The organism is Allomesorhizobium aridi (assembly GCF_043769475.1).
Classification (GTDB): Bacteria; Pseudomonadota; Alphaproteobacteria; order Rhizobiales; family Rhizobiaceae; genus Allomesorhizobium.
Map to the genome: position 1 here is coordinate 5,380,936 of NZ_CP171729.1, position 112,632 is coordinate 5,493,567.

Genomic DNA, 112,632 nt, shown 5'->3' on the forward strand with positions numbered 1-112,632 from the left:
GGGCCGCGACCTGCTCGATATGGGTCGATTTGCCGGTGCCGTGATACCCCGAGACGATGACGCGGCGGTTGTAGGCGAAGCCGGCCAGGATCGCCATCGTCGTCTGCTTGTCGAAGAGGTAATCGGGGTCGATGTCCGGCACATGCGCGTCGGCAGCCGAATAGGCCGGCACAACCATTTTCGATTCGAAGCCGAAGGTTTGCTTGACCGACACCGTGGTGTCGGGAAGGTTTGCGATGTCGCGATCGACCTTATTCATCTAGACCATCAATCTCCACGCGCGCGAAAGCATCACCCTTCGCCGGCAATCTCTCTTCTCTCGGGCGCGGTCTTTAGCAGAACAGCGGTCTAACACAAACCCGCTTGTTTGAGCACGCGATAGGCTTGCAGCACGTCGCGGAACCGGTCTTCCGAACCCCTGTCGCCACCATTGGCGTCGGGATGGTGGCGCTTCACCAGTTCCTTATAGCGCGCCTTGATGTCCGCGCCAGTCGCCTTGACGGTTAGTCCAAGCGTTTCCAGCGCCTTGGCCTCAAGCGGCTTGGCCTTGCGCTCGCGCGGCTCCGAACGGTCGCGCGGACCGTCGAACAGGTTGAACGGGTCGCGCACGCGGTTGTAGTAGCCGGCGCGGCCGGAGCGTTTGGTGGCGAAATCCGGCGACGAGCGCGCGTCGCCGTTCGAGCCCATGGCCCAGGTCGGCCGGTGGCCCGTCAGCGCCTCCTTCTGGAAGCGCGCGATCTCTGAATCCGGCACGCCGGAAAAATAGTTGAAGCCCTTGTTGTACTCGCGCACATGCGCGAAGCAGAACCTGAAGTACTCGCCTTCCTTCATGCGACCGACGGGAGCGCGGTGCGTACCGGCCTCGCTGCAGCCGTCCCACTGGCAGGCCGGAGCACGCGGCTCCGCTTCCGCGGCCTTGCGATCCGGGCGCACGCGGATTTTCTCGAAATATTTCGAATAGGTGCTCATCTCGACCCATTTATGGGGTGTTCGCGATGCGAAACAAGAATTGACATTTCGACGAGGATCGCCCTAACCCGCTGAATCGCGGATTAATCCGGAACTTCGGTGTTTTTTGTGGCGGCGCCGACACATGTGGGCGAAGGAGACGGCAATGTCTATAGCGGCGACGATGGAAGCGAAGCTGAAAAAGGCGTTTGCGCCGGAGCGGCTGGTCGTCATCAACGAGAGCCATCTGCATGCCGGGCACCACCATGTTGCCGGCGGCGAACATGCGGAATTCGACGGCAAGGGAGAGACGCATTTCCGCATCCGGATCGTGTCGCCGGCGTTCGGCGGCATGAGCCGCATCGAGCGTCACCGCGCGGTGAACGCGGTGCTGGCCGGCGAATTCGACGCCGGGCTGCACGCACTGGCGATCGAGCCCGCAGCGCCGGGCGAGAAGACGAGGTGGTGACGAGCGTCTTCTCCTTGGGAAGATGCTGGCAGACGGGAGAGGGGCGACACGAACATTTCAGAGCTGGGCGCTGTCCCTCATCCGGCCCTATGGGCCACCGTCTTCCCGTAAACGGGGCGAAGGAGGGGCGAGCTCCACCGCCGGCCTGATCCTGAGCCTGGTGATCCGGTTCTTTTCGCGCTTCATGACTACGAAACGCTTGCCGTGGAAGGTGAAGGCCTGCTTCTCCTCGGGGATCGACTGCGTCTCGTGGATGACGAGGCCGGCGATGGTGACCGCTTCGTCGTCGGGGAGTTCCCAGCCGAGTGCGCGGTTCAGGTCGCGGATCGACACCGAGCCGTCGACAACGACGGAACCGTCGGCTTCCTGCTTGACGCCCTGCATGTCTATGTCGTGCTCGTCGGCGATCTCTCCGACGATCTCTTCGATGATGTCCTCCAGCGTAACGAGCCCTTCGACCTCGCCGTATTCGTCGACCACGATGGCGAAATGCGCCTTGCGGCGCAGGAAGGCGTTGAGTTGGTCCTGCAGCGTCGTCGTGTCCGGCACGAACCACGGCTTGGCGGCGATCTTCATCACGTCGATCCGCGAGAAGTCGTTGCCGACATCGTTCAGCGCACGAAGCAGATCCTTGGCGTGCAGCACCCCGACGATATTGTCGAGCGATTCGCGCCACAGCGGCATGCGGGTGTGCGGGCTCCGCAGGATTTCGCGAACCACCGCCTCGGGCGGATCGTCGGCATTGACCGAACGCATGTTCAGGCGGTGGACCATGACGTCGGCGACTTCGAGCCCGTGCAGGTCGAGCAGCGCGCCCGTGCGGCCGCGCTCCTGCTTGGCATGGTTGCCGTCGCGGTGCTGCTCGGCGGCGGCGCGTGGTTCCTCGTGCGCCGACGGCTGCGGTTCGATGCGGCCGAGCTCGATGCCGAACGCCGCGAGAAGGCGCGTACGGAATACGACCGCCAACACAATGAGGGCGAGGAAGCCGCCTGCAATCATGACGGCGTCGGCGCTCATCCGGGATGGTTCTCCCGGAGGAAGGAGAGCACTTCGGATGCAGGCACGTCGCGGGCGATGAAGGACTGGCCGACGCCATGCGTGAGGATGAAGGTCAGCGCGCCGCGCGATACCTTCTTGTCCTGCGCGATATAGGCAAGCAGGCGCTCGGCGTCGGGCAGCGAGCCGGGAATGTCGGCCATGCGCCAGGGCAGGCCGACTTCGCGCAGATGCGCCTCGACGCGCGCCGCGTCGTCATGGCTGGCGAGGTTAAGCCGGGCGGAAAAGCGATGCGCGAGCGCCATGCCGATGGCGACGCCCTCGCCGTGCACAAGGCGGGCGCCGTCATAGCCGGTAGCCGCCTCCAGCGCGTGGCCGAACGTGTGGCCGAGATTGAGCAGCGCCCGATCGCCGGTCTCGAACTCGTCGCGGGCCACCACTTCGGCCTTGGCGCGGCAGGATTGCGCGATCGCCTCGGTGCGCGCCGGTCCGCCGTCGAACACTTCCCTCCAGTTATTCTCCAGCCAGGCAAAGAAATCCGGCTTGTCGATCAGGCCGTATTTGGCCACCTCGGCATAGCCGGCGCGGAATTCGCGCGCGGGCAGCGTGTCGAGGACGCCTGTGTCGGCCAGGACCAGGCGCGGCTGGTGGAAGACGCCGACGAGGTTCTTGCCGTGGGCGGTGTTGATGCCGGTCTTGCCGCCGACCGAGGAATCGACCTGCGCCAGAAGCGAGGTGGGCATCTGGACGAAATTCATGCCGCGCCGGACGATGCCGGCGGCGAAGCCCGCGAGGTCTCCGATCACGCCGCCGCCGAGCGCGATCACCGCGTCGCCGCGCTCCAGCCGCGCCGCGAGCACGCCGTCGACGACCTGTTGCAGGGCGTCGAAGCTCTTGGTCTTCTCGCCGGCCGGAAGCACGATCGACGTCGATTCGATGCCGCTCCGGGAAAGGCTTTCCGATAATGCGCCGAGATGGCAGGCGGCGACGTTCTCGTCGCTGACGATCGCCGCGCGGATGCCCGGCAGACGCCTGGAGATCTCCTCGCCGGCGCGACCGATCAATCCCGCTCCGATCAATATGTCGTAGGTGCGCTCGCCGAGCCCGACCTCCACCGTCACCGCGTCTGCGCTCATGTCTTGTCCTTCGGAGGGTTCGCGGTGGCCGACTGCCGGAAATGCCGGTGCAGGGCCTCGATCACCTCGGCGGTGATCACGTCCTTGCGTTCGTCGCGCGTCGGCACGGTCAGGGCCGCCAGCGCATAGACCGGGTAGCGCTCGATCATCAGCCTTTCCAGCACGCCGCGCGGGTCCGGGTTCTTGAGCAGGGGCCGGTTCTGCTTCTTGGAAACGCGCTCCATCAGCGTGTCGAGATCGGCCTTCAGCCAGACCGAGACGCCGTGTGTGTCGATCGCGGCCCGGGTCTGGCCGTTCATGAACGCCCCGCCTCCGGTTGACAGCACTTGCGGGCCGCTTTCCAGCACGCGCAGGATGACGCGCTGCTCCAGCGCCCGGAACTCGGCCTCGCCGTAGCGCTCGAACAGTTCGGGCACCGTCATGCGGGAGACGCTTTCGATCTCGTGGTCGCTGTCGGTGAACGGCAGGCCGAGCGCCGCCGCGACCTTGCGGCCGATGGCGGTCTTGCCAGCGCCCATCAGCCCGACAAAGACGATGGAGCGCTGGCCGAGATGCCTGAGCATTTCGGCATGGCTGCTCGCCGTCGGATTTAGCGCCTCTGTACTCATCCGGCCCTCAGAGCCTTTCAATTCCGAAAAGTGGAACGAGGCTCTAGATCGTTGTTTTGCCGCATGATCTTTTCCGAAAGTCTGCAACTGTTCGGGATCATGCGCTAGCCGGCGTTTCGACATGAAAAGGCGGTTTGCGTCAAGCGGCGGTCTTCAAGCCCTTGAACTGGCCAGACCTGCGTCCCATAACGACACGGGCGCACATATATACGGACGAGCTTGTTCATGCCGACACTGTTCCGGTTTCTGGTCACCTTGGGCATACTGGCCGGACTGGTCTATGGCGCGATGTTTGCACTGGTGATGTTTGTCGAGCCGAAGAAAGGCGAGATGACCGTGCGCATCCCGACCGAAAGGCTCAACCCGAAACCGCAGCAATAGCCATGCGGAGCGCCGCACGCATCGAAGCCTTCCTCGAAATGATGAGCGCCGAGCGGGGTGCGGCGGAAAACACGCTCTCCTCCTACCGCCGCGACCTGGAAGACGCGTCCGAGCAGCTTGGCGGCCGCCTGGCTGAGGCCGAGGCGAGCGCGATCCGAAGCTATCTGGGCGATATCGCGTCGCGCGGCTTCGCGCCGACTTCGCAGGCCCGCAAGCTTTCGGTGCTGCGCCAGTTCTACAAGTTCCTCTATGCCGAGGGGCTGCGCGGCGACGACCCTACCGGCACCCTGGACAGCCCCAAAAGGGACCGGCCGCTGCCCAAGACGATGAGCGAGGCGGAAACCGGACGGCTGCTCGACCGGGCGGCCGCGGAAGCCGCCGATGGTTCTGCCAGCCACGCATCGCTGCTTTCCGCCATACGCATGCATGCGCTGGTGGAGGTGCTCTACGCCACCGGCCTGCGCGTCTCCGAACTGGTGGGCCTGCCGGTGACGGTGGCGCTACGCGACGAGCGCTACTTCATCGTGCGCGGCAAGGGCGGCAAGGAGCGCATGGTGCCGCTCTCGGCCAAGGCGCGCGCCGCCATGCGCGCCTGGATTGCGATGCGCAACGAAACGCCGGCGCTGGCAGCAAGCCCGTATCTGTTCCCTGCGTCCTCGGAGAGCGGGTACCTGCCGCGCCAGGTCTTCGCGCGCGAACTGAAGGCGCTCGCCGCCCGCGCCGGCATCGCCACGGCGAAGATTTCGCCGCATGTGATCCGCCACGCCTTCGCCAGCCACCTCCTGCAGAACGGCGCGGATCTGCGCGCGGTCCAGCAGCTTCTCGGCCATGCCGACATATCGACGACGCAAATCTACACGCATGTGCTGGAGGAAAGGCTGGTGCGGCTGGTCAACGACCATCACCCGCTTGCCGATGCGGCGCGCTGACGCTATGTGAAGTCAACATTTTTCGGCCCGGAACCGCCTTTGCCGGTTAACGGCCCTTATCAGATTCAGGCACCGGTCGGCTTGCGCATGTACAATTACCTCGATTTCGAAAAGCCGGTCGCCGATCTTGAAGGCAAGATCCTGGAACTCAAGAAGCTCGCGGAGAATGGCGAAGCGGTCGATGTCGGCGACGAGATCAAAAGGCTGGAGAAGCGCTCACGCGACGCGCTGCGCGACGCCTACAAATCGCTGACACCCTGGCAGAAGGTCCAGGTGGCGCGCCACCCCGACCGGCCGCACTGCCTCGATTACATCAGCTCGCTGTTCACCGACTTCACGCCGCTGGCCGGCGACCGCGCCTTCGGCGAGGACAACGCCATCGTGGGCGGCTTCGCGCGCTTCCGCGGCGAGCCGATCGCCGTCATGGGCCAGGAAAAGGGCTCCGACACCAAAAGCCGCCTCAAGCACAATTTCGGCTCGCCGCGGCCGGAAGGCTACCGCAAGGCGGTGCGCATCATGGAGCTTGCGGACCGCTTCGGCATACCGATGGTGACGCTGGTCGACACCGCCGGCGCCTATCCCGGCGTCGGCGCGGAAGAGCGCGGCCAGGCCGAGGCCATCGCCCGATCGACTTCGGCATGTCTTTCCATGAGATCGCCCTCGGTTTCCGTGGTGATCGGCGAAGGAGGCTCGGGCGGCGCCATCGCCATCGCCACCGCCAATCGCGTCTACATGCTGGAGCATGCTATCTATTCGGTGATTTCGCCGGAGGGTGCTGCCTCGATCCTGTGGCGCGATACGACGCGCTCCAAGGACGCTGCGACCAACATGAAGATCACCGCGCAGGATCTGCTCGATATGAAGATCATCGACGCGATCATCCCCGAGCCACTGGGCGGGGCGCACCGCGGTCCCGAAGCCGTGATAAGCGCCACCGGCGACCAGATCGCCAGGAGCCTGCGCGAGTTCGGTTCCCAGAACATGGATTTCCGCGAGCATCGCCGCGAAAAGTACCTGGCGATCGGCCGCAACCTCTGATTTGACGCGGCCCGCGAGCGACCTTGCGGCAAGTCTACCCGATTTTCGCCACAAAATTGCCGCCAGAATTCTGTCATTGAGCGGTCGGAGAGTCTGCTCTTGCTGCTTGCGGTAATCAAATTTCAAGGTTAACGGGCTTACGGTCGCGACCATTGGACTGGACCGGCGGGGGACCGCGGTACGGTCAGTACGACGGAAACGAAGACTACTCATGCCGATGATTGCCAATATCGCCCGCGCCGGACTGCTGCTTGCCATGCTCGCCGTGGCGGGCTGCAACGGATCGACCACGTTCGAGGACATTTCGCCCCAGGCCAGGAAGCAGCTGCCGGCCAAGATCCTGGCGCAGATGAAGGCGAAGGGCATGCCCCGCAATTCGCCGGTCATGGCGCGCGTATTCAAGGAAGAGGGCAAGGTCGAGATCTGGAAGCAGAAGACCAATGGCCGCTACGACATGATCGCGGCGTACGACATCTGCAAATGGTCGGGCAAGCTCGGCCCCAAATTCATCGAGGGCGACCGCCAGGCGCCCGAGGGATTCTATTCGGTGAAGCCGCACCAGATGAACCCGAGGTCGAACTATCACCTCGCCTTCAACATCGGCTATCCCAACGCCTTTGACCGGGCGCACGGCCGCACCGGCTCGAACCTGATGGTGCATGGCGCCTGCTCCTCGTCGGGCTGCTACTCGATGACGGACGAGCAGATCGAGCAGATCTACGCCTTCGGCCGCGACGCCTTCCAGGGCGGCCAGACCGAATTCCAGATCCAGGCCTTTCCCTTCCGCATGACGGCCGCCAACATGGCGCGCTATCGCAACGATCCGAACTACCAGTTCTGGACCATGCTCAAGGAAGGCTACGACCATTTCGAGATCACCAAGGTGCCGCCGAAGGTCGATGTGTGCGAAAAGCGCTATGTCTTCAACCGCATTCCCGCGGCCGGCGCCCAATTCGGCTCCGCGAGCGATGCCTGCCCCTCCTTCACCCAGCCGGATCCGCTGAAGACCGCCTATCAGTCCTACCAATCGACCTACGAGACGGCTTTTTCGAGCGCGATCAAGTCGGACGTGCCGGCGCCCAAGCCGACCATCGCTGGGCTCAAGGAAGCCAGCCTGGTTTCGGAATGGACCCGCCAGCGGGCGCGCGGCGAACGCGTTCCGGTCGAGCCGCCGTCGCTGTCGCATGATGGCAAGGTGACCGCGACTTCCCGCATGGGCCGCATCGATTCGCCGGCCGGACGCCGCATGGCCGAACGCGACGCCGCCGAGGCGGCAAAGCAGCAGGCCGCCGAAGCCAAGAAGCGGCCCGCCGAGGAACAGGCCGCCGCCGCACTCGCCGCCAAGGCCGCCGCCGAAGCACCGGCGCCTGTCGAGACCGCCGTCGTTCCAGCGCCGGCGCCGGTCGCCGTGCAGGCTCCGCCGGCCGAAAAGCCCGGCCTGCTCGGCAACATGACCAAGCGCATCACCAACATGTTCGGCAGCTGAGCTGCTGTCCTTGGCTGAAGACGGCGTCTACGACTTGAGGGGCCTGAACTGCCCCTTGCCAGTCCTGAAGGCGAAGAAGCGGCTTGCGGCCATGGCGCCTGGCAGCCGGCTGTGGCTCGAGACCACCGATCCGCTCGCGCTCATCGACATACCCGCTTTCTGCGCCGAGGACGGCCACCGGCTGGTGACGACGGAAGAGCGGCCCGGCGGCCATCGCTTTCTTGTCGAACGCGGAGCCGATACGGGTTTGCAGCAATAGACACGCAGACGCCGGCATCCGCAAATGCGTCAGTCGTATTCCAGCTGTTCCTGCCAGTCGGAAGGCCTGCCTTCGCGCGTCAGGTCGAAAATATTCCAGGACGGCTCGATGGTGCCGGCGTGGCGTGGATCCTGGCCGGGATCGGCGGGTGCGTAAAGCATCTCCGAACTCCAGAAGTGCCGGATTTCAGAGCCTTCGCGATGAAAAACCGTCACCATCGGCATCTGGAATCCTTCGGGCGTCTCGGCAAGATAATCACGCTTGAAGCTGTTCCCGGCCGCTGACAGCAGGCGCAGGTTCCGCCATCCACGCTCCTTGGCGAATGTGGTCAGCCGGTCAAGCGGCGCTCTGGCGATCACGACGAAATTGAACCCTGCTCCTTCCACGTGCTTCGCCGCGCCGTCCAGCGCGTCGAGAAAGGCCACGCATGAGGGGCACGGTCCTTCTTTCAGTTTCAGGCGCGCCGTCGCGCCCCGGCCGGGCCGGGCCGATCGTCCTTGGGATAGCGGGGGGAACATGAAGTTGTAGACGACCAGCGAGTCCTTGCCCGGAGCGAACAGCTCCGAGAGCTTCAACTTGGCCGGAGCGCCGTTGGGGCTTAGGCCGTCGAAAACATAGTCTTCGGGAATGAGCCCACCCGGCGGCAGTTCGCGGCGGAGGACCGAAACCGCCTGCATGGCGCGGCGCAGTTCGATCTCCTTCGCCAGCAGGCGATCACGGGCAGCTCTATATGCGGCGGACTCGCCGGGGAAGGCGATGTTCATCGTCTTGCATCCTTCTCATGTCCGAGTCGGAAGCTAGGGTCTCCATTGGGCGCGGCAAGGCAACCAGGTGTGGTTCAACTCAGCGGCCGGCAATCGCCAGCGGGTTGTCCTGCATCGCCGCGCGGTCGGCGGTATCGATCATGGGCTGGTTGGTGATCGCGGCGAACAGCCGGCGCACATAATCCCCCGGCATGTCGAGCGTGATCAGGACCAGTCTTGTGCCGCGCACATTGTCCGGCCAGGCTGGCAGGCGCGCCGGCGGATGCAGGATCTTCTGCACGCCGTGAATGACGAGCGGCCGCTCCGGGCTTTCGGCAAGCTCGATGACGCCCTTCATCCGAAGCAGTTTTTCGCCGTGAGTGGAGCGCAGGAGATCGAGGAACATCTCGATCGCCGCGAACGGCACCGGCCCGTCATGGATCAGCGAGAAGGTGCGCACGCGCTGGTCGTGGCGGTGCTCGTGGTCGTGGTCGTGATGATGGCCGGCATGGTGATGCGCGGCATGCTCCGCCTCGGCGCCGAGCCATTTGCGCACGTCCGCGATCTTGGTTTCCGGATCGTAGAGGCCGCAATCCAGCAGTTCGGCGACGCCGGCCTGCGAGGCATCGAGCAGCGGCGCGCCCGGATTGAGCTGCCGCAGCCTGTCGCGAAGCTGCTCCAGCGCTTCGGGCTCGGTGACCAGATCGGCCTTGGCGATGACAATGCGGTCGGCCACCGCGACCTGCTTGACCGCCTCGACATGGGCGTCGAGCGTGGCGGAGCCATTGACCGCATCGACCATGGCGACCACGCCGTCGAGCCGGAACGCCTGCACCAGCGCGGGATGGCCCATGATCGACTGAAGCACGGGGGCCGGATCGGCGAGCCCCGTCGTCTCGATGACCACCCGCTTCAGCCGGGCGATCTTGCCGGTCTGCAGGCGGTCGACGAGATCGGCGAGGGTATCGACCAGTTCGCCGCGCACCGTGCAGCAGAGGCAGCCGTCTGAAAGCTGGATGACGCCGTCCGACGATTGCTCGACCAGGAGGTGGTCGATGGCGACGTCGCCGAATTCGTTGATGATGACGGCGGTGTCGGTCAGCGCCGGATCCTTGAGGAGGCGGTTGAGCAACGTCGTCTTGCCGGCGCCGAGAAAGCCGGTCAACACCGATACGGGGATAGGGAACTCAGCCACTCGGCTTACCGGCAGCATCGTCCTGCTGGGCGGCGGCCGTTCCCGGCGCGGGCTTGTCGGGGCGCCAGGTCGGGATCGGCACGTCGGCATAGGCCCGGTTGGCGGCGATAGTGGCGGCGGCAGCCGGTGAGAGCGGCCCGGTCGCTCCGCCGAGCTCGACCTTGACCAGCACGCGCTCGCGCGTCATCTCGCCGAGATAGACCGGATGAGGCGGCTTCTGGGATCCTTCCTTGCTTCCCTTGGCGAGTTCCTTCTCGGCCTTGGCGCGCGCGGCCCGGCCCTCCTTGGTGCACAGTTCCTTGTGCATGTTCACTGGCTTGTTCGAACCCTTGCCGGACGGCTTCAATTCGCCGAGCGCCCGGCCGGCGGAAGCCGGGAACGTGAAGCCCCGCGCCAGCATGGCGGCCGCCTTCTCGTCGCGCGCCTTGACCGTTTCGGACCCGACGACGACGGCGAGCAGCGTACGGCCGCCGCGCGTCGCCGAGGCGATGAGGTTGTAGCCGGACGGGCAGGTATAGCCGGTCTTCATGCCGTCGGCGCCATCGAAGCGGCCGATGAGGTTGTTGTGGCTGGGCAGGACCTTTTCGCCCGCCAAAAGCCCTTCGATCGCGAAAAAGCTGGCATGTTCCGGGAATTCCCGGCGCAGCACGGTCGAGAGGATGACGAGGTCGCGGGCGCTCGTGTACTGGTTGTCGTCATGCAGGCCGTGCGCGTTGACCCAGTGCGAGTCCGTCATGCCGAGACGGGCCGATTCGGCGTTCATCCGCTCGGCGAAATTGGACTGCGACCCGGCGATGCTCTCGCCGATCGCGGCCGCGACATCGTTGGCCGACTTGACCATGATGATCTTCAGCGCATTGTCGAGCGTCAGTTCCGAACCGACGGGATAGCCCATCTTGCTCGGCGGCTGTGCGGCGGCCTTCTTGGAGATGACGACCGGGGAAGTCAGCGACACCTCGCCCGCCGCGACCGCGCGAAACGCCACATAGGCCGTCATCAGCTTGGTCAGCGAAGCCGGATACCAGCGCTGGAACGGGTTGTCGCTCTCGATGACGCGATTGGTGTTGGTGTCGATCAGGAGCGACGGATTGGCGCTCGCCGGCCCCCCACCAGAGCGAGAACGCCCGAAAGAACCGCCGTGAGAATGAATCTACGTCGCATGATGCCCGAAATCGCCTCTTGCCCAAATAGTTCCCTGGCCCATAGGTTTTCTTGGCCGGGGCATATCGCCAAGCGGGGCGATCCGGCCCTCACTGCCCGCGCCCTGGAACTTGCCCGGTGCTATTTAGCCTATGTGACGCCAAGATGGCAAAGCGTATAGGATCAACTTTCAAATCGCGGGAAGGCTATTCCCACGCCAACGGAGCGCGTCAATCATGCCGATCCTGAACCGAGCCGCCGAAATGCACGACGAAGTCACCGGCTGGCGCCGCCACCTGCACCAGACGCCGGAGCTGAATTACGACGTGTTCCAGACGGCCAGCTTCGTGGCCGAGCGGCTGCGCGAATTCGGCTGCGACGAGGTCGTTTCCGGCATCGGCCGCACCGGCGTGGTCGGTATCATCCGCGGCAGCCTGGGGCCAGGCCGCGCGGTCGGCCTGCGCGCCGACATGGATGCGCTGCCGATCAATGAGGCGAGCGGCAAGCCCTACGCCTCGGCAAGCCCCGGCAAGATGCACGCCTGCGGCCATGACGGGCACACCGCCATGCTGCTCGGGGCGGCCAAGTACCTGGCCGAGACACGCAAATTCGCGGGCTCCGTCGCCGTGATCTTCCAGCCGGCGGAGGAAGGCGGCGCCGGCGGCCTGGCCATGGTCAAGGACGGCATGATGGATCGGTTCGGCATCGAGAAGGTGTTCGGCATGCACAACATGCCCGGCCTGCCGGTCGGCCAGTTCGCGATCAGGCCCGGCCCGATCATGGCTGCGACGGCCGAATTCACCATCACCGTGAAGGGCAAGGGCGGCCACGCCGCCATGCCGCACCGCGCTATCGACCCGATCGTGGTGGCCAGCCAGGTGGTCGCCGCGTTCCAGACCATTGCTTCACGCTCGGCCGATCCCGTCGAATCCGTCGTCGTCACCGTGACGAAATTCCATGGCGGCGACGCCTATAATGTCATTCCCGAAAAGGTCGAGCTTGCCGGCACTGTCCGCACCCTGAAGAAGGAGGTGGCCGCACTGGCGCGCGAGCGCATCCACGCCATCTGCGACGGTATCGCCGCGGCGTTTGGCGCGACGATCCATGTCGACTACGATGCGAACTATCCGGTGACGTTCAACCATCCGGACGAGACGGTGTTTGCCGGCGACGTCGCGGCGGCGGTGGCCGGCGACGGCCAGGTGCACCGCGCCATGCAGCCGGTGATGGGCGGCGAGGATTTTTCCTACATGCTGGAGGCGCGGCCGGGCGCCTTCATCTTCATCGGCAACGGCGACAGCGCCAACCTCCACCATGAGGCCTACGATTTCAACGACGAGGTCATCCCGCACGGCATGAGCTATTGGGTGCGGCTCGCCGAATCCGCACTCGGAGCATGATTCCGAACCGAAGGCCGCAACGAAATCTGCGGACTTCGGACAAGATCACGTGGCCCGGCTTAGGTTTGCGCCGCCAGGCTCGGCCGGGACAGCGGGTCGGATGTGAAGACCGGCGTCAGCCAAGTTGACGCCGCCGTCAAACCGCCAATAGCAGGCGGGCAGGCGGCGCGAAAAGTTTTGTCCGTCCGGCTTGCTTTTCCAATTTGCAGTCGCTAGGTAGCGGTCTCGCTCGCGGCCGGTCCGGAAAACCGGCTTGCGGTGGCCGTTCAACGCGGCTTGTTGCGCGCCCGTAGCTCAGCTGGATAGAGCACCAGACTACGAATCTGGGGGTCAGGAGTTCGAATCTCTTCGGGCGCGCCATTTCTGGAAAACTGCGAACGCCAGCGGCCGCCGATTTTACGTCCACAGCGGCGACCACTCTGTAGCAGTTCGGTTTCGTGCCAACGGTACGGATTTCGCTCGAATCGACGATCCTCGACACGTTACGCGAGTGCACGCAAGTGGTCTCGCCGATAGTTTGGTGTCTATCGGAGTGTGACGGAGTGTGGTTATGGCCGAGCATGCGGTGGCAATTGCCGGTGGAGGCCCCACCGGGTTGATGCTGGCGGGGGAGTTGGCGCTGGCGGGTGTAGACGTTGCCATCGTCGAACGGCGGGCCAGCAACGAACTCGTCGGCTCGCGCTCAGGTGGCCTGCATTCACGCACCATCGAAATCTTCGATCAGCGCGGCATCGCCGACCGATTCCTCGCCGAGGGGCAGAAGGCGCAGGTCGCGGGGTTCGCCAGTGTCCGTCTGGATATCAGCGACTTTCCCACCCGCCATCCGTACGGACTCGGGCTGTGGCAGACGCATATCGAACGCATCCTCGCGGGCTGGGTGGCGGAGCTCAATGTGCCTGTCTATCGCGGCATCGAGGTCAGTGGCTTTAGCCAGGACGAGACCGGCGTCGACATCGAGCTCAGCGACGGCCGATCGCTGCGAGCGGACTATCTCGTCGGCTGCGATGGAGGACGCAGTCTAATCCGTAAGGCCGCCGGCATCGACTTCCCCGGATCGAATCCCACCACCAGTAATCTGATTGCCGAGGTCGAGATGACCGAGACGCCAGAATTGGGCGTCCACCGCACCGCTCTCGGCACCCATTCCTTCGGCCGGACGGCGTACCAGATCGTCGACGGCAAGATAGTCTACGCCGATCATGGGCCGATCGGCGTCCTGGTGACCGAACAACACGTCGGCGCTACGGCCGAACCCACGCTGCGCGATCTCAGCGACGGGCTCATCGCCGCATGCGGGACCGACTACGGCGTCCACTCTCCAACGTTTATTTCGCGGTTCACCGACGCGGCGCGTCAGGCCGCCTCCTATCGCAAGGGACGGGTGCTGATCGCCGGCGATGCCGCGCACATCCATCCGCCGGACGGCGGACAGGGCCTCCAGACCGGTGTGCAGGATGCGGTGAATCTGGGATGGAAGCTGGCCGAGGTGGTCAAGGGGATTTCGCCGGAAAGCCTCCTCGATACCTACCACATCGAGCGCCACTCGGTTGCTACCCGCGTTCTGCGCAACGCGATGGCCGCAGTGGCGCTTCGCCGTGAGGACGACCGCACCAAGGCCCTGCGCGAAACGGTGACCGAGCTACTCGGCATGGACGAGCCGCGCAAGCGATTTGCCGCCATGCAATCCGGGCTGGACATTCACTACGACCTTGGCGAGGGACATCCACTGCTCGGGCGCCGCATGCCCGATCTCGATCTGAGCACCGCCACCGGGCCGCTGCGAGTATTCACCCTGCTCCACGACGCCCGGCCGGTGCTCCTCAACTTCGGTGCGCCCGGCGGCTTCGACATCGCGCCATGGGCGGATCGGGTCCAGTTGGTCGACGCCAAATACGTTGGTCCGTGGGAGCTTCCGGCTCTTGGGCCGATCACTGCTCCCACCGCCGTGTTGATCCGGCCCGACGGATATGTGGCTTGGGTAGGAGACCTGACCCAACTGGGGCTCGCTGGCGCGCTAACCACTTGGTTCGGACCGCCTACTAGGGCATAGCGCACCAGCTTCCAAAATCATTCCGTGCGGAATTCTTAGGATAATGTCCTAGGTGCGAAGGGCTTTCGAGCAGTCGTAGTGGCTTCGGCGAGCTCCGGTCGTCCCCGGATGCAATTGCGAGCCGGCGACTACGATATCATAGCGCTCCAGCGGAAACGTAGTTATCAGTTTCATCCACGCTGGGGCGCCATTTCTACGCTTTTCTACGCCATACACGTCCAACCGCTGCCGATAGGCGCTCAAATATGCGATCCGTTCAATCGGATGCTTGCCGCCATCCTGCGGCCGCTTCGCTCGGTGGATCTTGAACCTTCAGGCTTTCGCTCTGGCCGCCAGCCAGCGGTCGAACCAGACCAGAGCCTCGCCGGCGATGACAAACGCCGCGGCAATCATACCGGCGTCTTCCAGCGTCCGCGGCAAGCCAATCTCGGCGACGTTGATAAAGGGATAGGGGTACCGTCCCTCGAATGCGCCGCGCGCCAAGGCATAGAAAAAGTAGCCAAGCGGATAGAGCGCCCAAAGCAACGGGTCGCGCTATCTGAGCGCACCCTTGCGGACAAATGCGAGCCAGAAAACTGTCACCATGAACGGCGTGGTTTGGTGCAGCAGAATATTGGCAACCTCTGAGCCGGCGGTCAGTTCGCGCAGCCACGCAGCAGAAGCGCATACACGACTCCGACGAGGAGGATGCTGAGCAGCGTCCCGCCGAGGAGCCAAGAGGACTCGAAAGCGGTGCTGCGGAGAGTGACGCCGGTAAACACAATCGCGACCAACAGGTTCGTCGTGATGGTGAAATAGCCGATCAGAGCCCAAAGCGCGCCGGCCCATGACGCCGCCCCGCTCGCGAGAGCGTGAAAGTGAATGGCGATCCGGCCCACGCCGCCAAAGCGATTAGCCCGGCGAGAACTCTCGCCCAGCCGTCTCCGCCTTGCAGTCTAGCCCCGCTCACGGTGCCTATCTCGGGCATGCGAGACATTATAGACGTTGCTCTGCATTTGGGGAATTGGAGGGGCAGGCTCGCGCACGGCGACGGCGGGGCCATACTTCGCGGGCTGCAGGTCGGCGACGGCATCTCGGGCTTGTCCTCAGCCCGTCAAGTCAGGCCGACATCCTGCTGCCTCTGGCATGCGCTGGACCTGTCGGTGGCCACGGCTGGAAGATCACAGCGCTCCGGCGAAGACGTAGTTCTCATCTTCATCCGCGCTGGGGCGCCATTGTCATCATAAAATCAAAAACTTATCGACGTAAAAGCTGCGCGCGGCCTGGGAGGTTTTCAACGCGCAAGCACTGTGTAGCGAATGATCTTGCGCTGACGGGCTCTCCACCGTCGCCTTATCGCCACATGCCCCGCATGCGCGCGCCGACGTCGACGCGGACCTGCCGCGCATCGGGCCGTGTGCTTTGGCTTACGGTGACAACCGGCCAGGTGCAGCATTCGAACAGTTGCAGCAGGCTCGCCGGAATGAAGCGGGTACGCGAGGCATAGACGTGCCGGTCGCCCCGGGCATTCTGACCGTGGGTGAAGAAACGCTGCGGCGTGACGAGATGAAGGCTGTCCTTCGCACGAGTCATGGCGACATAAAGCAGGCGTCGCTCCTCCTCGATGTCGGCCGTCGTGCCGACGCCCAGGTCCGACGGGATGCAGCCGTCGACCGTGTTGAGGACGAACACCGACTTCCATTCCTGCCCTTTGGCGGAGTGTATCGTCGAGAGGATCAGGTAATCCTCGTCCAGATGCGGAACGCCTGATTGGTCGCTTGTCGCATCGGGCGGATCGAGGGTCAGTTCGGTCAGGAAGCGCTCCCGCGACGGATAGCCCGCCGCAATCTGTTCGAGCTGCAACAGATCGGCCTGCCGCATCGTCGCGTCCTCGTGGATGCGCTCGAGATGCGGCTCATACCAGCGGCGGGCCTGTTCTATCTCGGCCGGCCAGCCGGCCTTGCCGGGCCTTAGCTGCTGCAGCACATCGACAAACCCTGTCCAGTCATCGCCGGCGCGCGGCGGAACGGGAATGTTGGCAAGCGCAGTCAGCGGATCGGGCTGATCGGCCATGGCATCGAGCACACGTTGCGCCGATGTCGGGCCGACGCCGGGAAGCAGTTGCATCAGGCGGAAGCCGGCGACGCGATCGCGCGGGTTTTGTGCAAAGCGCAACATCGCCAGCATGTCCTTCACATGTGCGCTGTCGAGGAATTTGAGCCCGCCGAACTTGACGAAGGGGATGTTGCGGCGCGTCAGCTCGACTTCCAGAGGGCCGCTGTGGCTGGAGGTCCGGAACAGCACCGCCTGTTGCTTCAGGGTGGCGCCGACCTCTCGATTTTCCAGAACGTGCTCGACGATGTAGCGCGCCTGTTCGGTTTCGTCGCGAACGGTGACGAGCCGCGGCCGCTCCGCCGACTGGCGCTCGGTCCAGAGATTTTTCGTGAACCGTTCTGCTGCAAGATCGATGACGCCGTTTGCAGCGGCGAGGATTGGCTGCGTCGAGCGGTAATTGCGGTCGAGCGTGATGATTTCGGCCGACGGGCTGAACTCGGTGGGAAAATCGAGGATGTTGCGAACCGACGCCGCACGGAAGGAATAAATCGACTGCGCGTCGTCACCGACGACGGTCATTCCCCGGCCGCCCGGCTTCAGCGCCTTGAGGATCGAGGCTTGGAGGCGGTTGGTGTCCTGATATTCGTCGACCAGGACATGATCGAAACGGCCGCCGATATCGTCGGCAAGGAGCGGATCGCTGACGGTCTGGGCCCAGTAGAGCAGCAGGTCGTCGTAATCGAGAACGTTCTGCGCCTGTTTAGCCTCTACGTAGGCGGCGAACAACTCACGCAATTGCGCGCTCCAGCCGGCGCACCATGGGAAGAAGCTGCCAAGCACCTCGTCGATCGGCAGTTCAGAATTGACGGCGCGGGAGTAGATCGCAAGGCAGGTGCCTTTGGTCGGGAACCGACTTTCCATCTTGGAAAAGCCCAGTTGGTGCCGTGCAAGGTTCATCAGGTCAGCGCTGTCCTCCCGGTCGTGGATGGTGAAGGCGGGATCGAGCCCGATCTGCTCGGCATAATCTCGCAGCAGCCGCGCGCCGATACCGTGAAAAGTGCCGGCCCAGGCCAGCGCATCGGTCATGACGCCGGCATTGGCGCCGAGCACCTGGACACAGATGCGTTCGACGCGGCGGGCCATCTCGCTTGCCGCCCTGCGGGAAAAGGTCATCAGCAGGATACGGCGCGGATCGGCGCCGTTGACGATCAGATGCCCGACGCGATGCGCCAGAGTATTGGTCTTGCCCGAACCTGCGCCTGCGATGATGAGCAGCGGGCCGCCAATCCTGCCGTCGGAAATGCCGACGCCGTGCTCTACGGCACGGCGCTGTTCAGGATTCAGCTTTTCGAGGTAGGCGACGGACATTGATTGCGAATCGGTTGGAGATAACGGACCTTACTGGATCACGTTTCTCGTTTTGTTCGCAATGCCATCCTTCCATAAACAATAGAGGTTCGCCGGTTGCATCGGATGCCGAGCGCCAACCCGCCGCCAGACGCATGCGGTCTGCGCTTCAAGAACGGACTAGGACTTTCAGCGAATCATTCTGATGAATGAGGTCTTTGCGATGGCAGATCGACGCGTTAGGGAAGGAACGTCGGCAGCGAGGGCGCAATCTGCGCGGGAGGCCGGCATCAATCTTTGGATGGCCTCGGTCGAGCGCCAGCCCGCAAACAACAGGCGATAAAGATGATCCGCAATCCGATCCTGCCCGGCTTCAACCCCGACCCGTCGATCTGCCGCGTCGGGCCGGACTACTTCATCGCCACCTCGACCTTCGAATGGTATCCCGGCGTCCAGATCCACCATTCGACCGATCTCGTGAACTGGCGGCTGGTGAAGCGCCCTCTCGATCGCGCCGTCCAGCTCGACATGCGCGGCGCTCCCGATTCCGGCGGCATATGGGCGCCGTGCCTGTCGTATGCCGACGGGCTGTTCTGGCTGGTCTATACTGACGTCAAGCGGCTCGACGGCAATTTCAAGGACGCGCACAACTACATCGTCACGGCGCCATCTATCGAAGGCCCATGGTCGGACCCGGCCTACGTCAATTCGAGCGGCTTCGACCCGTCGCTTTTCCATGACGACGACGGCCGGAAATGGTTCCTCAACATGGTCTGGAACCATATTTCCACCGGCGTCGGCGGCAGCCCCAAGCATCCATCCTTCGCCGGTATCCTCCTGCAGGAATACGACGCGGCTGCGAAGAAGCTCGTCCGACCGGTCAGGAACATCTTTGCCGGTAGCCCGCACGGGCTGGTTGAGGGGCCGCATCTCTTGAAGCGCGACGGCTGGTACTATCTCACCACCGCCGAAGGCGGCACCGGCTACGACCATGCCGTCACCATGGCTCGCTCGCGCGACATCGGCGGTCCGTACGAGCTTCACCCCGACACTCACCTCATCACCTCGAAGGATGCGCCCGAGGCCGTGCTGCAGCGCTCCGGCCACGGCCAGATCGTCGAGACGCCGGAAGGCGCGGTGTATCACACGCATCTCTGCTCGCGCCCCTTGCCGGGAGTGCGGCGCTCGCCGCTCGGCCGCGAGACGGCAATCCAGAAGTGCGTGTGGGGCGAGGACGGCTGGCTGCGGCTCGAGAAGGACGGACTCGTGCCGGAGCTCGAGGTGCCGGCGCCGGCCGCGGTTACGAGCAAGCCGCGCCCGGAAACGATCCGCTATGATTTCGAAGGTGCTGCGCTGCCGCTCGACTTTCAGTGGCTGCGCACGCCCTATCCCGAGCGGCTTTTCTCGCTGTCCGAAAAGCCCGGCGCGCTGCGCCTATTCGGGCGCGAATCGATTGGCAGCTGGTACGATCAGGCGCTGGTCGCGCGGCGTCAGGAGGATTTCTCTTTCCGCGCCGAAACCGAACTCGCCTTTGCGCCGGAGAATTTTCAGCAGGCGGCCGGGCTGACGCATTACTACAACCGCCACAAGTTCCATTTCCTGGCCGTCACGCATGACGCGCGCCGCGGTCGCGTGCTCACCATCCTGTCCTGCCCCGGCGACTGGCCGAACGGCAAGCTGGACTTTCCACTCGCCGATCCGCTGCCGCTCCGTGCCGACGGTCCGGTCGACCTCGCGGCGGAAGTGGCCGGCGAAGCGCTGCAGTTCTGGTATCGCGACGGCGGCGACTGGGCGAGGGCCGGACCGGTGCTGGACGCCAGCGTCATCTCCGACGAGGGCGGCCGCGGCGAGCACGGCTCCTTCACCGGCGCCTTCGTCGGCATGGCCGCTTTCGACACCAGCGGCTCGGGGATACCGGCCGATTTCGATTATTTCAGCTATACCAGGCGCGAAGGGTGAAGCGGCGGGATCGCTCCCGCCGCCACTGCCGCGCGTGAGCCGCGAGCATTCAATGCCCGCTTTTGGCTGAGATCGCAGGCGAAGGGCGTGTTGCGAGCGCACGGCTTCCAACGCCGATGGCGAGCGCAACGACGATCAGTGAGCCCGCGACTGCGAAGGTGATGCGCGTGCCAGTGGCAACGGCCTCGGGACGTGCCGTCGTGATGTCGTTCGTCGCCGATGCGAACGCGAACACAGCGCCCATAACGGATGCGCCGGTAATGAGCCCGAGATTGCGCGAAAGGTTGAGCATGCCGGAAATGACGCCTCGCTGGTCCGGGCGGATATCCGTCATGACGGCGGTGTTGTTGGCCGTCTGGAACAGCGCATAGCCGGCGGTTATGACGACGATGGGGGCGATGTAGCCGGGGATGCCTGATGTCGACGGCATCATGGACAGAATGAAGGAACCGGCCGCTATTCCGATAAGCCCGACGACGGTCATGCGCCCAGCGCCAAAACGGTCCGCAATGCGGCCGGCTGGCACGCCGGTCAGCGCGACGACAAGCGGACCGACCGATAAGACTATCCCAACGAGAGCCGCGTCGAGTCCGAGTGCACGAGAGAGATAGAATGGCCCGACTACCAAGGTCGCCATCATCACCGTCGAGACCAGGGCGCTCGTGGCGAGGCTCGCACTTAAGCTTGGATCGCGGAACATCGGCAATTGGATCAAAGGCGATGCCGCTCTCGCCTCGGCGAGTACGAAGAGACCGGTCCCGAAAACGGCAGCCAGCAGCAGAGCCATGTTGAGCGGACCGAAACTGCCGCGCCCAATCGTCATGGCGAGCGCATAGGCGCCAAGCGTCAGCGCAAGCAGCAGCGTGCCTACAGTATCGAAGCTGGGCCGACCGTTCTTCGGCTTCCGGCGATCACCGGGCAAATAACGATAGGCGAGAAAGAACGCCAGAAGACCCAGCGGGACGTTGACGAGGAAGATCGCCTGCCAGCCGGCCCCGGCGATCAGAACGCCGCCGAGCGACGGGCCGAGGGCGGTGCCGATTGCGGACATGGTTCCGAGCAGCCCCATGGCACTGCCGGTCCTTTCCTTTGGAACCGTCTCGCCGACAAACGCCATGGTCAGCGCCATCATGACGGCCGCTCCGAGGCCCTGCGCCGCGCGGGCGGCAATCAGCATCGAGAGCGTGGGCGCGATGCCGCACAGGACCGAGGCCGCCGTGAACAGCAAGATTCCGGCCAACAGCAGCCGTCGGCGGCCGGTGATGTCGCCGAGCCGGCCCACGCTGACGATCAGGGTGGTGATGGCGAGAAGATAAGCCAGCACGATCCACTGGACTTCCTGGAAGGAAGCGTCGAACGCCTGCGCCATCGTCGGCAAGCCGACATTGGCGATGCTGGTGCCGAGCGAGGACAGCAACGTGGAGAGCGAAAGGCCGGCGAGCGCCCACCGGACCGAAGGCGCCCGTTCCGCGCTTCCGGCTACTGCCTCATCTAGTCCTGCAATAATCGGCTTCAACATGGACCCCGTTCTCCGGCGGCTCCCGAAACGGAGCTGCCGGAGACATAATCCTTTGCCTGACGTGGCGGAACGCGCATCATTTGCATTTTATTCGTGCGTTTGACGCCACATCACGATCGAGCCGTGCTATGGCCAATGCATGTCGAGCCCCGATCTCAATCTGCTTGTCACCCTTGATGTGCTGCTCGCGGAAGGCAGCGTTGCGCGCGCAGCAAAACGATTGCGGCTCAGCCCGTCTGCGATGAGCCGGGCGCTGGCGCGATTGCGTGAGACGACGGGCGATCCGCTGCTGGTCAGGGCCGGACGCGGTCTCGTTCTCACGCCCCGAGCGCTCGAACTCCGCGAGAAGGTCGGTCAGCTCGTCGAGGACGCGGAAGCGGTTCTACGGCCTGCCGAGAAGCTCAACCTCAAACAGCTCGTCCGAACCTTCACGCTGCGGACCAGCGAAGGCTTTGTGGAGAACTTCGGACCGGACCTCATTGCCCGCCTCGATGCAGAGGCTCCCGGCGTTCGGCTGTGCTTCGTGCAGAAATCGGACAAGGACAGCGCGTCCCTTCGCGACGGGACCGTCGATCTGGAAACCGGCGTCGTGGGGGAGACGACGGGTCCGGAGGTACGAGCGCAAGGCTTGTTCCGGGACCGTTTCGTTGGCGTCGTGCGAATGGGACATCCGCTGAGCCAAGGTGAGATCACGCCCGCCCGCTATGCGGCCGGCAAGCACGTTCTCGTCTCGCGGCGGGGCCTCGACAAGGGACCGATCGATATTGATGAAGCCCTGAAGGCTTTCGGACTGGAGCGGGAGATCGTCACGATCGTCGGCGGCTTTTCGACCGCACTGGCTCTTGCCCGGGCCTCGGACCTGATCGCCAGCGTTCCCGAAAGGCACACTGGGAACCTGCGCGCAGGAATGCATAGTTTTGCCCTTCCGGCGCCCCTGCCGGAGATCACGGTTTCATTGCTTTGGCACCCGAGGATGGATGCAGACCCGGCGCATCGTTGGCTGCGCGGCTGCGTTCGAAACGTTTGCGCGGACCAACTAACCTATTCATCGACACGCGCAAAGGCTGACAAAGGCTGAAGTGGTATTGCGCCTTTGCCGGTGCTCAGACAGTCCGGATATTGACAGGCACGCTGTGCGGATCGGAAGCATCCGTAGCGACTTGCGCATCGGTTCCGGCATTGTCGGGTGAAAGCACCGCGCTCTTGAGAAGCTTCGAATACGGGTGTTGCGGGTTGTCGAGCACCGTCCGGGCATCACCGCCCTCCACCACACGGCCCTTCTGCATGATGATGATGCGGTCGCTGATGTGGTAGGCGGTGGCGAGGTCGTGGGTGATGTAGACGATCGACACGCCGAGTTCGTCGCGAAGCGCCTTGAACAGTTCGACGATGGACATCCTGAGCGACGCGTCGACCATCGAAACGGGTTCGTCGGCAACGAGCAATGCAGGACCGGAGATCAGCGCGCGGGCGATCGCGGTGCGCTGCAACTGGCCGCCGGAAAGTTCGTGGGGAAAGCGCCCGCGCACCTCCGTCAGCGACAGACCGACCTTGCGCAGCGCCTCGTCGCACACCCGGTCCACGTCCCTGCGTCCGACGCCCGCCAGCCGTCGGGCCGTGGCGTAGAGGTAACGGTCGACGCGCTTCAGCGGATTGAAGGCCTCGTACGGGTTCTGGAAGATCGGTTGCACCTGGCGCATGAAATCGAGCCGCGCCCGCCGGCCGCGAATGGTCGCGAGCGCCTTGCCGCGGAAGCGGATCGCGCCCGCGCTAGCCGCAACCATGTTGAGGATCATGCGGGCGAGCGTCGTCTTGCCGCTACCCGACTCGCCGATGATGGCGAAGATTTCCGGCCGCGACGCATCGAGCGCGAAACTCACCCCGTCGACGGCGTTGAAGGTTTTGCGCGCTAGCAGCCCGCCCGTCGCGTAGCTCTTCGTCACCCCCTCGAGGTTCAGCAGATCGCCCGTCATTGAACGAGCCCGGTCCGTTGTTTCGCGGTTGCCGCGAACACGCCGTCCGGTCGGACAGCGGGACTTACTGCGTGGCAGGCGACGCGATGGCGAGGATCGATGCTGACCAGTTCGGGATGCGTCTCGCGGCAGATGTCCATGGCGAGCGGGCAGCGCGGGTGAAACCGGCAGCCGCTCGGCGGCTCCGCCAGACTGGGTGGCGCGCCGGTGAGCGCACGCTTGGCCGAGAGGTCGCCGATCCGCGGCAGACTGGCGATGAGATGCTGCGTATAGGGGTGCTTCGGGCTCCTGAAAATCTCAGCCGTCGGCGCCTCCTCCACGAGGCGCCCGGCGTACATGATGCCGAGGCGGTCGGAGATGTTGGCGTGGACGGCCATGTCGTGGGTGACGAAGATCATCGACGAGCCGATCTCCCGCTGCGCCTCGCGGATCAGCTCGAGAACGCTTTTCTGCACGACCACGTCGAGCGCCGTCGTCGGTTCGTCGGCGATGATGAAATCGGGCCGGCAGACGGTGGCAAGCGCAATCGCGATGCGCTGGCGCATGCCGCCCGAAAGTTCGTGAGGATAGGCGTCGAGCACGCCCGGCGCGAGCTGGAGACGCTCCAGATGCGCGACGATTGCCGCGAAGAATTGCTGCTTCCGCAGGTCCATGTGGGGAAGCGCGAAATCGATGAAGGATTCGCGCACACGCCGAACCGGATTGAGCACGTTCATCGAGCCTTGCGGGATATAGGAGAGGTGGCGCCAGCGGATCGACGACAGCGCCGCGCTGTCGAGCTTGTATATGTCGCGATCGAGGAAGCTGTAGCGGATCGAGCCGCCGACGACGGTGAGCGGCGGCCGGATCGCCGCGGCGATGGTCTTGATGAAGGTGGTCTTGCCGGAACTCGATTCGCCGGCGAGGCCGTAGATCTCGTTCCTGCCGACCCGCAGCGAAATGTCGTCGACCGCGCGCACCTCGCGCTGCGTGCCGAAATACTTCATAACGTAGTAGGCGCGAAGATTCTTGACGTCGAGCATGACGTCCCCCGACCCGTTCGCGCGCGGCCGCGCGTTCATGCCTGGCCTCCCATGCGGGTCAGGCGGCTTCTCGGATCGATGTATTCGTTCATCGAGACGGAGAGCAGGTAGAGCCCGAGGAAGGTCATGATGACCAGGACGACGGGGAAAAGATCCACCACCAGACGCCGGCGACCATCGCCGTGTGCTGGTTGGCCCAGTAGATCATCGTGCCGATCGTCGGCGTCTCGATATTGGTGAAGCCGATCACCGAAAGCGTCACTTCCAGGCCGATCGACCAGTTCATGTTGTTGAGCGTGGTCGAGAAGACGATAGGAAGAACATAGGGCAGATGCTCTTCCACGAGGATTTGCCTGGTGCTCATGCCGGAGAAGACGCTCATCGCGGTAAATTCGCGCGTCCTGAGGCTGAGCGCCACCGAGCGGATGAGCCGCGCGTCGTACGGCCAGCCGAGCGACGCCATCGCGATGGCCAGCATCGGCCACGACATGTTGTCGCGCATCATGAAGAAGAACAGCACCAGGATGGGAAACAGCGGGATCACGACGAAGGTGTCGTTGATCGTCATCAGGATGCGATCGGTTACGCCGCCGGCATAGCCGGCGACCAGCCCGATCAGCAGCGACAGGATTCGGCTCATCAGGGCGACGGAAAGGCCGAACAGCAGCGAATTGCGGATGGCGAGCGTCAGCTGCCAGAACACGTCCTGCCCGCGCGAATTGGTGCCGAACGGATAGGCCCATGACGGCGGCACGTCCGGAGCGACGACGTAGCTGTCCATCGGCGGATAGGGCGAGAAGAACGAGGCGGCCGCGAAGCCGAAAACGATCAGGATCAGGATCGCGCCGAGGGCGAATTCGAGATTGTAGCGGAAGAGGTCGCGAACGGTCTTCAGCATCAGGTCACCCCTGCGCCACACGCGGGTCGAGCAATGGATAGATGATGTCGATGACCAGGATCGCCGAGGCCACCGCGATGATCGAGACGGATGTGATGCCGAGCACCAGGCTGTAGTCGCCAGCATTCACGGCCCGGACCAGCAGCGTACCCATGCCGGGGTAGCCGAACACGAATTCGGTGATGATCGCGCCGTTGAAGATGGCGCCGAGCGACAGCGCGAGGCCGGTCAACTGCGGCGAAAGCGCATTGCGCATGACGTAGGAGAACAGGATGCGGCGGCGATCGACGCCGCCGAGCTCGGCATAGGTGACGTAATCCTCCGTCACGATGTTGGAGACGAGCGAGCGCATGCCGATGAACCACGCGCCCAGCCCGACCAGCACGAGCGACAGCGCGGGCAGGATAGAATGCTTGATGATGCTGCCGGCGAAGGCAAAGCCTTGCCGGTCGATGTTCATCTCGGCGCCGCCGCTGATCGGAAGGACCGGCCAGAGGAAGCCGAAGACGACGAGAAGAATGAAGGCGACGATGTAATAGGGGATAGGCTGGAGGCTCATGGCCAGGATGCCCAGGGCCTTGAGCAGGCTATTCTTGCGATAGTAGCCGGCCAGGCCGCCGAGAAAATTGCCGACAATCCAGGCGATAAGCGTCGAGCAGACGAGCAGGCCGAGCGTCCATGGCAGCGCCTGCCAGATCAGCGTCGAGACCGGCGTCGGGAACGCCGACAGCGACGGCCCGAAATCGCCCGTCGCCATGCGCCTCCAGAAGGAGACGTACTGCTCCCAGGCCGAGCCTTCGAGGCCATAGAGCTCGCGCAGCGTCTTTCGCATCACCTCGACCATCTCTGGGCTGGACTGGCCGAACATGGTGACGGAGCTGATCGCCTGCTCGACGGGATCGACCGGCGTGAGGTGGGTGATGAGATAGGCGATGTTGATGCCGATGAAGACGACCAGTATGAATTGCGCGAAGCGTCTGACGAGATAGAGCGCGTAGGTTCTCATCGCTTCGACCGTGCCGCGGCTTGTATCATGTCATCTCGCACCTTTTCGCGAGCGAGGGGGGGAGTGCCGCCTCGCTCGCCTGTCCGCCGCTACTGGGCCTTTGCGGGCTTCAGCCTGACGAACATGTATTTGGTGTTCGCCCAGTTCGAGACCGGGTTGGTGTAGGGATCGTCCGCGCTCGGATATCCCGTCCAGTAGGTCGTATCCATCATCGTGAACACATTGTACGACATCAGCGGGATAATCGGCATCTCCCGGACCGCGAGCTTGATATATTCCTGGCCGAGCTCCTTCACCTTCGGATCGTCGAAGTCGATCGTGCGGGTCTCCTCGATGATCTTGTCGAGCTCAGGATGCGTCCAGCGCTGGCGGTTGCGCGGCGGCTGGCGTTCGCCCCTCGGCTTCAGGAATTCCGAGTGCCAGCTGTCGAGGAAGAAGGACAGGTCGGGGTGGCCGCCCCAGGTCTCCACGCTCCAGGCGATCGCGGCCTCGAAGTCGCCCGATTCGACGCGCGGGAAGAAGTCCGACGGGTAGGCCTGCGTCTTGGCGTCGATGCCGAACTGACGCCATTGCTGCACGATCATCGTGCCGGCGCGCGTCATGACCGGCCGCTGGTCGCCCTCGACCAGAAGCGTGATCGAGAAGGGCGTGCCGTCCGGCTTCATCCATTGATCGCCCTGCTTGGTGAAGCCGGCGCGCTCCAGAAGCTGGGTGGCGGCCTCCGGGTTAGGCTTCCACCAGCCGCGGCCGATGGCGTTCGCGATTTCCTTGGGATCGGTCGGGATTTGCTCGCCCATCGACGGCCGCAGCATTTCGGCGATCTGCTGGCCGACGGTCGGATCGTAAGGCTTGTATTTCTGCTTGCCGGTGTCGATCTCGAAATCGGTCAGCCACTGCTCCAGCGGATCGAAATAATACTCGCCGAAAAGGCCCGTCGGCGGAACGCCGATCGCCGAGATCGTCGCCGCGCCGCGGTAGGAGGCCATCGACACCGCCTTGATGTCGATCAGCAGCGCCAGCGCCCAGCGCACGTCGGCATTCTGGAACGGCTCGACCTGATGGTTGAACATGACCGCCGGAAGTGTCGGATCGGGATGGGCGTAGGGGAAGCCCTTGAACCAGCCCTGCGAGGTCGGCGACTGCTTGATCAGCGTGAACACGCCCTCGGGCGAAGTATCGTGGATGATGTCGAGCTGGTGGTTGAGCTGCAGGATGACGCGCTTGTCGGGCGGGCCCGGATCGATATAGGCGGCGTATTTCGGGCCTGGTTCGCCATGCCGGGCGAGCGACGTGCGCTGCCAGTCCTCGCGCTTCTCCCAGATATACCATTTGCCGTTCGGGTCGAAGCTGTGAAGCTTGTAGGGACCGATCGTGACCGGCGGGTTGAAGTCGAACTTGGTCGGGTCTTCCACCTTTTCGAACACATGCTTCGGCATGATCCAGGCTGCGTTCCAGCGCACCGTGAAGGTGGCGTGGAAGCGGGAATTGGGCCGCTTCAGCTTGAACACCACGGTGCGCTTGTCCGGCGCAGTCACGGTGTCGACGCTCGCCAGGAAGACCGGGCCCCAGATCATGCCGGGGTTCTTCATCTGCGTCTGGACCGTAAAGACGACATCGTCGGCGGTGAACTCCACGCCGTCGCTCCAATGGATGCCGTCCCGGAGCTTGACCGTCATCTCGGTGAAATCGGCATTGTATTGCGGCTTGTCGGCGGCGAGCGAGTTGTCCCAGACGCCGTCAAGCCCGGCATCGGGATCGATGTACCAGAGCGTATCCATGCCGAGCTGCTGCAGCCCGTTGGAGTTGCCGCCGCGCGCGACCATCCAGATGTTGAACCAGGGCGGGTTGGTGATCGTGCCCTGCGGGTTTTCGATGATGATGGTCTCTTCGCGCGGCAGGTTCGAGATGCCTTGAGCAAGCGCGGATGTTGCTACCAACCACGCGCTCGCGAAGAACGCCAGGACTCGCATGATGCGCATCGTCATTCCTCCCTGTGCCAGTCGCACCGGTGATGCGATGGCTTGTTGTCGTTGGGGAAGGAGGCTAACCCGGGGACCATAGCTGGTCAATAGAACCTGATACATATCGTAATGTATGATATGAACTCAAGTTGCGCCCCCGGATTGTTGCTTCCTTCCTTTCGAGTGCCGCCGTGCGGGTCCGCCGAAGGCGCATCGCACGGCGAGGAAAAAATCACACCGACAGCCGGATGAGATTGTAGGAGCGCGGCTTGAGGCGACACAGAACCCGGGCGTCCTCGACCACCGAGCCGTTCTGCAATTGCGGTTTCACCACATCCGGTGCGTCGGCGCTGTTCACCGCCTTCAGGTCCGGATGATGGATGAGGATGTGCTCAATCAGCCTGGCCGACGGAAAGCCTGCAAGGTCGACCGTGAGTTCGGTTTCCTCGTCCGGATGCTTGTTGACAACAAAAAGCGCGACCGTGCCGGCTGCCTGATTGTGCACCGCTGCGACGTCGATATACGGCACGTCGTCGGCCGCCTTGGCATCGTAGCGCGGCGCGTCGACCGCGACGGCCAGGCTTTCGCCGCGCCCATGGCGCGAGGCGAGCAGGTAGGGATAGTAGATCGTATGCCGGAAGGCGCGCCCGCCGCGTTCGGTGGTGATCGGGGCGATGGCGTTGACGAGCTGCGCGATGCAGGCGATCCGCACGCGGTCGGCGCGGCGGATGAAGGTGTTGAGAATGCAGCCGACGACGAGCACATCCTCGAAATTATAGACCTCCTCGAGCAGGGCCGGCGCCGCCGGCCAATCCCAGTTCTTGAAATTGTCATTGTCCTGGCGGCGGCAGTGATACCAGACGTTCCACTCGTCGAAGGAGATGTAGATGTCCTTCTTTGACCGTTTCTTGGCCTTCACATAGTCGATCACGCCGCTCACCGTCTGGATGTAGCGGTCGAGGATCACGGGCTTGGCGAGGAAATTGAGGTAGTCGTCCTCGTAATTCTCGAAATACATGTGCAGCGACAGGTAATCGACATTGTCGTAGCATTCGTCGAGCACGTCGGCTTCCCATTGCGGGTAGGTCGGCATGAACGAGTGGGAGCTGCCGCAGGCGACGAGCTGCAGCGTCGGGTCGAACGCCTTCATCGCCTTCGCCGTCTCGTTGGCGATGCGGCCGTATTCGTAGGCGGTCTTGTGCCCGACCTGCCACGGCCCGTCCATCTCGTTGCCGAGGCACCACAGGCGCACGTCATACGGTTCGCGCCGGCCGTTCTTGATGCGCAGGTCGCTCCAGCGGCTGCCGCCCGGGTGATTGCAGTATTCGAGCAGCCCGCGCGCTTCGTCGAGACCGCGCGAGCCGAGATTGACGGCGAGCATCAGCTCCGTGCCCGCCGCCTCGCACCATGCCGCGAATTCGTCGATGCCGACCTCATTGGTTTCCTTTGTTCGCCAGGCATAGTCGAGCGTGACGGGGCGGCTCTCCTTCGGCCCGATCCCGTCCTCCCAATTATAGGCGGAGACGAAGTTGCCGCCGGGATAGCGAGTGACCGGGACATTTAGCTCCCGCACCATCTCGATCACGTCGCGGCGGAACCCGTGCTCGTCGGCGGACGGATGACCGGGCTCGTAGATGCCGGTGTATATCGCCCGCCCGAGATGCTCCAGGAACGCGCCGTAGACGCGGTCGTCAATCCGGCCGATGCGGAATTCCTTGTGGACGACAGCTTTCGCCTTCATCGCGTTCCCCTGACTGTATCAAATATTCGGATATGTACCCGCAATATCTGATCCTGAACAGGGTGGGTGAGTCAACCCGGAAAACAGGGCGTCGAACCGAGCGGCCGGCGCCTTCCGCGAGTTCAGACGGCAGCGCTGCCGCGTTCGGATTCCCGCCGGATGTGCAGGCGCAGGATGATGTCCTGATCGTGATTGCCGAAACCCTTGCCGAAGATGTTCACACCGCCCGGATGCTCGGCGTGTTCGTCGATGCCGACACGCAGGCGGATGGAATGGTGCTCGGCGAGGTGAAGCTGGTCGAGCGTCACGTCCGAGGTCTTTTCGCCGTCGAGATAGCTGCCATCGGCGGTGATCTTCCACGTCTTCAGGTGACCGTATTGCGAGCCTTCGAGCTTCCACCAGCGCGGCGTGTAGATGCCGCGCTTGTCGCCGAAATCGCCGGGCGAGGTCCAGGTGCCGACCAGCACGTCATTTACCCACACGCTTATGTCCGAAGGCCAGTTGGCGTTCGTCCCCGGCACTTCGGAGGAGAGTTCCATGCTAAACTCGAGCGCCTCGACCTCGGCCTTTAGCACCTTTGCGTTGTTCGGAAACTTGTATTCGACATGGCCGCGCTCGAACCAGATCAGCCCCGCCTTCATCCGGTCTGGATCGAGGAAGAAATCGGGCACATCGAGGAGACCGATGATGGCTTCGCTCGAACACAGACCGCAGGGCGGCGATACATTGCAGTTGGTGTAGAGACCGAGCGGCATCGAGAGCTCGATCACGTTCGACCTGGTCTTGAGATCGTAGTCGTCGAAGCGCAGCACGATCTCGTCGAAACGCGCCGCGCAAATCTTCTGCTGGCCTTTGGTCGCCTTCACCGTTTCGGTGCGGATGAGATCACAGCTTTCCAGCACCTGAACGTTGGTCGCGACCGTCGATTGCGGCAGCGACAGTGCGTCGCTGATCTCGTTGACGTTTAGCGGTCCACGCGAATGAAGCAGCTTGAGGATGCTGATCCGCACGGGGGAGGAAAGACCCCTCAGCACCTCCAGCCCGTCCTCGGCATTGATCGTCAGGAAGTTGCGGTTGTTCTTGAGTGGGAGGTCCATGGCGCGTCCAGGCCGCTCGGGCGACCGTATCAGAAGTTCTGATGCATACCAGAAAATACCAATCCTTCAAGATCGACGCCTGTTGCAGGCCATGCAGCCGGCGGCGGCAGCATTTGCCGATATTCGAGTCTCGATCGTGCGGCATGGCCTCCCGAAGGCCATTGGCGCCTTCACAAATTACGTTGCATTCTGAAAATATAGAACGTAGAAAATGTCATATGTGAAAAAATGCACGAAAAACATTTGCTTTTCGAAAGAAAGTCGCTTGCGGGAACATCTAGATCAAACGGATAGAAGGCTGGTCAAGCTGCTGTCGCAAGATGCGCAAGCTGGCGTCAATCGCCTTGCCGAGAAAATGGCGATATCCGTACCGACGGTGCGTTCGCGCCTTCGCAATTTGCTCGACCGGAACCTGGTCAAGATCGTCGGACTGCTCAACCTCACTGAGCGTCCTGAATTGATCTCGGCCATCGTCGGCATCAATGCCCAAGGACGCGGGCGCGCTCTCGAAATCGCACGGCGGATTGCCGAACTGCCGTTTGTAAACTCCGCGTCGGTGGTCACCGGTCGCTTCGACATCATCGTCGACGTGACTGTCGCCGGCGACATCGCAGACCTCTACCGCATCACCAGCGAGCTGATTCCGGGGGTCGGCGAATTGGGCGAAATCGTGCGCAGCGAGACCTTCGTGGTCATGGCGTCGTGCAACAGATGGGTCAGCCTGCCGGATGGCTGCTGGTCGGACGGGGTCGAGCCGCCCGCGCGCAAGGAGCCCGCATGAAAATTGCCGTTCTGGGCGGCCTTGGCCTGCAGGGGAGGGCGGCGATCGCCGATCTCGCTGCCAGTGCAGACGTCGAAGAAATAATTTGTGTCGATACCGCGCCGGACGGCGCCGCACGGCTTGGCGGCCTGGCCGATCTCGGACGCGTCCGTTTTGTCGTCCCCGAAGGGCCGACCCGGACGGCGCTCGCCAAAGTAATGCGAGACGTCGACGCCGTGATCGATCTCATGCCGCTGCCGCTGATGCGTGACGCGGTTCTTGCGGCCATTGAGACGCGCACGCCGCTCGTCACGACAAATTATGCCAAATCCATTGCCGATCTCGCTCCGGCGGCGGAAGAGGCTGGCGTCCCGATCATGACGGAATGCGGTCTCGATCCGGGCATCGACCTCGTACTGTATGCGCGCGCCGCGCGGCAGTTCGACACCATAACGGTGATCGATTCCTACTGCGGCGGCATCCCCGAGCCGAAGGCGAGGACGGAGCCGCTGTCGTACAAGGTGAGCTGGAATCTCGACATGGTCCTGATGAGCCAGAACCGCGCCAGCGTCCTAGTCGAGGACGGCGAGCGGGTCGAGGTTTCGGCCGGCGAGCAACACGACAATCGGTTCATCCATGAAATTTCCGTCGACGGCCTTGGCATGCTCGAGGCGTTCCCGAACGGCGATGCGCCCCGTTACGCGGCTATGCTTGACGCCGCTGGCGGACTGCAGCGCACCGGCCGCTACTCCTTGCGCTGGCCGGGCTGGTCCGCGTTCTGGGCGCCGCTGAAGGAACTCGGCTTTCTCTCGGAAGCCCCGGTGCCGGGTCTGCCCGCAAGTGTCAGTCCGAGGGAGTTCCTCGGCAGGCTGCTCGGCCCGCAGCTGCAATACGGCGCCGACGAAAAAGATCTGTGCGTAATGCGCAATGTCTTCCGCGGCGTCGAAGGCGGTCGACGCAAGACGGTGACGTCGGACTTGGTCATAGAGCGCGACCTGAAATCCGGCCTGTTCGGCATGAGCCTTGGCGTGGGGTACCCAGCAAGCATCGTCTCGCAAATGCTGGCGCGGCGCGAGATCGCGCAGCCGGGCTTGCTCAACCCGATGACGCACGTGCCCGACGGACGATTTCTGGACGAACTGGCAAGGCGGAATATCCACGTGTCCGAAACAGTCACGTGGGATTCCTAGAGCAGGAAGAGATTTTCGGGCGAGCGATCGGCAAAATGGCGGACGCCGCCGAAAAGAAGGCCCAAGAGGGGCGGGACATAACCGAAACAAGGAGGAACACCCAATGAAGATTGCCAATCTGTTCGTTGCAGGCCTTGCGCTGCTGAGTATCACTGGTGTTGCAAGCGCCGGGACACTTGACGATATTACGGCGCGAGGAGAGCTGCGTGTCGCGGTACAGACCCAGGGGCCCCCGTTCTCCATGATCGATGCTGCGGGCGCGCGCACCGGCAGCGCCGTCGAACTCGCTGAGCTGATGGCGACGGAGATGGGCGTAAAGATCGTTTTTCTGGATTTTGACTGGGACGGTCTGATCCCGGCGCTCATGTCCGGCAAGGCCGACCTTCTGGTCGCCGATATGACGCCGACCCTGCCGCGAGCGATGAAGGTCGCCTTCACCAAGCCGTTCATGTTCACGGGCAGCACCGTCTTCACCAAGGCCGGCGGCAAGTTCGGTTCGACTGAATCCTGCGGAGCGGCCGGAACGAAGATCGCCGTGCTGCTTGGCGCTACGGGTGAGAAGGAGGCGAAGAAGGCCTTCCCGGAAGCCGACATCAAGAGCTACAAGGGCGGCGGCCCGCTCCTGCTCGACGCGGTCAACAACGGTCAGGCTGATTGCGGCGTCAACGATGTCTCGGCGGTCAAGGGCCAGTCGACCGCATATCCGGCAGGGACATTCACCATCATGCCGGAAATGCTGTCGAAGGAGCCGCTCGCCTTTGCCACGCGCTACGATTCGCAGGACCTTCTGATCTGGATGAACCTCTTCCTCGATCAGGTCGCGCTCGACGGCCGTCTGCAGACGAACCTCGATTACTGGGTCAATTCGGACGACTGGAAGAAAGACCACTAAGCGACAATAGGCTCGGGCGGTTTCGCGCGGTCTTCGGATCGTAGATTCCGTCCGCGCCGTTCGCGCCACGCCCTTCGAACAGGTCACCCGACAGATCGTCTAGATATGCTCGAAAACTTCAGCTTCCGCACCATTGTCGAGTACCTGCCCCTGTTCGGGCAGGGCCTCGTCGCGACGGTGTGGTTGTCGCTGATCTCCTTTGCCGGAGCGCTGGCCGTCGGGATCGTTCTCTGTGCAATGAACCTGCAGCGCGAACGGTTTCTGCAGGTCCCGGCGAAAATCTACATCGACGTCATCCGTGCGACGCCCCTGCTGGTGCAGCTCTATTTTCTCTATTTCGGCCTGCCCCGGCTCGGTATCGTCCTGCCGGAACTCGTCGTCGGCATCCTCGCTCTATCGCTGAACAGCGGCGCTTACATCGCCGAAATCATTCGGGCCGGCATTTTGTCGATCTCGCGCGGTCAGATCGAGGCCGGGGTTGCCTCGGGTATGACCTATGTCCAGCGAATGCGCCTCGTCATCCTGCCGCAGGCTTTTCGCGTGACCATTCCGCCCCTGCTCGGGCAAGCCATCGTGCTGGTGAAGGATTCCGCGCTGCTATCCCTGATCTCGGTTGCGGAACTGACACGTGCCGGCCAGCTTCTCGCTTCGGACCGGTTCATGCCGGCCGAAGGTTTCATCACCACGGCGGCGTGCTACCTCGTGCTTTATTACGGTCTCAAGGGGCTTGCGGCACTTTCCGAGGGCTGGCTCGGCTTGCGGCCGGTGAGGAGCCGCGCGTGATCTGGCAGCAACTCCAAGGCCTCATCGGGAGCTACCCTCTGGCGCTGCGTGGCCTTGGCATGACGGTCATGCTGTCGCTCACCAGCCTCGTGCTGGGCACGCTGATCGGCTTCGGCCTCGGCGTGCTGCGGACGGGCGGCAACCGCCTCATAGCCGCCGCGATCGGCGCCTGGGTCGATCTGATCCGGGGAACGCCGTTCCTGGTGCAGATATTCCTGATCTTCTTCATCCTGCCCGAACTCGGCGTCGAACTCGACGCGTTTACCGCCGGCATCATCGCGCTGACCAACCTTGCCGCGTGTTTCATCTGTGAGATCGTGGCCGCAGGCATCCGCTCGGTACCCACGGGCCAGGTCGAGGCGGCGCTCGCCTCGGGCTTGTCGCGATGGCAGCGAATGCGGCAGGTGGTGCTGCCGCAGGCGATGCGGGTGGTCCTGCCGCCGCTCGTCGGGCAATATGTCCTTCTAATCAAGGATTCCTCGGTCGTCTCCGCCATTGGGCTGACCGATCTCACCAGGGTCGGCTGGCTCGTGGTTCAGCGGGTTCCCAACGGCCTCCTGGTTTTTGCCATCGTCGGCGTTGGCTATTTTCTCGTGTGCTATCCGCTCATCCTGTTCGCACGCCGGCTGGAGCGCCACATGAGCGCCGCGCATGGCGAGGTGAGATTGTGAGCACCGTCCGAGGCCCCATCAAAGAAGGCAGCCAAGCGTGATCGAGTTTCGCGGCGTCAACAAATGGTTCGGATCGCTTCACGTGCTCAAGGACATCACCCTCAGCGTCGAGCCGCGCGAGGTGGTCGTCGTCTGTGGCCCCAGCGGCTCGGGCAAGAGCACCCTAATCCGCTGCATCAACGGCCTTGAAGCGACGCAGGATGGCGATCTCGTCGTCGACGCGCAACGTGTCGGCGCTCCCGCAACCAACATGACGCTGTTGCGCACCGAGATCGGCTTCGTCTTCCAGCAATTCAATCTCTATCCGCACAAGACTGCGCTGGAGAACGTTACGCTGGCTCCTATCCATGTGCGCAAGACGCCCCGCGCCGAGGCGGAGAAAGCCGGGCGCGAGCTGCTCGCCAAGGTCGGGCTCGCCGACAAGTTCAATGCCTATCCGTCGGAACTCTCAGGCGGACAGCAGCAGCGGGTGGCGATCGCCCGCTGCCTTGGCATGCGCCCAAAAATCATGCTGTTTGACGAGCCCACGTCGGCGCTCGATCCCGAAATGATCAGCGAAGTGCTCGACGTCATGGTCGCAGTCGCCGAGGAGGGGATGACCATGATGGTGGTCACCCACGAGATGGGCTTTGCCCGAAAAGTCGCCCAGCGGGTCGTGTTCATGGATCAGGGGGCCATCGTGGAGAGCGGCACGCCGGAGGAATTCTTCTCCGCCCCCCAAACCGACCGCAGCCGCGCCTTCTTGAGCAAAATCCTGCGTCACTGAACAGTGGCGGCCTTGGCGCCGTGCTTTAATCATTCGCCCCGACATGAGGCCGAACTTCCCAGGCTCATGCACCAATGCTGCGTTCGCTGAGTTGAGAAAAAGGCGGCTTTGTGCCTGGTCTCATGTCTGCTCGTCTCCTCAAGCCGTAGGAGCCTGACGCCTTCCGGGTTGGCGACGAAGGAGGCGGCGGGGCGTGCCATCGGCCCGCAAGCTGAAGCCGGGCGCGTTTTGTCGGAGTGAGTGGCAACCATCCGGCGACCGAAAAAAAGCCGCGTCAATCTAGCCGCAACTGGTCGGCCGTTTTGATCGAGAACTGTTCTCGATTGAAAAGTGCCGAAAAAATCACCGGATCACCTTCTTATGTGATATGGTGAAATCCTGGCCCGAAAAATTAACAAAAACAAAGGAGGCCGCGATGAAAGATTATTTTTCATTTCAGCTATTCATGAGAATGTCGACTGCGTTGTTTATTGGTGTTGCCACCTATTCCATGATCTTTGGACATACATGGTAGCGTCAAGCCCTGGGCTTAAACCGTCTCGAGAGGCAGGATCATGGCACTGACATTTCCCAATCTGAGTCGCAGCTACGACGCGACGGGGAAGCGCATCCGCTTTCTTGGCCATGACGGCATGGTTCAGATTTCCTTCTCCGTCGAGATCGATGCGATCTCGAAGAAAACAGCTGAACCCGCCAACGCGGAAATTGACTATTTGGCGGCTTTCGATGCGGTGCGCGGTTTGGTTCACGACATGGCGCGGAATGCCTACTCCCGCGGTCGCAAAAACATGTACGCCCTGACGTCGGCCGATTTCAAATAGCGCCGGCAATATCTGGTAGTGGCGACCGACGTCGTGTCGCGCAGTTTACGTCTTATCGACGGAAGTCGGGAGTTTCTTGCCCTTGCCGGCGCTCCGCTTCTTTTTGGGTTCGACGGGTTTCAAGGCCTCCGCGGCGCGATCCTGCTCCTCCTTGGCGAGGCGCAACTCCCGTAATTTTGCCGTCTTGATAGCCCTGGCTTTTGCTTCCGATTGATATTCGGCGGTCGCCTTGTTTCGTTCAGCAGTTTTCTTTTGGGTCTCGATGAAACGCGACTGTGCCTTTTCCATAATGTTTTGATTTGCATCCGCCATTGCGCAATTCTCCTTCGCGATTAAAAATATCAGACATGGACGTCCTTATGTGAAAATAGGTGTTTTCAATCAGAAATTCAATTTGTAGCTATTTTCATTTTGGCCGGTAATTCTGCAATTTCATACCGAATATCATTTCAACATGTCTGGGAAGCGCGGAGATTTATTTTTAGCACTCCTATCATTCGAGTGCCAAAGGGCCTAATACAAAGGCGCGGCCCACCTATGCGCCGGCCGCAGAAAGAATCCCAAATGAAATTCCGGCCACTTCACGACCGCGTCGTCATCCGACGCGCCGAAGGCGACATCAAATCCAAGGGCGGGATCATCATTCCCGACAATGCGAAGGAAAAGCCACAGGAAGGCGAGGTGATTGCCGTCGGTCCGGGCTCGCGCGACGAAAGCGGCAAGCTGATCCCTCTCGACGTGAAGGCTGGCGACGCTGTCCTGTTCGGCAAATGGTCGGGAACCGAGGTCAAGATCGACGGCGAGGATCTCCTTATCATGAAGGAGGCCGACATCATGGGCATCATCGACAAGGCCGAAGCGGCCAAGAAAGCTGCCTGACCGGGCGACTTCCCGCTCTCCTCATTTCAAGACTGAACTGGACGAAAATCATGTCTGCCAAGGAAATCAAATTCGCCACCGACGCTCGCGACCGCATGCTGCGCGGCGTCGAAATCCTGAACAACGCCGTCAAGGTGACGCTCGGTCCCAAGGGCCGCAATGTCATCATCGACAAGGCCTATGGCGCGCCGCGCATCACCAAGGATGGCGTCACCGTCGCCAAGGAGATCGAGCTTTCCGACAAGTTCGAGAACATGGGCGCGCAAATGGTGCGCGAAGTGGCCTCGAAGACCAATGACCTGGCCGGGGACGGCACCACGACCGCAACTGTCCTCGCCGCCTCCATTCTTCGCGAAGGTGCAAAGCTCGTTGCCGCCGGCATGAACCCGATGGATTTGAAGCGCGGCATCGACCTTGCCGTGGCCGCCGTCGTGAAGGACATCCAGGCCCGGTCCAAAAAAGTGAAATCATCGGACGAGATCGCCCAGGTCGGCACGATCGCCGCCAATGGCGACGCGTCCGTCGGTGCGATGATCGCCAAGGCGATGAAGAAAGTCGGCAACGAAGGTGTCATCACCGTCGAGGAGGCCAAGACCGCCGAGACTGAGCTCGAGGTCGTCGAGGGCATGCAGTTCGATCGCGGCTATCTTTCGCCTTACTTCGTGACCAACGCCGAGAAGATGCGGGTTGAACTGGAGGATCCGTACATTCTCCTGCACGAGAAGAAGCTGGGCAGTCTGCAGGGTTTGCTGCCGATCCTCGAAGCCGTGGTGCAGAGCGGCAAACCGCTGCTGATCATCTCCGAGGACGTTGAAGGCGAGGCCTTGGCTACGCTGGTCGTCAACAAGCTGCGCGGCGGCCTCAAGGTCGCGGCGGTCAAGGCGCCGGGCTTCGGCGATCGCCGCAAGGCCATGCTGGAGGACATCGCGATCCTGACCGGCGGTCAGTTGATCTCGGAGGATCTCGGCATCAAGCTCGAGAACGTCACGATCGACATGCTCGGGCGGACAAAGCGCGTGCTCATCGAAAAGGACACGACCACGCTCATCGACGGCTCTGGTGAAAAGAAAGACATCTCGGCGCGTGTCCAGCAGATCAAGGCGCAGATCGAGGAAACCACCTCGGACTACGACAAGGAGAAGCTGCAGGAGCGGCTGGCGAAGCTTGCAGGCGGCGTGGCGGTCATCCGCGTCGGCGGCGCGACCGAGACGGAAGTCAAGGAAAAGAAGGACCGCATCGACGATGCGCTGAACGCAACCCGCGCAGCCGTGGAAGAGGGCATCGTCGCCGGGGGCGGCGTGGCCCTTCTGCGGGCCAAGGCGGCTCTGACCGAGCTAACCGGAAGCAATGCCGACGTGACGGCGGGTATTTCGATTGTCTTGAAAGCGCTCGAAGCGCCCATTCGCCAAATCGCCGAAAATGCCGGCGTTGAAGGCTCGGTCGTCGTCGGCAAGCTGATGGCCGGAAAGGATTCCGACCAGGGGTTCAACGCGCAGACGGAAGCCTACGTCGACATGATCAAAGCCGGCATCGTCGATCCGGCCAAGGTCGTGCGCACCGCGCTGCAGGACGCGGGCTCCATAGCCGCGCTCCTTATTACCGCCGAAGCCATGATTGCGGATGTCCCGCCGAAGGACGCGCCCGCTGCCGGCAACGGCGGCGGCATGGGCTACTAAGCAGTGCCTGAACGCCCGGCCGCAGGCGGCCGGGCGTAATCAATGCAAAGAAAAACGCGCAAAGGCGACGGAACCGCAGGGGTGGCGCCGGACTTTCTCCGAAGCAGCAATGCTGAGGATTTGAATGGCCACCGAGCAGATCAGTCCGCGCTATCTCAGTCTGGATTCGTGGTCCACGGCCGAAATGATGGCCGCCATGTACGAAGGCCAGCTTTCGGCTGCAGCCGCAGTACGTGGCGCGCTGAACGACATAGCAGCCGCAGTGGATGACGCCGTGCCGGCGCTGCAGCGCGGCGGCCGGATCGTCTATGCGGGCGCTGGCACCTCGGGCCGTATCGCCGTGCAGGACGGAACGGAACTGCCGCCGACTTTTGGCTGGCCCGCCGACCGGGTCGTATATGCGATGGCCGGAGGTCTCGGCGCCTTGGTCGAGAGCGTCGAAGGCGCCGAGGACGATGAGGAAGCCGGGGCGGCGGCCATGGCGGACGCCCGCATTGGCCCGGACGACGTCGTCCTCGGAATCGCGGCCAGTGGAACTACCCCCTTCACGATCGGCGCACTGCGCGCCGCCAGCACCGCCGGAGCGGTCACGATCGCGCTGGCCAACAATGCCGGCGCGCCTTTGTTCGTGGTGGCCCGCCACCGAATCCTGGTGGAGACTGGAACGGAAGTGATCGCCGGCTCGACGCGCATGAAGGCGGGCACAGCGCAGAAGATCGTGTTGAACCTCTTCTCGTCAGCGGTCATGGTGCAGCTCGGCCGCGTCTATCTCGGAATGATGGTGCATATGCGCGCCAGCAACGCCAAACTGCGGCAGCGGGCTGAAGGCATGGTACGCCAAATCGTCGGCTGCGACGCCGAGAGTGCGGCGCGCTACGTCGAGCAGGCGGAGGGCGACGTCAAGACGGCGGTCATGCTGGGCTTCGGGCTCGACCCGGCCGAAGCCGCCGCGGTTCTGGAGCGGCACAAAGGCAATCTTCGCGACGCTGTGGACGAGGTCAGACGCATATAATCATGCGATCTCTGGCCTTGGTGTGTGGAAGCCAGGAGCGAAATCGGACCAGCGATCTTTGGAACCAAGAGCGGGCGATCGCGTTTGTATCGTCGGCCATTTGGGAGTGGGACCAGGCCGGATGGAGGAAAGGGTTTCGCGTACGCGACCGGTAGCGGTTCGCCGGCAATCTTCCAGGCTGAAAGGAAAAGATCGTGACGTCAGCGGAATACGAAACCTTCGAAGAACCGGTGCCTGTATTTGTGGGTCTGGGGTACCTGACCCGTATCGAAACTGTTTCACAAGCCTACGCCCTCCTGTCAGATTGGCCATGTGGCCAGAGAGATCCCGCGCATGCCGTGGCGCTGAACGCCTGCAAGGCAGCGCTGGCGCGCGAGATCGATTCCGAGACGGCGCGGAGTGCATTTGCCGCTTTCGCGAGCAAGAAAGGCATTCTGGCGTCCGAAGCCGATCCGGTAGTGGCCGCGATTTCCACAGGCGCGCTGGATCGGCGCATTCCAGGCTGATTTTCCGCGGGGCCGCGCGGGCGGCCCACGCAGGCGGCTTTGCAGCTATTCGCCCGCTTGCAGCGTCAGACCTTGCGCATTCACGGCCGGCCGCTTGCGGCTGACGCGGCGCTGAGGCTTCGGTCTCAGCGTCGCCTCGAACCATGACACGGTTTCGCGCAATCCGTCGGCCAGCGCCACGCGCGGCTCCCAGCCGAGGAGCCGTTTGGCCCGCCCGATGTCGGGCCGGCGGCGTTGCGGGTCGTCGGCAGGCAATGGTCCGTAGATGACCGCCGACGTCGTGGGAACCATCGCCAGCACCATTCCGGCGAGCTCGTTGATCGAGAACTCGCCGGGATTGCCGAGATTGACCGGCGCGCCGGGGTTGGGATCGGTTTCGATCAGCGCGATCAATCCCCGGACGAGGTCGGATACGTGGCAGAACGACCGCGTCTGCTCGCCGCTGCCGTAGACGGTCAGCGGTTCGCCCCTGAGAGCCTGAACGATAAGATTGGAGACGATGCGGCCGTCATCGGCCTGCATGCGCGGTCCATAGGTGTTGAAGATGCGCGCAATGCGGGCATCGACGCGGCCGGCGCGCAGGAAATCGAAACAGAGCGCCTCGGCGGCGCGCTTGCCCTCATCGTAGCAGGCGCGCGGGCCGGTGCAGTTGACGCGGCCGAGATAGTCCTCGCGCTGGGGATGCTCCTCCGGATCGCCATAGATCTCGCTGGTGGAGGCCTGAACGAAGACCGCGCCGTGGGTTTCGGCGAGCGACAGGAGATTCTTGGCGCCTGCCACGCTGGTCATCATCGTGTGCACCGGATCGGCCTGGTAGTGCTTTGGCGAGGCCGCGCAGGCCAAGTTGAACACCCAGTCGACCTGGCGCGGCAGGGATAGTACGTCGCACACATCGTGCTTCACCAAAGTGAAATCCGCATTGTTCCGGAGCGCCGCCACATTGCGAAGCGAGCCGGTAAGAAGGCTGTCCACACAGATCACGCGGTGTCCCGCCGCCAGAAGCAGAATCGCAAAGATGAGAGCCGACGAAGCCGGCCCCGCCTGCGACCAGCGCGGCCTTTCTCTTTAGCCGTCCGTTGCCGCCATGCATCTGTTCTTCCTTCCCGTACTATGCGCCAAGCACGACCTACGCCGCGCTTTCCGCCAACGTTCCCGCCCGCTCCGAAACCCTTCCGGACCGCCGGGCTGCTGCAAACCGGGCCACGAGTTCGCGCGCCCTGACCACGCCCGTGTGGCCCGCCATCACCCGCGCTCGCGCCGCCCGGGCGATCGCCTTTCGCCGCGCCTCGCTTGTCTCGGTCAACGTCGAAACGATCTCGTCGGTCGAGTGGGCGATGACGATCGCGTCACCATCCGGCAGCAGGCGGTCGAGGCCATCCCAGAAATCGCTGATGATCGACGTGCCGCAGGCGGCGGCCTCGAATAGCCGCACGCTGGGCGACCAGCCGGCCTCGATCATGTCGGCGCGCGTCACGTTGAGGGTGAAGCGCTGGCGGCTGTAGAACGAGGCGTGCTCGGCCGGCGGCAAATGCTCGATCCGTTCGACATTGCGCGGCCAGTCGATGCCGGCCGGATATTGCGGGCCGGCGACGACGAAGCGCCTGTCGGGAAGACGCCGGGCGGGCTCGATCAGCAGCCGCTCGAGTGCCGGCTGCCGGTCGGGGCTGTAGGTGCCGATATAGCCGAGATCCCATTCGACCGGCTCGCCGGTCGCGCGGTATTGCGCGGCGTCCACCGAGCAGTAGAGGGCGGCGGCGTTGCGGGCGCCGAATTCGGATTCCAGCCTGTCGAGCACCGGCCCGCCGGAAAACGAGAAATATGCGTCGAACAATGGAATCTGTCGTCGCGCCAGATATTCCTCATCGCGGTTGGCGAGCTTGGCCAAAGTGACCGGCGTGTCGATGTCGTAGAAGAACAGTGGGCCTGACCGGATGGCCGCGACTGCGTCGATGACCTGCACGCCTTGCGGCACGTAGGAACCCACGATCACCGCGTCGGCGTCGCGAATGGCCTTGGCGAAGCGGCTCGTCATGTCCGATACACCGTCATAATATTTGAGGACGCAGAAGTCGGGATCCGGCAGGTCGCGGCTGTCCGCATACCAGGGAACATCCCGCTCCAGGAACAGAACCGAGTGGCCAAGCGCGTGGAGGCCGCGCAACAGGCTGCGGAACGTCGTGGCGTGTCCGTTCCCCCATGACGAGGAAAGGGAAAGTCCTATCACCACGATGTCGAGCGACGAGCCTTTCATTCAGCCGCCTCCACCACCGCCCTGCCGGCGAAGCTCCGGAAGATGCGATCCGCCTCGGCGGCGCGATGCGCGTAGGTATGTTCGCGCAGGACCCGCTGCAGGGCTCGTTGCCCGATTTCGCGGGCGCGCTCCGGCGAAAGCGCCTGCAGCAGGTCGCCGACATCCTGCCCGTCGCGCGCGACCAGTATCTCTTCGCCATCCTTCAGGAACAGATCGACCCCCGTCCAGGCGTCGGTGATCATGCAGGCGGCGGCGCCAGCCGCCTCGAAGACGCGTGTCGCGGGCGAGAAGCCGTTTTCCGCCATGCTGGAGCGGCTGATGTTGAGCACCGCCTTGGGTGTCGAATTGAAGGCGTTGTGGTCGCGGGTCGGCACGTGGCCGATATAATTAACGTTGGCGGCCATCGGTTTGTCTTGCCACCCGGCGCCGCCGAGCAGGAAACGATTGCCCGGCAGCCTTGCGGCGGGCGACAGGAAGAAGTCTTCGACCCGCGCCTCGCGGTCGGGCAGGCGATTGCCGAGAAAGCCGAGATCGGCGGCGAAACGCTGGTCGGGAGCAGCGGGATGGTGGGTCTCGGGGTCGAGCGCGTTGTAGATCGGGACGCATTCCGCCGCGCCGATCTGCCGGTAATCGTAAACGACCGGGTCGCCTCCGCCATAAGTCATAACGATATCGATGCGCTTCAGCGCCCGATGCATCGGGTGGGTGGGGTTGGCGCGCAGTTCGGCCAGCGTCGCGGGTGCATCGACATCCCAGAATATCCTGAGCGCTCCGCGGCGGGCCCAGGCCAGCGAGTGTTCGAGCAGCGCATTGTCCTCGAACCCGACGCCGCTTGCCTTCACGACGATGTCGGCATTTGCCGCTTCGCGGGTCACAGCCCGCAACGCCTCGATGGTGCCGTCATAGACCACCACCTTGCACCAGTCGGGCGGGTCGATGTCGCGATGGTTCTGGCGGTCGTAAACGTCTGGCTCGTAGAAGGTGATGTCGTAGCCGCGCGCCGCAAGCGCTTTAAGCAGGCCCCGATAATACGTCGCCGCCCCGTTCCAGTAGGACGAGAGCAGGCTTGAGCCGTAGAACGCGATCTTCATTGGGCAGCTTCCCTGGATGCGAGTTGATCGGTGACTCGTGCCGAACCGTGGTTCGCCAGGATGGCGAGCAGTTCGTCGACGCGGTGACGGCATGTATGCCTGGCGCGGATCGTCTCAAGGCCGGAGGCGGCCAGCGCGTTCGCCATGGCGCGATCGAAGAGCACCTGCCGCAGAAGCGTGGTCATTTCCCCGCCGCTGCGGGCGAACAGGAAATCGCCGGGCCGGAACAGTCCTTCCACGTCGTCCCATGGCGCCGAAACCAACGGGATGCCGCAGGCCAGCGCCTCGAACATCCTGATTGTCGGTATGCCGGGCAGGGATTCCACATAGGGACGGCGCGGAATGTGCACCGTTGCCTGGTGCTGCGCGAAGGCCATGGGCACGTCGGCATTGGCGATCCAGCCGCGATAGCGCAAACCCGCCCCGCGGAGCGCGGTCTGCGCTTCCTCCGGGTAACGGACCCCACAGACTGTGCCGTCTATGCCGAGTTCGGCGACCGGCTTGATCAGAAACGCATGCAACTCGGCGGTGCGCTCGTCGTCGCCCCAATTGCCGATCCAGACGAGATCGCCCGTCTTCTCGACATCCGGCAACGGACGGAAAAGCCGGTCGTCGGCCGCCTCGTGCCACGTGAACACAAGCCGGCCCCAGCCGGCGTCGAGATAGCGCTGCCGCAGCGTTTCGCCGAACGCCAGTATGCCGTCGTAATCCTGCAGGATGAGGTCGGCGATGGCCCGCTGCTGCGAGACTGCGCGGTGGTGCGTGTCGTGAAAGAACAGCGTGAATCTGCCGCCGTCGCGCCGGGCGCGGCCAATGCGTGCGACAAGCCCGGGTTCCGTCCATTCGTGCACGATCACCACATCGGCTTCATGCAGCGCAGCTTGGTGGTCGAAGTCCGGCCCGTAGGTCCGGGAAACCAAGCCGGGAAAATCGCGGCGGAAGCGTTCGACCGCGAGCGGGCCTCGTTCCGCCAGCAGATTGCGGCGGCTCCAGCCGTCCTCGGGTTCGAGAGCGATCGCCTCGTGCCCCCGCGCGACGAGGTCGCGCATCACACCGCGAAGAAAATGCGCGTTGCCGTGGTTCCAGTCCGAAACCAGCGAGTGGGTATAGAGGAGGAAGCGCATCGCTACACCGCCACTTTCAATGGCCGGGCCGAACGCGCCGCCGCCTCATAGACGCGAAGCACCGCCGCGGCCTGCGCGGCCGGCGTAAAGCTCTGCGAACGGGCAAGCGCCTTCGCGCCCATTTCCGTGCGCAGGCCCTCGTCGGCGGCGAGCATGTTGACGGCATCCGAAAAGGCATCCGGCCGGTGCGGGTCGGCGAACAGTGCCGCGCCGTCCCATAGTTCGCGATAGGTCGCGATGTCGGACAGGACCAGCGGCGTCGCCGAGCGGGCAGCTTCCAGCGCGGCGAGACCGAAAGGTTCGTAGAGCGATGGCGACACGAAGATCCCGGCGCTGGCCATCATGGCGCGGACCTTCCCGTTCGGGATCTCGCCCATCTGTCTCGTTCCGCCAAGGGAGGCCGCTTCGCCGCCGGGGCTGGTCGTCGGCCCGGCAACGACCAGCGGCCAAACCATCGCTCCGGCGGCCTTGACGAGCGCGCTGGCGTTCTTGCCGTCGTCCCACCAGCGGCCGGCGGCGAAGACGAAGTTTCCTTTGGGGGCAGAGGGCGGCGGCGACCGGTCGGCAACAGCGTTGGGAACGACGGCGAGGCGCGGAAGCGGCCCGTAGCAGGCGCAAAGCATGTCGGCATGGCTGCGGCTCGGCGCCATGACCGCATCGGCGCGGTCGAAGCCGGCGCGGTTGGCGCGCCGCTGCCATGCCCAGCCGTCGGGAACCAGTGTGCCCCGCACCGCATGGAACCATGTCACCACGCATGAATGGGAAACCGCGACGACTGGGCAGGAGACGTCGAGCCCGCGCGCTTGCGACGGCAGATTGAGATGGATGAGGTCGACCTGGTGCCTGTCAGCCATCTGCGCAATCAGCCGCGGCAGCGCACTGAGCTCCGATTCATCCTTGGCCATCCAGTCGAGCGGTGCATCGAGCCACTCGAGGGCTCCGATCGCCATTGCCTCGCGCCGCTGGCCTATCGAGGGAGCGGGTCCGAAACCCGCGAATACTGTCTCGACGCCCTCGGTTCGCAATGCAGCCGCGAGATCCATGGCGTAGCGCCAGACGCCGCCCACGGCGTCGATCGTCATCAATATGCGGCGCGGCGGCATGGTCAGGCCCTGCAGCATTGCCGTTCCAGGACCGGAAGCGGCAAAGGTTGCTGTTCCTGGATGTCGCTGAAGGCGTCGAACGAGGCGAGGTAGTGGTCGTGGGCGCGCTCCCAGGCGCTGTCGTCCGGCTCGCCCCACATTTCGCGGTAGCTCGGCGAACTTGGATAGGGATAGAGCGGTACCGGATCGTTGGCCCACACGCCGTTGGAAATCAGGTGCTTGCGCCAGTAGTCGACCAGCGACTTCTCATCCTGCACGACGCCGATCAGGTTGGCCTGGACGAACGGCACATGGCGGCGCGCCTTGATCAGCAGCGCGGCCAGTTCATCGGTGCCGAGGCGGCAGCGCTTGGCCAGCATTTCGCGGCCTTCCACGGTCAGGCTTTCCAGCCCTGCCTCTACCGACACGCATCCGGCCGCGCCTAGAAGCTCCAGCAGTTCCGGTTTCCAGAGATCGATACGCGTCTGCACGCCGAATTGGACGTCGCGGTCGACCAGCGCCTCCAGAAGGGCCTTCTGCGGCAAGAATATCTCGTCGATGAAATAGATGTAGCCGACGCCCTGCGCGATCAGCGCGTCGATCTCTTCGACGATCGCCTCATGATTGCGCCGCCGGTAGGCATCACGAAAATCGATCTTGGCGCAGAAGCTGCAATTGTATGGGCAGCCGCGCGAGGCCTCGACTTCCGCCCCAAAGCCGCGCGCCTCACTATCGAAGCGATGATGGTGGTGATCGTGGTTGGCCAGCCATTCCGCTGGCCATTTCAGCGCCGGATGGTCGACGAAGGAACTTGCGTGGACAGGCCCGTTGACGATTGTGCGGCCATCTTTGAGGTAGGCTGTCGAGGCAACGTTGCGCCAGTCGCGGCTTGACGCCAGTTCCGCGATAACTTCCTCGCATTCGCCGCGCACAACGATGTCGACGCCGAGCTTGCGCAGCGTCGGCGCTGGCGTCGCCGAGGCGTGCGGACCGACCGCGACGGTCGCGCCGGCGCTGTCGCCAAGCGCCGTCAGGAATTCGGCCGGAACCCGCAATTCAGGCGGCGCGCAACGCCAGAATAGGTAGGTCGGGGCTGTGGTGACGACGGTCATATCGGGTGAGAAATCCGCCACACGGGATGCGAGCGCCTGATTGTCGATATGCTGCAACTGCCCGTCGAGCACCAGCACTTCATGTCCGTCGCGTTCGAGCTGGGCCTTGCAATAGCCGAACTCCAGCGGCAGATGCGGATGGCGGCATCCGAAATAGATGCTGCCGTCATAGGTCCAGGACGGATTGACCAGGGCTACTCTCATGCGGTGATCCTCCGCTCAGGAATGGCCTGCTTGTCGGGCGTGATGCGGTTGGTCTCCAGCCAGCGCGCCAGGTCCCCGACGCCTTGGCGCCAGCCGATCCGCGGCTTCCAGCCCAGCGCCGACTGGATCTTCCGGGTATCGGCCACGAAGTAGAATTGATCGCCCTGCCGCCAGTCTCTGTATGTGACGGAAATTTCGCAGCCGGTGATGCGGCCTATTTCGCGCAGCAGCAGGCGCAGGCTGACGGCGTTGAGCGGCCCGCCGCCGAGGTTGAATGCGTGACCCTTGACGGAGCCGATGGCGCCCAGCACGGCGCGGTAGGCAGCGACCGCGTCGGTGACATGCAGTATGTCGCGAACCTGCTTGCCGTCGCCATAAATCGAGATCGGGCGGCCTTCGAGGGTGCGGATGAGGAAATGCGCCACCCAGCCCTGATCCTCGGTGCCGAACTGGCGCGGCCCGTAGATACAGCTCATGCGCAGCACGGCCGTCGGCAGGCCGTAGCTCTTGGCATAATCGAGCACGTACTGGTCGGCGACGCCTTTCGAGCAGCCATAGGGTGTGCAGAAATCGAGCCCGCGTGTTTCGGCCACGCCGTTACCGCGGACGGTCTCGTCGGCGGGGATATAGCGGTCGTCGATCTCGACCATGGCCATGTCGCCGAGGCCGCCATAGACCTTGTTGGTGCTGGCGAAGATGACGGGAATACGCCTGCCACCCTTCCGCACCGCCTCGAGCACGTTGATCGTGCCGCGGGCATTGACCTCGAAATCCTCGAGTGGATCGGCGAGGCTGGTCGTCACCGCGGTCTGCGCAGCCAGATGGAACACCGCCTTTGCGTCGGCAAAGGCCGGCTCGATCGCAACGCTATCGCGAATGTCGGCGACAAGCGGGTGCACCCTGGCTCCGTAGCTCTCCTTCAGCCAGGCCAGATTCTGGTCCACGCCGGGGCGGCTCAGATTGTCGACAACAACAACATCTTCGCCGTCAGCCAGCAGGCTGGCGGCAAGGTTGGACCCGATGAAACCGCTGCCGCCGATGACTACGACAGGCGAGGCCTTGCCGCCTACTGCCGGCTTTGCCAATTTAGCCACGCCCTCGGCCACGGCGGCTCCGGCGTCCGCCGATGGGGGAAGCTGTTCCGTCATGAAACCAGGCCCCGCTCTTCCAGCTGCCGCTTCATCTCGGACCCGCGATCCTCCGCGCCGGTCCGTCCTACCCATTCAGCCAGTTCGCCGATCGAATTCTCCAGCGTGAACCGAGGCGCGAAGCCAAGCAGTTCGCGAGCCTTCGAGATATCGGCGAAGCAATTGCGTATGTCGCCGGAACGGGCCTTGCCCAGGATGTCCGGCTTGATCTCCGGCACGCCCATCGCGTCGGCGAGAAGGGCGGCCACTTCGCTGATGGCGTAAGCTTGACCGCTGCCGACATTGATGACATGCCCGCGCGCCTGCTGCTGTTCGAGCGCGAGGCGGAATGCACGCGCAACGTCCCTCACATGGACGAAATCGCGGCGCTGGCGCCCGTCTTCGAAAATCATCGGCGGCTGACGGTTGGCGAGCCGGGAGGCGAAATTGGCGAGCACTCCCGTATAGGGATTGGAGAGCGCCTGGCCCGGTCCAAAGACGTTGAACAGTCGCAGGGCGACCGCGTTGACCCCATAGGCATCGCCGAATATCAGCACCGCCCGTTCCTGAGCATATTTGGTCAACGCATAGATGGAGGCGAGATCGACCGGCTTTTCCTCATCGGTCGCCACGGGCGTCAGCCGCTCTCCGTCGGGACCGACGAGATCCCAAGCACCGGCCTTGATCCGTGCCTGCTGCCGGCGCGCGTTGCCGACACGCGTTCCGTCCGGCAGGGTGTAAAGCCCCTCGCCGTAGACGCTCATGGACGACGCGACAACGATGCGCTGGACTGGATTGCGGATCAGTCCTTCGAGCAGAACCGCCGTGGCGAGATCGTTGCCGCCGACATAGCGGACGATCTCGTACATCGACTGGCCGACGCCGACCTCGGCGGCCAGATGCACGACTCCATCGACGCCGTCGAGCGCTCTGTCCAGCGCGTCGGCGTCGCGCAGATCGGCGCGCACAAGTTCGGCTCCCTGCGCGCCATGCGTCGCGTCCTTGCCGTGGACCTGCTCGATGAAGCTGTCCAGAACGCGTACTTCGTAATCATTGGCCAAAAGTTCGTCAGTTACATATCGACCGATGAAGCCGCAGCCACCGGTAACAAGGATTCTTTTCACAAATTGCTCCTTGGCCTCCAGGACGAAATACGGCTGCCGAACTATGAAGCTCCTGAATTGTTCCCGTCCGGCCGGAGCGGCGGCGCCAGGCACTCCAGCATGGCACGTTCTCGAAGGCGGCCTGCGCGACTGGAACAGCGCAACCGATTGGCTGTCGGACAGTTAGGGTTTTTTGCAATGGAACCGCGGGCAAGCCATGCAGCAAAGCAGTGTCGACAAGCCGGAATCGGCGCCGCGATCCCGCCGCGAGACGCAAGGGATTAGCTCCGCCCTTGAGCACAATATCCGTGCGATCATGCGCCGCCGCGACCAGGAAGCTGCCGAGGCCGGGGTTCAGGAGCGCCTGGCCGAGGTCATCACCTACTTCACCGGCAGCATGGTTTTCGTCTATCTCCACCTCGCGGCTTTCGCCTTCTGGATCGGCGTCAATACCGGCTGGCTGCCGATCATGGGGCCATGGGATCCATCGCTCGTGATCCTTGCCATGGCCGCGTCCGTCGAGGCGATCTTCCTGACCAGCTTCGTCTTGATCAACCAGAACCGCATGGCCGCGAACGATGCCCGGCGGGCCGATCTCAACCTCCAGATCAGTCTTTTGGCGGAACACGAGGTCACCAAGCTGATCACGATGGTCTCGGCCATCGTCGAACATCTCGGCCTATCGGACTTGGTAGGCCCCGAACTCGATGAACTGAAGAAGGACATCGATCCGGAAACCGTTCTCGATGAAATCGAAAGTGTGGAAGAATCCGAAAACTGGCATTCGCAAAGCGGAGCGACGGCCGGGCCAGGCTCGACCCTTGATCCGTTTCGCGGGAACAGATGAAGCCGCAGATTGTTAGGAAGGCCGTTTCAGTATCGATTGCACGGACGCAGGAAAAACACATGAAAGTTGTGATGATCGGTGCAGGCTACGTCGGACTGACCACAGGCGCCTGCCTGGCTGAACTTGGCCATTCGGTCACATGCGTCGATACCGACGCGGCGCGCATCAAGACGCTCGGCTTAGGCGCAACGCCTATCTATGAGCCCGGCCTGGAGGCGTTGATCCGCAAGAACCGTCGGCTGGGCAGGCTCGATTTTTCTCCCGATACGAAGGGGCCTGCCGGCAAGGCGGACGCCATTTTCCTCGCAGTAGGGACGCCGGCCGCGCCGGGCGGCGACATCGATCTCAGCCACATCGAAACGGCGGCCCGGCAGATCGCGCCGGCCATGAAGCCCAATGCCGTCGTCGTCGTGAAGTCCACCGTCGTCGTCGGAACTTGCCGGCGCCTGCGCGAAGTCATCGCGGAAAAGCGTCTGGGGCTGGACTTCTCCGTCGCGTCGAACCCCGAGTTCCTGCGCGAAGGCACGGCGATCCAGGATTTTCTTCATCCGGACCGGATCGTCATCGGCGCCGACGACCGCCGCGCCGCAACGGTGCTTGAGGAACTCTACGCGCCACTCGCAAAACGCCGGACGCCGATCCTCATTACCAATACGGCCAATGCCGAATTGATCAAATACGCTTCCAACGCCTTCCTCGCCCTCAAGATCGGCTTCATCAACGACGTCGCCGATCTTTGCGAACAGGTCGGCGGCGATGTCGAGGCGGTAGCCAGGGGCATGGGTCTCGACAGCCGCATCGGCATGAGCTTCCTGTCGCCGGGCCCGGGTTTCGGCGGGTCCTGCTTTCCGAAGGACACGCGGGCATTCGTGGCGACGGGCCGCAAGCACCGGGCGCGTCAATCGCTGGTCGAGACGCTTGTCGCGAAGAACGAGTCCCGCAAGAACAGCCTGGCGCGCCGCGTTCTTGCCGAATTGGGCGAGCGGGCGCGGGGCGCCCGCATCGCCGTTTTCGGTCTCGCCTTCAAGGCCAATACGGACGACGTGCGGGATTCTGCGGCCCTGACCATCATTCCGCTCCTGCAGCAGGCGGGGCTTGCGGTGCGCGCGCACGACCCCCAGGCAGAAGCCAACGCCGCGCGTCACCTCAGCGGCGTCGAAATGCACGACTGCATGTATGCGGCTGCGAAAGGTGTCGATGCCGTGCTCGTTCTCACCGAGTGGGACGATTACAGGACGATCGATCTGAAGCGTCTGTCGAAGACAATGTCGGGCAGCCTGGTGATCGACTACCGCAACATGTTCACGCCCCGGCAGATGGCGCTTAGCGGATTGCGCTATGTAAGCCTCGGCAGGTCAGCTTCGCCGAAGACGGCCGGCGCGGTCGTTTCCAAGGCGTCCAAGGCCCTGCAACTCGCCACCGCCGCCCCCAACCATCTCTAGGCTGCCGGCTCTACCGGTTCATCCGGGCTCGGCGCCGGGCGTATTTGGCTCGGGCGGCTCGACTCCGGCCGGCGCCCTGGTCGCCGGATGTTCACCCTCGGGCGGAACGTCCGGGGCTGTGCCGAAGCCGCCATCGATCCACAGAAACGCGATCAGCATCAGAACGGCGATGACGGCAACGACGACAATGCTGGTCACTTCGCGCGATGGTTTCATAGCCAGCCTCCTCCCACAAAACCGCTGTGCCGCGAGGAGGTTCCGGTAACGATTGGCGGGGCGGAAGCGCTCCGATCACGGGTCGAAGGTATTTTAGAAAATTATGGAACATCGGCAGGGGACGGTCGGTTTTGTTCGCGCCCGGCAAGGGCGGACTCCAACCACGAACCACGAACGGGATTCATGAAGATGATGTACAAACTCATTGCAGCTTCCATGCTCACACTGGCGCTGGGCGCAAGCGCCATCGCGCAGAGCAGCACGACAGGTACTACCGGCGGGACGTCCGGCACCACGACCGCCACTCCAGGGACGGCCGATACGATGATGATGACGGAAGCCGACAAGGCGCTAACCAAGGATTGGTCGGGCCCGATCGGCGACGCCTTCTTCACCGACGACACGATGGCAACCCTCAAGAGCCAGGATGAAATCAAATCCAGCTGGGCTTCGCTGAGCACAGAGCAGCAGGCGCAGGTCAAACAGGATTGCGCTACTGTCTCTTCGAGCACGGCCGCCGCTCCCGGTGCCGGGACATCCACGGACACGACAGCCTCGACGACGCCCGACACGAGCGGCCCGGCTGCCGGAACTTCGACGGACACCACCGCTTCGACAACCCCGCCCGCAGCCTCCGGCGGCACATCCACGGACACGACAGCCTCGACGACCACCGGCACGACCGCCGGCGGCACGGCTGGCTCCGGTACCTACAGCACCGCGATGACGGATCTTTGCTCGATGGTCAGCTCCATGTGAGCGGTTCTCACAAGCCTGTCCTCAACGGCGGGGTGGTGCGTCCACCCCGCCGTTTTTGCGGCGTCGGGCCGGCGGGAACAAACGTCCATGGTCGCGGTTAGGCGCGAGGAACCCGTATTTCAGTCGGCCGACAGGCGGTAATTTTCATGAAGTCCAAAAAGGTTCGGATCGGGGTCGTGGGAGTTGGAAACTGCGCTTCCTCACTTCTGCAAGGCATCACCTACTATCGCGACGCGCACAGCAACGAACCCGTGCCGGGGCTGATGAACGTCGACCTCGGCGGCTATCACGTCGGTGATATCGAGCTTGCCTGCGCCTTCGACGTGGCGTCGACCAAGGTCGGCCGCGACGCCGCCGAGGCTATTTATGCGGCTCCCAACAACACCTACCGTTTCGCCGACGTGGCGCCAACGGGCGTCCGCGTGGAGCGCGGAAACACGCTGGATGGTATCGGCAAATATCTGCAGGACGAGATCGAGGAAGCCGACGAATCTGTCGCCGACGTGACCGAAATCCTCGGGCGAAGCGAGACCGACGTGCTGGTCTCCTATTTGCCGGTCGGCTCGCAGCGGGCGACCGAATGGTACGCAGAGCGCGCGCTGGAGGCCGGCTGCGCCTTCGTCAATTGCATCCCCGTATTCATCGCTTCCCGGCCCGAATGGCGCATCCGCTTTGAAAAGCGCGGCCTGCCGATCATCGGCGACGACATAAAGAGTCAGGTCGGCGCGACCATCGTGCATCGCCTGCTCGCCAATCTGTTTCGCGAGCGCGGCGTCCGGCTCGACCGTACGTATCAGTTGAATTTCGGCGGCAACACCGATTTCCTGAACATGCTTGAGCGCGAACGGCTCGAATCGAAGAAGATCTCGAAGACGCAGGCTGTGACCAGCCAACTCGATATCCCGTTATCCCCGGGAGACATCCATGTCGGACCAAGCGACCATGTCCCGTGGCTGACGGACCGCAAATGGGCCTACATCAGGCTGGAAGGCACCACTTTCGGCGGCGTGCCGCTCAATGCGGAACTGAAGCTGGAAGTCTGGGATTCGCCCAATTCCGCAGGTGTCGTGATAGACGCGGTACGCTGCGCCAAGCTGGCGCTCGACCGCGGCATCGCGGGCGCGCTTACCGGCCCGTCGAGCTACTTCATGAAGTCGCCCCCGCAGCAATTCACGGATGCTGAGGCGCGCGATCGGACGATAAGGTTCATCTCCGGGCAAGGGGAGGACGAGCTTCTGCTCGGTGCGGCGGAATGACCACCATCTTCTTCCTGGTGCGGCATGCCGCACACGACAATGTCGATGACTTCCTGGCCGGACGGTCCGGCGGCATCGTGCTCGGCGAATCGGGCCTGTCGCAAGCGGCTCGGCTCGGCCAGCGCCTGCGCCGCGAGCGCTTCGACGCGATCCATGCCAGCCCGCGGGAGCGCACACAGGAAACCGCTATCGCGATTGCCGGCGCGTATGGACTGACCGAAATCCACGCCAATCCCGCCCTCGACGAAATCGACTTCGGCGAATGGTCGGGCCGGGCGTTCGAAGAATTGGCCTCCGATCCGGACTGGCAGCGATGGAATGAAGACCGGAGCAGGGCGAGGGCGCCGGGCGGCGAAACCATGATCGAAGTACAGGCTCGCGTGATGTCTTGCATCGAAGCCCTGGCGAAGCAGCATCGCGGCGGAGCCGTGGTGCTGGTCAGCCACGCGGACGTGATTAAAGCGGCGGTCTGCCACTTTCTCGGGCTGCCCGTTCAGGGCTGTTTCCGTTTCGATATCGCCCCCGCCTCGATTACCACTATCGTCACCGGCGACTGGGGCGGCAAGGTGCTCGGCCTGAACGAGATCGTGGCCTGACGGAAGAGGAGGCCTGAGACCGTGAAGATCGCCATCTTCGGCCTGACCGTCAGTTCTTCGTGGGGCAATGGACACGCCACACTGTGGCGCGGGCTGATCCGCGCGCTGACGCGGCGCGGCTGGAGCGTGACCTTCTTCGAGCGCGATGTTCCCTACTACGCGGGCGCGCGCGATCTCTACGAGATCGACGGCGGCGGCCTGATTTTCTATGGCGACTGGGCCGAGGTCAGGGACCGGGCCGAGCGCGAGATCGCGGGAGCCGATGTCGCGGTTGTCACCTCCTATTGCCCGGACGCCATCGCGGCGACCGGCCTGGTTCTCGATGCGCCATCGGCTTTGCGTGTCTTCTATGATCTCGACACGCCGGTAACGCTGTTGCATTTGAAGCAAGGCGGTCGGCCGGATTATGTAGGGGCAGGCGGCCTCGCGGGTTTCGATCTCGTGCTGAGCTATACCGGCGGCTCGACGCTCGCCGAGCTCGGCTCGGCGCTCGGAGCGCGCCGAACGGCAGCGCTCTACGGCCATGTCGATCCTGACCAGTACGGCCCCGCTGCGTCCGATCCCGATTTCTCAGGCGACCTTTCCTACCTGGGCACCTATGCGGCGGACCGCCAGGAAAGCGTAGAGCGCTTGCTGATCGAAGCTGCAAGGCTGCGCCCGGACCGCCGGTTCGTGATCGGCGGCGCGCAGTACCCGGAGGACTTTCCCTGGACGGAAAACATCCATTTCGTCCGGCATCTGCCGCCGCCCGATCATCCTGCGTTCTATGCATCGTCGAGGCTGACTCTCAACGTCACGCGCCAAGCCATGGCCAGCATGGGTTGGTGTCCGTCGGGACGGCTGTTCGAGGCGGCCGCATGCGGCTCGGCCATAGTCACGGATGTGTGGCCGGGGCTGGAGAATTTCTTCGAGCCCGGCGGAGAGATTATCACCGTGCGAGACACGCAGGACGTAGTCGCGGCGCTCGACCTGCCGAACGCCGAGCTGGAGCGGATCGGCCGGAATGCCCGCGAGCGGGTCCTTCGCGATCACACATCCGACAGGCGCGCCCAGGAACTCGAGGCGATCCTCGCGGAAGCGTTCGCGGCGCGGCGCTCGCCGATGTCTTTCTCGGAGGTGGCTTGACATGCTGGGCATCGTGCCGGCCGCGGGACGTGGCAGCCGCATCCAACCGCTGGGCTTCTCGAAGGAACTCCTGCCCGTCGGCAGCCGGGTCGAAGGCCTGGCCGAGCGCCCATGCGCAGTCAGCGAATACCTCGTCCAGCGAATGATCGAAGGCGGGGCCGACAAGATTTGCTTCGTCATCGGCCCGGGAAAGTCCGACATTCTGGAATATTATGCCGGCGGCTATGGCGAGAGTTCGGCTGTGTTCGTGGTGCAGCCGACGCCCGCGGGCCTTTGCGACGCGATCTTCCGCGCGGCATCCCTTGTCCGCGATGACGAGCCGGTGCTGATCGGTCTGCCCGACACGGTCTGGTATCCAGAGAACGGGTTTTGTGCTCTGCCCGACGACCGGCTGGCTTTCCTGCTGTTCCCGGTCGATCAACCCGAGCTCTTCGACGCCGTCGTGGTGGACGGGCACGATCTCGTGCGCGAAATCCAGGTCAAGCAGCAGAACGCCGCGTCGAACTGGGTCTGGGGCGCATTCAAGATGCCGGGCCGCATGCTGCACGAACTCAGGTCCCTTTGGCGCGCTCGCAATGAGTGCGACGAATATATCGGCACGCTGGTGAACGCATGGCTGGCGCAGGGCGGCGAAGCGGTCGGCGTCAAGGCGGGCACGGCCTATGTCGATGTGGGCACTTTCAATGGCTATCGCGAAGCCATCACTCTGCTGAGCCGCAAGGACGAAGGTTCCGCTGCCGGACCGCTCGGCCGTGGAAACGGTCATGACAAATCCAGAGCGTCGGCGGCATCCGCAATGAAGGTGTAGACCATGCCGCTCTCAAGCCTCGAAATCCGCCGCCAGATCGAAGCGCTTGGACCTTGGTTCCACAATATCAACCTTGGTGGCGTGGCGACCGCGCCGGACCATTTCCTGGGCAACTACCCTTACGTGAAATGGCAGAAATTCGCCGGCGCGATCCCCTCCGATCTCGCCGGCAAGAGCGTGCTCGATATCGGCTGCAATGCCGGCTTCTACTCGATCGAGATGAAGCAGCGCGGCGCGGAGCGCGTGCTGGGCATAGATTTCGACGAAGTCTATCTCAATCAGGCCCGGTTCGCCGCCGAAGTGGCGGACCTGGAGATCGAGTTCCGTCGGCTGTCCGTCTATGACGTCGGCGCGCTGGGTGAGCGTTTCGACATCGTCCTTTTCATGGGCGTGCTCTACCATCTGCGCCATCCGCTATTGGCGCTCGACCTGATCCGCGAGCATGTCGCGGGCGACCTGATGGTGTTCCAGTCGATGCAGCGCGGCAGCGTGGAAGTCGCCGCCCTGGAGCGGAACTACCCTTTCTGGAACTACGAACTCTTCAACGATCCGGATTTTCCAAAACTCCATTTCATCGAGCACCGCTACGCCGATGATCCCACCAACTGGTGGGTGCCAAACCGCGCCTGCGTTGAGGCGATGCTCCGGAGTGCCGGCTTCGACATCATCAGCCATCCCGAACAGGAGGTTTATCTTTGCCGGCTCGCCGAAGCCGCGCCGGAGGAGGGCGCCGTCTATCCCGCGAAAGGAAGAACGCATGATTGAAGCCGCCATGATCTGGAACGAGCCCAACAACAAGTCGCATTGGGATCCCGAAGTCGATCCCGAATGGCTGCGCTTTTCGGAAATGGCGATCATGGCCGGCGATGCAATCGAAGCGGAAAATGCCGACGTCACGAGGGTGCTCGGCGGCATCTCGCCCATCGACCCGCTTTTCGTGCAGCGCATGAAGTCGCACGGCGTCCTCGACCATATCGACGCGATCGCGGTGCACGGCTTCCCGCTCGATTGGAACCTCTGGCAAATCCACGAATGGCCGGCCAAGCTCGACGAGATTCGGGCCGAGACCGATTTGCCGATATGGGTGAGCGAGGTCGGCATCTCGACATTCGGCGCGGAGGAGGTGCAACTCTGGGGCCTGAAGCGGACCGCAGAACTGCTGATCGGCAAAGCGTCGCGCATACAGTGGTACAGCCTTTACGACCTGCCGATGGCCTGGGGCGCGACGACAAGGCACCGCGAGGCGGAAGGATCCTCCTACTACCGCCATTTCTACATGGGGCTGCTGCGCGAGGACGGCTCGCCGAAGCCGGCGGCGGAGGAGTTCGCGCGCCACACCCCAGACATCGGGGTGGCTCAATGGTTCCATTTCGAAGACCACCGGCTCGAAGAGGCTGTGCGCTGGATGAAACGGCTCGGCGTCACCTACGTAAGGACCGGCCTCTCCTGGGCAGACAGTTTTCGTCCCAACGCGCTCGACTGGTTCGACCGCCAGATGGAGGCGCTCGCCGATTTCGACGTGACGCTGACCTTCTGCTTCACGCCTGAACATCGCGGAATGATGCCGCATCACACCAGTGCGCCGCTGGTGCCGGAGGAATTCGCGGATTTCTGTGCCGCGATGATCCGCCGCTATGCCGGAAGCGCCCGGATTGCCGCGGAGCCCCTGCGGCTTCCGGCGGCATGAAAGGCGACGGCCATGGAGTACGCTTCGGCGGTTGTCCATGGAGCCTTGGCCGACTTCGCGAACCTGATTTCGCCGGCTAGCGGCAACGGCCGGTCCGGTGATGAGCTCATGGTCGTGGCGGCACACCCCGATGACGAGGCGATCGGCCTTGGCGGCCAGCTTTCGCGGCTGCGGAATGCAGCGATCGTGCATGTGACCGACGGCGCGCCGCGCGATCTGAGGGACGCTCGTACGAGCGGGTTCGGCGGCTGGCGGGAATATGCCGATGCACGCCGGCGCGAATTGGAAGCCGCGATGGCCGGGGCCGGCATCGATCCCCGGTCCCTCGTCGCCATCGGTCTTCCGGATCAGGAGGCCACGTATGCGATGGCGCCGCTCGCCTGCAGCCTCGCTAGGCTCTTTGCCGAGCGCCAACCCCGCTTCGTCTGCACCCATCCCTTCGAGGGCGGTCATCCCGATCATGACGCGACAGCCTTTGCCGTTGATGCGGCTTGCCGGCTGGTGCGGCGGGAAGGACTCATAGCGCCGGCAGTCATTGAGTTTGCCTGCTACAATGCCGGTCCGGACGGTGGCCCGATATTCCAGAATTTCGCCGCCGAGCCGCCTGCGCCAACCCTTGAAATCCCGCTCGACGAACAGGCCCTGGAAGCCAAGCGGCGAATGCTCGCCTGCCATGTCACACAGCGCCGCACGCTCGCGCCGTTCACGGCGGGCGTCGAGCGCTTCCGCGCCGCGCCGGACTACGATTTGCGCAAGCCGCCGAACGGCGGCCGCCTATATTACGAAACGCTGCCTCTCAATTTTGACGGCCGGGATTGGCCGCGGCTGGTCGATCATGCCATTCGAGAGCTCGGGCTGGAGGAGGCATGACGCTCACGGTGCTCAATGTCGCTTATCCGCTCGCGCCGGTCAGTCAGGACGCCGTCGGCGGGGCCGAGCAGGTGCTGGTCGCGCTGGACAAGGCGCTGGTGGAGGCCGGCCACCGCTCCATCGTGTTGGCCTGCGAGGGATCGAGCGTCGCTGGCACACTGTTTGCCGCACCGGCTGAAAGCGGCATGCTGGATGAGGCAGCCAAGCAACGCGCCCACGCACGGCATCGCGACGCAATTACCGCAGTGCGGCGGCGGTGGCCTGTCGATCTCGTGCACCTGCATGGCATCGATTTCGACGCATATCTGCCCCAAGACGGCCCGACCCTGGTTACACTCCATCTGCCGCTCGACTGGTACCCGCCCGGCGCGCTGGAGCCCGCGAGGGACGATCTCTGGATGCATGCCGTCTCTGCATCCCAGCAGGCGCGCGCGCGCCCGCCGGCGCAAGGCTTCGCCCCCCGATACCGAACGGCGTCGACATCGAGGCGCTCGCTCGCCGCCACGCCAGGCGCGACTTCGGCCTCGTGCTCGGCCGCATCTGCCCGGAAAAGGGCGTGCATCTGGCGCTCGACGCGGCGCGTCTGGCCGAACTGCCGCTGATCGTCGGGGGCCAAGTCTATCGCTACCAATGGCATGAGCGCTATTTCTCGGAAGAAATACTGCCGCGCCTCGACAGGCGGCGGCGCTTCCTCGGCCCGCTCGGCTTCGTCCGCAAGCGGCGCTTCCTCAATGCGGCGCGCTGCCTTGTCGTGCCCAGCCTCGCCGCCGAGACGAGTTCGCTGGTGGCAATGGAAGCGCTGGCCTGTGGAACGCCGGTAGTGGCGTTTCCGAACGGAGCTTTGCCCGACGTCATCGAGCATGGCCGCACCGGGTTCCTGGTCAATGACGTGGCCGAGATGGCCGATGCGATGATCGCGGCAAGAACCCTTGATCCGGAGGAGTGCCGGGCGGCGGCGCGAAAGCGTTTTTCGCTCGACCGCATGGTGGCTGAATACCTCGACGTCTATCGGGCTCTGGCCAGGACCGGCCGCAGGGAGACGGGCCCGGTGGCCGCAATGTGAGCGCGATGCCGCTCCGGGGCGAAATCATCACCGACGGTGAAGCGTTCGAGGCCCTTGCGCCGCATTGGTGGGCGCTGTGGCGGAACTGCACGTCCGCCACGCCGTTCCAGACGCCGGCCTGGCTGCTGCCATGGTGGCGGCATTTCTCGCCGGGCAGGCTGACGGTCATAGCGGTGTGGCGCCATTCCCGGCTCGTCGGTCTCGCGCCATTTTATCTGGAAGAGATCAAGACGCGGCGGCTGCTTCCGATTGGCATCGCACTTTCCGACTACCTCGACGTTTTGATCGAACCCGGCTGCGAGGGGGAAGCCGGCGATCTGATCTTCAAACGCGGAATGGAAATCGGCTGGGACAGTTGGGAATTCGAGGAGCTTCATCCCGGCTCGCAAGCCGCGGCCATATGCTGTCCAGGGAAGCTGGCAAATACGACGGCGATCCAAAACGCCTGTCCGGTCATTCGTCTCCAAGGCGAAGACGATCTCGCGGGGTGCGTGCCGGCGCGTCGGCGCCGGCAACTCCGGCGAGCCCGCGCTAGCGCCATCCGTCGTGGGACGCTGGCGATCGAGCCTGTTTCGGGCGACACCGACGCATTTCTCGCCCATCTTTTCAGACTGCATGGCGCGCGCTGGGCGGAGCGGGAAGAGAACGGCATTCTGGATAGCAAAGTCGTGCAGGACTTCCATCGCGACGCTTTGGCGGCGCTGAGCGCCTTTGGCCTGGCTCGCTGCAGCCTGATCCGGATCGGTGACGACGTTGCCAGCGCATATTACGGCATGTCCGACGGCAGGCGCGCCTACGCTTACCTGGGCGGTTTCGATCCGGGGTTCAGCGAGCAAAGTCCCGGCTCGATCCTGATCGGCCATGCGATCGCCGAAGCCATACGAGAGGGCGTCGGGGAGTTCCATTTCCTGCGCGGGCGCGAGGCCTACAAGTACAGTTGGGGCGCGACCGACCGCTGGAACCAGCGGCGTTCCTTCCATGGGATCGAGCAACCATGACCCTTCGCGAACGTGCTTCGCTGACCGCGGTCCTTGGCGCCTGCCGGGACGCCTCGCTACCGGACGAGGTGGCGCTGATGCGGCTGATCATGGCGACCGAGAACATCGCCGATCTCGAACGGCAGTTGACGCTGGCCGCGCCGGCGCTCGACCGGAAGACGGCTTCGAGATTGCGCCGCCTTGTCGACCGCGCGCGACTGCTGCCCGACGCCTGGCCAACCGTGCGCGCCACGGCCGCAGCCGTGCCGCACGGCCCCTTCCCTGGCCGGCCCGCAAAAATAGTTGGCGATTTCGCGTCGTCGTTCGATGCGGCGGCAAAGCTGTCGCCCGAGGCGAGCGTCGCGCTTTACTCGCTCGGCGATGCGGACTCGCTGGCGGCCGCGACCGCCGAAATCGCCGCATGGATGCGCGAGGCAGGGCTGCTCGGGCCGGAGCGCGAAATCCTCGATGTCGGATGCGGCATCGGAAGATTGGAGGCCGCGCTCAGTGCGGAGGTCGGCTACATCATCGGGACAGACATTTCGGAAGAAATGGTCAAGATCGCGCGGCGGCGATGCGAGGGACTGCGCAATGTCGCGTTTCGCCTTACCTCCGGGTTGGGCCTGGCGGACTTTGCCGGTGCCAGTTTCGACTGCGTTATGGCCGTCGACGCCTTCCCCTATCTGGTCGCTGCGGGCGGCGACGTCGCCGAAAGTCACATCCACGAAGCGGCCCGGGTGCTGAAACCGGCGGGCGAACTCGTGATCCTCAACTATTCGTATCGGGGAGCGCCGGCGCAGGACCGGGAAGATGTGGAAAGGACGGCCGAGGCAGCCGGATTGCGAACGATACTGGCGGGAACGCGGCCGTTCGGCAAATGGGATGGAACGGCCTTCCGCGTGATTAAGCCCGACCTTTGAATCCAGATCGCCTGCGGCTTCGGGGCCGCCGCACGATCGCGCCCCACGATCGCAATGTGAGGATTGTCACATACAACGTGGCGTCGGCATGAGAAATCCAGGGCCGCGAGCAGTCCTTTCGGGCGTGCGGGTCAAACGGTCATCTGCAGAAATAACCCCGTGCAATTGGGTGCTGCTCTATCCGCCAGGGAGCAAGAGCAGCGATGGGCGAAGTTCTGTTTTTCGAGCCGCAGCGTTTCGGGCAGCGGCATGGGACGGCCGGGGATCGAGATTTACCGTCGACTGCGGCAATCATCATTTTTCCTGGTGTTCGTTACGAGCGCCTGGACGAGGCTGATGTGCGCACGGACGCCAAGCCTGGAAAGCGGATGCTGGACAAATCCAAGCCGCGCCCCTCGCGACATTGAACGGGATTGTCAGAGCTCCAAACCGTAGGCTGGGTGGGATCAAACCGCCCATGACGGCGGAAGCGGGGACGGCGGCAGCGATCGCACATTTGCCGCGCTGTTATCCTTGGATCAGCCTTCGAAGATGCGGGACACATCTACAGATGGAGCTTTTCTTATGGTTCAGCTACATCTAATGTCTTGAAGCGAGGAGTAAGGAGGGGTGCGAACGCCGTCTCGGCGTCGGCTCCCTTGTTTTGAATGGGAATTCAGCTTGAAGCCGGGGGCAACACTCGGCCTTAAAGATGCCCGGAAGGGGTGAACCGATGGCTGATTGGCACTACACCCGTCAGCTGGCTACCATTATTTCGATCGACGCGGTTGGTTTTTCGCGCCTGATGGGCCTCGACGATGTGTCCGCCGTGGCCGCGTTCGAGGAACGGCGCAACATCATAGTCGAAAGCTGCGGCGCATTTGGCGGTCGAACATTCGGGGCGGCCGGCGACAGCATCATGGCGGAGTTCGGCAATCCGATCGAAGCGCTGCGCGCCGCATTCGACTTCCAGGACAGGATTGCCACCCTAAACGCCTCGGCGGGCGAGAACATGCGGATGCCGTTCAGGGCCGGCATCAATACAGGCGACGTTATAGTCCGCGACGACAGCCTCTATGGCGACGACGTCAACATCGCAGCGAGGATCCAGGAATTCGCGCCCCACAACGGCTTGGCGATCTCGGAAACCGCTTGGCACCATGTGAAGGATAAATCCACCGCCGAATTTACCGATCTCGGCGAATTCCTGCTCAAGAACATCGCACTGCCGGTTCGCGTCCTGATCGCCGCCCGCGGCGGAAATGGCGGAGCGCCGGCCAGGCCACGGACGCTCGGCCATCTGACAACTTCCCAGCAAAGACATCTTTCAAGCGGCCCTCCCGCAATCGCGGTGCTGCCGTTCCGCAACGACAGCAATGAGCGCGACATCGATTACATCGCCGACGGCATCGCCGAAGACATCATTTACGGCCTGTCCAACACAAGATGGATTTCGGTGATCGCCAAGAGCTCCAGCTTCCAGTTCCGCGACGACGCGCTTGGCGCTACTGCAATCGGCAGCGTCCTCGGCGCCCGCTACGTGGTCAGCGGCGCATTGGGCCGCAGCGGCGGGAGAATCCGGCTGAATGCGAGCTTGGTCGACGCGTCGAATGGCAGGCTGGTGTGGTCGCGGCGTTTCGAGCGCGAACTGGTCGATATTTTCGACCTGCAGGACGAGATCGGCAGCGAGATCGTCTCGATGCTGGAAAAGGAAGTCGACCGGGTCGAGCAGGCGCGCACGTTCCAGGTGCCGTGGGAAAGCCTGGAAACCTGGCAACTGGTCCGGCGCGGGCGCTGGCACATGAACCGCCGCACCCGCAGGGACACGGAACTGGCGCTCGAGTTCTTCGAAAAGGCCTATATTGAGGATCCCAATTCCAGCGCGGTTCTCAACGAACTGGCCTGGTGGCACTTCTGGCGCGCCTGGCTTCGCTTCGGCGACAGCGACGACCTCGAAAAGGTCACCTATTATGCGCGCAAGGCGCTTTTAATGGACAGCCAGGATGCGCGTCCGCACGCCTACCTGGGCGTCACCGACATCATGCGCGGGCAGCCGAAATCGGCGCTCGAACATCTTGAGGAGGCGCTTCACATCAATCCCAGTTTCGCCTTTGCGCGCTCGGCCAAAGGCAGCGCCCATCTTCTTCTGGGAGAAGCCAGGAAAGCGATACCGCTTTTTCAGGACGTCGAGCGGTTGAGTCCGTTCGACCTCTACGCTTTTCACAATCTGGGAGAACTGGCCGTTGCCTACTGCTTCGTCCATGACTGGAGTTCGGCGATTGAGACCGCCGACCGCTCCCTCAGCCTTTCGCCCGGCTATTTCTACGCACGATTCCTCAAGATCGGCGCGCTGATGCGAAGTGGCCAGCCTGATGCGGCCAGGCGGGAACTGGCGGTATTCCAGACCAGGCATCCGGACTTCTCCAGCGAGCGGGTGGGCTGGATACCGTTCGTCGACAAGGCAGCGAATGCGTTCCTGATCGAGAATTTCGAAATGGCCAGAATGCTCGAGCCAGCCGTTGGGAAGTGCCTGCAGACCGAGGATGGCCGCCATCTGTGAAACCGTTCACATACGCGGGGGTCGCGCATTCCTATGTCAACAATGGCGGGGCATTGAATGACGAGCATTGGGGGAAGCGGATGGCTGGATTTAAATATTTCGACGGCGTCCGCGCGGCGCAGAGTGCCCAGAAACCGGCATCGGAACTGCCGCGTTTCGATCTCGGGCGGCTTCGTACCGATGGGTTTGCGAACCGGATCAAGGACTGGCTTTTAGAGGATCCGCGCTGGGCTCTTTCGCTGCTTCGGCGCTTCTGGCCCATACTCCGTGTCCGCAAATTCATGCTGGTGACGAGGAACGACGACGTCCGGGATATTCTCGAACGCCAGGATGAATTTGAAACGCCGTACGGCCCGGAAATGACCGAGATCGCAGGCGGCTCGAATTTCATTCTCGGCATGCAGGATGGCCCTGATTACCGACGGATGAAGTCGTCGGTGCTGAGCGCGTTTCCGCCGGACGAGGTAGAGGCCGCCGTCAGGCCGATAGCCGCCCGCCATTCGCGCGAAATCATGACCCGTGCCACACCGGGTTTCGACGCTGTCCGCGACCTGCTGAAGATCGTCCCTGTGCATATTTGCCGGGAATATTTCGGCATGTTGATAGACGACGAGAACGAGTTCGCCGACTGGTCGATCGCACTCAGCGCACTGTTCTTCTCCGATCCGGGCGGCAGCGCCGCGACCCGCGAAACCGCGGTCGTGGCCGCCGACCGGATGATCAAGGCCATCGACCGGTCGATCGAAGCGGTCAGGGACGGCAGGACAGGAAGCAAAACGCCTCTGGCCCGGCTGGTCGCAATGCTCGACCGCGGGAAGCTTACTCTCGGAGACATCCACTCCATAATGTTGGGAATGATCGCCGGGTTCGGCCCCACCAACTTGCTTGCCGGCGGCAATTGCCTTGACGTCATTCTCTCGCGCCCCGACGCCCGTGCGGCGGTGGAGCAGGCGCTTGCCGCAGGCGATGACGCGCTGCTCGACAAGGCAATCCTCGAGGCGATGCGTTTCAAGCCGATCTGGGTCGGTCCGTTCCGCTACACTCCTCGGGACACGGTCATTGCCAAGGGGACTCGCCGCGAACGGGTGGTCAAGGCGGGGACGGTGGTGATGCCGGCGACGCTGTCGGCGATGTTCGATCCCGCGGCCGTGCAGCGGCCGAACGACTTCGATGCAACCCGCCCCTATCGGGACTACCTCGTGTTTGGTCACGGCATCCACCTTTGCATCGGTTCGGCAATTGCGAGGATCCAGATCGGCGAGAGCCTGCGCGCTCTGTTCGCGAAGAAGAATGTAAGGCGCGCCAAGGGCAAGGCCGGCAGGCTTACGCGAATTGCCGCCTTTCCGGACAGCCTGAAAATCGATTTCGAACCCTCACCTCTTTGCCGCTCGATCAAGCATTCGATGGTCACCGTCGTCTGCCCGATCAAGCCGACATCGTCGCTCGCCGGCATACGCGAAAAGATTGCGGCCCTCGGCAACCCGGCCGGCCCCAAGATTCGCGCCGCGCTCGACGCAAGCGGCGTTATCCATTTCGCCAGCCTTGCCGTGGCCGCCACAGAGGACAGCCGGGGCAAGCCGGATCGCGACGGCGCGCATCTGGTCCTTGAACTGTCCGGTGACGGCAGCAACGACGAAGTCCTCGACGCCTTTGCCGACCATGCAGGGCCTTTGGTCCGCGACGTTTTCGAACAGGCGTGTGATTTCCCCGGCGGTCAGACGCTGCGGGATTTCATGCACAAACACGCGGTGGAAATATCCCCGTCCTTCGGCAGCAATGCAGGGCTGGTTTTTCCGGCACGCCCGGGCTTTCGGTCCGGCGCATTCGCGCCGAGGCCGAACTCGCGGAAGCGGCGCGCGTCATTGTCGAAAAGCCCCGGGGCCAGGCAGGGGCCGCGGCAGCGCTTGCCGATGTCAGGCAACGCATTGCGAAAAGCCGAGGCTGGGCGTTCGAGCCCGCGGAAAATCCGCTCGAAGGGCCGAAGGGAAACCTCCGGCGGGCGGCAATCACCACCTTGAAGGCGCCGGCAGTGCTCGCCACAGTCCTGGCTATCTTGGCGGCCTGCTGGTGGATAACCTACACTTTCGTCTTCGGCTATACGCCCGGCTTTGTCCGCAATCTGCTGGTGGCCGGCACGTCCCTCATCCTGACGGTCGTCGGCGTCATATCGCTGATCGTGATCTTTATCGGGCTTTGCTTCCTGGCATTGCGCCGGCTCGAGAAGCGCGACCGCCCGAGCGACGACATGATCGACCTTGCTTCGCTGGAGGCCATTCTCGAGCGCGAGGACCGGACTGCCCAGAACCATCTGACGGCGATTTCGGTAATGAAGTTCGGCACCTTGCGCCGGCTTGCCTTGCGCCTGACCTTCTACATGATTTCGATTTCGGCCCAGAAGGTCTTTCGGCCGGGATTTCTTGCCGACATCAACACCATCCATTTCGCGCGCTGGGTGCTTGTACCGGGCACGAACAAGCTGATGTTCTTCAGCAACTACGGCGGCAGCTGGGAGAGCTATCTCGAGGATTTCGTCGCCAAGGCGGCTTCCGGCCTGACCGGCGTGTGGAGCAACACGGAAGGCTATCCGAAAACGCGCTGGCTGTTCCTGGATGGAGCCCGCGACGGCGACCGGTTCAAGCGCTGGGCGCGTCGACAGCAGGTACCGACCTTGTTCTGGTACTCGGCCTATCCCGACCTCAACACCTCGCGGATACGCATCAACTCGAAAATCAGACAGGGCATAGCCCAGGCGACCGACAGCGAAGCGAATGACTGGCTCCGCCTTTTCGGCTCGATGCCGCGGCCCGAGCCGACAAAGGAGAGCGGCAAGATAGTCAGCCTCTTCGCACCTGTTCCGCCGCCGGTGGAAACGCTTGAAAGCGGCGAGATCCAGTCGGTCTTCTTCAGCGCGTTCGGCTCGCTGGAACATGCACGCATGCTGGCTGTCCAGATCCCGGAAGGCCTGCGGCGCGCCAAGCGGAAGGCATGGCTGGAATTCGTTGCCGCCAGGACGAGTTTCGGCGAAGGCGTCCCGGCGCAACGGGCAATGATGGTCGCTTTCGGACCTGAAGGGCTGCGGCGCCTCGGGCTGGAGGGCAACGCCGACCATGATCCGCTGAGCAAATTTCCGCTGGCGTTCCGCCAGGGCATGGGCAGCGCTGCGCGGAGCCGCATTCTCGACGATATCGGCGAAAGCGCGCCGGATAACTGGCACTGGGGTTCGCCGGCCAAACCGGTGGATGCGGTGGTCGTCTGCTATGCGGCAACTCCCGAAGCGCTGGAGGCGGATATCGTTGAACTGACACGACGGGCGAAAACCGCCGGGATGGTGCTTGTGGCGCAGTTGCCTCTGGCGATCCGCCGCAATGGCAAGAAGGCCGTGGAGCAGTTCGGCTTTGTCGACGGTGTGTCGCAACCGATCGTGCGTGGAACGCCTCGCGCCAGCTCCACGGTCGCCGCCCAGCATCTCATCTCGGCCGGGGAATTCCTGTTCGGCTACCGCGACGAGCATGGCTTCTACCCGCCCACGCCCACGGTGCGCCCGTCGCACGACCGGGGCGGCGTCTTGCCGGCGCTGCGCGCGGACAACGTCTCGCCGGAGGATGCAGGGCTGCGTGATTTCGGCAGGAACGGATCGTTTCTCGTCGTGCGGCAATTCGAGCAGCATGTAGACAAGTTCAAGGAATATTGCGTCGCGGCGGCGGAGGAAAAAGACGATCCGGAGATCACGCCGCGCTGGATTGCCGCGAAGATGGTCGGTCGGTGGCAGGACGGCACCTCGCTTGTGCGCAACCCGGATGGGCGCCCGGGGCGGACGCCCGACAACGACTTCACGTTTGGTGCGGAGGATCCCCAAGGATTGCGTTGTCCGCTCGGGGCTCATGTGCGCCGGTCGAACCCGCGCGATTCTCTTGGCGAGGACCATGAAACGCAGATCAGGATCGGCAAACGGCACCGGATACTCCGCATCGGCCGCACCTACGAAAAGGAGAGCGGCGACAAGACGGAAAAAGGCCTGCTCTTCATGTGTCTGAATGCCGACATCGAGCGTCAGTACGAGTTCATGCAGCAGACCTGGGTGTCGTCGGCGTCGTTTCACGGCCTGCTTGCGGAGAAAGATCCGACGATCGGAGCGCAGATCGGCGAGGGCCGGTTCTCCATCCCGCGCTGGGAGGGGGCCGTGGTGCTCAAGGGAATCCCGAGCTTTGTCACGACGCGCGGAGGCGGCTATTTCTTTCTGCCGAGTCGTGCGGCGTTGCGTTACCTTGTCAGTCGGCTGTAATCGCCAGGGTCAAAAGCTCTGATCGCGCGCATGATGTTCTCTGAACCGATTCCTGTTTTCGGGGTCATGCGTTAGTCGTCTTCGAAGTCGGCCACATGATGAAGCGCATTTGGATTGTTGATGTGCAAACCGCCCCGCCTGATGGTGATGATTGATCGGCCGCGCCAATCGTTGAGGGTCTTGTTCACGGATTCGCGCGTCGCCCCGAGAAACTCGGCAAGCTCGGATTGCGATATCGGTATCCAGCCCGACGGATCCGACATCGTGTTGGACAAGAAGATCAGGCGCTTGGCGAGGCGGGCCTCGATACCCAGAAAAGCCTGATCGCCGAGTTCGCCGCTGATCCAGCGCAACCGCGCACACAGGAGCTCGATCATCGCGCGAGCGAGCGGCGGATGCTTTTCTATACGGTCGAACAGTTGCGTCCGGCTCAGCGAGACAAGTTCGCAGTCGCTGAGGCAGATCGCCGTGGCGGTGCGGGGGCCGCCGTCCAACGCCGCGATTTCGCCGATGAGGCTTTGCGCCAGCTCGATATTTGCGACCAGCTTTTGCCCGCCGGGCGAATAGATCGAGATCTCGACCGTGCCGTTGATGACGCCGTAAACGCGATCGGCGACATCTTCCTGGACAAATAGATGCTGGCCCGCGGCATAGCGCTCGGTCTTGCATCCGCTGAACAGGAGTTCGAACAGATTTGGGCCGATCCTCGCCAGCCGCGGCAGCTCACGCAGATTGTCGACTTTCGCCGTCGAGAAGGCCATGAGATTATCGGTCCCCTGCTCTGTACCTTTCTACGGCAAAGAGGGTTCCGATCAAAGGCCGTTGTCTCTTCGAAATGCGTGCCGTTTTTCGAGGCATATGCGAGGAGAGATCAGGCTGGCCATGTCCGGCACAAAAATCCGGTGCCCGGCAGCTTCACCGACATTGGCAAACGGCTAGCGCCGGGCACCGACCGCGTAAGAGTGGGAGGAGATTATCTGCGCGCGGTATCAGGATAATGCCTTACCGCCGCCGAAAAATATGTGACTGGCTTCACAGTGGGCGCGCTGGACGACGTTGAACAAATCAGACGGTCCGGGTGTGAAAACAAAAAAGCAGTGGTGCAAACGAATGCACCGCTGCCGAGTTGCCTATAGCTTCAGATGAAGAAGTCCGCTGCAGTCATTGCCAGCCCGGCCGAGATCGACGCGAACTGCACCGCCGCCCCCGCACCATTCCCGTTCGACGGCAGACTGTGTGTTGCTTCACTAAGCGGCGGTGTGATGCTGTGAGGTGGTTCACATACGGTCGCAGCCGCCCGCGCTAAGCTCCGAGGCCAGTCAGGAAGTGCGCAAACGGCTCGTCGCCGGATCATCACAGTCGCGGCAACGGGCAAGCCGATCCTGATTACTCGTTGCGGGACTGAGCCAATGTCCACCTTCACCCACGCTAGGGAACTGCCCCTCGCCACCGCGCTTCGCACTGGAAGTAACTCGGTCCCCTGGTTGCGGCTCGCTGCGTTTTCCACTCTCTGCTTTGCCGCGTCGGCTGCGGCCATGCCAGCCGGTGCCCACGAGGCACCCACAGGCTGGCGTTATCCCTATTCCTGCTGCTCCGGCTATGATTGCCGCGAAGTTTCATCGAAAGTGATCGGCGAAGGTCCGGAAGGATACGTGATCAAGGGGACGGGAGAGGTCGTTTCCTACTCCGACGCCCGGCTGAAAAATTCGCCGGACGGCGAATATCACTGGTGCTCCGTTGCGGGCGCCGACGACACCAGGACGATCTGCCTGTTCGTTCCGCCGCATTCTTTCTGATGCGGACCGGCGCAATTCGTGTCAAGTTCTGCGGTGGGCTCAGGAGGCAGCGATGAAATTTCCTCTCCCCTTCGTGCCGACCACCTCCTACAAGGGCGGCAACGGGTTCGGCGGTTCGCGCGAAAAAGGTACGCAAGGGGCTGAAGCATGCGGCAAACGACCTGGCCGCCGCTGCCGGCACGCCGGTTCTGGCCATGGATGCCGGCGTGGTGATACGCGGCCCGTATCCCTTCTTCCGCGGAACGTCGGCTATCGAGATCCAGCATCCGCAATTCATCGGGCGTTACTGCGAGATAGCTCCGGTGGCGGAGGTGAAGGTCGGGCACTGCGTAGCAGAGGGCCAGGTCATCGCCTATGTTGGCAATCAGCCGGGAGACGACATGCTGCATCTCGAATTCTTCACTGGCAAACTGAATGGCGGCCTGAGCTACAGCCCCGGCACGCATCCTCCCTACGACCGTCGTGACGATGTCTTCAACGGCGTCGAATATCTGGACAAGACCGTTCAGACCGTCAGCCACTGGCCGGGAGACCACAAATACCGGTACTTCACCGACAGCGAAGGCCGGAAATTCGTCGAGCGGATGGACCTCCGCGATATTTGAACGCGACGATTGCCTCGGTCGAGGCTGGTTCCATGCGCACGTGAAATTGCGCGCCGGGCGTTTTCAAGCAGGCGACGATCGGGTACGGGCGGTTAACATTGTCGCCCGCAGCCTGTATTGATGCAGTGCTTTCCGTTCGCCTAACCCGGCCCGCGGCCATTCGAGGAACGTTTGCATGAAACTCAGCATCTTCGGGACAGGCTATGTGGGCCTGGTTACGGGAGCCTGCTTTGCCGATGTCGGCCATGAAGTTCTGTGTCTGGATGTGGACGCCGAGCGGATCGCGACGCTGAAGGAAGGCACGGTGCCGTTCTTCGAGCCCGGCCTCCGGGAGATGGTGGTCCGCAATGCGAACGCGGGGCGATTGAAGTTCTCGACCGACGCGCCGGCGGGCGTACGCTTCGCTGACCTGATATTCATCGCCGTCGGCACACCGCCGCAACAGAACGGCTCGGCCGACCTCAGCCATGTTCTTGCGGTGGCCGAAACCATCGGCGAGCACATCGACCGCTACAAGATCGTGGTCGGTAAATCGACCGTGCCGGTCGGCACCGCCGACCGGGTCGAGACCGCGATCGCCGAAGCGATGAGACGGCGTGGCGCCAGCTACGAGTTCGATGTCTGCTCCAATCCCGAATTTCTCAAGGAAGGCAGCGCCATCGAGGATTTCACCAAGCCCGCCCGCATCATCATCGGCACGGAGAAGGAAGCCGTCCGCAGGAAACTGCAGGATTGCTACGCCCCATACAACCGCAACCACGATAAGCTGATCAGCATGGATGTCCGCTCCGCGGAACTGACCAAGTATGCCGCCAACGCCATGCTGGCGACCAAGATCAGCTTTATGAACGAAATGGCCAATATCGCCGAACGCGTCGGCGCCGATATCGAGGAGGTGCGCCAGGGCATAGGTTCCGACCCGCGCATCGGCTATCAGTTCATCTATCCCGGATGCGGCTATGGCGGTTCGTGCTTCCCCAAGGATGTCCGGGCCCTAGCCCATACCGCCGAGGCGTCGGGCTTCAAGGCCGAGCTTCTGGAAGCGGTGGAGCGCGTCAACAATGCGCAGAAGGGTGTGCTTTTCCGGAAATTGTCGCAGGCATTCGATGGCGACCTGCGCGGCCGCACCGTCGCGCTTTGGGGATTGGCCTTCAAGCCGAACACCGACGACATGCGCGACGCGCCGAGCCGGACGCTGATGGAAGCGCTATGGGAGGCCGGCGCCAGCGTGCGCGCCTTCGACCCCGAAGCGATGAAGGAGGCGCGGCGGCACTATGGCGACCGCCCCGACCTGTCCTTGGCCTCGGGCCATTTGGAGGCTGCTGCCGGCGCCGATGCGCTGGTGATCTGCACCGAATGGAAGCAGTTCCGCGTCGCCGACTTCGCCTGGCTGAAGGCCAATCTCGCCACGCCGGTCATCGTAGACGGGCGCAACCTCTACGAACCGGACGCTGTACGCCGCCACGGCCTCCTCTACTACGCGATCGGCCGCGGCGATTCGGTGCGCGTCGACGGCATGGCGGCCGAGCCGGCGCCAAGCCGGCAAGTTGCGTAGCGCGCCTACCGGTAAGGATCCGCCGCGTCGCGAAGGCCGTCGCCGAGGAAGTTGAAGGCGAGGATGACCAGGATCACCGGGATCATCGGGTAGAGCAGCCACGGATAGAAGGCGATCACGCTGACGCTGCGCGCTTCGGTCAGAAGAATGCCCCAGCTGGTGATGGGCGGCCTCAAACCCAGGCCGAGGAAGCTTAGCGCTGTCTCGCCGAGGATCATGCCCGGTATGGAAATAGTTGCCGTCGCGATCAGATGCGACATGAAGCCCGGAATGAGGTGCCGTCCGATGATCCGGCTGCTTTTCGCGCCCATCAATTGCGCCGCCAGCACGTAATCCTCCTCGCGCAGCGAAAGCAGTTTCGAGCGTACCGCCCGCGCGAGGCCGGTCCAGTCGAACAGGCCGAGTATGATGGTGATGCCGAAATAGATCAGGATCGGGCTCCAGGTCACCGGCATGATCGCCGCCAGCGCCATCCATAGCGGGATGCTCGGGATGGATTGCAGCACCTCGATGATGCGCTGCACGATCAGGTCGAGGACGCCGCCATGATAGCCGGCGAGCCCGCCGATCACGATGCCCAGAACGAAACTGAAGGTGATGCCGATAAGCCCGATCGTCAGCGAGATGCGGGCGCCGTAGATGATGCGCGACAGCACGTCTCGCCCGAGCCTGTCGGTGCCGAGCAGGAACATCTCGCCGTCCTTTGCCGGGCAAACGAGATGGAGGTCGCCCTCGAACAGACCCCAGAATTTATAGCCGTCGCCGCGGCAGAAGAAGCGCAGCGGCTGAACATTGGTGCGGTCATCAGTATATTCCCGCTTCAGCGTCTCCATGTTGAGGTTCATCTGCCGTCCGTAGACGAACGGTCCGACGAACTGCCCTTCATGGAACAGGTGCACCGGCTGCGGCGGCGAATGGATGAAGTCGACGTTGCGGGTATGCAGATTGTAAGGCGCCAGGAATTCGCAGATGAGGATCATGAAGTAGAGCGCGGCGAGGAAAATCCCGGAAACCAGCGCCAACCGGTGCCGCCTGAACTTCCACCACATCAGCCGCAATTGCGACGCCTGGTAGACGCGTAGCTGCTCCTCCGTCATCACCTCGACGGAATAGGGATCGAACGGCGCGGTCGAAACGTAGTGCTCCAGCGGAGCGCCGGGCGGGGAAGCGGTGCGTTCATTTGGTGCTGCCGCCCTGTAGTCTTATGCGTGGATCGAGAAGCGCCAGCGCCAGGTCCGAGATCAGCACGCCGACAACGGTGAGAAACGCCAGGAACATCAAGAACGATCCGGCGAGGTACATATCCTGGCTTTGCAACGCCTTGATCAGCATTGGTCCGGTCGTCTCGAGCGAAAGCACGATCGCCGTGATCTCGGCGCCCGAGATGATGGCCGGCAGGATCGACCCGATGTCGGACATGAAGAAGTTCAGCGCCATGCGCATCGGGTATTTGACCAGCGTCTTGAAGGGATGAAGGCCTTTGGCGCGCGCTGTCATCACATATTGCTTCTGAAGTTCATCGAGCAGGTTGGCGCGCAGCCGGCGTATCATTCCGGCGGTGCCGGCGGTGCCGATGATGATCACCGGGATCCAGATGTGTTCCAGGATGGATTTGGCTTTTGCCCAGCTCATCGGCTCGCCGAGGAACTGCTGGTCCATCAGATGCCCGATAGAGGTGCCGAACCAGATATTGGCGAAATACATGAGGATCAGCGCCAGCATGAAATTGGGGATGGCGATGCCGATCAGGCCGAGGAAGGTCAGGCCGTAATCGCCCCAGCTATACTGATGGGTCGCCGAATACATGCCGATCGGGAAGGCGATCACCCAGGTGAAGATGATCGTGACGAACGACACCAGCACGGTGAGCCACAGCCGGTCGCCGACCACTTCGCCGACCGGAAGCTGATATTCGAACGAATAGCCGAAATCGCCCTGCAGCATGCCCGCGACCCAGTGGAAGTAGCGCAGCATCGGCGGCTTGTCGAAGCCGTATTCCACGCGGAGCGCCTCGATCTGCTCCTCGTTCACGCCTTCGCCCATGGCCCTGAGCTCGGCGATGTAGCTTTCGAAATAGTCGCCCGGCGGCAGCTCGATGATCACGAAGATCAGCGCCGAGATGAGCAACAGGGTCGGTATCATTACGGCGAAACGCCAGGCGATGTATCGCAGCACGTTCAGGTTTCCTCGGCCAGCCAGAACGTATCGGGCATGTAGACCCCGAAATAGGCGGTTGGATCGAAGCCGTAGAGCCCCTGCTCGGGAAGGTTTCGCATGCGGGTCGAGGCAAGCACCGGCTGCTGCGTGCCGTTCACGATGCCGATCGAGAACACTTGCTGGGTGTAGAGCGACAGCATCTTGTGCCAGATGGCGGCCCGTTCCGGCATGGTCGCCGTATGGCGCCATTCCTTCAGCAGCCGCAGCAGTTCCGCGGCTTCGGGCAGGTCCGGCGCCGCGCCTTGTTCGCCGTTCGAGACATAGTGCATGCCCCATACCGGCCATTGCAGCTGTTCGTCGCCTGTCGGCGCCAGTTGCCCGGGGTTCATGTTGGCGGTCGGCACGCCATTGTCTATGCCCGACCAGATCGACATCATGATCTGGCCGGCCAGCGCTCGGCTTCGGAACACGTCACGCTGCGAGGTGCGTATGAACAGGGAGATACCGACGTTGCGCCAATGGTCCGTCACCAGTTCCAGCACGTCGGTTTCGAGTGTGCTTTCGCCGGCGGTTTCGATGACCAGCTGTGCCCGGCGCCCGTCCGGCAGCACGCGGATGCCGTCGTCGTCGAGGGTCTGAAGCCCGGCCTGGTCGAGCAGCGCGTTAGCCTGGTCGGGATCGTGCGCGATCCAGGCTTCGGCATATTCCGGGCGGAAGAGCGGGCTGTCGGGCAGCACCGTATCGGCGCTCGGCGTCGCCAGCCCGTAAAACACCGCCATGTTGATCTCGCGCCGGTCGATCGCCAGCGACAGCGCGCGCCGTACTCTTACGTCGCGCAGCAACGGCCGCCAGACGGCGTCGCCCGAGTTCAGGTTGGGCAGGAGCGCCAGGCGCGAACCCAGCGTCTTTTTCCAGAGGCTGACCTTCACCGGATAGCGCTTCTCCGCGTCCTTCAGGAAAGTATAGTCGGTGAAATCGATGTTTATAGCCTGCAGGTCGCTCTCGCCCGAGCCGGTCTTGGCGGGGATGATGGACGACGAGCTGACGTTCATCACGAAGCGGTCGATATAGGGAAGTTGCAGTCCGTTTTCGTCGACGCGGTGGAAAAACGGGTTTCGTTCGAAAACGAACTGCTCGGCGGGCGGCTTCGTGGTGTTGCGCCAGGGATCGAGCGTCGGCAGTTCAGGATTTTCCGGGCGGTATTGCCTGGCCATGCGGATGTGCAGCGTGGTCCACTTCTTGGCCTTGTTCTCCTTCATCAGCTCCTTGAGCCGCGCCTCGTCCTGGTATTTCTTGTGGAACTGCTTGAGATAGGCCGCCGGCACCACGATGCTCAGCGCTTGCGTTGCGGCGAGTTGTGGCAAAAAGTCCGGATTGGGCGCGTGCCAGCTATAGCGGATCGTCAGCGGGTCGATGATTTCGAAGGTCGGACCCTTGCCGTCCACCAGCAACTCAGCGGAAGGCCCGTCCGGCGAAAGATCCTCGTCGTTGATGACGTCTTCCCAGCAGTAGCGGAAATCCTCCGGCGTCAGCGGGCTGCCGTCCGACCATTTGTGGCCCTCGCGCAGCCGGAAGGTGAATACCCGGTCCTCCTCGCTCTCGAAGCTTTCAAGGATGTCGGGCTGCAGGTTGAGCGCTTCGTCGTAGCCGACCAGCCGGGCATAGCCGTAGATCGTCATCAGCCGGATGTCTTTCTGGCCTCCGATGAGAGTCCGCACTGTCCCCCCATGCCGGCCGGGCTGGCGCCCCATCGACGCTACCTTGACGATGCGCGGCGTGCGCGGCAGGCGCTGCGCGACCGGCGGCAGCTTGCCTTCGTCCAGCCGGGCCCTCAGGAATTCGGGCTCCCGGTCGGCGGCGCGAAGAACCCCGGGCAGTGTCACCGAAGCAATGACGCCAAGGGCTGTTCGCCGCGTGATCATGGCCGTAGCTCCCGAATGTCGACGCTTTGCCGCGCCAGAACCAGGTGGCCATCGCCGAGGTCGGCGGGCTGCAGCGCATCCTCGTCGCCATCATCCCGAAACTGCGGCGCCCAGGCGCTGGTGTCGGATGCCCCGCTGGCATGGAGTGTCTTGAAGTCGAGCGGCCGGTCCAGGTCGGGGAACGGGACAGCCGCGAGAAGCGAGCGGGTATAGGGGTGAACCGGTCGTTTCATCAGCGTCTCGCGGGGAGCGAGTTCGACGATCCGCCCGCCGCACATCACCGCGATGCGGTCGGCCATGTAGTCCACCACGGCAAGATTATGCGAGATGAACAGGTAGGTCAGGCCAAGTTCCTTCTGCAGATCCTTCAACAGATTTAATATCTGCGCCTGCACCGAAACGTCCAGTGCCGAGACAGGTTCGTCGCAGATGAGCAGGTCGGGTCCGAGCGCCAGGGCGCGCGCGATGCCGATGCGCTGGCGCTGGCCGCCCGAAAAGCTGTGCGGATAGCGGTTGATCGAGGTCTGGTCGAGGCCGATAGCCTGCAGAAGCGAACGCACCGTATCCAGGCGCGTGTGGGCGTCGCCGCGGTCGTGAATTTCCAGCGGCTCGCTCAATATGTTCTGGACGGTCATGCGCGGCGACAGCGACGACACCGGATCCTGGAAGACCATCTGGATCTTCGTGCGCAGGACCCGCAGCGCCTTGCCCTCGGCCGCAAGAACATCGATCGGCCCGTGGTCGCTGTTGAAGACGACGGAACCTGCTTCGGGGGTCACGGCCCGCATCAGGATCTTGCTGACGGTGGTCTTGCCGCAGCCGCTCTCGCCGACCAGACCGAGGCACTCGCCCCTCTTGATGTCGAAGCTTACATTGTCGACCGCGCGCACAGCGACTTCGGCACTCTTGCCGAACCAGCGGGATTTTCGCGTGGTGTACGATTTGGTCACGCCGGAGACCGACAGCAGGATCTCCGAACCGCCTTGCGCCGTCTTTTGCTTTCCGAGCAGGTTCTCGACGTTTACCGGCACCTCGCGCAGCGCCTTGAGCCGCTCGCCAGGTTTCATGTCGAAATGTGGGACGGCCGCCATCAGCCCCTTCAGGTAGGGATGTCCCGGCCTGCGGAAGATCGCCTCGACCGGCCCGGCTTCCATGATCTCGCCATGGTAGATGACGACGACTTCGTCGGCGACATTGGCCACCACGCCCAGATCGTGGGTGATGAGCAGCATGGCCATGTTGAGCTTGCTCTGTAGGTCGCGCAGCAATTGAAGGATCTGGGCCTGGATGGTCACGTCCAGTGCGGTCGTCGGCTCGTCGGCGATCAGCAGCGCCGGCCGGCAGATCAACGCCATCGCGATCATCGCGCGCTGCCTCAGGCCGCCGGAAAGCTCGAACGGGTACATGTCGTAGGCGCGGCGGGGATTGGGAAAGCCGACCAGGCCGAGCATCTCCACTGTGCGGTCCTTGATCTCCGCGCTCGACATATCGGCATGGATTTTCAGCACCTCGCCGACCTGATCGCCGATTGTGTGCAGTGGCGAAAGCGAGGTCATCGGTTCCTGGAAGATCTTGCCGATGCGGCTTCCGCGCACCGCCCTGATTTCAGGTCCGTCGCGCGGCATCTTCAGGATATCTACCGGCCCTGACTGGCTTTCGGGATCGTCGAACAGGATGCGTCCGCGCACGCGCGCCGACTGCGGCAAAATCCCCATCACGGCTTGGCTGATGACCGACTTTCCGGAACCGGATTCGCCGACCAGCGCCGTCACCTTTCCGGGAAGGATACGCAGATTGGCCCTTTTCACGGCATGGACCGGGCCGCCGACAATGGCAAACGATATGCCGAGGTCTTCGATCCTTAAAAGATCAGCAACAGAATTCATCGCCCGCACAGTTCCCCTGTCAGAGCGCTGAACTTCCCCGTGTCTGCTGCTCGACGAGCCGGAGATTATCGTACGGTTCTAGGGCTGCCTAGTGTTAGGGATCGATAAAATAAACACATTGGACGGCATGCTGTACGCTGTGGGATCACTGCATCGGGCACGGTGCGTCGGCAAGCACGTCGACGCAGCGCGGCGAGCGGCGGAAGTCGTCGTAATACACCGTCCACTCCGTCGTGTGCGCGGCGCGATAAGGACCGAACTTGAAATACTGGTTCTTGCCCAGACCCTGGTCGGCGTGGCCGATATGTCCCTTGATGGTCACGACGGGCTTGCCGTTGGCGTAAAGCTCGATGTGGCCCGAGCCGTCAGGCCCGGGTTTGGTGAAGATGGCAAAGTCGATCCAGCCCGAATCGGGGGCCGGCAGCTTGTTGCCGTGGTCGATGATCTTTATGGCGTCGGTGCAGGCGTGAAACAGCAGGCCGTCTTCCGGCCCCCAGGAGGCGTCCGTCGCCACAAGCGCGCGCATCTGGTTGGTTTCGGGACGCAGCCAGACCGGCGTTCCGCCGGTCGAGCAGTTTGCCGCGACGTCTTCCACGCCCTTGTCGGCTGGTGCGATATAGTTGGTTTCGACCGTGGCGAACAGTTTCCCCTGTCTCAGTCGCAGGGCGAGGAACGGGCTGAAATCGCCCTCAGCGCCCGGATCGATCTCCCGTTTCCACTGCGCGATCAGATAACGATGGTCATCATTCGGCACTGGATCGGCAAGCTTGACCGCAAAGCCATACCAGACACCCTGGTTGTAGGGCACGCGCAACTTGGGCTTTTCCCAGATTTCGGCGCGCTCGCTGCAGCCATCCGCGTCCGCCCCGCAGAGCGGCTTGATGCTCAGCTTCAGCGCGCCGCCGCCATTGCGCGTCACCGCGCTCTGGAACTCGACGCGACCCGCGCTCTGCTCGAAATTTTCCTTGTAGTACAGCCCGCCGTCCTCGGAAAAATCCGGTCCGTCGAAGCCATCGATTAGAACATCCGAATTAGCCGACGCGCCCGACTGGCAGCACATGCAAATGGCGGCCGCCAGGCCGACGGAGCGGATTGTTCGATTATTCATTGCAACTTTTTGCCCCCGTTCACTTCGATCATGGATTGGCCACCTCCGCGAATCAAGAGCATCAGTTGCTCGGCGTCCGACATGCTGTCGTAGGTGACCTCGAAGCCGTCCTCGTCCGCGAGATCGACGTCGGAAACATCGGGGTGGAGCACCGTCAGTTTCTGCTTGACGCCCGCCAGCTTCTCCTTGCCGAGCGTCACCCATCCTCCACCGGTGTAGGTTGCAAAATCCTTGCTGGCGATGAGGCGTTGAGGATATTTCTTCGTCAGCATCTGCAGCCGCTGCACCTCGTTGACGGCCGAGCCGAATGCCGAGAACGTGAGCCGGTCGGTCAGGCCGACATTGCCGAACATTACGTTGCCCACATGCAACCCAATGCCGTAGCCGATTTCCGCGAGACCCTTCTGTTTCCGTTCCTCGTTGAGATCCGCCATTCGCGCGCTGGCCTTGAAAGCCGCGGCCAGCGCCGCCCGGCAGGCCATTTCAGAAGGTTCCCGGTGCCTGTCGCAGGGATAGACGGCCAGGAAGCCGTCGCCGAGAAAGCTCATGATCTGGCCGCCCCGGCGGTTGAAGGGCGCCGCGATGGCGTCGAAGAAGCGGTTTAGCGTCTCGATATAGACCTCGCGCCCCTCCCTCTCGGCCAGTATGGTCGAGCCGCGCATGTCGGCCATCACCAGCGCCGCGCAGATCGTGTCTCCCTCGCCGCGCTTGATCTGGCCGTTCAACACACGCTTGCCGGCGTCGCCCCCGAGATAGGTGGTGAGCATGTTGTCGGCGAGCTTGTTGAGCACCGCCATCTTGGCTGCCACCGCCAGATGGTTCTGGATGCGCAGCAGCGCCGCGATCGCGCTTTCGCTGAATCCGCCGGGACTGTCGGTGGACCACGATCCGAGCATGCCTTGGTTGGAATTTGCGCTGAACGAATGCCTGAAGGCCAGATAATCGGTGACGCCCATTTGCTTGAGGTCGTCGAAAATGGGGAATTCGGAAGGCGCCTCGGGATCGATGCGGCGCCGCAGGTGATCCAGATTGTTGTTCAGGAGATGGTAGTAGGGGCTGCGCAGGAACCGCTCGGGCGTTTCGCCCGGCTTCTTGCGAAAGCCCTCGACATGCATGCCGCTGGCGCGCTCCCAGGTGAAGCCGAGGGCATCGTAGAGCGGGTGCAGCATGGAAAACGACATATGGACACGCACCAGCGGAAGACCCGCTCCAGCCAGCCTCTCGCAAAAGCCCCGCACCATGGTCTCGAGGTCGTCGCCTGCGAGCGACGAATGCGTCAGCCAGTCGGCGACCTTGTCCAGAAGGATGGTGGAAACGTCCGCATGTGTGGTGCTCATGGTTTGTCCTCGGAGGTTGGAGCGGAATTGCGCTCGAATACGAAATCCGCTCCCTTTGGTTTGCCGCGAAACAATATTCCCCCCAGAATGTAGGACCCGAGGCCCTCGAACTTGTGGAGCGTGGGCCCTGGAATGAAACGGCCCAGAAGCCGCCCGAGCCGCCACGTCGCCCATGCCGTCCGCAGCCTCCGCCAAAGCCGGTTGCCCTTGAGACTTTTCTCGTAAAGCTGAGGGTGGACCGCGATCTGCAACCCGCGCAGCGGGTAATTTCGAAGCTTCGAGAGCTCCGGCGCGATCTCGTACTCATAGCCTTCGATGTCGATCTTCACGAAGACCGGCGCGCCCTCGGCATGGCGCATGATTTCGTCGATGCCGAAACCGCGGACGGATGCCTGCGCGCCGTCACCTATGTCGAGAACGCTGGTTTCCGAGCTGCCGAAGCCGTCGACCGCATGGATGGCGACCTCGTTGCGGTCGGTGAGCGCACCTTCGATGACCGTAACGTTGCCGGCCGCCGGTGTAAGGCAATTGAGAATTGCGACGCACTTCGGATCGGGTTCGACCGCGATCACCTTCCTGGCGATCTGGGCCGACCACATCGGCGTCACGCCGATCCATGCGCCGATATCGACCAGCACCGTATCGCGGTCGAGATTGCGCGCAAGCGTGGCGAAGGTGTTGGCCTCCCAGCACCCGCCGGCAAGCTTGCCGTAGAACTTCGAATATTCGCACATGTCCGGAAGCGACACGGTACGTCCGGCATAGCGGACGTCGACAGTTGCGATCGGCTCCGCGGGTTCGAGTGTCCGGCTCATGAAATTCGGCTCGGGATTGCAATCTGGAGTTTTCATATAGGTGGCGCCGGCGGCCCGTAACAGGGTCGCCGTCGCCAGATCAAGCTGCCATTTTCGCTTTCAGACTTGTGGCGGCCATTGCATATCCGCCCGAAGCGCCATCGATGAAGTGGATGTGGTCGCGCTGCAGCGGCGTGGCGACGATGCAGGTCATCAGCGCCGAATCCTGCCGGTGCAAGCCATAACTGCAGACCCCTTCCCGTTCGGCCCGCTCCAGCCGCTCCTCGATCCGCCGCAGCCGCTCAGGGTCGAGGTCGACCGTCATCTTCAGGCCGTCGTCGAATTTCCGGAAATCGGAATTCCGGACGACATCGCTCCGATACTGAAGCGGATCGAACCGCCCAAGCGACATGCGGAACTTCGAAAGCACGCCGATGAGCGCGGTTTGGCCCAGGATCATCAGTTTCGGCCAGAACCGTTTTCCTTTGGGCGCCAGCGCGCGCGCCTCGGCCTCGAGCCCCTCGGGCGGAAAGCTGAAACCTGGTCCCTCCGGCGGCACCGGATGGCCGCCGCGGTCCTGCTCTGCGGCCAGCGTCACGATGTCGGCCACCAATTGCTGGAACGCCTTGCCGCTGCCTGCCGCGCCCGGAACCGCTATGATCGAGACAATCTCGCCATGCCGCGCCTCGATCGGGTTCCAGCGGCACGACAATCCGGCCAGATCCGGCCGTGTGCCCGACGGGGCAACCTCGATCCTGAAACGGCCGGCCTTCATCTCGGCTTCCGCCCAGCTGGCGCCGCCTCCTGTGAACATGGCGTAGGAAACCTCGCCGCTGGCCTGGAACCGCGCCACACGAACGTCCAGTCCCCGGGCGCGGATGTCGGCTATCGGCACGATTGCTGCGCGCATCGTCAGGTCCAGTTCGTCCGCCACCCAGGCCTGGACAGCCGACAGCGTCTCGCGGACCGTCGCGGTGGCCGTGGCAGGGAAGGCGACCAGCGCCCCGTCGCCGCCGAACACGAAGGGCAGATCGCGGCGGCCGAGCGCATTGAGCAGCGCCGAAATCACGCTCGCACCGGCCATGTTGACCGACTTGTAGCCTCCGGCTGCGATCGCCTTGGTCGAGTCGACGATATCGGCTGTGGCCAGCGACCAGTCGTCGGGCAGCGCGCGGTAATTGTCGGCGTCTGCCACGCCCTCGAACTGCGCAAACACCGGCAGCGTGTCTAGAAACGGTCGATCGAGGAGCTTGTTTTCCATGGTCTGTGAAATAGCACACCTCCCCGCTGGCTGGCGATCAATCCGAGGTGACCCGAAATTGACTTGGCGCTGATTCACCAGATAGGTGGCGCCATGCGAATTGCCTACTACGCCCCGCTCAAATCGCCGGATCACCCTGTGCCGTCCGGCGACCGCCAGATGGCGCGGATGCTGAAGGCGGCGCTGGAACTTGCTGGAAATACGGTCGAACTGGCCTCGGAGTTTCGCAGTTTCTCCGCGAACCCAACGGTCGAGTCGCATGCCGCGGCCCTGGCCGAAGCGGAGCACGAAATCGCCCGCCTGTCGGCCTTGTGGGAAACCGGGAAAAAACCCGACCTCTGGTTCTGCTACCATCCCTATTACAAGGCGCCCGACCTCATCGGGCCAAGGCTCTCCGCCCGCTTCGCCATTCCCTACGTCACCGCGGAAGCCTCATATTCGGCCCGTCGAAATATCGGGACGTGGGCCGAAAACCAGGCGCGGCTGGCGGACACGGTGAAGAGCGCGGCGCTGAACATCTGCTTCACAGCCCGGGATCGGGATGGACTGGCCGAAATCGCGCCGCAGGGCCGCTTCGAGATGCTGCCGCCCTTTATCGAGGTCTCGGCCTTCGCTGCGCCGCCGACGGGTTCCGACCCATCCAAATTGATCGCCGTCGGCATGATGCGCCCCGGCGACAAGATGGAAAGCTACAGGATGCTCGCAAGGGCGCTGGAAATGCTCCCACACCTGCCGTGGCGGCTGTCGGTTGTCGGCGACGGCGCCTGCCGCGCGGAGGTCGAAGCGGAATTTTCGCGCATCGCACCCGTTCGTATCGAATTGCTGGGCGAAAGGCGGCCGGCGGAAGTGCCGAACCTGCTGCGAGGGGCGGGCATCTATGTTTGGCCGGGTTGCGGCGAAGCCTATGGGCTTGCCTATCTCGAGGCCCAGGCGGCAGGTCTGCCTGTAGTGGCTCAACATATAGCGGGCGTGCCGGAGGTCGTCCGGGATGGCATAACTGGCCTGCTTACACCGGCAGACGACATCGCTGCCCTCGCCGGAGCCATTGAGCGATTGCTGACGAATGAAACTGAAAGTCTGGAGTTAGGCGCGGCTGCCCGGCGGTTCGTTTTCGAAGAACGCTCGCTCGAGGCAGCCGCGAAGCGTCTGGCGATGATCCTGCCGAAGGTCCGTGCATGAGATCTGACGAAACCTGGCAACCGCTGACGACCGAACTGGCGCGCTGGCGTCAGGCCGGCCGAACCGCTGAGTTCTGGTTGCGCGACGATGACGCCGTCGAGCCAACCGCCCCGCTCGACCGGCTGCTCCGTATGACCGCCACCCATGGCGTTCCGGCTGTGCTGGCGGTCGTTCCCGCTCCGACGGGCGAAGCTCTTGCGAGACGATTGGCTGGCGAAGCGCATGTGACGGTGGCGGTGCATGGCTGGTCGCACGAAAACCATGCGCCGGAAGGCGAGAAGAAGCAGGAACTGGGGCGTCATCGCCCCCGAGAAATCGTGCTGGGGGAACTCGCCGAGGGCGTTGCGCGCCTGGAGCGACTGCATGCAGGCCGCTTCGCGCCACTGCTTGTGCCGCCATGGAACAGGATAGATGCGGATCTGCTGCCGGACCTGGCAGGCATCGGCTTCGCGGCATTGTCTGTGTTCGGCGCTCCCGGGCCGAGCCCGATTCCCATGCTAAACAGCACCGTGGACATCATGGACTGGCGCGGCAGTCGAGGGGGCCGCGACCATGCGGCGCTCATTTCTGAAATCGTGGAGCAGCTCGAACGTGCATTCCGGGGCGAGGGCGGTCCCGTCGGCCTGTTGAGCCATCATCTGGTGCACGACGAGACTGCTTGGGCGTTCCTCGACCGCCTGTTCGAGGTCACCGCACTGAACGGCGCTTGCCGTTGGCGGTCGATTGGCGAGTTGCTTGCCTGAGCGGCGACGGCTTGGACAGTTTCAATCGCGGAAATTCGAGCGTCTGCCCATCGCGAGCGGCGAATGCGCCAGGAAAGGCTGCCATTGCCTCTTTCTCTATCACGGCGAGTTGGTCGTCGGTGCGCGACGGATCGTGGTGAAAAATCGCCAGCCGGCGCGCGCCTGCCGCCTCGCAAAGCTTGACGCCCTGCTGCCACGTCGAGTGGCCGTAGCCGCGCTTGCGCAGCATTTCGTCCTCGGTATAGGTGCAGTCGTAGAGCACCAGGTCGGCATCCTGGATAAGTGCCAGCACGACTGGATCGAGTTTGCCGGGCTCATGTTCGGTATCGCTGATCACGCACACCGCGCGGCCGCCCCACTCGACGCGGTAGCCGATGCATCCACCCGGATGGTTGAGGTTGCCGGTCCTGATCGTCACGCCTGCCTGCGGTTTCAGGACGTCTCCGGCGACGAAATCCCGCGTCCCGATACACGCCCGGCACACTTCCATGGCGACCGGAAACCAGGGCGGGCGCATGAATTCGCTCACCATTTCCAGAGTGGTCATGCGGCCGGCGAGGTGACCCGACCACGTCGTGACGCCGATGCGCGGATTGTAAAGCGGAAAGAAGAACGGCAGGCCAATGATGTGATCGTAGTGGCAGTGGGTGAAGAACAGGTCGAACTGGTCGACGCCTGCCGCCATCAACTCCTCGCCGGCCGGGCGGGCGCCAGAGCCGGCATCGAAGAGCAGCGTATGCGGCCCGCAGCGCATCTCCACGCATATAGTGTTGCCGCCGTAGCGCTGATACTGGGCGCCCGAAACGGGGACGCTGCCGCGAACTCCCCAGAATCGGACCCGGAACAAGTCATCGTTCATTCTATATCTTCGCCCGTCGGCTTCCGTCGGGGAGCCATCCTAGCCAGACTGGCGCAATATAGCGAGACAGGCAACTCACAGCCTTTCGTTCAACTTACGCGGCGTCCGCGGCCCGGGGGCGTCTAGTGCTTCGCCTGGCGCGCCTTGCTGCGCTCGTCGGACAGTTCCGCGGTCGTGTGGCCCAGCCGGTCGGCAAGCACCCGCACGATCTCGATGGTCATCTCCGGAAATTCCCGCAGCAGCCGCAGGAAGTGGTCCTTGCGGATGCGCAGCGCCTCAAGGGGAACCGACGCCTGTACCGTGGCTGTACGCGAGACGTCGCACAGTATCGCGATCTCGCCGACGATTTCGTTGGGTTCTACCTCCGCAACCTTGATCTGGCCGCTCGGCGAGTCGACGATGATGTCGGCTTTGCCGGAGAGGACGACATAGGCCGCGTCGCCTTCGTCGCCCTGATGGAACAGGATCTGGCCGGCATTGTAGCTCACGCGGTCGGACGTAAACGCCAGAAGCTTGAGTTTGGCCGGCTCGACATTCGAGAACAGCGGAACCCGCCGCAGCATTCCGACTTCATCATTGAGAAGCATGACCGTATCCCTTGCCCCAATCAAAGCTGTCCGAAAACATCAGGACAACAATCCTCTGAAGATACCGTTTCCTTCGGAAAGTGTCGCGTGTGTTCCATCCTCAACCAATTCTCCGCTATGGAAAACGATCACGCGGTCGAACAGTTGCGCCACAGCCGGATTTGCCAGCACCCAGATTATAGCAGGGTTGCGGCCGTCCCGCTTTGCTTCCTTCAGTACATTGCGCACAATCTGGTCCTGCGCGCGCTGGTCCAGCGCCGACAGGGGCCGATTGAGGATAATGAAATCGGCGCGTTTCAGCAGCGCGCGGGCCAAGTCCAGCTTCTGGCGCTGGGCGCCGGTCAAGCGTCTGCCGCCTACGCCGACGTTGAATTCGAGGCCGATGCTCAGAACCTCATCCTCGAGGCCGAGTTTGTCGAGTATCTCGCGCACGATCGAGCGGATGCGGTCCGGCCCCTCCGGATGGTTGTGCCCTATCCGCCCGAACAGGACGTTGTCCATCAGGCTGGCCGCGGTGCTGAAGCGCATCGGATCATAGCGCTCGATAGCGCCGGCAAGGCCAGCCGGCAGACCCTCGTAGAAGCGGCTGCGGGCGTCGACGATCCTTGCCATCAGATCCTCCGTCAGAAGGCCGAAACGATGCCGCGGCTCGATATAGGCGAAGCTCAGCATGATGATCTGCGCGCGGTCTTCCTCCGAAACGGTGGCGTAACTGCGCCCCTTGAGCTTTTGCAGCAGCACCTTGTAGCCCGGAATCTCGTCGGCTGTCATGAAGGCGAGTTGCTGGAAGAACGGGTGGTCGGGCGGCAGGTCGCTGAACAGTTCGATGGCGTTGCCCGCGATCTCGAGACCCATCGCGTAAAGAACCTCATCGAGGCCGGCCGACTTGAGCACGGACAGGAAGTATGGATTTGCCGCAAGCGCCTTACCCGCAAGCTCCGGGCCGGTCGCGGTTCCGAAAAGCAGGTTTTCGCCGACCGTCGCCTGCTGGTTGTAGGCGCCGGGCTCGAACGGAACGACCAGTCCGCTCAATTCCTCCGCCGCCAGCCGTTCGCGCAGCGCCAGCCGCAATTCGACGATCCGCGCGACGATTTCGCTATGACGCGACGGGTCGACCGACGCCCTGAGCCCGAAATCCAGTATGTCGCGCGACAGCGCCACGGCGTCGAGCACCGGCCGGGCGATCATCAGTATGTCGTCCGGTCCTGTCGCGCCGGCAGCCGCATAGTCGACCCAGTCGCTGTTCAGGTCGAAATCGGGATTGCCGGCCTTGCGCGCTTCGCCGATCTCCCAGTTGCGCTGCATAGCGCCATCCCCGTCATAGCTGGTTGGGGTCAACGGAGCGTGCTTCAGCCCGTAAAGCAAATTGTCGCGTAGCGTCCCTTGCGACAGGAAGGCATCCGACGACGCGTAGGAAAGCCGGCGTCCCGAAATCGCTTCCGGAAGTTCGAGCAGGTCGGCGTTGCCGGAGACGATCTTGCCGCTTTCGGGCCAGATCAGCCGCGCGAAGGCTTCGGCGAACGCCTCGGCGCCACCAGCGGCAGTGCCGACCACCGCCACCGTCTCACCGGGCTTGATCTGGACCGAGACGCGCTCCAGGAGCTTTGCTCCGCTGTCGTCCACCAGCGACAGATTGACCGCCGCCAGCGGTGCATCGAGTGCGCGGCTGCTTTCCACAGACACCGCCTGGATGCGCGCGTCGACGATGTGGTCGATGCTGAACTGCTCGACCACCTGCGCATATTTGACCTGCACGTCCTGCCGCGCTTGGTCCCAATCGATCAGATCCTTCAACGGACCGGGCAGGTCCTTATAGGCCGCGATCACCGCCACGAGCTGCCCGACGTCGAGCCGGCCCTGGAGCGCCAGATAGCCCCCGATCAGGTAGAAGAGGAATGGCGTGACCTGCGCCAGGAAATTGTTGATGAACTTGACCAGGAATTTCCACTGGTAAAGATCGTAGCGGATCTTGAAAATGCGGCCGAGCCGCGCCGCGATGTCGGCCCGTTCGTAGTTCGACGTGTCGTGGATGTGGATAGCCCCGATGCCGTCGACGATTTCGCCGACGCGGCCGGAAAGCTGCCGGGCGGTCAGCTGCCGCTCACGGCCGAGCTGGATCAGACGCCGCCGCATGCGCGGAATGATGGCGAGCTGTATCGCCACGATGCCCAGTGCGATCAGCCCCAGCCAGAAATTCTGGATCATGATGAACAGCATCGCGGTCAGCGCCTGTCCGCCAAGCAAGGCCGGCTGGACGAAGGCGTCGCCGATAAAGCCGCCCAGCGGTTCGACCTCGTCCTTCACCATGGTCGCGATTTCGGCCGATTTCACCCGCTTGAACTGGGCAGGAGGAAACCTGAGCACGAGATCGACAAGGGCGAAGCGAATGCGCCGCAGCATCCTTTCGCCAAGGCGGCCCTTGTAGGTGTTGATATAGAACTTGAACAGGCCGTTGATGATGACCAGGACCAGGAACACCATGCTGAGCGCGAAAAGCGTCCGTTCGCGGTCAAGCTGCAGCCCGGAGAAGAACACCGTTTCACCGAGCAACGGGAGATCGAACGCGATCCGCATAAAGGTCTGCGTCGCGCCGGGCGTTTCGAAGCCTTGGCCCTGTATCGGCCCGTTCACGATCAGCTTTGGCAGGTCGAAAGACAGGAAGTACGGGATCATCGAGACACCGACGACCAGCAGTATCCAGAGCTGCTGCCTCCAGGTATGCGTCCAGATATAGCGGGCGAGGCTTGGTTCCATCGGCGGTTCAGGCCGCCTTGCCGGAAGGATGCAGCACGTGGAATCGCCGCCTGGCGAAGGGTGTGTCGCCTATCTCCGGATCGTCGAGCTTGAGTTCGAAGCTGCAGTGGTTGGCGAGGGCCGGGCGGGCGAGGATCGCAGGAACCTGCGAGACGGCGCGGTCGACCTGCGGCGAGTAGTCGATGACGACGACCTTGGCGTTGTCGACCAGCGAGAACAGGAGCTCCCCGAGCGGTTCGCGCCTGCCGAACGGCTTCAGCGAATAACCGAGCAGCACGAGGCCGTAGCTCCTTGGTGCGTAGTCGAGTTCGACATCCTGGAACTTGCGGGCGATGTGGCGAACGCGGCAGGGCCGGCCATTGAGTTCTTCCGCCTCGTGTTCGGCGGTCTTCGGATCGATCGACGTCACCGACAGGGGTGCATGCGTGAGGTAACCGGTCACTGGCCGCAGATGTCCGCCGATTTCGAGGACATGCGGGCATTCGCGCACGAAATGCGCCGCCAGCACCTGGCGTATCGCGGCGGCCGGACCCGACAGGTGCGGCAGATCCTGTCCGGCGCCGTCGAGCGGCGGAACGGCTTCGAACGGTTTCAGGTTCATATGATCAGATTGCGTTGGTTGCACCCCGGATGGACGGAGCTTACAACACGTGCATCATGGACGCTACCCAGCCCGATACCGTCGCCGACTGGCACGAAACAGCATTCGACCTGACCCGCGGAATCGCCGCCTACTGCGGCTGTTCTCTGGTCGGCGGCCTCGCAAAAGTCATCGCCAGGCACCCGCAGGCCGACGTCGGCAATGCGTTCAACCACAAGCAGGTCGCCTGCAAATTGTGGGCCCGCGACAAGCTTTACGAAAGCTGCGGCGGGCGATTCGCGAACATCTGGATCGTCGGCGGCTGGTACGGCGTGCTCGCGGCGATGTTCTTCGATGATCCTCGTTTCGACATCGATGCCATCGACAGCATCGACATCGACCCGGGCGTGGCCGAAGTGGCGGCGACGTTGAACGACCGATGGAAGGACCGCTTCCGCGCCGCTACGGCGGACATGTATGGGCTCGATTATGCCGGAGGCGCGCCTGACCTGGTGATCAACACCAGTTGCGAGCACATAGCCGACCTGCGTGGCTGGCTTGGCCTGCTTCCGTCCGGCACGCGCGTGCTGCTCCAGTCCAACGACTATTTCAGTGAACCGACCCATATTGCCTGCGTCGCGTCGCTCGACGAGTTCGAGAAGCTGGCCGGATTGCGCCAGATCGCGTTTTCCGGTGAGCTGCCGATGAAGAAATACACCAGATTCATGCTGATCGGGACGGTTTAGCTCGCAAGCAATCCGCGCAAGACCTGAGCCGAGCGTCGCACTCCCTCCAGGTCGAGTAGATGACGTGGAGGAGGAGGGCCGGCCAGCGCCGCCGCGATCGCTTCGGCGAGCCGGGCGGCGGTCAGGTCGGCTTCATTGACCACGGAGGCGAGGCCGAGCCGCTCGAGCCGGTCGGCCCGGAACTCCTGCTCGGTTTCGCCGCCGGCGGCGAACGGGACCAGCAGCGAACGGCAGCCGGCGCGCAGTATGTCGCAGACCGTATTGTAGCCCGCCTGCGATACGGAAAGCCGCGCGCCGCCGAGCAGGCTCGCGAAATCCCTGCGGAACTTGAACACTTCCAGACCCGGCGGCGCGGCAGCCATCACCGCGTCGAAATCCGGTTGCGGGAGATTTGGCCCGGTGATCAGGCACCATCTGCCCGAATCCGGCAGCAGTTTGGCGGCTTCCACCGCGGAACGCGCGAGTTCGGCGCCCGCAGCCCCGCCGCCGGCAGAGATCAGCACGTCGAGATTTTCCGCCGCAGGCTCGGGCTCGGGGCCGGCTACAAGGCCGGTATAGGCGATCTTCTCCGAAAAGCCGGCCGCAAGCGGAAAGGTCTCGTCCAGCCGGGCGAAATCAGGATCGCCATGCACCATGACCATGTCGAAATGCTTAGCCACAAGTTCGGCGCTCTCCTCGTTCCGCCCCGCCTTCACCCGCTCCTGCAGGATATCACGCACCGAAGTCACCAGGCGCGGCTTCGGCGAGGCCGAAGAGATCGCGTCGAGCAGCGGCAAGAGTTCGAAGCGCATCTGGCGGCGGCCGAACGGGAATGCCTCGATGACCACGATATCCGGCCGCGTTTCGGCAAACAGCGCCAGCAGCATGTCGCGGCGCCGCTCCTTGAAAGCCTCGTCCACGGGATTGCCGTCGAGATCGGCCAGGCCGGAGAACCCCTGGTCCCCCGAAGTCACCGCAGGCAGCGCGACATGGGTCACCCCCGGGCCGGGAAATCCCGCCACGGGCGTTCCGCCGGTCACCACGGTGACGGCGAAGCCGTCTTCGGCGAGTGCGGCCGCCACCCGGCTTGCCCGCGCCAGATGGCCGATGCCGAGCAGATGCTGCACATAAAACAGGACGCGGGGTTGTGTCATTTCGCCTTGCGCCACTCTTCCTCGAACAGGGCCGTGAGCTGGCGGATGCTCGACATGTGGTCGAAATGCCCCCGCACGCGTCCGTCCGCCGCCTCGCCGAGGCGTTTTCGCAGTGCCGGTTCGCGGATCGCACGCTCCAGGGCATTGGCGAGCGCGCGCGGGTCGTCCGGCGGCACGACAAGCCCGTTCTCGCCGTCAGTCAGGAGTTCCGGCACGCCGGAAACGTTGGTCGAAACACAGGCGAGCTTCTGGCTGGCCGCCTCGACCAGCACATTCGGCAAGCCGTCCCTGTCGCCGTCCGCGGCGATCCGGCAGGCCAGCGCAAAAATGTCGGCGCGGCGGTAATGCGCCAGCACCTCCTCCTGCGCCAGCGCCCCCTTCCATGTGACGCGCCCTGCAATGCCGAGTTCGTCGGCCAGCGCTTCGAGCCGGTCCAGTTGCTCGCCGCCGCCAATATGCTCGAAGCGCCACGAAAGATCGGCCGGCAGCAGCGCCAGTGCCCTGAGCAGCGTGTCGTAGCCCTTTTTCTCGACCGCCCGCCCGACGCTGACGAGCAGCACAGGATCGGCGGGATCAGAACCGTCGCGCTCGGGCCGCTTGCCGTCGAAAGGCCCGAAGCGGGCAAGGTCGAGGCCGTGATAGCTGAGATGCACCCGGCCCTTGCCGCCCGCCAGCGCCTTGAGGTGCTCGAAGCCGGTCCGCGTGCAGGTCACCACCCAGCGCGCCGAAGCGAGCTTGCCGGCGAGTTCCCAGTCGGGCGAAGTCCAGATGTCCTTGGCGTGGGCCGAGCAGGTCCATGGCACGCCGCGAAGCAGGCTGGCATAGGCCGTGACCGAGGCCGGAGTGTGGATGAAATGCGAATGCAGCCACTCGGCGTCGCCAGGCCATTCCGCGGCCAGCACCGAGGCCTGGCCGAAGCGGCGGATGCGGTTGCGCGTGCGGTCGCGCCGCAAATCGGAGATGAACGCCCGCGCCGCCCGCGCAAAGCCCGGTTTTGTCAGGCAGACGAGCAGCGAACGGAAGACCCGCCACGGCTCCTCATGCAGATATTCCGGCAGGTAGTGCACCTGTGCCCTGATTTCGTCATGCACGGGGTGGCGCTTGGTGTCGGTCGGCTTTCTCAGCGACACCAGAACGAGTTCAAGCCCTGCGCGCTCCAGGCCCAGCAGTTCCTGGGCGATGAAGGTCTCCGACAGGCGCGGATAGCCCTTCAGCACCACGGCGATCTTGCGGCGTTCGGACAAAAGTCAGCTCGCGCCTTCGACGACCGAGAAATGAGGACGGGAGCGTTCGTCGAGCCATTCGCCGACGATTTCGGAGATGTTGGGGAGACCGCCCAGCCTCAGGTCGGGGCTGCTCTGCGACGGAGCGGGGCGGCCGGGCAGGGCTTTCAGCGCTTGCGCGAAGAGCTTGGCGTCTTCAGCCTCTTCCGGCAGCAGCATTTCGATAAGTCCCAGTTCGGCGGCGCGGCGGGCGCGGATCAATTGTTCCTCGCGCGGCCTGACCCTAGGCACGATCAGCGCCGGCTTGTCGAAGGACAGGATCTCGCAATAGGTATTGTAGCCGCCCATCGCCACCACCGCCTTGGCGCCGGCTATGAGCTCTTCCATGCGATTATCGAATTCGATGATCCTGATGTGCGGGATCTGCGCCCCCTTCTTGATCAGCTTGCGTCGTTTGCGGGCGGGCATGTAAGGGCCGAGCACGATCAGCGCCTTGTGCTGGAGTTCGGGGTCTTGCCGGTACGCGTCGATAACGTCGTGGATGAGGTCGGCCCCATCGCCGCCGCCGCCGGTGGTGACGAGGATGTAGTCGCCCTCAGGGCGATGGTCGGGCAATTCGTCATGCGACAGGCTTCTTTGCAGGAAGCCGACGAAATTCATCTTGGCGCGCACGCCGGACGGCACCTCCAGCCCGGTTAGCGGATCATAGAAATCCGGCGGGCCGTAGACCCAGATCATGTCGTAGAAGCGGTCGATCTTGCGCATCGTGTCGCTCTTCTTCCACTCCGCGTCGAGTAGATGCGGCGCGTCCATCACCTCGCGCAGGCCGAGCACCAGCGTGGTTCCGCGCATCTTCAAATAGGATAGCGTCTCCTCTACCTCGCCGCGCAGGCCCATCGGCTCCTTGTCTACGATGAAGATATCGGGCTGGAAGGTCTCGGCAGTGTGGCGGATGATCGACTGGCGCATTTTCAGCGTCTCATGCAGATCCATGTGCTGGGCAAGCGAGGTGTATTCGCCGTTGCGCAGCTTGATGACGCTGGGAATCTTCACGAAGTCGACGCGCGCCCGGTAGTCGAAGGCGCCCGCGATGGTCGCGCCCGAGATGATGAGCACCTGGAGGCCGCGATAGTCCTCGACCAGCGAGTGAGCGATTGTCCGGCATCGCCGCAAATGTCCAAGCCCGAACGTGTCGTGGCTGTACATCAGGATCCGAGCGTCTTCGAAGCGCCGCATCATTACCAAATCGTCCTCAATTTGGCCCTGCGGCCCGTCTCGTCAAAAGCCCGGTTCAGCCCACTATACCGCATGTGCCGGTCTGGTCCATCATCCGAAGCTGGTCTCATTGCCGGCGGCCCGCCTGCCCGGGAAATATCGCCTGGCATGGGAAACAGCCAATGAAAACGCAGTCACGCGAGAGCCGGTCACGTAGATGCGGCTGCGCTGCGATTCAACCCGGAGACGTGTCCGGCCCCACGCATGAGACGTCGGGCAGGCTGCGCGCGTGCTCGATTGCCGTTGAATTGCAATCACATAGATGGCGCGATTTTTTTCGTCCCGCCGGTTCAAACTTTTTTGACGTTGCCTCCGCAAACCAAATCGCCTTGGTCGCTCGCTTTGTCGGCGGCGATGGCGTAAGAGCGGCAATGAAACAAGATCGCTTCGAAGTGCCGCTCACGGTGAAATCCGGCGAGGCCGGCGACAATCTTATGCTGAGGACGGCCCGCGAGGCCTCCGACTACCTGCTCAACAAATGGCCGGGAAAGAAGAGCCCGAAGCATCGCGCGGCGCTGCAGGCCTGCCATGACGCAATTGCCGGCGACAAGCCGGTGATGACCGCCAGGCGCGCCTTCATCGCGGCGGCGCGCGAAGCCGACGTTCTGGTCAGCGAAAAGGCGGCGTAGCCGGCTGCTGTCGGCCGATCAGCCTCGGGGGCCTTTGTGGGATCTGCGCTTGGGCGCGGCCGGTTTCTTGGCCTGCTCCAGGCGCTCTGACCTCTCCTTTTCGAGCCGAAGCTCCCTGAGCCGCGCCGTCTTTTTCTCGCGCGCGGCAAGCTCCGCGTTCATGATCTGACGGGCTGCCGCATCCGTCCTGGCGATCTTCTGTTCCGCCGCGATTGGCTTCATGTCGTCGTCCTTGCCGTTTGTTTCGGGTCGGAGCCGCAACTTTGCGCCGGGCGAAATGCGCCGCTATTTCGCTTCCGGAGCCTTGACCTCGTTGATTTCGCCGGCCTTGGCGCGTTCCGTCTTCTCGACCTTGGCGCTCTGTTTTTCGGCCTTCTTCGCCGCCTTGATCCGGTCGCGGTCTCGGCGCTCCTGGTTATAATTAGGCTTTTTTACCATCTGTCGATCCTTCCGCTGTGCGATCCCGCTGCGCCAATTTTGCGAGCCGGACGCCTGGTCGTTCTGTCGGCCGTGATCCTTGTCCGCGGCGCGATCGTCCTGTGTTCTGCCTACAGTGTCACGCCCGCTTTCGCAACCTGACCGGCTTTGCCGCCATCCCCGGTGGAATGCTGCGGTGCGCCGATTGCGAGGCCCCGGAAATTCGCATACCGTTTACCAAACGATAAAAAACGGGACGGAAGTCAATCCAACCAGAGGTGGTCAAAAATGCCTAGAAACGAAGTCTTTTCGGCCGTATCGCGTCGCGCGATGTTGAAGTCGGCCGGCGCGGGCGTGGCCCTTGCCGCGATGGCCGGTCTGCCGACGCGGCTATTCGCCCAGGAGGCGCTGAAAGTCGCGGCCGTCTACACCGTGCCGGTCGAGCAGCAATGGGTCAGCCGCATCCACAAGGCGGCCAACGCCGCCAAGGATCGCGGCGACATTGAATATGTCTATTCCGAAAACACCTCCAACAACGATTATGAGCGCGTGATGCGCGAATATGCCGAGGCCGGCCACAAGCTGATCGTCGGCGAAGTGTTCGGCGTCGAGGACGCCGCCCGCACGGTGGCCAAGGATTATCCCGACGTCGCCTTCCTGATGGGGTCCAGCTTCAAGCCGGACGAAGCCGTGCCGAACTTCTCTGTCTTCGACAACTATATCCAGGACGCGTCCTACCTCTCCGGCATTATCGCCGGCGCCATGACCAAGTCGAAGAACATCGGCATGGTCGGTGGCTATCCCATTCCCGAGGTGAACCGGCTGATGCACGCCTTCATGGCCGGCGTGAAGGAGACCGCACCCGACACCAAGTTCCAGGTCGCCTTCATCGGCTCGTGGTTCGATCCGCCCAAGGCCAAGGAAACCGCCTTCGCCCAGATCGACGGCGGCGCCGACCTGCTTTACGCCGAGCGCTTCGGCGTTTCGGACGCCGCCAAGGAGCGAGGCATCCTCGCAGTCGGCAACGTCATCGACACGCAGGCCGACTATCCCGAAACGGTGGTGGCGTCGGCGCTCTGGCACTTCGAGCCGACGCTCGACAAGGCGATCGCCGAGGTGAAGGCCGGGACCTTCAAGGCCGAGGATTACGGCGTCTATTCCTTCATGAAGAACGGCGGCTGCTCGCTGGCCCCGCTCGGCACGTTCGAAGGCAAGGTGCCGGCCGATGTCGTGGCCAAGGTCGCGGAGAAAGAAAAGGCGATCAAGGACGGCAGCTTCACCGTAGAGATCAACGACGCCGAGCCGAAATCGAGCTAGGGCGGTCTTCCTTCTCCCCTTGTGGGAGAAGGTGGATTGGCGCGAAGCGCCAAGACGGATGAGGGGTGTTGGACGAAATGCAGACGTTGCGATCTGTCCAGCACCCCTCATCCGACCTCGCTTCGCTCGGCCACCTTCTCCCACAAGGGGAGAGGGAAGATCATGAACGTCGGCGCCCTTTGACATGAATGCAACCGTCCTGCGCCTCACCGGCATCACCAAGCGGTTCGGTCCGCTCGTCGCCAATGACGCGATCTCGTTCGAACTCGCGCGCGGCGAGGTCGTCGCGCTCCTCGGCGAGAACGGCGCCGGCAAGACCACCCTGATGAACATCCTCTTCGGCCATTATGTCGCCGACGAGGGCTCGGTCGAGGCATTCGGCAATCCACTGCCGCCGGGCGATCCGCGCGCAGCACTCGACGCCGGCATCGGCATGGTGCACCAGCATTTTACCCTCGCCGAGAACATGACGGTGCTGGAAAACATCGCGCTCGGCACCCAAGCCATGTGGCGGGCGCGGCTCGACCGGGGCGCGGCGGCCCGGCGCATCCGCAAGCTGTCGGGCGATTTCGGCCTCGCCATCGATCCCGGCGCTGTCGTCGCTGCGCTCTCCGTCGGCGAGCGGCAGCGCGTCGAGATCCTGAAGGCGCTCTACCGCGACGCGCGCATCCTGATCCTCGACGAGCCGACCGCTGTGCTGACCCCGGCCGAAACCGACGCGCTTTTCCGCACGCTGAAACTCCTGGTCGCACAAGGCCTGTCGATCATCTTCATCTCCCACAAGCTGCACGAGGTGATGGCCGCCAGCGACCGCGTGCTGGTGCTGCGCGCCGGCCGGCTGGTCGGCGAAAGGCGCACCGCCGAGACCAGCCGCCCCGAACTGGCCGCGCTGATGATCGGACAGGAGATCGCGCCGGCCACCGTCGCCCCGGCGGCGGTCGGCGAATCATTACTGGAACTGACCAACGTCTCGACGCGCGCCGGCGGCGGCGGTGCTGCCCTCGACGGAATATCGCTGACCCTTCGCGGCGGCGAGATCACCGGCCTTGCCGGCGTGTCCGGCAACGGCCAGGCCGCACTTGCCGCGCTGATCGCCGGAACCATGCAGCCGCTCGAAGGCAAGATCGCCATCGGCGGTGCGACGGTGAAGGAATGGTCGCCTCGGCGGGCGCTCGCCGCAGGCATCGCGCGCATCCCGGAAGACCGCCATGCGGTCGGCACGATCGGCGACATGAGCGTCACCGAGAATGTGATTTCCGAACGCTACCGCAGCGCCCGCTTCAGCCGGCTCGGCTTTCTCGACTGGCGCGTCGCCCGCGGCTTCGCCGAGGAGATCATCGCCGACTACGACGTGAAGTGCCCGTCGCCCGAGGCGCGCATCAGGCTGCTCTCCGGCGGCAACATGCAGAAGCTCATCCTCGGCCGCGCGCTCGATCCAGAGCCGTCAGTCATCCTCGCCAACCAGCCGACGCGCGGCCTCGATGTCGGCGCGGTTTCCTATGTCCACAAGAAGCTGCTCGAGGCGAGGGCGCGCGGCGCAGCAATCCTGCTAATTTCGGAAGATTTGGAGGAAATCTTGGCTCTGTCGGACCGCATCCTGGTGATGTCGAAGGGCCGGCTCTCGACACCGTCGGCGCGCGGCGAACGCACCGTGCGTGAGCTTGGCGAACTGATGGCTGGGCATATCCAAACTCTTCCTTCTCCCCGCTTGCGGGGGAGAAGGTGCCCGAAGGGCGGATGAGGGGCATCCTTGATTCGCCGCGCTGCCCCTCATTTGCCTGCCGGCATCTTCTCCCCGCAAGCGGGGAGACGAGAAGCTGTTGCGAGGTCCCGCCATGCGGCTTGAACCCAAACCAACGCCGCCGCTCGGCGTCACGCTGCTCTTCCCCATCGCCGCAATAGCTGCGACGCTGGTCATCACATCCCTTCTGGTGCTCGCCGCCGGCGCGTCGCCGTTTTCCGTCTTCTACCTCGTCGCGCGCGGCGCCGCCGGCACCCAATTCGCGGCCCTCGAAACGCTGACTCGCGCCACCCCGCTGATCTTCACCGGCCTTGCCGTCGCCGTCGCGTTCCGCGCAAAACTCTGGAACATCGGCGCCGAGGCGCAGCTCTATATCGGCGGCGTGGTCACCATCGTGCTCGGAACGGGCGCGCTGCCTCTGCCCTCTTTCCTGCTCATCCCTATGATCATGCTGGCCGCAATGGCTGCCGGCGCGCTCCTGCTGCTCGGCCCGGCAGTGCTGAAGACGCGTTTCGGCGTCGACGAGGTGGTCACCACGCTGCTCCTCAACTTCATCGTGCTGCTCTTCGTCTCGATGCTGCTCGAAGGTCCGCTGAAGGACCCAATGGGCCTCGGCTGGCCGCAATCGCAAAGAGTCATCGCCGAGGCGCAGCTCCCCCGCATCATCCTGGGCAAGCGCCTGCATTACGGCTTTGTCATCGCCATCGCCGCAGCAGCGATCGTCTGGGTAATCATGAAGAAGACCGTGCTCGGCTACGAGATGCGCGCCGTCGGCCACAATGCGGAAGCCGCGAGTTTTGCCGGCATCCCGGTCAACCGCGTGCTGATGAAGACCGCGCTGCTTTCCGGCGGGCTCGCGGCGCTTGCCGGCTTCTCGGAAGTGTCGGGGCTGAAGGGCAACCTCACCCTCGACCTGTCGCCGGGCTACGGCTATTCCGGCATCGTGGTGGCGATGCTCGCAATGCTCAACCCGCTCGGCGTCGTCGCCTCGGCGATCTTCGTCGCCGGCATTTTCGTCGGCGCCGACGCCATGAGCCGCACTGCCGGTGTTCCGAGCTACATCGCCGACGTGATGGTCGCCACCGCCCTGTTGACGATGGTCACGGCGATCCTCATGTCGCGGTTCCGGGTGAGGTGGAGGTGATGGAACAGGCCCTCGAAATCCTCTTCACCGCATCCTTCTGGGTCGCTGCGATCCGCATCGCCTCGCCGCTGATCTTCGCCACCACGGGCGAATTGATCTGCGAGCGCGCAGGCGTGCTCAATCTCGGCATCGAAGGCATCATGACCGCCGGCGCCTTCGCCGGCTGGTTCACCGTCTATGCAGGCGGCGATCTCTGGACCGGCGTCATGGTCGCAGCCCTCGCCGGCGCGATGTTCGGCCTGCTTCATGCGACGCTCACGGTGCCGCTTGGTCTGTCGCAGCATGTGGTCGGCATCGGCGTCACCCTGCTTGCCTCCAGCCTCACCTACTTCACCTACCGGCTGGCGCTGCCCGAGGTCACCTCGCCGCCCAAGATCGCGCCCTTCGAGCCGCTGGCCATTCCCGGCCTGTCGTCCATCCCGGTCATCGGCCCGGCGCTGTTCAACCAGACGCCGCTGACCTACCTCGCCTTCGCCACCGTCGCCATCGTCGCCTGGGTGCTCTACCGCACGCCGCTTGGGCTCGCCATCCGCGCCGCCGGCGAGAACCCGGCCGCCGTGGAAGCGCAGGGCATCAGCGTCACCGGAATCCGCATGAGCGCGGTGATGGCCGGCAGCGCGCTGATGGCGGTCGGCGGCGCGTTCCTGACCATGTCGGCCTTCAATTCCTTCTTCTTCCAGATGATCAACGGCCGCGGCTGGATCTGCATCGCGCTAGTCGTGTTCGGCTCGTGGCGTCCGGGCAAGGCGCTGCTCGGCGCTATATTGTTCGCCGCTTTCGACGCCTATCAGGTGCGCCTGCAGCAGCTTTCCGGCGGCGTCGTGCCCTATCAGGTCTTCCTGATGATGCCCTATGTCTTGTCCATCCTCGCTTTGGTGCTGGTGGCGCGCCGCGCGACCTATCCCAAGGCGCTGATGACCCCCTACCAGAAAGGCGAAAGATGAGTTTTGACAGTTAGTCGGGGCTGCAGCGTGCTTAGGCTATTATGTCCTGGACGAGCGAGATGAGAAGAGTTTCGTCACCCGAGAAGCTCTCGATCATCGCGTGCATGACCCGATCTTGGTCGAGCATTTCTTCATCGAAGGTGAAGCCGGCATGCTCCGCCAGCATGGCAAGAAACGTCAGTTGAGTACGACCATTGCCCTCGCGAAACGGATGCACCGCATTCAGCTCTGCTAGGAAGTGGCCTACGTGTCCGGCGAATTCTGCGGCGGTCATGTGCCGGAGGGCGTCGGCGCTGCCAAGCTCGGTGAAGATGCGTTCCAATTCGGACGCGATGTACTCGGGATAGCAGAACCAGTTGCCGTCTTTCCCTATCCGGATTGCCCTGATTTCTCCGGCCCAGGCATACACGTCCTGAAAAAGATGTCGGTGAAGGCTGAGGTAGTGCCGCACGTCGAATGCGCCTGTAGGGAACGGCTCGTCGGCGCGCGTCAGGAACAGCGCGAGTTCCGCTTCATCAAGAAGATCTGGATCGTCTATGTCGAGAAGGTTTCTTAGAACGGCGGTGCCTGGATAGCACAGCGGGTCGGCTTCGGCGGTGTAAGCCAACCGCTACTTCCCTCGCACCTGTTCCTTTATGAGTGAACGGCGCTCGTCCCCGCTCAAACCTGCCCTCGCGCTCCGGTCGAGGATGCGCGCCATGCGTTCAGTAAGCTTCATGCCTTCGACGGCGCTGATCTTTTCGCCCTTGGAGCGGGTCAGTACGAAGCGCCCGGATTTGGCTGAACCTGTTGTGCGAGACGTGGAGCTTTTCATGCTTTCAAGCTAACACATTCAGCGGCCGGGGCAAAATCGTTGTCTGGCGAACTACGAAAGGCGAAAGATGAGTTTCGACATAATCGTCCGTGGCGGTACGCTGCCCGACGGAAGCACCGCCGACATCGGCATATGTGGGGACAAGATCGCGGCGATCGAGCCGCGTATCGACGCCGAGGCGGGCCGCGTCATCGACGCTACCGGCAATCTCGTCTCGCAGCCCTTCGTCGATCCGCATTTCCACATGGATGCTACGCTGTCCTACGGCATCCCGCGCATCAATGCCTCCGGCACGCTTCTCGAAGGCATCGCGCTATGGGGCGAGCTGAAGCCGTTGCTCACCCACGAGGCTGTCCGCGACCGCGCGCTCGCCTATTGCGACTGGGCGGTTTCCATGGGCCTGCTCGCCATCCGTACCCATGTCGACACCTGCGACGACCGCCTGCTCGCTGTCGAGGCGCTGCTCGAGGTGAAGAAGACCGTCGCGCCCTATATCGACCTGCAGCTCGTCGCCTTCCCGCAGGACGGGTTCTACCGCTCGCTCACCGCGCGGGAAAACACCATCCGCGCCCTCAATATGGGCGTCGACATCGTCGGCGGCATTCCGCATTTCGAGCGCACCATGGCCGACGGCACGCGCTCCGTCACCGAACTCTGCGAGATCGCCGCCGAGCGTGGCCTGATGGTCGACATGCATTGCGATGAGACCGACGATCCGCTGTCGCGCCACATCGAGCAACTCGCCTATGAGACGCAGCGCCTCGGCCTCTCGTGCCGCGTCGCCGGCTCGCACCTGACCTCGATGCACTCGATGGACAATTATTACGTCTCGAAGCTGTTGCCGCTGATCGCCGAAGCGGGCGTTTCGGCGATCCCCAATCCGCTCATCAACATCGTCATCCAGGGCCGCCACGACACCTATCCCAAGCGCCGCGGCATGACCCGTGTGCCGGAAATGCTGAAGGCCGGCATCCGAGTCGGCTTCGGCCAGGATTGCGTGCTCGACCCGTGGTATCCGCTCGGCACGGCCGACATGCTCGACGTCGCCTTCATGGGTCTTCACGTCGCGCAGATGACCAGCCCGGTCGACATGGCGCATTGCTTCGACATGGTGACCAAGGTGAACGCCGAGATCATGGGTCTCGATCATCTTGGCCTCGCGGTCGGCAAGGCCGCCAGTCTCGTCGTTCTCGACGCCGGTAGCCGCGTGGAGGCGCTGCGCCTGCGCGCCGACCGGCTATGCGTGATCGCCAGGGGCAAGGTCGTCGCCGAGCGCGAGAAGCGGGCAACGCGATTGTCGATCGCCGGACGGCCGGCGACGGTCGACCGCCGGCACCATACGGCAGGCTGACTTAAAGCATAGTGCCGAAAAGTGGATGCCGGTTTTCGGCAAAAACGATGCGAAAACAAAAAGCCAGAGCGAGATGCCCGATTCCGAAATCGGGCGGCTTGCTCTAGCGGTTTGCGTGCTTGTCGGGCCGGGGGCCGGGCTTCGGCTGCACTTTCGGCGCGGCCGCGGTCGTGGCGGTCGCGGCTGCTGCAGCAGGCGCAGCCTTTTCGAGGGGCTTCCCGGTGCTCACGCCCGGGAGCGCCTGTTCGGTGGGGGCCCTTGCGGTGCGCTCGGCCGGGGCGCGCTTTCCACCGACGAAGCTCCTGTAGATGAAGCCGCGCGTGCCGTCGTAGACCACCTCGCACCAGGCCTTGCAGTCGACCAGACCGACGGACGCACTGGCTGGAATGACCCTGAGCACCTTCGATCCGCTCGCCGGCCTCGACCGCAAATTGACGCCATCGTTCACGCGGACGGTTCGCTGGGGTGCTGGCCCTTTCTTCACGGCCGGCATTTCCGGTGCGGGAACCGCGAGTTCGGGCGAGGCCGGAGGCGCTGGTTCGAGCGCCCGTTCCTCGTTGCGGAAGATAGCGGCCGTCGCCATCGGATCGGACGGTTGTTCCTGCGCGGCAAGCGCGCGCGCCACAATTGCGCCGGCAGGCGTTTCGAGGTCGACCAGCGCGTTCGCGCCTGTCCGGGGCCCCGGGCTCTGGCGCGCCCAGCGTGGATCTTCGGGCAGCAGCGCCTCCGCGTCGGAGACCTCGACTGGTGCGCTGGCGGGCCGCTGGGGTGCTGTGGGTTTTGGGGCGGTTTTCGTGGTGTTCGGCGTCGGAGCAAGCTTGATCGATATCGTCTTTACCGTCCTGACCGGCAATTGCTGCATTGCAGCCGCCAGTCTCATCTGCGGCGCATCGGTTGCCGCCGCCCGGGTTTGCTCTCCGCCTATCAGGAAGGTCGTTGCTGCGCCTCCTGCGGCAAGCAGAGCAACCGCGCCGGCGAAGGCCATCGCCGGGCGGCGGCCTCGATATGAGGAAGTCGAGCCGCGTTTTCCATCTGTCGCGGCGAGGCTGACAGGCTTTGTCACTCTTCTACTCCACGCTGAACCAGGCCAGTGCGAATGCACCTTGAAGTGTCTGGTTGAGTCCCTTTCCCTCAACGCAAAAAATTCAAAAAAATAGATCGGCGAGCATCGCCGCAAGCACGCCGGACGATAGCATCGCTCGCAATTGTGGCGTTGCTATGCCCGTAATTTACGGTTCATAAAGGGTTTTTCGATCCGCGTCGGATCTACACGCCTGTGCTGGCGGCGATGCACGCTTTGCTTGGCGCCAGATTCTAGGCCTTCACCTTCGCCCCCGCCGGGTCGTAAAGCGGCTCGATATGCAGCGTCGCTTTCGTCCGTTCCATAGCCACGACCAGCTCGTATCCGCCCGTCGCAAGGTATTCGTCGCCGACGCCGTCGGCATGGCGGACATAGCCGTAGCCGATGTTCTTGCCGACCGTGTAGCCATAGCCGCCGCTGGTCAGATAGCCGACCGCTTCGCCGTTCCGCAGGATCGTCTCGCGCCCGAGAAGCACGATCTCGGGATCGTCGACGGTGAAACATGCGAAGCGCTTTTTCGGCGTCGCACCCTGCAACGCCTCGAGCGCCTTTCGGCCGACGAAATCCGTATCCTTGCGCAGTTTCACCGCCCAGCCCAGCCCGGCCTCGAAGGGCGTGTCGTTGGGCGTGATGTCGGAGCCCCAGGCGCGGTAGCCCTTTTCCAGCCTCAGCGATTCCAGCGCCCGGTAGCCGACCGGACGGATGCCGTGCGGCTTGCCCGCCGCCATCAGCGCGTCGAACACTTCGCCCGTGGCGCTGATCGGCACATGCAGTTCCCAGCCGAGTTCGCCGACATAGGTCACGCGTAGCGCCCGCACGGTATAACCGGCGATAGCGATCTCGCGGACATGGCCGAACGGGAAGACGGCGTTGGAGACGTCCGCATCCGTGACCTGCTCGAGTACATCTCTCGCGCGCGGCCCCATCAGCGACAGCGTGCCGAATTCTTCAGTCACATCGACAAGCGCCGCACCGAGCCCGTCAGGAATATGGTCCCTGATCCAGGCAAGATCGTGGGTGCGGAAACCGGTGCCGGTGACGATGTAGAATTTGTCGCCGGCAAGCCGCGCCACGGTCAGATCCGCTTCGATGCCCCCGCGCGTATTGAGAAGCTGGGTATAGGTCAGCCGGCCAACTGGCTTCGAAACGTCGTTGGCACAGATCCAGTCAAGCGCAGCCAAGGCATCCCTTCCCGTGACCAAAAACTTGGCGAAAGAGGATTGGTCGAAGATGCCGACTGCCTCGCGCACATGCCGGTGCTCGTCGCCGACGGGCTCGAACCAGTTCTGGCGGCCCATCGAATAGATGTCGCGCGCCTCCATCCCCTCCGGCGCGAACCAGTTCGGCCGCTCCCATCCGAGCTTCGACCCGAACACCGCGCGGTGCGCCTTCAGCCGCTCGTAGAGCGGCGAGACGATGCGCGGCCGGCCGCTCTCATGTTCCTCATGCGGAAAGCCGATCGAATAGTGTTTGCCGTAGGCTTCCAGCGTGCGATCGCAGACCCACTGGCGATCGCGATGCAGACCGGAGAAGCGGCGGATGTCGACCACCCAGAGATCGAGCGGGGCCTCGCCATCCATCGCCCACTGCGCCAGCACCCAGCCGGCGCCGCCGCCCGACGCGATGCCGAAAGCGTTGAAGCCGGCCCCGACGAACATGTTCTCACATTCCGGCGCGACGCCGAGAATGAAATTGCCGTCAGGCGTAAAGCTCTCCGGACCGTTGATCATCTGCTTGACGCCGGCTGTCTCCAGCGCCGGGATGCGGGCGATCGCCTGAGCCATATGCTGTTCGAAATGGTCCCAGTCGTCGTCGAACAGGCGGAACTGCCAGTCGCCGGGAACATCCCCGCCCGGAAGCCCGGTCGACCATGCCTGCGGGTTTGGCTCGTAGCCGCCCATCACCAGCCCGCCGACCTCTTCCTTGAAATAAGTCCGCCGGTCGGGATCGCGGATGGTCGGCGCGTCGGCCGCCAGCCCGGCGATCTTCTCGGTGATGATGTACTGGTGCTTGACCGGCTGCAGCGGCACGTTGATGCCGGCCATCGCGCCCACCTGCCGCGCCCATTGCCCGGCGCAGTTCACCACCTTGTCGCAGGCGATGTCGCCCTGGTCCGTCTTCACCTTCAGGATGCGGCCGTCCTTCATATCGAAGCCGGTGACGCGGACATCCTCGAACAGCTTCGCGCCATGCATGCGCGCGCCTTTGGCCAGCGACTGCGTGATGTCGGACGGGCTCGCCTGGCCGTCGGTCGGGAGCCAGCTCGCGCCGACCAGATCGCCGACCTCCATCAGCGGCCACATCGCCTTCACTTCGGCCGGCGACAGAAGCTGCATGTCCATGCCGAAGCTCTTCGCCGTCGTCGCCAGCCGCTTGTATTCGGTCCAGCGGTCCTGGTTGGTGGCGAGCCTGAGGCATCCCGTCATCTTCCAGCCGGTGGCTAGCCCCGTCTCGGCCTCCAGCCCCTTGTAGAGCTCGACCGAATATTTCAGCACCCGCGTGATCGAGGCGGACGAACGCAACTGCCCGACCAGGCCCGCCGCGTGCCAGGTCGAGCCCGAGGTCAGCTTGCCCTGCTCCAGAAGCACCACGTCGGCTTTGTGGTCGCGCGCCAGGTGGTAGGCCGTCGAGCAGCCGATGATGCCGCCGCCGATGACGACGATCCGAGCGTGGCTTGGCAGGGTCATGATCAGGATTTTCCGTATGCGAGGCGGTAGCGTTCGAGCGCATCTGCGAGACGCGACAGGTTTTCAGCCGTATAGGCGACATAGTCGACGCCGGTTGCGGCCAGATGCAGTTCCGAGACCATGCTCCACATCGCCTCGCGCAGCAGCGAGGCGCACTGCATGGCGGCGTGGGAGCGAAGCAAATCGGCCGACGGCTGGCCGCCGAAATAGGCGGATAGAAAGTCTTCCGATTCCTGTTCCGTCATGCCGGCATTCGATGCCGCTCCGGCGAGGTCGAACATGGCGGTGGAGAAGCCGGCATATTCGAAGTCGATCAGCCAGAGCCGCGAGCCGTCGTCGAGTATGTTGGCGGGCAGCAAATCATTGTGGCCGAAGATCACCGGCAGCGCCGTCTGCGCCTGCTCCAGTTCCTCGGCGAGCGAAAGATAGCCGGGAAGCTCCGCCGCCATGCGGCTGCCGCCGGCCTCCAGTGTGCGGGCATAGTCGCGGATGACGTGGAACACCCAGAACATGAAGCCCGCGCCCGAGACATGCTGCGGCATCTCGGTGTGGAAACGCCTGAGCAGCAGTGCGATGCGCTCGCGGTTCGCCCGCACGTCCTGCGCACAGTATGTCCTTGCGCCGATGAAGGCGGTGACCATGATGCCGGGCTCGGCATATTGCACCTCGGGCGCGAAGCCGGCCGCATGGGCGGCGCGCGCAGTCATGATCTCGCGTTCGCGCGAAACGTGGTGGAACGGAAAATCCCTGCCGAAGCGCACGACATGCCGGCCCGCGCTATCGGTTACCAGATAGCTCTCATTGCTGATGCCGCCGTGCAGCGGCTCGATCGAGACGCCGCCGGCCCAGCAAGGCAGGGTGCGGATGCGGTGTTCGTTGCTCCTCACGCTTCCCTCGGCTTCCCAGGCCGGCGCGACTGTGCGGCTCGGTTCCGGCGGCAATGTCATGCGGCCGGTCGCGGCTTGTCAACGCTTTGCTGGGTCGTGGGCGAGAGCCTTACCCGAAAATTAGCGACCGGTGCGCCGATACGCCGGCAAACGCGCCGTCCGCCACCGCAAACGCGATATTGGTCATGGAGCGCGCTGCGTCGCCGGCCGCATAGACGCCCGGAACGCTCGTCTGCTGCAACTCGTCGACCTTGATGATCGGGCCGAGCCCGCCCTCGGCAAAGGCGCAGCCCAGTTGTTCGGCAAGCGGGCTCGCCATGCTGGTGCGCGGCGCGGTGAAAAGCGCCTTGACCAGGACCGCGCGCCCGTCCTCGAGGCGCACCGCCAGTCCGTCCGCACCATCTGCCTCGCAGGCAGCGATGCGCACCGGCTCCAGTTTCACGCCGCGCGCCTCGAGCGCACGCATCTGCTCCGCATCCGGTTCGAAGGCGGCATTGGTGAAAAGCGTGACGTCGCCCCAATCGGGGATAAGCAGCGCCTGATGCATCGAGATAGCACCGACGGCCAGCACGCCGAGCGGCCCGCCCGCTGCCTCGTAGCCATGGCAGTAGGGGCAGTGCAGCACGGTCTTGCCCCACTGTTCCTGCAGGCCGGGAATGTCCGGCAGATTGTCGCGCACGCCGGTCGCGAGCAGCAGCCGCGCTCCTTCGAACGTCTTGCCGTCTTCCAGCGCGACGGCGAATCCTTCGCCCGCCGCCTCGGCATTCGCCGCATATGCATCGACGATTGTCGCCGTCGGATAGGCGAGCAACTGCCTTCTCGCGTCGCCGAGAATGTCCGCCGGCGTGCGGCCGTCCTGTCCCAGGAAACCGTGCGAATGGGCGGCGAAGCGGTTGCGCGGCTGGCCAGCGTCGATCACCAGCACCCGCCGCCGCGCCCTTGCTACCTGCGTTGCGGCAGAGAGGCCGGCGAAGCTGCCGCCCACCACGATCAAATCATACTGCATGGCTGGTCACTCCAATTTCGTCGTAGCGGCGGCGAAAATCGGCCGCCAGGTCTGCAAGCGTGATGCGGCCGAGCTTCTCGGCGAGCAGCCGCTCGGCTTCCGTGCGAAAATCCTCCAGCGCCGCGATCACTGCCTGCTCGACCAGGCAGCCGGGGCTTTCCGGCTCGGTGCTGAACGGCAGCAGCGTCTCGCCGAGGGCTGAGCTGATCTCGGCCAGCGAAATCTGGTCCGGCGCGCGGCCGAGCTGCCATCCGCCGCCATGCCCGCGCGAGGAGGCGACGATGCCTGCTTCGCGCAGGCCCGCGATGCTGCGCCTGACGACGACCGGATTGGTGTGGATGAAGGACGAGAGTTCTTCGGAGGTCAGCGCCCGCCCGCCCGCTTCCGCCATGTGGACGAGCATGTGCAGGGCGGAGGAAAATCGGCTGTTTCGTTTCATGTAACTAAGTTAGTTACAAATCTTCGCGCGTCAAGGCTGGCCGACGCCGCAATCAGCGCCGTGCCAGCAACCGACCTGTACGAGGCGAACGCTACTCTTTCGCCAGTTGCCCGAAGAAGCCCACGATCCTGCTGATTCTATGGTCTGGCGTGATCTCGGCAACATCCAGGCCCTCCGGCAGCATCGAGCCGTCCGCCTGCACGAGGCGCCAGGCGAAGCGCGCCACGCCATGATGCGCATCGACGCGGCTGGTCCTGATGACCTTGGCGCCGGGCCGTCGAGCGGCGACCGTGCCGATATGGGCGAGCAGGGCGTCGATGCCGGCCGCGTGAACAGTGGGGTCGGTGTAGGTAGCGCCGGCGGTCCAGACGCTTTCCAGGATCTCCCGCCTGCGTTTTGGGTCCGGATCGCTCCAGGCCGCGCAGTAGGTGTCGATCAGCGTGTCGATCAGCGTCTCGATTTCGTTCGTCGGCATGGCGGTCTCCGATGCGAGGGGAAGCGACTATGACTCAATCTGAAATAGCATGAGGCGCTTTTCATTGGGCCAGCGGCGTGCTCTTTCAAGCCATGGCGTTCACCATCAGGCAGTTGCAGTTCTTCGTCGCCGTGGCAGAGCAGGGCACGGTTTCGCGCGCCGCGCAGAACCTGTCGATCTCGCAATCCTCGGTCACCGAAGCCATCAAGGAGCTCGAAAGCGATCTCGGCGTCGAACTCTTCGAGCGCCATCCGCGCGGGCTCAACATCACCCATAAGGGCCACCAGTTCCTGCGCCACGCGACAAAGATCCTGGCCGACGTGTCGGATGCGCGCCGCACCTTCTCGCACGAGCAGGAGCGAACGAGTGGCCGGCTGCATCTCGGCGTCACCTCGCTCGTCGCAGGTTATGTGCTTTCCGATCTGCTCGCCCGCTACCGCCGCGCCTTTCCCGGCGTCGAGGTCACCGCCATCGAGGACAATGGCGATTATCTCGAGCATCTGCTGGTCGGCGGCGAACTCGATGTCGCCGTCATGGTCATCTCCAACCTCCGCGACCGCATGGCGCTGCAGGCCGAAATCCTCGAAGTCTCGCCCTACCGGCTATGGCTGCCGCTCGGCCATCACTTGGCCGGCGCCGACATCATCGGCATCAACGACATCGCCGCCGAGCCGCTGATCATGCTGACCGTCGACGAGATCGAGGAAAACACCGGCAAGCTCCTGGTGGCGCTGGGCGCGCGCCCGCATGTCGCCTTCCGCACCCGTTCGGTCGAGGCGGTGCGCAGCCTTGTCGCCACCGGCGCCGGCGTGGCGCTGTTGCCGGACCTCGTCTACCGGCCGTGGTCGCTGGAAGGCGACCGCATCGAATCCCGCGATATCTCCGGCGCGCTTCCCGTGGTGCAGGTTGGCATGGTCTGGCGGCGCGGCTCCAGCCTGACGCAATCGGCCCGCGACTTCATCGGCATGGCGCAGGGGCAGCGCTCGGTCCGACAGCGGCCGTGATATATCGGAAAAACCGATATCGACGTTCTGACAAATGAATTTGCGAATGCGCGATATTCCGGTCACCTTGCATTGCCGGGATAACGCCGCCTCCAGAGAGCGGCCCCGCCAATGGGAGAATAGTCATGAGATCGTTCCTGAAATCCTGCACCGCGCTGACTGTCGCATTGAGCTTTTCCGGCCAGGCACTGGCCCAGGTCAAGGAGATCGGCGCCGGGGAGGGCCAGGTCAACATCGTCGCCTGGGCCGGCTATATCGAGCGCGGCGAAACCGACAAGAAATTCGACTGGGTGACGAAATTCGAGGAGGCGACCGGCTGCAAGGTCAACGTCAAGACCGCCAACACCTCCGACGAAATGGTCGCGCTGATGAATGAGGGCGGCTTCGACCTCGTCACCGCCTCTGGCGACGCCTCGCTGCGGCTGATCGCCGGCAAGCGCGTGCAGCCGATCAATATCGAACTGATCAAGAGCTGGGGAACCATCGACGATCGCCTGAAGGACGCGCCCTGGCACACCGTCGACGGCGTCCATTACGGCGTGCCCTACATGTGGGGCCCCAACGTTCTGATGTACAACACCAACGTCTTCAAGGAAGCGCCCAAGAGCTGGAAGGTCGTCTTCGAGGAAATGACGCTGGGCGACGGCAAGTCCAACAAGGGCCGCGTCCAGGCCTATGACGGGCCGATCCACGTCGCCGATGCGGCGCTCTATCTGATGACGCACAAGCCCGAGCTCGGCATCAAGAGCCCTTACGAGTTGAACGAGGATCAGTACAAGGCCGCACTCGACTTGCTTCGCACCCAGCGCACGCTGGTCGGCCGCTACTGGCACGACGCCTTCATTCAGATCGACGACTTCAAGAACGAGGGCGTCGTCGCCTCCGGCTCGTGGCCGTTCCAGGTCAATCTGCTCAAGGGCGACAAGCAGCCGGTCGCTTCCGTCTTCCCGGAAGAAGGGGTCACCGGCTGGGCCGACACGACCATGATGCATGTCGACGCCGCCAATCCCAACTGCTCCTACATGTGGATGGAGCATTCGCTGTCGTCCAACCTGCAGAGCGATCTCGGCGTGTGGTTCGGCGCCAACCCGTCGGTTCCGGCCGCCTGCGCCGACGGTCGTGGCATGATGACCAAGGAAACCTGCACGACCAACGGCTTCGACAATTTCGAGCAGGTCAAGTTCTGGACGACGCCCACGTCCAAATGCGCCACCCAGAACGACCAGTGCGTGCCCTACTACCGCTGGGTGTCGGACTACATCGGCGTCATCGGGGGGCGGTGAACAGGGTAGCCTGTCCACATAGCATCGCGCCGCCCCTCACCCTTACCCTCTCCCCGTGAACAACGGGGAGAGGGGGGTCGCCAGCGTTGCGGCCATCTCTCCTCTCCCCGTTCTTACGGGGAGAGGATGCCGGCAGGCAGG

At 63.6% G+C, this 112,632-nt stretch carries 104 protein-coding genes, 1 tRNA gene and 3 pseudogenes (1 of these 108 only partly in view); 54 read left to right on the plus strand and 54 right to left on the minus strand.

Going from position 1 to position 112,632, the window contains the following annotated elements:
• Positions 1 to 259, minus strand: the 5' end (the start) of a protein-coding gene (gene cobS / locus ACG873_RS28680) for a cobaltochelatase subunit CobS (RefSeq protein WP_394889209.1). 728 nt of this gene lie to the left of the window's left edge; 259 of the gene's 987 nt are visible here — the first part of the coding sequence; it begins with the start codon at positions 257 to 259; the stop codon falls past the left edge of the window.
• 89 nt (positions 260 to 348) lie between these two features.
• Entirely contained in the window at positions 349 to 969 is a 621-nt protein-coding gene (locus tag ACG873_RS28685) for a J domain-containing protein (RefSeq protein ID WP_394889211.1), read from the minus strand.
• 145 nt (positions 970 to 1,114) lie between these two features.
• On the opposite strand from ACG873_RS28685, the gene ACG873_RS28690 reads away from it, so the two are divergent.
• Positions 1,115 to 1,417, plus strand: a complete 303-nt coding sequence (locus tag ACG873_RS28690; RefSeq protein ID WP_394889212.1) for a BolA family protein — start codon at positions 1,115 to 1,117, stop codon at positions 1,415 to 1,417.
• An 87-nt stretch (positions 1,418 to 1,504) separates the two neighbouring features.
• On the opposite strand, the gene ACG873_RS28695 is transcribed toward ACG873_RS28690, so the two are convergent.
• Genes ACG873_RS28695 through ACG873_RS28705 form a run of 3 tightly spaced genes read right to left on the minus strand, consistent with a single transcriptional unit; the run spans position 1,505 to position 4,157 of the window.
• Positions 1,505 to 2,434: an HlyC/CorC family transporter gene (locus ACG873_RS28695; RefSeq protein ID WP_394889213.1), complete on the minus strand. Its 930-nt coding sequence runs from the start codon at positions 2,432 to 2,434 to the stop codon at positions 1,505 to 1,507.
• Positions 2,431 to 3,549, minus strand: coding sequence for a 3-dehydroquinate synthase (gene aroB / locus ACG873_RS28700; RefSeq protein ID WP_394889214.1), 1,119 nt, complete (start codon positions 3,547 to 3,549; stop codon positions 2,431 to 2,433). Before aroB ends, ACG873_RS28695 begins: the two co-directional genes overlap by 4 nt.
• Complete coding sequence (locus ACG873_RS28705; RefSeq protein ID WP_394889215.1) at positions 3,546 to 4,157, minus strand: shikimate kinase; 612 nt, start codon at positions 4,155 to 4,157, stop codon at positions 3,546 to 3,548. Before ACG873_RS28705 ends, aroB begins: the two co-directional genes overlap by 4 nt.
• A gap of 225 nt (positions 4,158 to 4,382) precedes the next feature.
• Here ACG873_RS28705 and ACG873_RS28710 point away from each other — a divergent pair, with 225 nt between their 5' ends.
• The 5 genes from ACG873_RS28710 to ACG873_RS28730 all read left to right on the plus strand — a co-directional run bounded on the left by ACG873_RS28710 (position 4,383) and on the right by ACG873_RS28730 (position 8,250).
• Positions 4,383 to 4,538: a histidine kinase gene (locus ACG873_RS28710; protein ID WP_394889216.1), complete on the plus strand. Its 156-nt coding sequence runs from the start codon at positions 4,383 to 4,385 to the stop codon at positions 4,536 to 4,538.
• Between the two features lie 2 nt (positions 4,539 to 4,540).
• Entirely contained in the window at positions 4,541 to 5,467 is a 927-nt protein-coding gene (locus ACG873_RS28715; protein ID WP_394889217.1) for a site-specific tyrosine recombinase XerD, read from the plus strand.
• 87 nt (positions 5,468 to 5,554) lie between these two features.
• Complete coding sequence (locus ACG873_RS28720) at positions 5,555 to 6,505, plus strand: acetyl-CoA carboxylase carboxyltransferase subunit alpha (RefSeq protein ID WP_394889218.1); 951 nt, start codon at positions 5,555 to 5,557, stop codon at positions 6,503 to 6,505.
• Between the two features lie 217 nt (positions 6,506 to 6,722).
• Positions 6,723 to 7,991: a hypothetical protein gene (locus tag ACG873_RS28725; protein WP_394893754.1), complete on the plus strand. Its 1,269-nt coding sequence runs from the start codon at positions 6,723 to 6,725 to the stop codon at positions 7,989 to 7,991.
• Positions 7,992 to 8,001: 10 nt separating this feature from the next.
• A complete protein-coding gene (locus ACG873_RS28730; protein ID WP_394889219.1) occupies positions 8,002 to 8,250 on the plus strand; it encodes a sulfurtransferase TusA family protein in 249 nt (82 codons plus the stop codon).
• Positions 8,251 to 8,279: 29 nt separating this feature from the next.
• Here ACG873_RS28730 and ACG873_RS28735 read toward each other — a convergent pair whose 3' ends face one another.
• From ACG873_RS28735 to ACG873_RS28745, 3 genes are all read right to left on the minus strand, one after another.
• Entirely contained in the window at positions 8,280 to 9,014 is a 735-nt protein-coding gene (locus ACG873_RS28735) for a DUF899 family protein (protein WP_394889220.1), read from the minus strand.
• A 79-nt stretch (positions 9,015 to 9,093) separates the two neighbouring features.
• Positions 9,094 to 10,188 (minus strand): CobW family GTP-binding protein, encoded by a 1,095-nt coding sequence (locus ACG873_RS28740; RefSeq protein ID WP_394889221.1) that lies wholly within the window; start codon positions 10,186 to 10,188, stop codon positions 9,094 to 9,096.
• On the minus strand, positions 10,181 to 11,338 hold the full coding sequence (locus ACG873_RS28745; protein ID WP_394893755.1) for a D-alanyl-D-alanine carboxypeptidase family protein: 1,158 nt from the start codon (positions 11,336 to 11,338) through the stop codon (positions 10,181 to 10,183). The genes ACG873_RS28740 and ACG873_RS28745 overlap by 8 nt, the downstream gene beginning before the upstream one ends.
• Positions 11,339 to 11,564: 226 nt before the next feature.
• On the opposite strand from ACG873_RS28745, the gene ACG873_RS28750 reads away from it, so the two are divergent.
• The 3 genes from ACG873_RS28750 to ACG873_RS28760 all read left to right on the plus strand — a co-directional run bounded on the left by ACG873_RS28750 (position 11,565) and on the right by ACG873_RS28760 (position 14,778).
• Entirely contained in the window at positions 11,565 to 12,728 is a 1,164-nt protein-coding gene (locus ACG873_RS28750) for a M20 aminoacylase family protein (RefSeq protein WP_394889223.1), read from the plus strand.
• A gap of 283 nt (positions 12,729 to 13,011) precedes the next feature.
• Positions 13,012 to 13,088, plus strand: a tRNA-Arg gene (locus ACG873_RS28755).
• A gap of 190 nt (positions 13,089 to 13,278) precedes the next feature.
• Positions 13,279 to 14,778: an FAD-dependent monooxygenase gene (locus tag ACG873_RS28760; RefSeq protein WP_394889224.1), complete on the plus strand. Its 1,500-nt coding sequence runs from the start codon at positions 13,279 to 13,281 to the stop codon at positions 14,776 to 14,778.
• Between the two features lie 312 nt (positions 14,779 to 15,090).
• On the opposite strand, the gene ACG873_RS28765 is transcribed toward ACG873_RS28760, so the two are convergent.
• From ACG873_RS28765 to ACG873_RS28775, 3 genes are all read right to left on the minus strand, one after another.
• Positions 15,091 to 15,303, minus strand: coding sequence for a Pr6Pr family membrane protein (locus tag ACG873_RS28765; RefSeq protein WP_394889225.1), 213 nt, complete (start codon positions 15,301 to 15,303; stop codon positions 15,091 to 15,093).
• A gap of 110 nt (positions 15,304 to 15,413) precedes the next feature.
• Positions 15,414 to 15,656 carry a hypothetical protein gene (locus tag ACG873_RS28770; RefSeq protein WP_394889227.1) on the minus strand — a complete coding sequence of 81 codons (243 nt, stop codon included), beginning with the start codon at positions 15,654 to 15,656 and terminating at the stop codon, positions 15,414 to 15,416.
• 454 nt (positions 15,657 to 16,110) lie between these two features.
• Positions 16,111 to 18,180, minus strand: coding sequence for an ATP-dependent helicase (locus tag ACG873_RS28775; RefSeq protein WP_394889228.1), 2,070 nt, complete (start codon positions 18,178 to 18,180; stop codon positions 16,111 to 16,113).
• A 324-nt stretch (positions 18,181 to 18,504) separates the two neighbouring features.
• Between ACG873_RS28775 and ACG873_RS28780 the strand changes: the two genes are divergently transcribed.
• Positions 18,505 to 20,118: a glycoside hydrolase family 43 protein gene (locus tag ACG873_RS28780; RefSeq protein ID WP_394889229.1), complete on the plus strand. Its 1,614-nt coding sequence runs from the start codon at positions 18,505 to 18,507 to the stop codon at positions 20,116 to 20,118.
• Between the two features lie 49 nt (positions 20,119 to 20,167).
• Here the strand turns inward: ACG873_RS28780 and ACG873_RS28785 are convergent, their stop codons facing one another.
• Complete coding sequence (locus ACG873_RS28785) at positions 20,168 to 21,637, minus strand: MFS transporter (RefSeq protein ID WP_394889230.1); 1,470 nt, start codon at positions 21,635 to 21,637, stop codon at positions 20,168 to 20,170.
• A gap of 139 nt (positions 21,638 to 21,776) precedes the next feature.
• Between ACG873_RS28785 and ACG873_RS28790 the strand changes: the two genes are divergently transcribed.
• Complete coding sequence (locus tag ACG873_RS28790; protein ID WP_394889232.1) at positions 21,777 to 22,715, plus strand: LysR family transcriptional regulator; 939 nt, start codon at positions 21,777 to 21,779, stop codon at positions 22,713 to 22,715.
• Positions 22,716 to 22,740: 25 nt separating this feature from the next.
• Here ACG873_RS28790 and ACG873_RS28795 read toward each other — a convergent pair whose 3' ends face one another.
• From ACG873_RS28795 to ACG873_RS28825, 7 genes and pseudogenes are all read right to left on the minus strand, one after another.
• Positions 22,741 to 23,610: an ABC transporter ATP-binding protein gene (locus tag ACG873_RS28795; protein ID WP_394889233.1), complete on the minus strand. Its 870-nt coding sequence runs from the start codon at positions 23,608 to 23,610 to the stop codon at positions 22,741 to 22,743.
• A complete protein-coding gene (locus ACG873_RS28800; RefSeq protein ID WP_394889234.1) occupies positions 23,607 to 24,671 on the minus strand; it encodes an ABC transporter ATP-binding protein in 1,065 nt (354 codons plus the stop codon). Before ACG873_RS28800 ends, ACG873_RS28795 begins: the two co-directional genes overlap by 4 nt.
• Positions 24,668 to 25,530: pseudogene (locus ACG873_RS28805) on the minus strand (ABC transporter permease). Before ACG873_RS28805 ends, ACG873_RS28800 begins: the two are co-directional and overlap by 4 nt.
• Before the next feature lie 4 nt (positions 25,531 to 25,534).
• On the minus strand, positions 25,535 to 26,536 hold the full coding sequence (locus ACG873_RS28810) for an ABC transporter permease (RefSeq protein ID WP_394889235.1): 1,002 nt from the start codon (positions 26,534 to 26,536) through the stop codon (positions 25,535 to 25,537).
• An 89-nt stretch (positions 26,537 to 26,625) separates the two neighbouring features.
• Entirely contained in the window at positions 26,626 to 28,515 is a 1,890-nt protein-coding gene (locus ACG873_RS28815; protein ID WP_394889237.1) for an ABC transporter substrate-binding protein, read from the minus strand.
• A 214-nt stretch (positions 28,516 to 28,729) separates the two neighbouring features.
• The gene (locus ACG873_RS28820) at positions 28,730 to 30,238 is read right to left on the minus strand and encodes an alpha-N-arabinofuranosidase (RefSeq protein WP_394889238.1); all 1,509 of its coding nucleotides are present in this window, start codon (positions 30,236 to 30,238) and stop codon (positions 28,730 to 28,732) included.
• A 122-nt stretch (positions 30,239 to 30,360) separates the two neighbouring features.
• A complete protein-coding gene (locus ACG873_RS28825; RefSeq protein ID WP_394889239.1) occupies positions 30,361 to 31,335 on the minus strand; it encodes an ArsR/SmtB family transcription factor in 975 nt (324 codons plus the stop codon).
• A gap of 265 nt (positions 31,336 to 31,600) precedes the next feature.
• Between ACG873_RS28825 and ACG873_RS28830 the strand changes: the two genes are divergently transcribed.
• The 7 genes from ACG873_RS28830 to ACG873_RS28860 all read left to right on the plus strand — a co-directional run bounded on the left by ACG873_RS28830 (position 31,601) and on the right by ACG873_RS28860 (position 37,218).
• The gene (locus tag ACG873_RS28830; protein ID WP_394889240.1) at positions 31,601 to 32,116 is read left to right on the plus strand and encodes an Lrp/AsnC family transcriptional regulator; all 516 of its coding nucleotides are present in this window, start codon (positions 31,601 to 31,603) and stop codon (positions 32,114 to 32,116) included.
• Positions 32,113 to 33,285: a saccharopine dehydrogenase family protein gene (locus tag ACG873_RS28835; protein WP_394889241.1), complete on the plus strand. Its 1,173-nt coding sequence runs from the start codon at positions 32,113 to 32,115 to the stop codon at positions 33,283 to 33,285. The genes ACG873_RS28830 and ACG873_RS28835 overlap by 4 nt, the downstream gene beginning before the upstream one ends.
• Before the next feature lie 103 nt (positions 33,286 to 33,388).
• A complete protein-coding gene (locus ACG873_RS28840; RefSeq protein ID WP_394889242.1) occupies positions 33,389 to 34,177 on the plus strand; it encodes an ABC transporter substrate-binding protein in 789 nt (262 codons plus the stop codon).
• A gap of 105 nt (positions 34,178 to 34,282) precedes the next feature.
• Positions 34,283 to 34,960, plus strand: coding sequence for an amino acid ABC transporter permease (locus tag ACG873_RS28845; protein ID WP_394889243.1), 678 nt, complete (start codon positions 34,283 to 34,285; stop codon positions 34,958 to 34,960).
• On the plus strand, positions 34,957 to 35,631 hold the full coding sequence (locus ACG873_RS28850; RefSeq protein WP_394889244.1) for an amino acid ABC transporter permease: 675 nt from the start codon (positions 34,957 to 34,959) through the stop codon (positions 35,629 to 35,631). The genes ACG873_RS28845 and ACG873_RS28850 overlap by 4 nt, the downstream gene beginning before the upstream one ends.
• 37 nt (positions 35,632 to 35,668) lie before the next feature.
• On the plus strand, positions 35,669 to 36,397 hold the full coding sequence (locus ACG873_RS28855) for an amino acid ABC transporter ATP-binding protein (RefSeq protein ID WP_394889245.1): 729 nt from the start codon (positions 35,669 to 35,671) through the stop codon (positions 36,395 to 36,397).
• A 554-nt stretch (positions 36,398 to 36,951) separates the two neighbouring features.
• Positions 36,952 to 37,218, plus strand: coding sequence for a DUF1488 domain-containing protein (locus ACG873_RS28860; protein WP_394889247.1), 267 nt, complete (start codon positions 36,952 to 36,954; stop codon positions 37,216 to 37,218).
• A 45-nt stretch (positions 37,219 to 37,263) separates the two neighbouring features.
• Here the strand turns inward: ACG873_RS28860 and ACG873_RS28865 are convergent, their stop codons facing one another.
• Positions 37,264 to 37,530, minus strand: a complete 267-nt coding sequence (locus ACG873_RS28865) for a hypothetical protein (protein ID WP_394889248.1) — start codon at positions 37,528 to 37,530, stop codon at positions 37,264 to 37,266.
• 252 nt (positions 37,531 to 37,782) lie between these two features.
• On the opposite strand from ACG873_RS28865, the gene ACG873_RS28870 reads away from it, so the two are divergent.
• The 4 genes from ACG873_RS28870 to ACG873_RS28885 all read left to right on the plus strand — a co-directional run bounded on the left by ACG873_RS28870 (position 37,783) and on the right by ACG873_RS28885 (position 41,291).
• Complete coding sequence (locus ACG873_RS28870; RefSeq protein ID WP_394889249.1) at positions 37,783 to 38,097, plus strand: co-chaperone GroES; 315 nt, start codon at positions 37,783 to 37,785, stop codon at positions 38,095 to 38,097.
• A gap of 50 nt (positions 38,098 to 38,147) precedes the next feature.
• Entirely contained in the window at positions 38,148 to 39,773 is a 1,626-nt protein-coding gene (gene groL, locus ACG873_RS28875) for a chaperonin GroEL (RefSeq protein WP_394889250.1), read from the plus strand.
• A 124-nt stretch (positions 39,774 to 39,897) separates the two neighbouring features.
• Positions 39,898 to 40,785: an N-acetylmuramic acid 6-phosphate etherase gene (locus ACG873_RS28880; protein WP_394889251.1), complete on the plus strand. Its 888-nt coding sequence runs from the start codon at positions 39,898 to 39,900 to the stop codon at positions 40,783 to 40,785.
• 194 nt (positions 40,786 to 40,979) lie between these two features.
• Positions 40,980 to 41,291: a DUF982 domain-containing protein gene (locus ACG873_RS28885; protein ID WP_394889252.1), complete on the plus strand. Its 312-nt coding sequence runs from the start codon at positions 40,980 to 40,982 to the stop codon at positions 41,289 to 41,291.
• Positions 41,292 to 41,336: 45 nt separating this feature from the next.
• Here ACG873_RS28885 and ACG873_RS28890 read toward each other — a convergent pair.
• The 8 genes and pseudogenes from ACG873_RS28890 to ACG873_RS28925 all read right to left on the minus strand — a co-directional run bounded on the left by ACG873_RS28890 (position 41,337) and on the right by ACG873_RS28925 (position 50,406).
• Positions 41,337 to 42,381 (minus strand): annotated as a pseudogene (locus tag ACG873_RS28890) (UDP-glucuronic acid decarboxylase family protein).
• A gap of 36 nt (positions 42,382 to 42,417) precedes the next feature.
• Positions 42,418 to 43,542, minus strand: coding sequence for a CgeB family protein (locus ACG873_RS28895; RefSeq protein WP_394889253.1), 1,125 nt, complete (start codon positions 43,540 to 43,542; stop codon positions 42,418 to 42,420).
• The gene (locus ACG873_RS28900) at positions 43,539 to 44,633 is read right to left on the minus strand and encodes a CgeB family protein (RefSeq protein ID WP_394889254.1); all 1,095 of its coding nucleotides are present in this window, start codon (positions 44,631 to 44,633) and stop codon (positions 43,539 to 43,541) included. The genes ACG873_RS28895 and ACG873_RS28900 overlap by 4 nt, the downstream gene beginning before the upstream one ends.
• On the minus strand, positions 44,630 to 45,757 hold the full coding sequence (locus tag ACG873_RS28905; RefSeq protein ID WP_394889255.1) for a CgeB family protein: 1,128 nt from the start codon (positions 45,755 to 45,757) through the stop codon (positions 44,630 to 44,632). The genes ACG873_RS28900 and ACG873_RS28905 overlap by 4 nt, the downstream gene beginning before the upstream one ends.
• 2 nt (positions 45,758 to 45,759) lie before the next feature.
• On the minus strand, positions 45,760 to 46,878 hold the full coding sequence (locus tag ACG873_RS28910) for a glycosyltransferase family 4 protein (protein ID WP_394889256.1): 1,119 nt from the start codon (positions 46,876 to 46,878) through the stop codon (positions 45,760 to 45,762).
• Positions 46,863 to 48,155, minus strand: coding sequence for a TIGR04295 family B12-binding domain-containing radical SAM protein (locus tag ACG873_RS28915; protein WP_394889257.1), 1,293 nt, complete (start codon positions 48,153 to 48,155; stop codon positions 46,863 to 46,865). Before ACG873_RS28915 ends, ACG873_RS28910 begins: the two co-directional genes overlap by 16 nt.
• Positions 48,152 to 49,276, minus strand: a pseudogene (locus tag ACG873_RS28920) (NAD-dependent epimerase/dehydratase family protein); the annotation flags it as partial. The pseudogene ACG873_RS28920 and the gene ACG873_RS28915, both read right to left, overlap by 4 nt.
• A 23-nt stretch (positions 49,277 to 49,299) precedes the next feature.
• The gene (locus ACG873_RS28925; protein ID WP_394889258.1) at positions 49,300 to 50,406 is read right to left on the minus strand and encodes an NAD-dependent epimerase/dehydratase family protein; all 1,107 of its coding nucleotides are present in this window, start codon (positions 50,404 to 50,406) and stop codon (positions 49,300 to 49,302) included.
• A gap of 196 nt (positions 50,407 to 50,602) precedes the next feature.
• On the opposite strand from ACG873_RS28925, the gene ACG873_RS28930 reads away from it, so the two are divergent.
• Positions 50,603 to 51,232: a DUF1003 domain-containing protein gene (locus ACG873_RS28930; protein ID WP_394889260.1), complete on the plus strand. Its 630-nt coding sequence runs from the start codon at positions 50,603 to 50,605 to the stop codon at positions 51,230 to 51,232.
• A gap of 59 nt (positions 51,233 to 51,291) precedes the next feature.
• A complete protein-coding gene (locus ACG873_RS28935; RefSeq protein ID WP_394889261.1) occupies positions 51,292 to 52,674 on the plus strand; it encodes a UDP-glucose dehydrogenase family protein in 1,383 nt (460 codons plus the stop codon).
• A gap of 18 nt (positions 52,675 to 52,692) precedes the next feature.
• Here ACG873_RS28935 and ACG873_RS28940 read toward each other — a convergent pair whose 3' ends face one another.
• On the minus strand, positions 52,693 to 52,890 hold the full coding sequence (locus tag ACG873_RS28940; RefSeq protein WP_394889262.1) for a hypothetical protein: 198 nt from the start codon (positions 52,888 to 52,890) through the stop codon (positions 52,693 to 52,695).
• A 189-nt stretch (positions 52,891 to 53,079) separates the two neighbouring features.
• Between ACG873_RS28940 and ACG873_RS28945 the strand changes: the two genes are divergently transcribed.
• From ACG873_RS28945 to ACG873_RS29020, 16 genes are all read left to right on the plus strand, one after another.
• On the plus strand, positions 53,080 to 53,649 hold the full coding sequence (locus ACG873_RS28945; protein WP_394889263.1) for a hypothetical protein: 570 nt from the start codon (positions 53,080 to 53,082) through the stop codon (positions 53,647 to 53,649).
• Between the two features lie 146 nt (positions 53,650 to 53,795).
• Positions 53,796 to 54,905, plus strand: coding sequence for an inositol-3-phosphate synthase (locus ACG873_RS28950; protein WP_394889265.1), 1,110 nt, complete (start codon positions 53,796 to 53,798; stop codon positions 54,903 to 54,905).
• On the plus strand, positions 54,902 to 55,501 hold the full coding sequence (locus ACG873_RS28955) for a histidine phosphatase family protein (RefSeq protein WP_394889267.1): 600 nt from the start codon (positions 54,902 to 54,904) through the stop codon (positions 55,499 to 55,501). Before ACG873_RS28950 ends, ACG873_RS28955 begins: the two co-directional genes overlap by 4 nt.
• A gap of 21 nt (positions 55,502 to 55,522) precedes the next feature.
• A complete protein-coding gene (locus ACG873_RS28960; protein ID WP_394889269.1) occupies positions 55,523 to 56,626 on the plus strand; it encodes a CgeB family protein in 1,104 nt (367 codons plus the stop codon).
• A 1-nt stretch (position 56,627) separates the two neighbouring features.
• A complete protein-coding gene (locus ACG873_RS28965; RefSeq protein ID WP_394889271.1) occupies positions 56,628 to 57,434 on the plus strand; it encodes a sugar phosphate nucleotidyltransferase in 807 nt (268 codons plus the stop codon).
• A 3-nt stretch (positions 57,435 to 57,437) separates the two neighbouring features.
• Complete coding sequence (locus ACG873_RS28970; RefSeq protein ID WP_394889272.1) at positions 57,438 to 58,199, plus strand: TIGR04290 family methyltransferase; 762 nt, start codon at positions 57,438 to 57,440, stop codon at positions 58,197 to 58,199.
• A complete protein-coding gene (locus tag ACG873_RS28975) occupies positions 58,192 to 59,121 on the plus strand; it encodes a beta-xylosidase (RefSeq protein WP_394889273.1) in 930 nt (309 codons plus the stop codon). Before ACG873_RS28970 ends, ACG873_RS28975 begins: the two co-directional genes overlap by 8 nt.
• Positions 59,122 to 59,133: 12 nt before the next feature.
• Entirely contained in the window at positions 59,134 to 59,991 is an 858-nt protein-coding gene (locus ACG873_RS28980) for a PIG-L deacetylase family protein (RefSeq protein WP_394889274.1), read from the plus strand.
• Positions 59,988 to 60,593, plus strand: a complete 606-nt coding sequence (locus ACG873_RS28985; protein WP_394889275.1) for a glycosyltransferase — start codon at positions 59,988 to 59,990, stop codon at positions 60,591 to 60,593. Before ACG873_RS28980 ends, ACG873_RS28985 begins: the two co-directional genes overlap by 4 nt.
• Positions 60,548 to 61,054 (plus strand): glycosyltransferase, encoded by a 507-nt coding sequence (locus ACG873_RS28990; RefSeq protein ID WP_394889276.1) that lies wholly within the window; start codon positions 60,548 to 60,550, stop codon positions 61,052 to 61,054. The genes ACG873_RS28985 and ACG873_RS28990 overlap by 46 nt, the downstream gene beginning before the upstream one ends.
• Before the next feature lie 5 nt (positions 61,055 to 61,059).
• Complete coding sequence (locus tag ACG873_RS28995) at positions 61,060 to 62,052, plus strand: GNAT family N-acetyltransferase (protein WP_394893756.1); 993 nt, start codon at positions 61,060 to 61,062, stop codon at positions 62,050 to 62,052.
• Positions 62,049 to 62,951: a class I SAM-dependent methyltransferase gene (locus ACG873_RS29000; protein ID WP_394889277.1), complete on the plus strand. Its 903-nt coding sequence runs from the start codon at positions 62,049 to 62,051 to the stop codon at positions 62,949 to 62,951. The genes ACG873_RS28995 and ACG873_RS29000 overlap by 4 nt, the downstream gene beginning before the upstream one ends.
• Positions 62,952 to 63,154: 203 nt before the next feature.
• Positions 63,155 to 63,358, plus strand: coding sequence for a hypothetical protein (locus tag ACG873_RS29005; RefSeq protein WP_394889278.1), 204 nt, complete (start codon positions 63,155 to 63,157; stop codon positions 63,356 to 63,358).
• A gap of 305 nt (positions 63,359 to 63,663) precedes the next feature.
• Complete coding sequence (locus ACG873_RS29010) at positions 63,664 to 65,490, plus strand: adenylate/guanylate cyclase domain-containing protein (protein ID WP_394889280.1); 1,827 nt, start codon at positions 63,664 to 63,666, stop codon at positions 65,488 to 65,490.
• Positions 65,491 to 65,570: 80 nt separating this feature from the next.
• A complete protein-coding gene (locus tag ACG873_RS29015) occupies positions 65,571 to 67,508 on the plus strand; it encodes a cytochrome P450 (RefSeq protein WP_394889281.1) in 1,938 nt (645 codons plus the stop codon).
• 11 nt (positions 67,509 to 67,519) lie between these two features.
• Positions 67,520 to 69,772 (plus strand): Dyp-type peroxidase, encoded by a 2,253-nt coding sequence (locus ACG873_RS29020; RefSeq protein WP_394889283.1) that lies wholly within the window; start codon positions 67,520 to 67,522, stop codon positions 69,770 to 69,772.
• Positions 69,773 to 69,843: 71 nt separating this feature from the next.
• On the opposite strand, the gene ACG873_RS29025 is transcribed toward ACG873_RS29020, so the two are convergent.
• A complete protein-coding gene (locus ACG873_RS29025; protein ID WP_394889285.1) occupies positions 69,844 to 70,533 on the minus strand; it encodes a Crp/Fnr family transcriptional regulator in 690 nt (229 codons plus the stop codon).
• Positions 70,534 to 71,307: 774 nt separating this feature from the next.
• Here ACG873_RS29025 and ACG873_RS29030 point away from each other — a divergent pair.
• The 3 genes from ACG873_RS29030 to ACG873_RS29040 all read left to right on the plus strand — a co-directional run bounded on the left by ACG873_RS29030 (position 71,308) and on the right by ACG873_RS29040 (position 73,728).
• The gene (locus ACG873_RS29030) at positions 71,308 to 71,568 is read left to right on the plus strand and encodes a hypothetical protein (protein WP_394889286.1); all 261 of its coding nucleotides are present in this window, start codon (positions 71,308 to 71,310) and stop codon (positions 71,566 to 71,568) included.
• A 194-nt stretch (positions 71,569 to 71,762) separates the two neighbouring features.
• Complete coding sequence (locus ACG873_RS29035) at positions 71,763 to 72,173, plus strand: hypothetical protein (RefSeq protein ID WP_394889287.1); 411 nt, start codon at positions 71,763 to 71,765, stop codon at positions 72,171 to 72,173.
• Positions 72,174 to 72,348: 175 nt separating this feature from the next.
• Positions 72,349 to 73,728: a UDP-glucose dehydrogenase family protein gene (locus ACG873_RS29040; RefSeq protein WP_394889288.1), complete on the plus strand. Its 1,380-nt coding sequence runs from the start codon at positions 72,349 to 72,351 to the stop codon at positions 73,726 to 73,728.
• Positions 73,729 to 73,733: 5 nt separating this feature from the next.
• Here the strand turns inward: ACG873_RS29040 and ACG873_RS29045 are convergent, their stop codons facing one another.
• The 8 genes from ACG873_RS29045 to ACG873_RS29080 all read right to left on the minus strand — a co-directional run bounded on the left by ACG873_RS29045 (position 73,734) and on the right by ACG873_RS29080 (position 84,193).
• A complete protein-coding gene (locus ACG873_RS29045) occupies positions 73,734 to 74,825 on the minus strand; it encodes an ABC transporter permease (RefSeq protein WP_394889290.1) in 1,092 nt (363 codons plus the stop codon).
• A gap of 79 nt (positions 74,826 to 74,904) precedes the next feature.
• Positions 74,905 to 75,903, minus strand: a complete 999-nt coding sequence (locus ACG873_RS29050; RefSeq protein ID WP_394889291.1) for an ABC transporter permease — start codon at positions 75,901 to 75,903, stop codon at positions 74,905 to 74,907.
• 2 nt (positions 75,904 to 75,905) lie between these two features.
• Positions 75,906 to 77,807, minus strand: coding sequence for an ABC transporter substrate-binding protein (locus tag ACG873_RS29055; RefSeq protein WP_394889292.1), 1,902 nt, complete (start codon positions 77,805 to 77,807; stop codon positions 75,906 to 75,908).
• Positions 77,804 to 79,693: an ABC transporter ATP-binding protein gene (locus ACG873_RS29060; protein WP_394889293.1), complete on the minus strand. Its 1,890-nt coding sequence runs from the start codon at positions 79,691 to 79,693 to the stop codon at positions 77,804 to 77,806. Before ACG873_RS29060 ends, ACG873_RS29055 begins: the two co-directional genes overlap by 4 nt.
• 145 nt (positions 79,694 to 79,838) lie before the next feature.
• Positions 79,839 to 80,753, minus strand: a complete 915-nt coding sequence (locus ACG873_RS29065) for a polysaccharide lyase (protein ID WP_394893758.1) — start codon at positions 80,751 to 80,753, stop codon at positions 79,839 to 79,841.
• A 44-nt stretch (positions 80,754 to 80,797) separates the two neighbouring features.
• Positions 80,798 to 82,138 carry an adenylate/guanylate cyclase domain-containing protein gene (locus tag ACG873_RS29070; RefSeq protein ID WP_394889294.1) on the minus strand — a complete coding sequence of 447 codons (1,341 nt, stop codon included), beginning with the start codon at positions 82,136 to 82,138 and terminating at the stop codon, positions 80,798 to 80,800.
• On the minus strand, positions 82,135 to 82,953 hold the full coding sequence (locus ACG873_RS29075; protein WP_394889295.1) for an FkbM family methyltransferase: 819 nt from the start codon (positions 82,951 to 82,953) through the stop codon (positions 82,135 to 82,137). Before ACG873_RS29075 ends, ACG873_RS29070 begins: the two co-directional genes overlap by 4 nt.
• 79 nt (positions 82,954 to 83,032) lie before the next feature.
• Positions 83,033 to 84,193: a DUF3095 domain-containing protein gene (locus ACG873_RS29080; RefSeq protein WP_394889296.1), complete on the minus strand. Its 1,161-nt coding sequence runs from the start codon at positions 84,191 to 84,193 to the stop codon at positions 83,033 to 83,035.
• Between the two features lie 93 nt (positions 84,194 to 84,286).
• Between ACG873_RS29080 and ACG873_RS29085 the strand changes: the two genes are divergently transcribed.
• Both ACG873_RS29085 and ACG873_RS29090 read left to right on the plus strand, forming a co-directional pair.
• Positions 84,287 to 85,372 (plus strand): glycosyltransferase family 4 protein, encoded by a 1,086-nt coding sequence (locus tag ACG873_RS29085; protein ID WP_394889297.1) that lies wholly within the window; start codon positions 84,287 to 84,289, stop codon positions 85,370 to 85,372.
• Complete coding sequence (locus tag ACG873_RS29090) at positions 85,369 to 86,115, plus strand: polysaccharide deacetylase family protein (protein WP_394889299.1); 747 nt, start codon at positions 85,369 to 85,371, stop codon at positions 86,113 to 86,115. Before ACG873_RS29085 ends, ACG873_RS29090 begins: the two co-directional genes overlap by 4 nt.
• Here the strand turns inward: ACG873_RS29090 and ACG873_RS29095 are convergent.
• The 4 genes from ACG873_RS29095 to ACG873_RS29110 form a co-directional block, all read right to left on the minus strand.
• Positions 86,060 to 86,974 carry an MBL fold metallo-hydrolase gene (locus ACG873_RS29095; RefSeq protein ID WP_394889300.1) on the minus strand — a complete coding sequence of 305 codons (915 nt, stop codon included), beginning with the start codon at positions 86,972 to 86,974 and terminating at the stop codon, positions 86,060 to 86,062. The two genes, ACG873_RS29090 and ACG873_RS29095, sit on opposite strands and share 56 nt — an antisense overlap.
• A gap of 122 nt (positions 86,975 to 87,096) precedes the next feature.
• Positions 87,097 to 87,561, minus strand: coding sequence for a cyclic nucleotide-binding domain-containing protein (locus ACG873_RS29100; RefSeq protein ID WP_394889301.1), 465 nt, complete (start codon positions 87,559 to 87,561; stop codon positions 87,097 to 87,099).
• 39 nt (positions 87,562 to 87,600) lie between these two features.
• Entirely contained in the window at positions 87,601 to 90,315 is a 2,715-nt protein-coding gene (locus ACG873_RS29105) for an ABC transporter transmembrane domain-containing protein (RefSeq protein ID WP_394889302.1), read from the minus strand.
• A 7-nt stretch (positions 90,316 to 90,322) separates the two neighbouring features.
• A complete protein-coding gene (locus ACG873_RS29110; RefSeq protein ID WP_394889304.1) occupies positions 90,323 to 90,916 on the minus strand; it encodes a hypothetical protein in 594 nt (197 codons plus the stop codon).
• A gap of 29 nt (positions 90,917 to 90,945) precedes the next feature.
• Between ACG873_RS29110 and ACG873_RS29115 the strand changes: the two genes are divergently transcribed.
• Positions 90,946 to 91,641, plus strand: coding sequence for a class I SAM-dependent methyltransferase (locus ACG873_RS29115; RefSeq protein WP_394889305.1), 696 nt, complete (start codon positions 90,946 to 90,948; stop codon positions 91,639 to 91,641).
• Here ACG873_RS29115 and ACG873_RS29120 read toward each other — a convergent pair.
• Genes ACG873_RS29120 through ACG873_RS29130 form a run of 3 tightly spaced genes read right to left on the minus strand, consistent with a single transcriptional unit; the run spans position 91,638 to position 95,236 of the window.
• Positions 91,638 to 92,774, minus strand: a complete 1,137-nt coding sequence (locus ACG873_RS29120; protein WP_394889306.1) for a glycosyltransferase family protein — start codon at positions 92,772 to 92,774, stop codon at positions 91,638 to 91,640. The two genes, ACG873_RS29115 and ACG873_RS29120, sit on opposite strands and share 4 nt — an antisense overlap.
• On the minus strand, positions 92,771 to 94,018 hold the full coding sequence (locus ACG873_RS29125; RefSeq protein ID WP_394889307.1) for a glycosyltransferase family 4 protein: 1,248 nt from the start codon (positions 94,016 to 94,018) through the stop codon (positions 92,771 to 92,773). The genes ACG873_RS29120 and ACG873_RS29125 overlap by 4 nt, the downstream gene beginning before the upstream one ends.
• Before the next feature lie 3 nt (positions 94,019 to 94,021).
• Positions 94,022 to 95,236, minus strand: coding sequence for a glycosyltransferase family protein (locus ACG873_RS29130; protein WP_394889308.1), 1,215 nt, complete (start codon positions 95,234 to 95,236; stop codon positions 94,022 to 94,024).
• Positions 95,237 to 95,643: 407 nt separating this feature from the next.
• On the opposite strand from ACG873_RS29130, the gene ACG873_RS29135 reads away from it, so the two are divergent.
• Positions 95,644 to 95,901, plus strand: a complete 258-nt coding sequence (locus ACG873_RS29135) for a DUF982 domain-containing protein (protein WP_394889309.1) — start codon at positions 95,644 to 95,646, stop codon at positions 95,899 to 95,901.
• Positions 95,902 to 95,919: 18 nt separating this feature from the next.
• Here the strand turns inward: ACG873_RS29135 and ACG873_RS29140 are convergent, their stop codons facing one another.
• Entirely contained in the window at positions 95,920 to 96,123 is a 204-nt protein-coding gene (locus tag ACG873_RS29140) for a hypothetical protein (protein ID WP_394889310.1), read from the minus strand.
• A gap of 63 nt (positions 96,124 to 96,186) precedes the next feature.
• Positions 96,187 to 96,339 carry a hypothetical protein gene (locus tag ACG873_RS29145; protein ID WP_394889311.1) on the minus strand — a complete coding sequence of 51 codons (153 nt, stop codon included), beginning with the start codon at positions 96,337 to 96,339 and terminating at the stop codon, positions 96,187 to 96,189.
• A 267-nt stretch (positions 96,340 to 96,606) separates the two neighbouring features.
• On the opposite strand from ACG873_RS29145, the gene ACG873_RS29150 reads away from it, so the two are divergent.
• The 4 genes from ACG873_RS29150 to ACG873_RS29165 all read left to right on the plus strand — a co-directional run bounded on the left by ACG873_RS29150 (position 96,607) and on the right by ACG873_RS29165 (position 101,464).
• Entirely contained in the window at positions 96,607 to 97,635 is a 1,029-nt protein-coding gene (locus tag ACG873_RS29150; protein WP_394889312.1) for a BMP family protein, read from the plus strand.
• Between the two features lie 184 nt (positions 97,636 to 97,819).
• The gene (locus ACG873_RS29155) at positions 97,820 to 99,376 is read left to right on the plus strand and encodes an ABC transporter ATP-binding protein (RefSeq protein WP_394889314.1); all 1,557 of its coding nucleotides are present in this window, start codon (positions 97,820 to 97,822) and stop codon (positions 99,374 to 99,376) included.
• A 94-nt stretch (positions 99,377 to 99,470) separates the two neighbouring features.
• Positions 99,471 to 100,520, plus strand: coding sequence for an ABC transporter permease (locus ACG873_RS29160; RefSeq protein ID WP_394889315.1), 1,050 nt, complete (start codon positions 99,471 to 99,473; stop codon positions 100,518 to 100,520).
• Positions 100,520 to 101,464, plus strand: coding sequence for an ABC transporter permease (locus tag ACG873_RS29165; RefSeq protein ID WP_394889316.1), 945 nt, complete (start codon positions 100,520 to 100,522; stop codon positions 101,462 to 101,464). Before ACG873_RS29160 ends, ACG873_RS29165 begins: the two co-directional genes overlap by 1 nt.
• 31 nt (positions 101,465 to 101,495) lie before the next feature.
• Here the strand turns inward: ACG873_RS29165 and ACG873_RS29170 are convergent, their stop codons facing one another.
• Positions 101,496 to 102,071 (minus strand): Fic/DOC family protein, encoded by a 576-nt coding sequence (locus tag ACG873_RS29170; protein ID WP_394889317.1) that lies wholly within the window; start codon positions 102,069 to 102,071, stop codon positions 101,496 to 101,498.
• Between the two features lie 274 nt (positions 102,072 to 102,345).
• Here ACG873_RS29170 and ACG873_RS29175 point away from each other — a divergent pair, with 274 nt between their 5' ends.
• A complete protein-coding gene (locus ACG873_RS29175; protein ID WP_394889318.1) occupies positions 102,346 to 103,629 on the plus strand; it encodes an amidohydrolase family protein in 1,284 nt (427 codons plus the stop codon).
• 103 nt (positions 103,630 to 103,732) lie between these two features.
• Here the strand turns inward: ACG873_RS29175 and ACG873_RS29180 are convergent, their stop codons facing one another.
• From ACG873_RS29180 to ACG873_RS29205, 6 genes are all read right to left on the minus strand, one after another.
• Positions 103,733 to 104,692, minus strand: coding sequence for an SH3 domain-containing protein (locus tag ACG873_RS29180; protein WP_394889319.1), 960 nt, complete (start codon positions 104,690 to 104,692; stop codon positions 103,733 to 103,735).
• Positions 104,693 to 104,943: 251 nt separating this feature from the next.
• Positions 104,944 to 107,397: a GcvT family protein gene (locus ACG873_RS29185; protein WP_394889320.1), complete on the minus strand. Its 2,454-nt coding sequence runs from the start codon at positions 107,395 to 107,397 to the stop codon at positions 104,944 to 104,946.
• Between the two features lie 2 nt (positions 107,398 to 107,399).
• Complete coding sequence (locus ACG873_RS29190; protein WP_394889321.1) at positions 107,400 to 108,344, minus strand: phosphotransferase; 945 nt, start codon at positions 108,342 to 108,344, stop codon at positions 107,400 to 107,402.
• Positions 108,345 to 108,393: 49 nt separating this feature from the next.
• Positions 108,394 to 109,290, minus strand: a complete 897-nt coding sequence (locus ACG873_RS29195) for an NAD(P)/FAD-dependent oxidoreductase (RefSeq protein ID WP_394889322.1) — start codon at positions 109,288 to 109,290, stop codon at positions 108,394 to 108,396.
• A complete protein-coding gene (locus ACG873_RS29200; protein ID WP_008840632.1) occupies positions 109,280 to 109,729 on the minus strand; it encodes an RrF2 family transcriptional regulator in 450 nt (149 codons plus the stop codon). The genes ACG873_RS29195 and ACG873_RS29200 overlap by 11 nt, the downstream gene beginning before the upstream one ends.
• Positions 109,730 to 109,820: 91 nt before the next feature.
• Positions 109,821 to 110,204, minus strand: coding sequence for a nuclear transport factor 2 family protein (locus ACG873_RS29205; RefSeq protein ID WP_394889323.1), 384 nt, complete (start codon positions 110,202 to 110,204; stop codon positions 109,821 to 109,823).
• 92 nt (positions 110,205 to 110,296) lie between these two features.
• Between ACG873_RS29205 and ACG873_RS29210 the strand changes: the two genes are divergently transcribed.
• Complete coding sequence (locus ACG873_RS29210) at positions 110,297 to 111,208, plus strand: LysR substrate-binding domain-containing protein (protein ID WP_394893760.1); 912 nt, start codon at positions 110,297 to 110,299, stop codon at positions 111,206 to 111,208.
• A gap of 125 nt (positions 111,209 to 111,333) precedes the next feature.
• On the plus strand, positions 111,334 to 112,491 hold the full coding sequence (locus tag ACG873_RS29215) for an ABC transporter substrate-binding protein (RefSeq protein WP_394889324.1): 1,158 nt from the start codon (positions 111,334 to 111,336) through the stop codon (positions 112,489 to 112,491).
• The last annotated feature ends 141 nt before the right edge of the window (positions 112,492 to 112,632 follow it).

What these genes read in the sequence shown, in the direction of transcription:
- ACG873_RS28865 (WP_394889248.1), bottom strand. Translation starts at nt 37,530, where the DNA reads ATGGCGGATGCAAATCAAAACATTATGGAAAAGGCACAGTCGCGTTTC.
- ACG873_RS28845 (WP_394889243.1), top strand. Translation starts at nt 34,283, where the DNA reads ATGCTCGAAAACTTCAGCTTCCGCACCATTGTCGAGTACCTGCCCCTG.
- ACG873_RS29200 (WP_008840632.1), bottom strand. Translation starts at nt 109,729, where the DNA reads ATGAAACGAAACAGCCGATTTTCCTCCGCCCTGCACATGCTCGTCCAC.
- ACG873_RS28795 (WP_394889233.1), bottom strand. Translation starts at nt 23,610, where the DNA reads ATGACGGGCGATCTGCTGAACCTCGAGGGGGTGACGAAGAGCTACGCG.
- ACG873_RS28915 (WP_394889257.1), bottom strand. Translation starts at nt 48,155, where the DNA reads ATGAGAGTAGCCCTGGTCAATCCGTCCTGGACCTATGACGGCAGCATC.
- ACG873_RS28940 (WP_394889262.1), bottom strand. Translation starts at nt 52,890, where the DNA reads ATGAAACCATCGCGCGAAGTGACCAGCATTGTCGTCGTTGCCGTCATC.
- ACG873_RS28880 (WP_394889251.1), top strand. Translation starts at nt 39,898, where the DNA reads ATGGCCACCGAGCAGATCAGTCCGCGCTATCTCAGTCTGGATTCGTGG.
- groL (WP_394889250.1), top strand. Translation starts at nt 38,148, where the DNA reads ATGTCTGCCAAGGAAATCAAATTCGCCACCGACGCTCGCGACCGCATG.
- ACG873_RS28910 (WP_394889256.1), bottom strand. Translation starts at nt 46,878, where the DNA reads ATGCTGCAGGGCCTGACCATGCCGCCGCGCCGCATATTGATGACGATC.
- ACG873_RS28980 (WP_394889274.1), top strand. Translation starts at nt 59,134, where the DNA reads ATGGAGTACGCTTCGGCGGTTGTCCATGGAGCCTTGGCCGACTTCGCG.
- ACG873_RS28895 (WP_394889253.1), bottom strand. Translation starts at nt 43,542, where the DNA reads ATGAAAGGCTCGTCGCTCGACATCGTGGTGATAGGACTTTCCCTTTCC.
- ACG873_RS28900 (WP_394889254.1), bottom strand. Translation starts at nt 44,633, where the DNA reads ATGAAGATCGCGTTCTACGGCTCAAGCCTGCTCTCGTCCTACTGGAAC.
- ACG873_RS28725 (WP_394893754.1), top strand. Translation starts at nt 6,723, where the DNA reads ATGATTGCCAATATCGCCCGCGCCGGACTGCTGCTTGCCATGCTCGCC.
- ACG873_RS29025 (WP_394889285.1), bottom strand. Translation starts at nt 70,533, where the DNA reads ATGGCCTTCTCGACGGCGAAAGTCGACAATCTGCGTGAGCTGCCGCGG.
- aroB (WP_394889214.1), bottom strand. Translation starts at nt 3,549, where the DNA reads ATGAGCGCAGACGCGGTGACGGTGGAGGTCGGGCTCGGCGAGCGCACC.
- ACG873_RS28995 (WP_394893756.1), top strand. Translation starts at nt 61,060, where the DNA reads ATGCCGCTCCGGGGCGAAATCATCACCGACGGTGAAGCGTTCGAGGCC.
- ACG873_RS28735 (WP_394889220.1), bottom strand. Translation starts at nt 9,014, where the DNA reads ATGAACATCGCCTTCCCCGGCGAGTCCGCCGCATATAGAGCTGCCCGT.
- ACG873_RS28720 (WP_394889218.1), top strand. Translation starts at nt 5,555, where the DNA reads ATGTACAATTACCTCGATTTCGAAAAGCCGGTCGCCGATCTTGAAGGC.
- ACG873_RS28835 (WP_394889241.1), top strand. Translation starts at nt 32,113, where the DNA reads ATGAAAATTGCCGTTCTGGGCGGCCTTGGCCTGCAGGGGAGGGCGGCG.
- ACG873_RS28870 (WP_394889249.1), top strand. Translation starts at nt 37,783, where the DNA reads ATGAAATTCCGGCCACTTCACGACCGCGTCGTCATCCGACGCGCCGAA.
- ACG873_RS29075 (WP_394889295.1), bottom strand. Translation starts at nt 82,953, where the DNA reads ATGAGCCGGACACTCGAACCCGCGGAGCCGATCGCAACTGTCGACGTC.
- ACG873_RS28760 (WP_394889224.1), top strand. Translation starts at nt 13,279, where the DNA reads ATGGCCGAGCATGCGGTGGCAATTGCCGGTGGAGGCCCCACCGGGTTG.
- ACG873_RS29040 (WP_394889288.1), top strand. Translation starts at nt 72,349, where the DNA reads ATGAAACTCAGCATCTTCGGGACAGGCTATGTGGGCCTGGTTACGGGA.
- ACG873_RS29030 (WP_394889286.1), top strand. Translation starts at nt 71,308, where the DNA reads ATGCCAGCCGGTGCCCACGAGGCACCCACAGGCTGGCGTTATCCCTAT.
- ACG873_RS29090 (WP_394889299.1), top strand. Translation starts at nt 85,369, where the DNA reads ATGAGATCTGACGAAACCTGGCAACCGCTGACGACCGAACTGGCGCGC.
- ACG873_RS29185 (WP_394889320.1), bottom strand. Translation starts at nt 107,397, where the DNA reads ATGACCCTGCCAAGCCACGCTCGGATCGTCGTCATCGGCGGCGGCATC.
- ACG873_RS29045 (WP_394889290.1), bottom strand. Translation starts at nt 74,825, where the DNA reads ATGACGGAGGAGCAGCTACGCGTCTACCAGGCGTCGCAATTGCGGCTG.
- ACG873_RS28695 (WP_394889213.1), bottom strand. Translation starts at nt 2,434, where the DNA reads ATGAGCGCCGACGCCGTCATGATTGCAGGCGGCTTCCTCGCCCTCATT.
- ACG873_RS28825 (WP_394889239.1), bottom strand. Translation starts at nt 31,335, where the DNA reads ATGGACCTCCCACTCAAGAACAACCGCAACTTCCTGACGATCAATGCC.
- ACG873_RS29055 (WP_394889292.1), bottom strand. Translation starts at nt 77,807, where the DNA reads ATGATCACGCGGCGAACAGCCCTTGGCGTCATTGCTTCGGTGACACTG.
- ACG873_RS28955 (WP_394889267.1), top strand. Translation starts at nt 54,902, where the DNA reads ATGACCACCATCTTCTTCCTGGTGCGGCATGCCGCACACGACAATGTC.
- ACG873_RS29095 (WP_394889300.1), bottom strand. Translation starts at nt 86,974, where the DNA reads ATGAACGATGACTTGTTCCGGGTCCGATTCTGGGGAGTTCGCGGCAGC.
- ACG873_RS29190 (WP_394889321.1), bottom strand. Translation starts at nt 108,344, where the DNA reads ATGACATTGCCGCCGGAACCGAGCCGCACAGTCGCGCCGGCCTGGGAA.
- ACG873_RS29105 (WP_394889302.1), bottom strand. Translation starts at nt 90,315, where the DNA reads ATGGAACCAAGCCTCGCCCGCTATATCTGGACGCATACCTGGAGGCAG.
- ACG873_RS29145 (WP_394889311.1), bottom strand. Translation starts at nt 96,339, where the DNA reads ATGGTAAAAAAGCCTAATTATAACCAGGAGCGCCGAGACCGCGACCGG.
- ACG873_RS29060 (WP_394889293.1), bottom strand. Translation starts at nt 79,693, where the DNA reads ATGAATTCTGTTGCTGATCTTTTAAGGATCGAAGACCTCGGCATATCG.
- ACG873_RS28685 (WP_394889211.1), bottom strand. Translation starts at nt 969, where the DNA reads ATGAGCACCTATTCGAAATATTTCGAGAAAATCCGCGTGCGCCCGGAT.
- ACG873_RS29135 (WP_394889309.1), top strand. Translation starts at nt 95,644, where the DNA reads ATGAAACAAGATCGCTTCGAAGTGCCGCTCACGGTGAAATCCGGCGAG.
- ACG873_RS29085 (WP_394889297.1), top strand. Translation starts at nt 84,287, where the DNA reads ATGCGAATTGCCTACTACGCCCCGCTCAAATCGCCGGATCACCCTGTG.
- ACG873_RS28985 (WP_394889275.1), top strand. Translation starts at nt 59,988, where the DNA reads ATGACGCTCACGGTGCTCAATGTCGCTTATCCGCTCGCGCCGGTCAGT.
- ACG873_RS29140 (WP_394889310.1), bottom strand. Translation starts at nt 96,123, where the DNA reads ATGAAGCCAATCGCGGCGGAACAGAAGATCGCCAGGACGGATGCGGCA.
- ACG873_RS29130 (WP_394889308.1), bottom strand. Translation starts at nt 95,236, where the DNA reads ATGATGCGGCGCTTCGAAGACGCTCGGATCCTGATGTACAGCCACGAC.
- ACG873_RS28860 (WP_394889247.1), top strand. Translation starts at nt 36,952, where the DNA reads ATGGCACTGACATTTCCCAATCTGAGTCGCAGCTACGACGCGACGGGG.
- ACG873_RS28945 (WP_394889263.1), top strand. Translation starts at nt 53,080, where the DNA reads ATGATGTACAAACTCATTGCAGCTTCCATGCTCACACTGGCGCTGGGC.
- ACG873_RS29150 (WP_394889312.1), top strand. Translation starts at nt 96,607, where the DNA reads ATGCCTAGAAACGAAGTCTTTTCGGCCGTATCGCGTCGCGCGATGTTG.
- ACG873_RS29215 (WP_394889324.1), top strand. Translation starts at nt 111,334, where the DNA reads ATGAGATCGTTCCTGAAATCCTGCACCGCGCTGACTGTCGCATTGAGC.
- ACG873_RS29080 (WP_394889296.1), bottom strand. Translation starts at nt 84,193, where the DNA reads ATGGAAAACAAGCTCCTCGATCGACCGTTTCTAGACACGCTGCCGGTG.
- ACG873_RS29165 (WP_394889316.1), top strand. Translation starts at nt 100,520, where the DNA reads ATGGAACAGGCCCTCGAAATCCTCTTCACCGCATCCTTCTGGGTCGCT.
- ACG873_RS29195 (WP_394889322.1), bottom strand. Translation starts at nt 109,290, where the DNA reads ATGCAGTATGATTTGATCGTGGTGGGCGGCAGCTTCGCCGGCCTCTCT.
- ACG873_RS28750 (WP_394889223.1), top strand. Translation starts at nt 11,565, where the DNA reads ATGCCGATCCTGAACCGAGCCGCCGAAATGCACGACGAAGTCACCGGC.
- ACG873_RS28775 (WP_394889228.1), bottom strand. Translation starts at nt 18,180, where the DNA reads ATGTCCGTCGCCTACCTCGAAAAGCTGAATCCTGAACAGCGCCGTGCC.
- ACG873_RS29010 (WP_394889280.1), top strand. Translation starts at nt 63,664, where the DNA reads ATGGCTGATTGGCACTACACCCGTCAGCTGGCTACCATTATTTCGATC.
- ACG873_RS28785 (WP_394889230.1), bottom strand. Translation starts at nt 21,637, where the DNA reads ATGTTGAAGCCGATTATTGCAGGACTAGATGAGGCAGTAGCCGGAAGC.
- ACG873_RS28780 (WP_394889229.1), top strand. Translation starts at nt 18,505, where the DNA reads ATGATCCGCAATCCGATCCTGCCCGGCTTCAACCCCGACCCGTCGATC.
- ACG873_RS29120 (WP_394889306.1), bottom strand. Translation starts at nt 92,774, where the DNA reads ATGACACAACCCCGCGTCCTGTTTTATGTGCAGCATCTGCTCGGCATC.
- ACG873_RS28790 (WP_394889232.1), top strand. Translation starts at nt 21,777, where the DNA reads ATGTCGAGCCCCGATCTCAATCTGCTTGTCACCCTTGATGTGCTGCTC.
- ACG873_RS29015 (WP_394889281.1), top strand. Translation starts at nt 65,571, where the DNA reads ATGGCTGGATTTAAATATTTCGACGGCGTCCGCGCGGCGCAGAGTGCC.
- ACG873_RS29205 (WP_394889323.1), bottom strand. Translation starts at nt 110,204, where the DNA reads ATGCCGACGAACGAAATCGAGACGCTGATCGACACGCTGATCGACACC.
- ACG873_RS28840 (WP_394889242.1), top strand. Translation starts at nt 33,389, where the DNA reads ATGAAGATTGCCAATCTGTTCGTTGCAGGCCTTGCGCTGCTGAGTATC.
- ACG873_RS28970 (WP_394889272.1), top strand. Translation starts at nt 57,438, where the DNA reads ATGCCGCTCTCAAGCCTCGAAATCCGCCGCCAGATCGAAGCGCTTGGA.
- ACG873_RS29115 (WP_394889305.1), top strand. Translation starts at nt 90,946, where the DNA reads ATGGACGGAGCTTACAACACGTGCATCATGGACGCTACCCAGCCCGAT.
- ACG873_RS29155 (WP_394889314.1), top strand. Translation starts at nt 97,820, where the DNA reads ATGAATGCAACCGTCCTGCGCCTCACCGGCATCACCAAGCGGTTCGGT.
- ACG873_RS28975 (WP_394889273.1), top strand. Translation starts at nt 58,192, where the DNA reads ATGATTGAAGCCGCCATGATCTGGAACGAGCCCAACAACAAGTCGCAT.
- ACG873_RS29005 (WP_394889278.1), top strand. Translation starts at nt 63,155, where the DNA reads ATGGGCGAAGTTCTGTTTTTCGAGCCGCAGCGTTTCGGGCAGCGGCAT.
- ACG873_RS29065 (WP_394893758.1), bottom strand. Translation starts at nt 80,753, where the DNA reads ATGTGCTGCCAGTCGGGCGCGTCGGCTAATTCGGATGTTCTAATCGAT.
- ACG873_RS28820 (WP_394889238.1), bottom strand. Translation starts at nt 30,238, where the DNA reads ATGAAGGCGAAAGCTGTCGTCCACAAGGAATTCCGCATCGGCCGGATT.
- ACG873_RS28930 (WP_394889260.1), top strand. Translation starts at nt 50,603, where the DNA reads ATGCAGCAAAGCAGTGTCGACAAGCCGGAATCGGCGCCGCGATCCCGC.
- ACG873_RS29000 (WP_394889277.1), top strand. Translation starts at nt 62,049, where the DNA reads ATGACCCTTCGCGAACGTGCTTCGCTGACCGCGGTCCTTGGCGCCTGC.
- ACG873_RS29175 (WP_394889318.1), top strand. Translation starts at nt 102,346, where the DNA reads ATGAGTTTCGACATAATCGTCCGTGGCGGTACGCTGCCCGACGGAAGC.
- ACG873_RS28905 (WP_394889255.1), bottom strand. Translation starts at nt 45,757, where the DNA reads ATGCGCTTCCTCCTCTATACCCACTCGCTGGTTTCGGACTGGAACCAC.
- ACG873_RS29160 (WP_394889315.1), top strand. Translation starts at nt 99,471, where the DNA reads ATGCGGCTTGAACCCAAACCAACGCCGCCGCTCGGCGTCACGCTGCTC.
- ACG873_RS28950 (WP_394889265.1), top strand. Translation starts at nt 53,796, where the DNA reads ATGAAGTCCAAAAAGGTTCGGATCGGGGTCGTGGGAGTTGGAAACTGC.
- ACG873_RS28690 (WP_394889212.1), top strand. Translation starts at nt 1,115, where the DNA reads ATGTCTATAGCGGCGACGATGGAAGCGAAGCTGAAAAAGGCGTTTGCG.
- ACG873_RS28810 (WP_394889235.1), bottom strand. Translation starts at nt 26,536, where the DNA reads ATGAGAACCTACGCGCTCTATCTCGTCAGACGCTTCGCGCAATTCATA.
- ACG873_RS29035 (WP_394889287.1), top strand. Translation starts at nt 71,763, where the DNA reads ATGGATGCCGGCGTGGTGATACGCGGCCCGTATCCCTTCTTCCGCGGA.
- ACG873_RS28715 (WP_394889217.1), top strand. Translation starts at nt 4,541, where the DNA reads ATGCGGAGCGCCGCACGCATCGAAGCCTTCCTCGAAATGATGAGCGCC.
- ACG873_RS28800 (WP_394889234.1), bottom strand. Translation starts at nt 24,671, where the DNA reads ATGAACGCGCGGCCGCGCGCGAACGGGTCGGGGGACGTCATGCTCGAC.
- ACG873_RS29070 (WP_394889294.1), bottom strand. Translation starts at nt 82,138, where the DNA reads ATGAGCACCACACATGCGGACGTTTCCACCATCCTTCTGGACAAGGTC.
- ACG873_RS28935 (WP_394889261.1), top strand. Translation starts at nt 51,292, where the DNA reads ATGAAAGTTGTGATGATCGGTGCAGGCTACGTCGGACTGACCACAGGC.
- ACG873_RS29110 (WP_394889304.1), bottom strand. Translation starts at nt 90,916, where the DNA reads ATGAACCTGAAACCGTTCGAAGCCGTTCCGCCGCTCGACGGCGCCGGA.
- ACG873_RS29100 (WP_394889301.1), bottom strand. Translation starts at nt 87,561, where the DNA reads ATGCTTCTCAATGATGAAGTCGGAATGCTGCGGCGGGTTCCGCTGTTC.
- ACG873_RS29210 (WP_394893760.1), top strand. Translation starts at nt 110,297, where the DNA reads ATGGCGTTCACCATCAGGCAGTTGCAGTTCTTCGTCGCCGTGGCAGAG.
- ACG873_RS28710 (WP_394889216.1), top strand. Translation starts at nt 4,383, where the DNA reads ATGCCGACACTGTTCCGGTTTCTGGTCACCTTGGGCATACTGGCCGGA.
- ACG873_RS28965 (WP_394889271.1), top strand. Translation starts at nt 56,628, where the DNA reads ATGCTGGGCATCGTGCCGGCCGCGGGACGTGGCAGCCGCATCCAACCG.
- ACG873_RS28705 (WP_394889215.1), bottom strand. Translation starts at nt 4,157, where the DNA reads ATGAGTACAGAGGCGCTAAATCCGACGGCGAGCAGCCATGCCGAAATG.
- ACG873_RS28815 (WP_394889237.1), bottom strand. Translation starts at nt 28,515, where the DNA reads ATGCGCATCATGCGAGTCCTGGCGTTCTTCGCGAGCGCGTGGTTGGTA.